The following is a 112751-nucleotide window of genomic DNA, read 5'->3' as shown; positions in this document are numbered from 1 at the left end:
CCTGTGCTTCCCCGGACTATCCCGAGGCGGTGCGCCCAGCATACGTCGGCCCAATTGTTCTGATAAGCTAGATAAATATTGATACGTTGATTCGATAATCGGGATAATGCAGAAATCTGGCCTGGTCGGCCTGGAGGCCGCACTCGCTGTCGCTCGATGCCAGAGCTTTCGCCGCGCAGCGAATGAACTCGGCATCTCGACCACAGCCGTTAGCAACGCTGTTGCGGGACTGGAAACGCGGCTCGGCGTCCGCCTGTTTCATCGGACCACGCGTAGTGTCTCGCTAACCGAGGCTGGCGAGCACTTCGTGGCCCGGATCGGGCCTGCCTTGTCGGAGATTCATGGCGCCATGGACGAAACGAGCCTCCATCGCCTTTCGCCTATTGGCACGCTCCGCATCAATGCCTCGCTGGGCGCAGTCCGCATGGTGTTTGCACCCATCGTGCTGGTGTACCTGAGCCGCTACCCCGATATGAAGGTAGACATCGTGACCGAGGGGCAAATGGTCGACATCGTGGCCGAGGGGTTCGATGCCGGGATTCGCCTGAGCGAGACGGTGCCACAAGACATGGTCCGCATACCGATTGGCGGTGATCTTCAGATGGCGGTGGTGGGTGCGCCTGAGTACTTCGCACGCTTCCCGATCCCGGCGTCACCGGCCGACCTTGCCGGGCACCCCTGTGTACGGGCCAGGTTTCCCAGTGGTGCACCGTCGCGCTGGGAGTTCTCCCGTCATGGCGAACCCATCAATATTGAAGTAAGCGGGCCACTCACGCTCGACGACCCAGGCCTCATGCGTGAAGCCGCCTTGGCCGGTACGGGCCTGGCCTATCTGGCCGATTGGTATGTGCGTGACGACCTGGCAACAGGACGGCTTGTGCGCGTGCTGCAGGACTGGACGCCCAGCTATCGTGGTCTGGCGCTTTACTATCCCCCTGGGCGGCAGCTACCAGCGGGACTTCGCGCTTTCGTTGATCTCATTCATGAACTTGGGCAACGATAGTGCTCCTGGCATTGTTCGCGTTCTCCCGCCATCCGGCATGAGATGAACTACGGCGATGCCCGGTCGATCAGAATCGCTGACGGTATCGAAGACGGTATTCCCGCAGACGCCGTATTCGGATGCCGACTGTTCGTGATGTTTTAACGAAAGCGCACATTGCATTCTCCAGCGCAGTCTGTTCAAAACCGGCAACTGCCGATTGGATTTTTCGGTATCTCGGGCGGTATCGCCGTCCCCTGACCGCGCGGAAAGCCCGTCCGCACAAGGATTCCAGTCACCGATTGACAATCGAGTGGGAGTGAGGGATGAGAAAAGTCTCTTTAAAATCAATTGGTTGCGTCGGCTGGTAAATAATCTGTTCTCGGTGATAAATTGCCGGAGTCGATTTCTAACCTATTGAAATATACGGGGATTTTTCCATGTCAATCAGATCCCGTGCCGAGTGGTAGCGGGCCCAATTTGGCGGTATTTCTAACGGTATACGGGGGGCCTTGCGCAGAGACCTTCCTGATACCGTCATCGGCGTTGACGGTATACGCGACCGATCTGGAATCGTACGGCAGGGGCGTGATTGGCGGGACGCCGACGTGTCAGTAGCTCGATTGACGGGGGCCGGTTTCTGACCACGGCTCCCGATTGTCGTTGGATTAGAAATTGTGATGACATCGTTTATGGAGAGTTGATTTGCTCGCTCCTGGATCTTCGCGAGCCGGACTCCATGTCAGATCGAACCTACGTCAGTAGACATCGGGCAGATAGCGGCCCAGATTGTGTCAAAATGCCCTTTTGGAGCGCTGAAATTTGCCATCCGATAGCGATGGGATGAGCAAGATGAAGCGGTTCGTTCAAGGCGACAATCGTACGCAAAGCTTTCTCCTGCCTGAAGCGCTCGATGACTACGTGACGGACACAAACCCCGTGCGCGTAGTTGATGTCTTTGTCGATGAGCTTGATCTTCATAAGCTTGGGTTTGAAGGCGTCGAACCAGCGTTGACTGGTCGGCTGTCGTATCACCCCGAGGTGATGCTCAAGATCTATATCTACGGTTACCTGAACCGTATTCAGTCGAGCCGCCGCCTTGAACGCGAGGCCCAGCGCAACGTTGAACTGATGTGGCTTACGGGCCGCCTGGCACCAGACTTCAAGACCATTGCGCGCTTCCGTAAAGACAACGGCAAAGCGATCCGTAGCGTCTGCCGTCAGTTCGTCGTGCTGTGCCAGCGTCTGGACCTCTTCGCCGAAGCGATCGTTGCGATTGACGGCAGCAAGTTCAAGGGGGTGAACCACCGCGACCGTAACTTCACGAGCGCGAAGCTTGAACGACGCATGCGCGACATCGAGTCAAGTATCGCTCGCTATCTCGAGGCGATGGACACAGCGGATCGTCAGGAGCCCGCAATTGCGAAGGTCAGGACGGGAGCGATTGCAAGACAAGATTGCGGCCTTGAAGGAGCAGATGCGAGGCCTCAAGGAGATCGAGGTTCAACTCAACGCTGCACCCGACAAACAGGTATCGCTCACGGATCCAGATGCCCGTTCGATGAAGACACGAGGAACCGGGGTTGTCGGGTACAACGTCCAGACTGCGGTTGACACGAAGCACCACCTGATCGTCGCGCACGTCGTTACCAATGATGGCATCGATCGTGATCAGTTGACCTCAATGGCGAAGCTTGCCCGTACAGAGATGGCCGTGGACAAGCTCACTGCAGTTGCGGATCGGGGTTACTACAAGAGCGAAGAGATACTGGCATGCCATGAGGCCGGAATAAGCGTGTTCGTTGCGAAGCCGGTGACATCGAGCGCAACGGCTAATGGCCGCTTCGGCAAGGATGACTTCATTTACAACGCACAGACGAACGAATATCGGTGCCCGGCGGGCCAGCGGCTAATCTGGCGATTCTCAACTGTTGAGCGCGGTCTGAAGATCAGTAAGTACTGGAGTTCGAGTTGCCAGCAATGTTCGCTAAAAGGGGACTGCACTCCAGGCCCTCAACGTCGCGTGGCACGCTGGGAACACGAAGCTATTCTTGACGGGATGCAGGCGCGACTTGATCATGCCCCTGAGATGATGCGCATCCGGCGACAGACTGTCGAGCATCCGTTCGGGACGATCAAGGCATGGATGGGCGCCACTCATTTCCTGACACGGACCATCGGGCGCGTGAGCACGGAAATGAGCTTGCATGTGCTGGCGTACAACATGAAGCGAGTGATCAAGCTACTCGGTTCAGAAGCGTTGATGACAGCGATGCGGGCGTGAAGCCCGTTGCGAGGTTCTGCGCCTTCGCAATACTTCAGCTGTGATTTGAGGCTCGGATTGCCGCAATCGAAAAGTCGCGACCTGCGGCAAGACAGGTTTCGCCAATTCCCGGTGACTCAGCGTTTTGACACGCTCTGGGCCGAGGCCGTGTAAAAACGCAGATAGTCGCCTAGACTAAATCAACCTGTTGCGCACGAGGCGAAGATGGGACGATTTGTCGAAGGTGCAGACCGCAATCAAACCGTACTGCTGCCTGAGTGCCTGGATGACTTCATCGCTGAGGACAACCCGATCAGGATCGTCGATGCCTTCGTAGAAGAACTTGATCTGGCGTCCTTGGGGTTTGAAGGAGCCACGCCAGCGAGCACAGGGCGTCCGTCCTATCACCCAGCAGTCCTGCTGAAGGTCTATATCTACGGCTATCTCAACCGTGTGCAGTCGAGCCGCCGCCTTGAGCGTGAGTGCCAGCGCAACGTCGAACTGATGTGGTTGACTGGCCGTCTGGCTCCAGACTTCAAGACCATAGCTGAATTCAGGCGGGGCAACGGAGAAGGCATCCGCAATGTATGCCGACGCTTCGTGACCATATGCCGCGACCTAAAGCTCTTCGCGCAGGCAGTCGTCGCCATTGACGGTAGCAAGTTCAAGGCGGTGAACAGCCGCGACCAGAACTTCACACCCAACAAGATTGCGCGGCGACAGGAACAGATCGAACAAAGCATCCAGCGCTACCTGCAGGCGTTGGATACGGCGGACCGTACGCAGCCAGTCGAAGTAGAGGCGAAGACCGAGCGTCTGCGGGAGAAGATCGACCGGTTGCGCGAGCAGATGCGCGATCTGGATCACGCGGCAAAGCTTCTGAACGATTTGCCGGAGAAGCAGATATCACTAACTGATCCCGACTCGCGTTCAATGCTCTCGCAGGCCAAGGGCACAGGTGTAGTTGGTTACAACGTTCAGATAGCCGTCGATTCCCGCCATCACCTCATCGTCGCTCACGAGGTGACGAACGCTGGCAACGATCGAAGCCTGTTAAGTCCAATGGCGAAAGCCGCACGTGATGCCATGGGCCGCAAGACGCTGAAAGTACTTGCTGACCGGGGATACTTCAGTGCGCCAGAAATTAAAGCCTGTGACGACGCGGGCATTGCTGCGCTCGTACCCAAATCGCAGACGTCCAGCGCCAAAGCCGATGGGCGGTTCGATCGGGCCGACTTCGTTTATATCGCCGTCGATGATCAGTATCAGTGTCCGGCGGGACAGCGCGCGATATATCGATACAGCTCAGTTGAGCGTGCCAATGCGATGACGTTACGAACCTACTGGAGCAGCGCCTGTCCACGTTGCCCAATCAAGAGCCAATGCACTCCGGCCGACTATCGGCGCATACGTCGTTGGGAGCACGAAGAAGTGCTTGAAGCGATGCAACTGAGGCTCGATCGAAAGGCCGACGCAATGACGATTCGACGTCGCACCGTCGAGCATGTCTTCGGAACACTAAAACACTGGATGGGATCAACCCACTTCCAGACTCGAAGGCTTGGTCGCGTCGCAACCGAGATGAGCCTGCATGTGCTGGCATACAACATCAAACGCTTCATAGCGATTCTGGGGTTCAGCAAAGCATTGCAGGCGATGAAAATCGTGAGTTTGTAATGCTATTTGCCTGCTTCACTTCCTGACTGCGCGAAGCCAGAATCAATCTGGATCTGCGTCCCGCGACTGCAGGTCCGCAAAGACTTGACGCCTTGGTCGAACGTCGCGTTTTTACACGGCCTCGGCCAGGAAGAGTCACTCGTCGCGACCACCGTTTGGACATTCGTGCGACTGCTTCGCTCCGCTAACGGCCCTTCGACCACCGATAATTTACGTCGCGTGATCGGCCTGAGCGGCCGGTCGTCGCGACGCGGCATTGACCACGAACGTCCGTTGCCGGGTAGTTTCCGCGTCAGCCACTAGCCGGCCAAAAACCACCAAGCAAGGCTTGCGGTCTTTAGATTTCGGATGTCTGCACCACACCTTGAAAGCTGACATTGGAGCGAGTCGCATGACGCCGTCGATCTTGAGCGCCCATAGCGAACATTCGCTTTTACTGACCACGATAATTCACGCCTTCCGGGCAGCTCGCTTTTATCGACACGACCGAAGGTTCGTCTAGGACAATGCCCTTGCCGCGCATGTAGATCAGTGTGTTTGAGGTGCCGAGATCAATCGCCAGATCGTTGGACAAGTACCTGCTAAGAAAACCGGACATTCAAAATCCTGTTTCGCAAGACGCCAGACGGTTGGTCCACCACTTGCGACCAAGCTACGGTCGAGAGAGGGCAGAATAACAGTTTTGGGAGCCTTGGGACGCCCCGTCGTATACGCAAGGCTCTGTGGATCAGGGGCCGATGCCGCGAGCGTCCTGGGTGGCGCCTTTTGCTGCCCTGTGCACGTTCACGGAAATCACTCGATGTCGGCGTCCCGATTCGTGAGGGATGTGGGCGAACTGAAGTGCTCCGCCCGCATCGCCTCGGACCGGCGAGGTCACATCAATCCTTCCCCCCGCCGTTGATCCCGCTTCCACTTCGCCATACCTGCTTGCCCCGCTCGGAGAGCTCGCCGCAACTATGCTCCGCGTCTGCCTCCGTGCCTTCTATCGCCATCTCGCCGCCAGCCTGTTCCTGCGCCTTCTGTTTCTGATTGTGTCGCACTGCCACGGCTTCATCGTGCGACCTGCCTGCGTAGTTCAGGGTCATTTTGTCGACTCCTCCAGGAAAAACAGTCTTCGCAGCGTGGCAATCTGCCCAGCGCGTGTCATTTACGGGGCTACGATCCGATTTGCTTGCGTAGCCTGTCCAATACGTGGTGTTCATCGAGCCAATGGATCTCCCGCTTGCGCTGGAGGCTGTGCCTATACCGCTGCAGCGACGCACCAAACATCAGCGTCATCCCGATCAGGATGCCCCACATTGCGTACGTCATATCAGCCTTTTCAATCTGTTCTCCCTTTACATCAGGCGACAGACTGCGAGATAGAGAAATGTCACTCGCGCGCCCCAGCGCTTCCAAAAATCACGTTGAGTCGCTCAGTGCTTATGGCGCAGCCAGTCGCGAACCGGATGCGTGTCTAGCCAACGGGTAACCGGCTCGTCCTTGTGTTCTCGCCTGTACCGTGCCGCTGCGAATATCGCGACGCATAGCAACACCACGACCGCGACTACTAAACTGATCATTGACTGGCTCATGGCAGCCTCCTCTGAGGTCAGAACCATGTCTATATTTTAGGTAACCAGAGAAATAGCAGCGAACATTCTCATTCGCCGAACCTTGTTTCGCACGCTCCTTTTGCCGCAGTTGGAGGCCGTAGGCCAGAAGCGACAAACAATTGAGGATTCCGAATGAAAATTATCAGGTATCCATGAAATAGAAAACTTGCGCTTCGCTGCGTCCCAACTCCGCAATCTCAAGGCAGATCAGCCTTGTGCTTCGCGCTCGGCGGCCGTCCCGATTGTATAGCGGCACCTGCTACTCCTGGCCACTTCCTTGTACTCTTCGCCCATTTCTTCGGCGTTATGTACTGAATCCCCTCAACGTCTCCCGCCTTGTTTTCCGGTCCGACGGGCATACCGTCATCTGTCGCGGTCGCCGCTGATTCTCTCTGTTTCTTGCGTTCTGCTAGATCCTCTGCCTTCACCTGGTCATCAGTCATGCTGTTCTCCGGCTATGAGACAGATCGGTCTACCAATCGGCGATAGCCGCCGCCTCTATAGTTGAGACGAGGCGGCACATCGCAAGTTCGGATTTAAGTTGTAACGCCCGTCGCGACGCGACGGGTTTCATGGTTACAGAACCTGCCAGGAAGCTTGGGAGCAGGAAGGTTCCACCCAGATCGATTCTCCGGTTCATACACGGCAGACAATGTAATGAACGCGAAGTGTGCCGGGCCCTCATTGCGAGATTCACCGTACCGGGAGTCCTGCTCTATTCCTCGGGGCTAAGGATTACATCGATAGCGGCCTGGCCGGCGATCTCCGCAACGAAATAGGCCCAGCGGCGGGAAAACGGGCCGCCCCGGATCTTGATGCGCTCGCCGAGCGCCGCCACGCCGGGAAGGGTGATGGGTCCTCCGATACGAAACCAGACATCGAACATGTCCTTCGATGTAGACAGCAAATCAATGTGTATTTCGAATCCGCGATATTCGACTGTTCGTTGCTTGAAGACCTCCGGTTCCGGCACCGCCGCAAGACGGTCCAATCAATGGTCGGCCTGTTTCTCTTCTGCGGTCGCCTCTAGGCGTGCGTTGCCCGCATCGTTTTGCGGTGGCCGCTGTCGCGAAATTCTCTTCGGAATAGTCAATTTCATGAGTTCGCGAGGGGTAAAGTCCAGGACGGTAACCATCCAAACATCGCTGGCGGCCTGTCCGGCAGTTTGAGCCGCCGCCTGCAGTTTTCCGGTGCGCTCGGGTCCCGTAATGACCTCCCGGCGGAGATGCGTTTGGAGAATCTGGCAGGCAAGAGTATTCGCTCCTTTTCAGCGGCGCCATGATGCCCGCGATTCTCAGGGTCTGCGAGACGACTGCGCTTCCAAAGGGGCGAATCATAAGCAGTGCCTGAGTGCGTGATAGCTGCAACTGAGGTTGGAAAGTTGAGCGCCATGCTCTCATTCAGGGCCGATCCAGTCGCTGCCGGGAACAACCAGCTTACAGCTTTTGTGTGCGTGCTCAATGTCAAGCTGCCCGGGCTGTTTTGACATAGCTCCTGCCATCCTTTATGACCGATCGCAATTTACATTGGTTTCGCGCGCGACCGTGAGGGGTCGAGGCCGCCTGCAGGTGCCACGAAGGATGCACAGCCATGTTCAGAGTACGTCCCTTCTGCGTAACGCGGTTATGCTCAACCATGTCATCGCGTGACGTTGTCGCGCGCGGGTATCGTTTGCCTGACGCCACTAGCCAGGCCGCAATCAGCGGCAATTGTTCAAAGCGCCCCGGGCGTCAATCTGTGCTGACGGTAACGTCCGCTTGCTGGACGAATTGATGCGAATGGACGGATCAGTCGATGCGTAGCCCGATAGTTGAGGCCCTTTGACCACAACAGGGCTACACTCAGATTGAGACAAGTCCAGGAGCAATATCATGGCCGACGCGACTCCCGAAAGCACCTTTCGCGGTCTTCCCTTGACTCCGGATCAAGACGCAGAGGTCAGGCACTACATAAAGAGGAAAAAGCAGCAGGGCGCGCTGTGGGACACCCCGGAATTGGAGGCCATGCTTCGGGACATGCTGGAACCCCCTGGCAACGACGACGGCGGACTCGGCACCACCGTCGACGAAACGATGGCGGCCACAGAACGCGCGACAGCTTCCATCGACGAGACCATGGAACCCATTGAGGCCTGCGAAGAGCGGAATGCTGCGATGGAAACCGAGGGTATGAGGGGACCCAGGCGTTGAATCCCGGATGGCGCATGCGACTGGTGTCGAGAATCACCCAGCGCGTTCGGATCGTGGCACGAGCCTAATAGTGCCGCCACCTCACACCCTGAAGGCGAGTCGGTGGCCTATGAACCTTGATCGCGCGGTCTTTTCGTGAACAGATCGATTGGCGCGAGGGGGGAATCGGCGGCTGCGCGTTGGCGTAGTATTCGGATTGCTAATCGACGATCCTGCCGCGGAAGCGCAAAGAGGTGTGCGCACGCCGCACTCGGGATGCTCGCGCGGACGTTGTAGCCCTGGCGCCATCTCGATGAGCTACGCCATCTACGACAGGAGGAGATCGTGAAACGCGATATGAATCTGGCACTCGCAATATTGAAGACCCTCGAGGAAAACAAGTCCCCGCACCTCAGCGAATTTGACATTGAAGCCGCGCTCAAGAACGCGTTCGACCTTTCAAACCGAGGCGTGGGGTATCAGTTGAACCTGCTGGCGGACGCAAATCTCGTGCGCTCAATGGGTAGCGACTGGCGGCTAACCTGGGATGGCCACGAGTTTTTGAAGTCGGCGGCCCCGAATACCTTCGAAGACACTTAAAGCGCGACTAGAACGCTGGAAACGCCTCTCGGTATTCGTGGAAACAACCGGCTGCCGGGCGCCGCACTGGGGGCGCCGGAGGAAATGACAGTTGGCCGTAGCACGAGTAATACTACACTGCTGGGCGTCGCTGGCAGTATCTGGCCAGCATGACGTGCGGGATTCGCGTTGGAGGAATGCCATGCCGACTTACCAGTACAGGTGCGAGAAGTGCGGCGAAATGTTCGAACATGCCGAACATCTTGCTGAACATGAAACCGCTCATCCGAATTGTCCGAAGTGCGGAAGCGAGAAGGTCCAACACATACCTACGCCATTTGTCGCGAAAACGTCCAGAAAGAGCTGAAATCTGTCTGCCGGAGTAAAGGCAAAATCCGGCCATAGGGCCGATCGGGAAAGACCCATGGCCGTCCGCTCCCACACCAGAAGTGTGAGTTCGTTGATGCAGGAAGCTGCCGTTGGATTGCGCTGTGCCGCCATCGTCAGCAATCCGGTACATTGCTGACGCCCGGTCCGTCCTTATAGGCAGCTCTGGCCGAACTTCGGTCTGCCAGTGCGCTTCGCCGAGTGACCGGCGTACCTTGATAGCTGACTTGGGTTTCGCGCCGCATCGAGTTGACGATGAGTCAGGAGCTGTGCCGGATCGATACCCGTTGGCCGTCGTTGCTCATATCCGATGCTCAACTAAAGTTCATTGCCCGATACCGTACAGACATCTGCCTGTCGCGCGAGGGAGAGTCGTACTCAGAAGGATAGATGCCGGCCAACCCCGAGTGTCGCCACAATGAGTTTCGACTACCAAACGATATCGCGATGAACATCAATCCTCTCGCTGGCAAACCGGCCCCTCGTGAAATACTGGTCAACGTCCCCCGGCTGATCACGTCGTATTACACCGAAAGGCCTGACCCCGCGATCCCGGCGCAGCGGGCAGCGTTCGGCACCTCCGGGCATCGCGGCTCGGCTTTCGCGCGCAGCTTCAATGAGTGGCATGTGCTCGCCATCACGCAGGCGATCTGTCGTTATCGGAGGCAGGCAGGTATCGACGGTCCGCTGTTTATCGGCGTCGACACGCATGCGCTGTCTGAACCTGCTTACGCGAGCGCGCTCGAGGTGCTGGCCGCCAACGGCGTTGAGGTCATGATTGCGCAAAACGGCGAATACACGCCCACGCCGGCGGTGTCGCACGCAATCGTCACGTACAATCGCGGCCGGACTGCGGGACTGGCGGACGGTATCGTGGTGACGCCGTCGCATAATCCACCGGAAAGCGGCGGTTTCAACTACAACCCACCGAGTGGCGGCCCCGCCGACGATATCGTGACAGGCTGGATCGAAGCGGCAGCGAACGGATTGCTCGAAAGCAAGCTTGATGGCGTGCTGCGTATGTGTTTGTCGAAGGCGCTGCGCGTCACGACGACGCACCGGCATGACTTCCTCAATGCCTACGTTGGCGATCTTGTCAGCGTCATCGATATGGATGTGGTGCGAGGCGCACCGATCCGCCTGGGCGTCGACCCGCTTGGTGGCGCCGGTGTGCACTACTGGGGGCCGATTGCGGAGCGTTATGGGTTGAATCTGAGCGTGGTCAACGATGACGTCGATCCTACCTTCCGCTTCATGAACGTCGACTGGGATGGGCGGATTCGCATGGATCCATCATCGCCGTATGCGATGCAAACGCTGATCGACCAGAAAGATCGCTTCGATGTGGCCTTCGCGTGCGACACCGATCACGATCGCCATGGCATCGTCACGCGGCATGCCGGGCTTCTGCCACCGAATCACTATCTCACCGTCCTTTTCGATTATCTGTATTCTCATCGCCCTCAGTGGCGCATTCATGCGGCAGTGGGAAAAACCATTGTCAGCAGCCAGATGATCGATCGCGTGGCTGAGAAGCTTGGTCGTACGCTTTACGAAGTGCCGGTCGGCTTCAAGTGGTTTGTCGCCGGCTTGCTCGACGGTTCGCTGGGCTTTGGGGGGGAGAGAGTGCTGGCGCCAGTTGTCTGCGGCTCGACGGCACGGTGTGGACGACCGACAAGGATGGCATCGTAGCGGCGTTGCTGTCGGCCGAAATGACGACGCGCATCGGCCGCGATCCGGCTGAAATCTACCGGGATCTGACCAGGAGGATGGGCGAGCCGGTTGAACGTCGCATGCAGGTCGTAGCAACGGCGCAGCAGCGCGCGCTGCTGAGTCGGCTCTCGCCAGCGCAGTTTCCCCACACCGAACTGGCTGGAGAGCCGATCGAGCAGGTGTTCGACCGTGCCCCCGGCAACCACGCCGCCATTGGCGGCATCAAGGTGATTACGAGGAACGGTTGGTTTGCGGCACGTCCGTCAGGAACTGAAGATATCTACAACATCTACGCGGAGAGCTTCCTCGGTGAAGATCACCTGACGCGCATCGTTGAAGAAGCCCAGGCGAGGTGGATGGTCCGCTTGACGAATATGCGCTCGCCCATTAGAGCGTTCAGCCGTACACATCGGTCGCCGGTAACCAAGCTGCGCCTGATCTCGCGCCGCGCAAGCCAGATGCCGGGCAACATCGGGAGCCAGAAGCTCAGCCCGCGCAGCAGGAGTGTGCCGGCCGGTGCCGCTTCGACCGATACGCCGAGCAGGCTCAGCATCCCAACCGATGCGGCTTCAAATGTCCCCAGCCCAACGGGGATACCGCCCAAAACATCAGCGAGCGTAGTCGGGACGCTTTGCCGAGTAGGCCAGGCGCGATCCTGATAATCCCTGTCTCCGTAGACGGTACCGGCCTTCCGGCCGACGACGGGACACTGTCCGCAAGATTGAGGAGCGTGCGCGGAGTTTGACTTTGGGAAGGGGCATGTGGTGACTGGCGTCGCAGCCGGTGGTGAGAACGCTCCTTGCTCATCCCATGCGGGTGCCGGATGCGGCAGGTGTCGCCAGGCTTCACGACTATTTGTGACGGACCCGGCGATGCAACGCGGCACGCCTAGTAGTGGTCGTGAGCCTCGTGATAGTCGCCACCTCCGTGGTGGTCGTCGCCGCCGACCGGGACGAGGATGCACGCACTCAGGCCCACAATCAGCGACAGCACGATCAGCATCCATACACGTGTTTGGTTCTTCATCTCCATTCCCCCCTGTTGCAATTTTTTCTTGAACATCCCCAACACCGATAGCTGGCGCCGTTTACTTGGAGTCCTCGGCGGAGTTGTGGATGGCCTGGCCGCCTTTCGATATGTCCGTGCCCGCGCCCGCAACAGTGTTGCAGCCCGCGAGAAGAGCGGTACCGGCGATCATATACAGAACGATGAGTCGCATCATGATGTCCTCCTGCGAAAGGTTCTTGTTGCCGGCAGCGGTTGCGGGCCGGATACTTTTCTGTTGAAACTAGAGCGGCAGGAACAAGCTGATTCCCGGTGCCGCTTGCGGTGCATAGACAAGAGGCGGTGCTTCGTAGCCTTGGTAGCCATAGCCCGAATCGCCATAAGCGTGGCCATCGCGGTGATGATCGTCATGCCGGTATGTCTGGCGTGGAGCGCCGTGGCCCTGGGCATGCTGCTGGCCGCCATGATGATCCTCTTGCGCTTGCAGTGGCGCTGCCGCGACGAGGCAGGCGATCGCTACCGTGAGGCCTAGTGCGCTCAAAAGTCGTGATCTCGTCGCGCTCTTGTCAGACGTGCGCGTGAACGAAGTTTTCATGATGTATTCCTCGGTTCGGACCGACGCCCGCGCGGAAGTGCGCGGCGCAGGTTCGGGTCATCCCTTCTTGACCGCATGGTGGGTGTCGTTGCGGAAAATCAGATCGGCGTTGTGCTTCTGCGTATCCGACATGCTGTTGTAAAGCGCCTCGAATGCCGACGTGAGTTTCTTGATGCCATCCGCGTGAGCATCGACAGCCTGACCATAGGATCGGAGATCGTCAACCGCGCTCATGTTGTTGGCGTTAGCCGTACGGGCCTGCCTGAGTGAATCCATCGTGCTGGCGTTGTCGCGCATGACCTGCGCAACGGGTTGCCAGAGGGATTCCTGGTCAGCAGTGATCTGAAGCCTCGCATGAAGGCTGTTGATGCGCGTATCGACCGGAGTATGGGTCGCCACGGTCATGGCATGCGCGATGGGCTGAGTCTGCGCTGGCGTGGCGGCGCTTGTCGAAGCGGCGAGCGTCGCCATAGCAAGAAGCAGTGCGGCTGCGAGCACAGGCACAGGCCCGCGTTGGAAAGGGGTGATCGTGCGTTTCATGGTTTCTCTCCCAGGCAATTCGGTCATGGATCGAATTGCCTGCAAGGTACCAATGCTGCGAGCGTATTGCGAGCGAATTCGATGGGACAAGTTAGTAATGCCACCATTCCGGCGCGACGTCTGTCCGATGGCGGACGTTTGCCTGCAAGGTAGTGGGGTGCGCCTCTAGCGCCGATATTGCCTGTTGCACCGGTGTATCCCGTATCGCCAGTCGCCCCTGTGTTGCCAGTCGTGCCGAACTGAGCGGGATTGATGCCCTTGAGAAGTTTTCATTGCGGCTTCGCCAGTACGCCTGAGCGACGGCGAGACTACGTCAACTCCTCAATGAAAGCGGTGTTTGCAGCATGGCAACCGGCCGAGCCCGGTCTGCGCAATCCCGCGATATCAAGGCAGATCGGCCTTCCGTTTGACGGTCGCTGGCCTTCCCGAGTGCATAGAAGTGTCTCCGAAACCTAGCCACTTTTTTGAGTGTTTCACCCACTGCTTCAGCGTTCTGTACTGGATCGCCCCAACGCCTCTCGTGTTACTTTCCGGCGCGACCGGCATACCGTCATCGGTCGCGGTCTCTGCTGCTTCTCTCTGTTTCCTGCTTTCTGCTAGTTCTTCCGCACTCACCTGGTCATCAATCATGCTGCTCTCCCGCTGTGGGACAAATCGGTTCGCCAATCGGCGAACGCAATGCCGGTTTTCGTTCAGATGTTAAGTAGTATCCGCGTGGTTGTCTGCACGGTACCGTACCGACCTTCCCCGCGGACCTCGCCATGCTCCCAAGAAGTGAAAGCCGACATCGGTGCAGCACAGCAGAAGACCCCATGACCCCCACCGCAGCGACGGCTCTCACGAACGGCCCGGCTAGTCCGCCGATGGCGCCACCGGCTGGCGGCCTGAGCAGCGCTGAAGCACGTGTGCGGATAGGGGCGGCTGGCCCGAACGCCATGCCGGACTACTCGTCTTTAACGCCGCGCTCGGGCTGCTGCAGGAAAGCCGCGCGCAGGCGACGCTCGCAGCACTGAAATCGCGCCTGCCGCTAAGCGCGTCGGTGGAGCGCGTCCGAGTCTCTGGCTGGTGCTGTCGTCGGTGACCGATGTCCTGATTGCTTCGATACTGGCCATCGGTGGGATAGCGATGACGCCGCTGCCTGCCGTGACGGTTGCGGTTGCGGTTGCGTTCGCGTCTGCGGTGGCGTTTGCGGTCGTGCTGGCCGCGGCGAAGATTCCGATATTCGCTCATCTGCGGATTACATGGAGCCTGACGTTACCGGCGTCTCGCTTTGTCCGCACTTGTACGGCACCGTACCGACCTCCACCGGGGTTAAGCGCACCGTGGATACAGGCGCCTTGCGTCCCTTATCCAAAGGCGCTCGAGACAGCCTCGCGCAGTATGATTTCCTTCGATCGCTCGCCCGGGCCGCCCCTCCAGCAAGGTGTGGCCATCATGCCCACAATCCGAAAACACTATTTCTTTCCGCCGCGTTCGTGGCGCAGACACGCGTTGCCATGCCATGGAGCGGCAAGAGGGATCACTTTGGGTCATTTCGTTCCAAGGGCGCAATCGGCCGTCTCTACGCGTGCAGAGTCGCATCTCGTGCGCGAACTGAATTGCGACGGGATCGTCACGGCCTCATGCCTGAACCCGCACGGGAGCAAAAAATGCTAGTCACAGATGTCAATGATTCGATACTTCGGGAACCGAAGATATTCCTTCCGTCTGCGGCGATGTCGGCGCAGGCGGCGATTTCCGGAATGGATGCGTACCGTGCGCTTGTCGCCGAAGCGGAACGCGATTACGAGGGCTTCTGGCGGCGTCTTGCCAACGAAACGCTGACATGGAAGAAGCCGTTCACCAAGGTGCTGGACGAGTCGAAGGCGCCTTTCTACACCTGGTTCGAGGACGGCGAACTGAACGCGTCGTATAACTGCCTGGACCGTCATATCGAGGCGGGCAATGGCGAGCGCGTCGCGGTGATTTTCGAAGCCGACGACGGTACCGTCACCCATATCACCTACCAGGATCTGCTGCAACGCGTATGCCGCTTCGCCAATGCGCTGAAGACGCGCGGCGTGAAGAAGGGCGACCGCGTGGTGATCTATATGCCGATGTCGGTCGAAGGCGTCGTCGCGATGCAGGCATGTGCGCGGATTGGCGCCACGCATTCGGTCGTGTTCGGCGGCTTCTCGTCGAAGTCGCTCAATGAAAGGCTCGTCAACGTGGGCGCGATAGCGCTCGTCACCTGCGACGAACAGATGCGCGGCGGCAAGGCGTTGCCGCTGAAGAGTATTGCCGACGAAGCGCTCGCGATGGGCGGCTGCGAGGCTGTCACGAGCATGATCGTCTACCAGCGCACCGGCGGCAAGGTGGCGTGGCACGATGGCCGCGACCTCTGGATGCATCAACTCATGCACGCCGAGTCCGATCAATGCGCACCCGAATGGGTCGGCGCCGAGCATCCACTCTTTATCCTCTACACGTCGGGGTCGACCGGTACGCCCAAGGGTGTGCAGCACAGCACTGGCGGCTTCCTGCTGTGGGCCGCGCAGACCTTGAAGTGGACCTTCGACTGGAAGCCCACGGACGTGTTCTGGTGTACCGCCGACATCGGCTGGATCACGGGACACAGCTATATCGCGTATGGCCCGACAGCACTGGGTGCCACCCAGGTCATGTTCGAAGGCGTGCCGACTTATCCGAACGCGGGCCGGTTCTGGGAGATGATCGCGCGCCACAAGGTGACGTTGTTCTACACTGCGCCGACTGCGATCCGCTCGCTGATCAAGCTGGCGGAGACCGACATCAAGCTACATCCGGACAGCTTCGACCTGTCGACGCTGCGCATTCTGGGCACGGTCGGCGAACCGATCAATCCGGTCGCATGGATGTGGTACTACGAGCACGTTGGCGGTGGTCGCTGTCCCGTCGTCGATACCTGGTGGCAGACCGAAACCGGCGGCCACATGATTGCGCCGATGCCGGGCGCGACGCCACTGGTGCCGGGTTCCTGCACCTTGCCGCTGCCCGGGATCATGGCAGCGGTAGTCGACGAGACCGGTCAGGATGAGCCGGACGGCAAAGGCGGGCTCCTCGTGATCAAGCGCCCCTGGCCGTCGATGCTGCGCACGGTGTGGGGCGATCCAGCCCGCTTCGAGAAGGGCTATTTCCCGGAAGAACTGGGGGGCAAGCTGTATCTCGCCGGTGACGGCGCGGTGCGCGACAAGGAAACTGGCTATTTCATCATTACGGGACGCATAGACGACGTGCTCAACGTGTCGGGGCACCGCCTCGGCACGATGGAGATCGAGTCAGCACTGGTGGCTAATCCGCTCGTTGCGGAGGCGGCAGTGGTCGGATGCCCGGACGAAACAACGGGCGAAATCGTCGTTGCCTTTGTGGTCCTGAAGGGCGCACGTCCGGAAGGCAAAGAAGCCGAGAAGGTTGCTAACGAACTGCGGGCATGGGTCGGGAAGGAAATTGGGCCGATCGCGAAGCCGAAAGTGATCCGCTTCGGCGAGAACCTGCCGAAAACGCGTTCGGGAAAGATCATGCGGCGTTTGCTGCGCTCGCTTGCGGCCGGAGAAGAGATTACCCAGGACGTGTCGACGCTCGAAAATCCGGCCATTCTCGACCAGCTTGGTTGATTGACACCGGCCACCGGAACCGGCATTGCGCGTACGGCGCCGGGTGTCCAGAAAGGCGTATAGCAGCAGTCTCCGCCAGCCGCTCGCCTAGACCGCGTTGGCGGGACATCAGGAGCAGGTCATGCGTGATGCAACAGTTTTACCGAAGTTTTCGAATCCTGCCCCGCTGGGTCTCGCGGGTTTTGCGTTGACGACGTGGCTGCTTAGCATGATCAACGCCGGCTGGTTTTCGGGCGAATCGATGGGTCTCGTGCTCGCCTGTGCGCTCGCTTATGGTGGGACTGCGCAGGCCATTGCCGGGATGATGGAATTGCCACGCGGCAACACCTTCGGTGCGACAGCCTTTCTCAGTTATGGCGCGTTCTGGTGGTCGTTTGCACTGTTCGTGCTCTTTTTACACGACAAGGTGCCGCCCGCGTTCGTCGGCTGGTATCTGTTCCTCTGGGGTGTCTTCACGTTCTATATGTGGCTGGCCACCTTTCGCTCGCCTCGTGCGCTGCAGTTCATTTTTCTGGCGCTATGGATCACCTTCGGCTTGCTGGCTGGAGGAGAGTGGACGGGTTCAGGGCTGGTGCGCATGGCGGGCGGCTATATGGGGCTCGTCACTGCGGCGCTCGCGTTCTATCTGTCCGCAGCTGATGTGATCAACGAAGTGCATGGGCGGGTCATTCTGCGGGTCGGCGATCCAAGGATAATCAGCCGGCATGCTGTCGCGCTCTAATCGTCCCAAGGGCCGCCGGCAGCAGATTATTTCGACACAGGACGGCATGAGCGTTGCCACGCCGGACGGGGCTGTCATGCGTGAATTTGTGCACGACCGAACCTTCAGCGCGCCACAGGAGACCGTGCTGGATGGCCCGCGAGCGGGTATGTCGCGGGTCTAGCTGACGAGGTCGAACACGACTAGCAGCGCCCGGCGCTACCTAATGGCGCCGTATTTCCAGACGTGCCAACCAGATGCCGGGCAGCATCGGTAACCAGAACGTCAGGGCTCGCAACAGAAGAGTGGCGGCGAGCGCCGCTTCCACCGACACACCAAGCAAACTTAACATCCCCACGGAGGTGGCCTCGAAGGTCCCCAGGCCAATGGGAATGGGACCAATGGTGGCCACCATCGACGCGACAATAAAGCTCACGAACACGACCCAAAGCGGCGGCACTTCACCGATCGCATTGAATGCGAGCCAGAGCGTCAAGGCATCGAATACGAAGATGGCAAGTTGCAATCCCACTGTTTGCAACAGCAGGCCTGGGCTGCGTAGCAAGCGAGTAGGTGCGTCGGTCAACTCCTGAAGCAGCGTAGTGACGCCGAGGCACTTGCTGAGCCATGCGATCGGCGCACGTTGGCCCCATTGTTTGAGTCCCAGTACGGCAGCCGGCACTGCCACCGTAACGACCACAAAGATCGCCACGCCGACGATCAGCGCCACGCTCAGCCGATGCTGCACCCACAGCACGCCGGCGCTTGCGAGCACCACGAACAGGTAGGCGATGTCGTACGACACCATGCCGACCAGCATCGCGGCCATCGCAATCCCGGCCGGGACGCGCCGACCGGTCAGCCCGCGTACTACGAGCATCGTGCCGCTGATACCGCCGCTCGGCAGCACCTGGTCGGTAAAAACCTTGGCAATGCCGAGGGGAATCAGGGTGCGCAGAGCCAGCGGATGTTCGGCCTGGCGCAAGGCCACGCGCCATACGAACGCCGCGCTGACATACGTGCCGAACTGAACCACGAGCGCGACCAGCATCCAGCCGGGACGGGCCGAGCGTATCAATGCGGCCATCTTTTGCAGTGAGCCGAGATGCAATACCACCAGAATGACGGCGAGAAAAGCCATCAGCCCGACGACCCAGAACATGAGCAGGCGCAGGCGCGATGTTTTGCCGAGCAACCCGGGCGCGATGTGTACGAGGCCGGTCTCGGCAACAGGCATTGGCGTCGACCGCGGTGCGTGGACGGAGCTGATTTGCGAGGGGCTCATGGGACGAGAGGTCATTGAAGGCACTGCAGGAGTTTGAGCGACAGGTGGTGGCTTCGTTTCGCCTGACCGCCCACTCGGCTTTAAACCATGTTGCTCGCGAACTGGCTCGATGTCGGTACGGTGTCAGACGCGGTCCGGCACCGTACCGACTTTTTCCAAAGTACGCGGCAGAGTGGTTTCAGGCGGTGACAGGTGCATTAGTTCAACCGCACGAACAAACGTACGTCGCAGAGTGAAAATCAGTGAACAGCAACCGGAGTGACCGACAATGAAAGCACTCGTTTATCTTGGCCCGGGTAAGAAAGCAGTTGAAGAACGACCCAAACCGGTGATCGACGCCGCCACCGACGCCATCGTCAGGATCAGCAAGACGACGATATGCGGCACGGACCTGCACATTCTCAAGGGCGACGTTGCGACCTGCCAGCCTGGGCGCATTCTCGGCCATGAAGGCACTGGCGTCATAGACGAGGTAGGTTCCGGCGTGACCACGTTTAAACCAGGAGAGCGCGTCCTGATCTCTTGCATCAGCGCATGTGGGAAGTGCGGATACTGCCGCAAGCAGATGTATTCCCATTGTGTGAGCGGCGGATGGATTCTCGGCAACAAGATCGACGGCACGCAGGCCGAATTCGTCAGGATCCCACACGCGGATACCAGTCTTTACCGCATTCCGGACGGTGCCGACGAAGAGGCGCTCGTGATGCTGAGCGATATCCTGCCGACGGGTTTCGAATGCGGCGTGCTCAACGGCAAGGTGGAGCCGGGCAGCACGGTGGCCATCGTCGGTAGTGGACCGGTCGGACTTGCGGCGTTGCTTACGGCCCGCTTCTATTCGCCCGCCGAAATCATCATGGTCGATCTGGACGACAACCGGCTGGAGACTGCAAAGCGCTTCGGCGCGACAGCGGTAATCAACAGTGCGGACGGCAACGCGGTGACGGCGATCATGAAGCTTACCTCGGGACGTGGTGTCGATACGGCCATCGAGGCAGTCGGCATACCCGGCACCTTCGAACTGTGCGAGGCAATCATCGCGCCGGGCGGGACGATTGCGAACGTCGGCGTGCATGGCGTGAAGGTCGATCTTCACCTGGAAAACCTGTGGGACCGTAATATCACGATCACTACACGGCTCGTCGATACCGTGAGCACGCCCATGCTGCTGGAGACGCTACGCTCGCGCAGACTCGACCCCAAGCTTCTGATCACTCATCGCTTCACATTCGAACAGATCCTGGATGCGTACGAAGCCTTTGCTCACGCGGCTGACACACGCGCGCTCAAGGTGATCATCGCAGCCTAGGCCGAGATATGCATGGTCCGCCGTTAGTGTGGCAGTTCGTGTGTCGCCGCGGCGAGTTCGGTGCTTGGTCTGGTCGCGTCCGCGACTGTGGTTTGCGCTTGCCGGCTCGGCACCAGCAATACCGGCAGGCCTGCACTTCGCACGACGCGTTCGGCCACGCTGCCTAGAAACAGACGCTTGAATCCCCGTCGCCCGTGCGTGCCGAGCACTAGCAGGTCCGCATTGAATTCGTTAGCTGAGGTTCGGATCCGCTCCGAAATGTCCTCGCCGACTGGCGCGACGTTGACGATCCGCGGCGCGCCGGCCACGTTCTCATTTTTCATCCGCGCCAGTGCAGCCGCCAGTAGCCGTTGGCCTTCCTCAACGAAGGCATCGCGCAGGATCGTAGGATCGTAGCCGGACGCGTCATACGCCATCAACGGGTTGTCAACGACATAGAGCGGCTGCAACTGCGCGTCGTTATCGCGGGCGAGCTGCAGCGCGGTGTCGAACGCATGTTCAGACGTTTCGCTGCCGTCGATCGCTACCAGAATGCGTTTATACATGGCGGCCTCGAAGAATTCGTTCAGACGGTGGGCACCGTCGCGGGATTGGATTGCAGGCGCTCAGAGCGCCGTAGCCTGAACCTTGCCGTCGACAATGTCCTTGCCAAACTGCATGGCAAGGTCGATCGCATCGTCGAAACTGGCGGGGCTTACAGCGTTGAAGACTGTCGCGTAGCGGCGTGCGTCTGCTTCGTTCGATGGGATGGTGTCGATCCGCACCACGGAAGAAAAGCGCCTTGCACCCTTGGCATACGGATCGCCGAAAGGCGGGAACTGCTGGCTGGCATAGGCACGTAACTCGTGTCCGTTGTATGTCGCGGTGGGGATGATCATGATGACGGGCTCCTTGATGAGCGGTTGGTTGCGCTGAGCTCGGTCCGGATATCGACGGCGTAGCGCCGATCGGAAACAGCACAGTGAATGACACCACCTTGCGCTCAATAGCGGCGTAATGCAATGAACAGATTACTTGAATTGCCGTAATGCGGTACGCCACCGTACCGACTTCCTTCGGCCCTTCGCGCACCGTGTTGATGGAAGCTCCCCCGTCTGCTCAATATCATCATTCCACTCGCTCCGCTGTTAGCTCGCGAAGCCGTCGCACTTGCCGCCGCACTCATTTCACAGCAGGAGTATCGCAACATGACCTTTCTCAAGTCCCCGCCATCGACGCCCGATGCCGTCGCCGACGAATACGCTGCGACGATCTCCGGTTCTTCGCTACCGAAGTACCGGATCCCGGAGGGATCGTCCGACCGCCGCGCAGTATTCGATCTGGTGCGCGACGAATTGTTCATGGACGGAAACTCGCGGCAGAACGTCGCGACGTTTTGTACTACTTACGCTGACGACGAAGTTCGCCGTCTGATGGATCTGTCGATCGACAAGAACATGATCGACAAGGACGAATATCCACAAACCGCAGAAATCGAAATGCGCTGTGTGCACATGCTCGCGGATCTATGGCACGCACCGAAGTCGTGGAAGACCACCGGTTGCTCGACGACAGGATCGAGCGAGGCGTGCATGCTCGGTGGTCTCGCGCTGAAGTGGCAGTGGAAAAAGCGCAGGCAAGCGCAAGGCAAGCCGACGGACAAGCCGAACTTCGTCTGCGGTCCTGTGCAGGTGTGCTGGGCCAAGTTCGCCCGGTACTTCGACGTCGAGATGCGCCAGGTGCCGCTCAGCGGCGACGCGACTGGACTGCGGCCGGAAGATCTGGCCCAGTATTGCGACGAGAACACCATTGGCGTCGTTGCTACACTCGGCATTACCTTCACCTGCGTCTATGAACCAGTGAAGGCGCTGGCAGGCGCGTTGGACGCCTTGCAAGCCAATGTCGGACTCGACATTCCGATTCACGTCGATGCTGCCAGCGGCGGTTTCGTCGCCCCGTTCATCCAGCCCGACCTGGCATGGGACTTCGGCGTGCCGCGCGTCAAATCGATCAACGCGTCGGGCCACAAGTACGGGCTCGCGCCGCTCGGGGTCGGCTGGGTAGTGTGGCGCAGCACGCAGGACTTGCCTGACGAACTGATTTTCCGGGTCGACTATCTGGGCGGCGACATGCCGACATTTGCACTGAATTTCTCCAGGCCGGCCGGCCAGATCATCGCACAGTACTACATGCTGCTGCGGTTGGGGCGTGAAGGCTATCGGCACATCCAGCAGCAGTGTGCCGACACCGCTCAGGCGCTCGCTGACGGTCTGGCGAAGATCGATGCACTGGAGATGATTTACGACGGGCGCGGCGCCTTGCCGGCTGTCTGTTACAAGCTGAAGCATCCACAAACAGCGGGCTTTACGCTCTTCGATCTGTCCGATCAGGTCCGCATGCGCGGCTGGCAGATTGCTTCGTATGAACTGCCGGCGGGGCGCGAGGACACGATTGTGCAACGCGTGTTGATCCGGCGGGGCGTGACCCGTGACATGGCGGCGATGCTGCTCGAGGACATCAGGCACGCCGTCGCTCATCTGACGAAGAACCCGGTGCCGCATTCGACTGCCGGTCCTACCTTCCATCACGATTGATGTCGCCTCTTCACAGGAGCGAGCGAAATGGATAACACCGTTACCACCGCGGCCGCGTTGCCGACCGCCAATACCGCAAAACGCGGTAAGTATCTGAGCGTCACGTCGATCGGCCTGATGACGGCCGCAGCCGTGGTCACCAGCCTGCGAGGGCTTCCTTTACTGGCGAAGGAAGAGATGACAATGTTCGTCTACCTCGCCTTTACCGTGGTTTTCTATCTGATCCCCGCGTCGCTGATTTCGGCCGAACTGGGCGGCGCTTTTGCGGACCGGCGCGGGGGTATCTATACGTGGGTCGCGGAAGCGTTCGGCACACGCTGGGGCTTTCTTGCGATCTGGTTGCAATGGATCCAGAACGTCGTGTGGTTTCCGGTCGCGCTGACGTTCGGTGCGGCGGCGCTCGCCTACACGATCGGTCGTCCCGAACTGGCGAAGAACGGCACCTACGTTGGAATTTTCTGCATCGTCGCGTACTGGCTCGCGACATGGGTCGTGCTGCAAGGCGTCGAAGTGTTCGCGAAGATTGCCAACTGGACCTTCGTGATCGGCACCATCGTACCAGGCATTGTGCTGCTGGCGCTTCTCGGCTACTGGGTCAGCAGTGGCCACCCACTCGGATGGCAACATCTGAACGATGCCGCATTGTCCCAGGACGGCCATGCCCGCTTCTGGCCTTCGATTCACGGCTTCGGTACGATCTCGTTTCTTGCAGGGATCGTGTTGCTGTTTGCGGGTGTCGAGGTGCAAGCAGTTCATGTGATGGACATGCGCAGCCCAAGTCGAGGGTATCCGGCGGCCATTGGACTGGGCGCGCTGATTTCAGTGCTGATCTTCGCACTTGGGGCATTGCCGATTGCGGCAATCTTGCCGTACGAGAAGATTTCGCTGCAATCCGGCGTGTTCGACGCGTTTGGCGCCGTCCTTGCGGACATCTGGCACATGAGCTGGGCTGTGTCGGCGTTGTCGCTGCTGGTCGGTATCGGTGCAATCAGTGGAGTGCTGGCCTGGCTCGGCAGTCCATCGCGCGGCTTGCTCGAGACTGCTCATGAGGGTGAGTTGCCGCCAATCCTTCAGGCGAAGAATCGCAAGGGCATGCCCACTCATATCCTGCTGGTGCAAGGTTTGATTGTGACCGTCATTTCGTGCTTCTACTTCGTGATCCAGGATGTGTCGGTCGCGTTCTTCCTGATCTCCGCGATGACGATCGCGCTTTACCTGATCGCCTACATGTTGATGTATGCAGCGGCGATCAAGCTGCGCTATTCCGCACCTGCTTTGCCACGACCGTTCATGGTGCCCGGTGGTTTAGGCGGTATGTGGTTGACGGCGAGCATTGGCTTTGCCGGGGTGCTGTTCAGTTTCGTCGTGTCGTTCTTCCCGCCAGACCAGTTGCCGGTGGGATCGCCCTGGCTTTACACAGGGCTGGTCGTTCTCGGCATCGTCGTGTTCGGGGGCATTCCCCTAATCATCCACCACGTGCGCCGCAGCGACTGGGCGACCGTTCATGACGCGCCGCTTGTTCGTTCGGTCGTGATACCTCTGAAATAGGTGCGCGCGGCCTCTCTCATAGGCCTTTGATATGAAATACAAAGACTATTACGAAGTACTGGGAGTGCCGCGTAACGCGACACAGGACGATATCAGGCGTACGTATCGCAAGCTCGCTCGCAAATATCACCCGGACCTGAGCAAACTCGACGACGCAGAGCCGCGCTTCAAGGAGGTCGGCGAGGCTTATGGCGTGCTCAAAGACACGGAAAAGCGTGCGGCCTACGACCGGATGGGCGACCAGTGGCGCGATGGTCAGGAGTTCCAACCGCCGGCCCGGTGGGATGAAGGTTTCGAATTCAGAGGCGCGAATGATCGCGGCGCCGAGGATGCACAATTCGGCGAATTTTTCGAGGCGCTCTTTCGCGGTGAACATGCCGATGGGCGCCGCGCTTCGACAAGACACGCGCGGCACGCTGCCGGCGCCGGCCCTGACGGCGCAACCGCGCAAGAAATGGAGGATGCCTATGGTGGTGTGCCGTACTCGGCTCCGGGCCAGGACCACCACGCCAAAGTGGTGATTGATCTGGAGGATACCTATCGTGGGGCACAGCGCACGATTTCCCTGAAGGCGCCGGTACTCGATGCAAGCGGCCGTGCCGTGCTGAAATCGCGGACACTTGACGTCTCCATTCCGAGGGGCGTGTACGACGGGCAGCATTTACGGCTTACCGGTCAAGGGGGCGCGGGTCTTGGAGAGGGACACGCGGGAGACCTATACGTGGAAATCGCATTGCGCCAGCATGGACTTTTCCGCGCCGACGGCCGCGATGTGACGATCGACGTGCCGGTCGCACCTTGGGAAGCGGCACTTGGCGCACGCATTACCGTGCCGACACCTGACGGCGTCGTCGAAATTGCCATACCCAAAAATTCCAGCGGAGGCCGACGCCTGCGCTTGAAAGGCAAGGGAATCCCAGCGAGCGGTCCGGCCGGTACATCGGGCGATCTCTATGCGCAATTGAACATCGTTCTGCCGCTGGCAGATAGCGAGCCGGCACGCGCGGCTTACGAGACACTACGACGGGCATGCGACTTCGACCCGCGTGCGCATTTTTCAGGTGATCCATCATGAACGAATCGCGCACGGCCTGGCTCGAATGCCTGATCGTCGAGGAGCAGGTGGAGTTCACGCTACCCGAATTGTGCCGGGTGTCTGGCGCTTCTGAAGTCCAGCTCATTGAATGGATCGAGCAAGGCGCGATTGAATCGAAATGTATCAGCGAGGACGATGGCCCGCACTTCGACGGCGTCTCATTGCGCCGCGCCCGCAAGGCTCGCCATTTCGCACAGGATCTCGAGATCAATGCTGCGGGCATCGCACTCGCACTCGATCTGCTTGATGAAATCGAAGCCTTGCGAGCGCAGTATTCGAGGCTATAGGGCAACTTCCTCACCGAACCCAGGTTACACCCATTGCCACGACCGTTGAGGCCATCACGCCGGTAGCAACCCAGCCGAGGATACATAGTGCGGGCGGCAGCGTAAAACCGGACATGATGCGGGTACGAATCGAGAGATGCATCATGGCGATGATCACGGACACCGCGAACAGGTAGGCGAGGTCGTACGATACGATGCCGACCAGCATGGCGGCTATTGCTATCCCAACCGGCATCCGTCGACCGGTCAGGCCGCGCCGCTATCGATCGCTACCGGAATGCGTTTATACATGCCGGCCTCGAAGAATTCGTCCCGACGGTGAGTGCCGTCCAACGACGGGATGGTGTCGGGGTGCTACTGGGCCGTCACAACTCCGCGCTCGAACTCATTGACGAGCTTGAGCAACCGGGCCACGCGTCTGGCGCCGTCAGGCAGGAGGGCCTGCTGGGTCTCCAAGGCCGCGACGCGTTGCCGCCAGTACGCTAACGACAGCGGATTACCTCGATCGAGTAACGGCAGAACGTATTCAAGGTGGGCCAGATCTTTGGCGAACTCGTGCAGCGACATTCATTTTCCTTTGGGAGACTGGTCAATGCCTCAACCCTAGGGTATGCCGACTGAGGGTCGGCGTCTGCACGCTACCGTACAAGTTGCGAATTAGCGCCGATGCACTGCAGACAGACGGCAGTTTGTACGCTGACGTACCGCTTCCCGAGCCGACGAAGCGTAGTGTCAGTGTCTCTATCTGCAGACGTGGAGGCCATCATGCTGCGAAGAAAATTTCTGTTGACGACACCTGGCGCGATTCTGTCGATTGGTCTTGCGGTGTCTGGTTGCACGATGACAGGCGCGTCAGACGCCACTAGCGAGAAGATGGACAAGCGTCGCAGCATCGACGCTGGCGTGGATTCGACGTTGGCGCGGCTTTACGACGACGCTAATGGTTCACGTGAACTGGTTGCGAAAGCCCGTGGGGTCCTGGTGTTCCCGTCGGTCATCGACGCCGGCTTTGTCGTAGGAGGGCAATATGGCGAGGGCTCGCTGCGGCTCGGCGGGCACACCGTAGGGTACTACAGCACGGCGACGGGTTCGATCGGCTGGCAAGCCGGCGCGCAGTCGAAGGCGATCATATTTCTGTTCATGACTGACGAATCGCTGGCGAAATTCCGGAATAGCGAGGGCTGGTCGGCGGGGGGCGATGCCTCGGTGGCATTGCTGAAGATTGGAGCGAATGGCAACGTCGACACGGGGACGGCAACGGGTCAGGTGGACGCGTTTGTGTTGACCAACAGTGGTCTGATGGCCGGCGTGACGCTAGACGGTACGAAAGTCAGCCGGCTCAAAACCCTGTAACGCGCGAGCGGGGACTACAAAACGGCACGGTTCGACTTTACGGCCATGGGCGGCGGCTATCGCCATCGCCGCTTCGGCCATGAGCTTCCAAAAGTCTTCGTCAGGAAATCAGCACCGCGCGTGCCTCGCGGTGCTTTTTGTGTTTGCCTTCGACCTCGACCTCGACCTCGGCATCGGTTTCGCGAAGCGACGCATTGGCCGCCACCAGCAAGGTGGCATTCTGTTCGAACAGCGCTGCGTCGAGGGATTCAAAGGTGTCGAGCAGCAACTTTCGATCCGCCCTGCTTCCGCCGTCGCTTTTGGCCACGGCTTCGCCTTCCTTCTTCAGGCGTTTGACGAACTTCGCCGCGCATCGGCTGTCGAGGACCTGGTCAAAAACCAACTTCTGGATGTGACGTGCGAGGCCGGCCAGTGCCACGTCAGTAGATTGAGTCGCGACGCTTGCCGCGCTTGCATTGTGTTTAGCCATGGTAGTTCTCCAAATGAGCACACGCATCGTCGAGCGCAGTGAATGCCTCACCTTGCGCTCAATAGCGGCGCAATGCAATGAACGGATTTTATGAATGGCCGCAGCGCGGTACGGCTCCGTACCGACTTTGCCCGGCCCTTCGTGCATCAGTGGTGACTGAAGCTCTCCCGTCTGCTCCCTATCCGCACTCCACTCTCTCCGGCGTTCGCTCGCGAAACCATCGCACTTGCTGCTGCCCGTGCCGCCCCATGACCTTCACAGATCCCCGCCATCGACGCCCGATGCCGTCGCCGATGAATACGCTGCGACGATCTCCGGTTCTTCGCTGCCGAAGTACCGGATTCCGGAGGGATCGTTTGACCGCCGCGCAGTATTCAATCTGGTGCGCGACGAATTGTTCATGGACGGCAACTCGCGGCAGAACGTCGCGACGTTTTGCACCACTTACGCTGACGACGAAGTTCGCCGCCTGATGGATCTGCCGATCGACAAGAACATGATCGACAAGGACGAATATCCACAAACCGGAGAAATCGAAATGCGCTGTGTGCACATGCTCGCGGATCTATGGCACGCACCGAAGTCGTGGAAGACCATCGGTTGCTCGACGACAGGATCGAGCGAGGCCTGCATGCTCGGCGGTCTCGCGCTGAAGTGGCAGTGGAAGAAGCGCAGGCAAGCGCAAGGCAAGCCCACCGACAAGCCGAACTTCGTCTGCGGACCGTTGCAGGTGTGCTGGGCGAAATTCGCCCGGTACTTCGACGTCGAGATGCGCCACGTGCCGCTCAGCGGCGACGCAACCGGACATACCCCGGAAGATCTGGCCCAGTACTGCGACGAGGCCACTCATGAGGGTGAGTTGCCACCGGTCCTTCAGGAGAAGAATCGCAAGGGCATGCCCACGCATAACCTGCTGTTGCAAGGTCCGATCGTGACCGTCATTTCGTGCTGCTACTTCGTGATCCAGGATGTGTCGGTCGCGTTCTTCCTGATCTCCGCGATGACGATCGCCCCTTACCTGATCACCTACATGCGGATGTATGCGGCGGCGATCAAGCTGCGCTATTCCGCAACTGCTTTGTGATGATGTTTCTGTTGACCTGAACGCTACCGTACAGACTTGCCGCAGCGTTGATGGGATGCTTCAAATTCAATCTGTGCCCACCGGGTGACTGTCAGGTCCAGGCGCGCGATCGGAGGTAGGCATGTCAGCTCGTCCAGGTTCTTTTCGGTGGTTCGTCGGCACACCCAATGTGCCCCGCGTACCTTTAACCGACGCAGTGATGGAACAAGTGCCGCAGCGTTCCACCATGAAGCTTTCCGTTCGTGCCTCACAGTCCGAGATGCAGATCGATGCGCTGCGACTCAAGGACGAAATCCTGGCGATGGTGGCGCATGAGCTCCGTGGCCCTTTGACGCCATTGCAGTTCGCCACGAATCTTATCCGCAGGGCGTCGCCTGACCGAGCCGACGTGTTGCGGTCGGCCGATATGATCGATCGGCAAATCGCTCAGATTTCGCGGCTTGCCGATGATTTGATGGACGCGATACGAGTCGAGCGTGGGGCGCTTCGCGTGACCAAGGTCCCCGTCGACGTCGTCGAGGTGCTAGCTGCGCCGCTAGCCGCAGCTGCGTTGGCAGCAGCGCTGCGCAAGCAGAAATTTACGGTCCAGATTTCCGACAGAACGCTGCGCGTCGACTGCGATCCCGACCGCCTTGCACAGGCCGTGAACAATCTCCTGCACAACGCGCTGAAATACACACCGGAAAGCGGTTGCATCACGGTGAAAGTGCTCGCGGACCGCAACGCTCTTGTCTTGTCCGTCAAGGACGATGGCATGGGTATATCGGATGCGCTCATGCCGCACATTTTTGAACTGTTCGCGCAAGCCAGCAGAACGATCGGGGCAAGTGCCGGTGGGCTGGGAGTGGGTCTCGCGGTCGTGAAGGCCGTTGCTGAGTCGCATGGCGGGACTGTGTCGGCGCTCAGCGCCGGGCCAGGTCTCGGCAGCGAATTCACGCTCCGACTGCCCATCCTGAATTTTCTGTCGAGGGAAGGTCCCACTACGTAGAGACGCGCGAACTGATTTGACCGAGGATTTTCAGCGTGCGCCGCTTCAGGCGTGTGGTGTTTCACCTCGAGGGATTGCGGCGTGAACTGACTAACAGGAACGATATGACAGTAGCAATGTGGGGAATCGTAGGGGCAATGGCGTTAATGTTCGCCACCTCGCTCTATCGCTATAAGCAGCAGCCTGAGCGCTCGCTGTCTCCTGCGCTGCCCGCCAGGCGGCGCGAGGATCTCTGATAGCCCGCAGTTTTTAAGTTGACGTACGGCATTCCGAGCCGATCGGGCGTAGTGTCGGAGTTACTGTCTGCAGACGTGGAGACCATCATGCTGCGCAATATAGAGTTTTTGCAGGGATGCACCGTCAAGGCACGCGACGGAGATGTCGGCACCGTGACGCAAGTCTATTTCGATGACGAAGCATGGGGCGTTCGTTATCTGGTGGTCGAAACAGGCGACTGGCTCAGGGATCGGCAAGTGCTGATTTCGCCGTACGCCGTGTCTCACTCGGATCCTGGATCAAGTGCCGTGCAAGTGAAGCTCACACGGCAGCAGGTGCGCGACAGCCCGAATATTGACGCGCATAAGCCCGTGTCGCGGCAGCATGAGATCCAGTACCTTCGGTACTACGGCTATCCGACGTATTGGGGAGGGGCGAACGTTTGGGGGATGGGGGCCTATCCGGCCTTCGACGAATCTGCGACGGCCGCTTTGCCACTGGGGGCTTTCCCGGTTGTCGACCCGAACCCCGGCGCCGATGAGCCGCCGGCGGATACGCATCTGCGTAGCACGGAAGTGGTGAAGGGTTACCACATCGAGACGGTCGACGGCACCATCGGTCATGTTTCCGGCTTCGTCTTCGACGATGAGGCCTGGGTCATACGCTACCTGACCGTCGATACGCGCAACTGGTGGCCTGGTGGCAAGGTAGTTCTGCTGGCGACAGAATGGATCGAGTCGATCGACTGGTTCGGCTCAACCGTTTCCACGACGCTGACGCACGATGCGATCAAGCACAGCCCGGCGTACGACGATGCGATTCCGGTCGACCGGGACTACGAGACGGCACTGCACGAGTATTACGGCCGCGAGGACTACTGGTCGAATGAGAGGGTCTAGATCGCGCGCAGATCGGGCAGAAGCCGGTCGAACTCGCGTCTTACGACGCCGTAACATTCGCAGACGCGCTTTTCGAGCCCCGGTCTATCCAGCACCTCGATATGGCCATAGCTATAGCGGATCAATCCTGCGTCCTGTAGCTTCGTGGCGGCTTCGGTCACGCCAGGGCGGCGAACACCGAGCATGTTGGCGATCAGTTCCTGAGTCATCTTCAACTGGTTGGACGGCAATCTGTCAATGCTCAGCAGTAGCCAGCGGCACAACTGTTGATCGATAGAATGATGCCGGTTGCACACAGCGGTTTGCGCCATCTGGGTAATCAGTGCCTGGGTGTAGCGAAGCAGCAGTCGCTGTACGGGGCCGGCGCGATGGAACTCTTCCTTCAGGATGCGTGCGTCCAGCCTGTAGGCGTACCCCGCGCTTTGCACAACGGCGCGGCTGGGTGTGGTTTCTCCGCCCATAAAGAGCGCAATACCGACGAGCCCTTCATTTCCGACAATCGCTATCTCCGCGGACGCGCCATCTTCCATGACGTACAGCAGCGAGATGATGGCGGTGATGGGGAAATAGACGTGATCGAGGCGGTCGCCAGATTCGTAGACGACCTCCCCCAGTGGCATCTCGATCGGCATAAGATGCGGCTCGATGCGCTTCCACTCTGCCTCCGGCAGGACCGATAGCAGGTGATTGTCTTTGGGTTGATGCGCTGTAGGCATCGCCACTCCTCGGCATTCTGTTGGAAAGCGGCATCGTTCCTGAACGAATACGCCACGAAATCGCCTATTGAGGCCAGACTTCAACTGAGGTTCGACGTGAAACTGGCTGAACGTGCTGTTGTGCCTCTGCGGCACGACCTTAGATTAGGCGATTGGGGGCAACCCTTATCACATTATAGGGCAGCGCTATCGAAAGCTGCGCCTGGGTAGCCAAATATCTTACGCAAACACCGCGACGGCCATAGCGACGACGGTTATTGCCATCGTCGTGGTTGCAAGCCAACCAAGGACGCGCAGCGGCATGGGTAAGGTGAAACCGCTCATGATGCCGGTACGCATGGACAGATGCATCATCACCATCATCACTGGGACGGCAACCACACCGTTTAGCACGGCACTCCAGTACAGTGCCTTGACGGGATCGATATGGGTGAAGTTCAGCGCGACGCCGATTAGCGTCGCCGCCGCGATCACGCCGTAAAAAGCTTTTGCCCGGAGCGGAAGGCGCGCGAGGCCGACACGCCACGATAGTAGTTCGCCCACCGCGTAAGCGGCCGAGCCCGCAAGTACGGGAACGGTCAGCAGACCGGTGCCGATAATCCCGGCTGCAAAGATCACAAATGTGAAGGGGCCAGCCACCGCCCGAAGCGCTTCGGCCGCCTGGCCGGATGTCTGGATGTCGGTTATCCCGTGGGCGTGCAGTGTTGCCGCCGTTGTCACGACGATAAAGAACGCAATGACGTTCGATAACGCCATGCCCAGGTAAGTGTCGATACGAATCCGCGTGAACTCCGACTTCGCTTCCCATGGCGCGTGGGTCAGCGGATGTGCGCCGGGCCGCTCGCGCTGGTCCTCGACTTCCTGTTCAGCCTGCCAGAAGAAAAGGTAGGGGCTGATGGTCGTGCCCATCACCGCGACGATCGCGACGAGATAGTCGGGGCTCGCCGATAGCGGTGGCCAGATGGTCGCCCAGCCCACTTCACGCCATGGCACCTTCACGACGAACGCGCAGATCACATAGCTGAATAGCGACAGGCAGAGCCATTTCAGAATGGAGACGTAGCGCGCATAGCGTGTGAAAACCTCCAGTGCGATCGAAAGCAAGCCGAAGAGGCAGACATAGAGCAACGCGGGACCCGAAATCAGAAGCTTGAGCGCCGCACCCATTGCGCCGAGATCCGCACCGAGATTGATGGCGTTCGCGATCATCAGCAGAGCGACGACACTGGTGGAAAGCCAGCGCGGATAGTGGCGGCGCAGATTGCCAGCGATGCCATATCCGGTTACACGTCCAATGCGCGCGCTGATTTCCTGAATGGCCGCCATCAGTGGATAGCTGAAGAGCAAAGTCCAGGCGAGTCCATAGCCGAACTGGGCGCCGACCTGCGAATAGGTGGCGATGCCGCTCGGGTCGTCGTCGGAGGCGCCCGTAATGAGGCCGGGACCCATCACCTCGAGCAGTTTCGGCCGTGGCGGTTGTTTCACCGGATCGCGTACTAGCGCATTCATCGAAGAGCGCTCCTGGGTGTCAACGCTTTGGAAAACACATGCATGGCGCGGCGCCAAACTAAACCGAGCTTACGCCGAACACTCCGGCCGCCAGATCGCGCTCGAAATCGGCGTGCCATGCGGTGCCTTGGCCCGCGGCATAGACAACGGACTTATCGGTGCTCCGCCGGGTAACCATGACTTGTCGGCGAATCGGGCTCGTACTATCTCCTGCCGGATACTGATCTTCGTCCCGGATATCGAAATCGATGAGGTCGAAGCCATGGCTGGCGAAAATTGACTCGGCGTCGGCTTGTTCGTCCTCACTGAATTTATGAAACAGATGCGTGACCATGTGCGTCGTCCGGTTGTAAGAAGAGTTGCAGCGTGAGCTCTACGGGATTGACACTCGACATTCCGTACTGCGGTGATTTGAATCCGTCGTCAACGCCAGGCATTGAACATCGCAGCAATGTAGTGGGTGTCCTCAGAATATAGCGGCGTGGTTTTGCGTTTTGCGTTTGGCGGGGCAACGGCATGCGGACCGCAGTCTCCCTAGAACCACCTGTCGCAATGATCACTGATTTCTGGAAGCGATTCGGTACGGTAACGTTCAAGGTTACTTCCGTCACGACTGTTCGCCGGACACGCGATACGTTGGTGAACGGTTCCGGAATTATTCTCGGCTGGATTGAGGGTAGACGCTCAATGCGAAGCTGTAGCTACCGGCACGGCTGTGCTGACAAACGCGCTGGGCGAAATGGGTTCAGACTACGGCAGCTTTCCAGCGGCTTGGGTAAACGCATACTGCCGACCAGAAAGAGGCGTTCGCTTCTGCGCTACGGGGACATTCGAAAGGCAGTTCGGCCGCTGAAAGCAGCCACACGCGGGCTCAGTTTTGATGTCGCCTCTACGATTTGGCGCTCCAGGCTCGAGAATTTTGGTCGATATGCAGAAGTTCAGTTACGGGCTCCCCAGCCGTTGGAGTTCAGCAGCTAAAAACTCAAGGAAAATGGCTTCGATAGCATCGGAACGCGCCGAAAGTACAGATTCGGCATGGACGCAGCCGATCCGCCGATCAGAATAAATGGAATGCCGCACTGCTTCAGGACCGTCGCAATGGACAAACCCTTAACGCTTGTCGCGACGATGCCAACGTCGATCAAAGCCCTCTTTCGCCGTCTCCAGGCTCGCTTCGACGCTTCGTTCGCAAAAAATCATGTTATGCCCATGCCCCGAAAGGAAATCGTGAAGCAACTGTGCAACGGTGGGGTCATCTTCGACAAGGAAAATTTTTTTCATTCGAAAACCTTGATCGCTGAATGGTGTTCCTTTTCGAGCTTGAAGCACGAAGAGGCGAGTCATGAGGTGAGTCGTCGGGTGGGTAGTCTTAACCCCGATTGCGAGCCCAACAAGCCGTCGTACTGATACAGGAAACTGCTGTCGGGTGGTTCGATGCCGCCAACGTCGGCAATCTGCCGCATTGCTGACGTAGAGCCCAGCCCATCCCAATGACGGCTCTGGCCGAACTGCTGTCTCTAAGAGGCTGGCGCGGAAGACTGGAACGCTCCGTTACCTGCCTTTAAATTTTCGACAGGGCGATAGGCGCAGTGTGCCGTGGGTGCGTGCACAACCGCGGCCTGACACGCAGTCAATCGCGCCGGCTGATGGTTGGGACGGCTTCGCGGCGCGGTCGCATAGCGTTTTTCTGTCGAGCGTTCACTACGCTTCGCCCACTGCGGTTGCGGCACGCGTTGTATGCTTTCTGATCGAAGGCGCGAGCGCAGTTAGGGTCGTGGCTTCTTCAAGCTTTGCCAGGATCGTGTTGGAATGTGGCTGACGGTATCGATGACGGTATCTCCGCAGAAGCCGTATTCGGATGTCCAATTTCGTGGTGGTTTAGCGAAAGCGCACATTGAATGCTCCGGTGCAGTCTGTTCAAAACCAGCAACTGCCGATTTAATTTTTCGGTATCTCGGACGGTATCGCTGCCGTCTGACTGAGCGGAAGCCCCGTCTGCACAAGGATTCCCGTCACCGATTGACAATCGAGTGGGTATGGTGCTCAGGGCCGCCTGCTTGATCCTGCGACCGTCGTTGACGTACTTAGCCGATCAATATAGTCGGCCCACTCCTGCATGACCCTGCGACGGTCATCGTCGAACGTTGTTCTATCGTAGGCCTTTTGCACATCGCCACGCTTGGCATGTGCCAGTTGCGCTTCCAGTACATCGATATCCATACCGAGTCGTTCTCGTCCGACCGTGCGAAGCATGCCCCGGAAACCGTGCGTCGCGTGTTTTCCTTGAAATCCCATCTCCCGTAGTGCTTTGCTCAATGCGTCTCGATGCAAATGAGGAGTCTTCTGGCGGGCAGGGGACGGAAAGACGTAGTGCCCCTTGCCGGTAAGTGACTGCAACTCTTTCAGGACCGCGATCGCCTGTTTTGGCAATGGCACGATGTGATCGTGCCGCATTTTCATCCGCTCGGCTGCAACATGCCATTCAGCTGTCTCGAGGTTCACCTCGGTCCACGGCACCGCTGCAACCACGCCGGGGCGAAGGCCGGTCAGCATGGTGAGCTTGAGGGCGGCGCGGGTAATGGGCGACTTGTAGGCATCGATAGCAAGAACGAGCGGCGCTATGTCCGCAGGCTTGGTGATCGCTGGTATATGGCCTTTCCTGTGGCGAGGAACAACGCCGCGCAGTGTCAAGGCCGCGCCATCTTCGCGCAGTCCGTTCTGGACCGCGTACGTCACGATGCCACCGACATACTGCCGTGCCTTGGTCGCGAGGTTAGGCGCATGAGAGGCAATCGCTTCGAGTACGGGCTTGACCTCCGGCGTGGCAAGCGTCGAAATGGGCTTGTTGCGAAGTGCGGGAGTCAGGTATTCGCGCACGACAAACTCTGCCTTCCGGTAGGTTTCGTCCGCCCATTCCTTGCGTTTGAAGTCGAGCCAGCGCTGGGCCACGAGATGGAAGGCGCCTTCGGCCATGCGTTTGCGGGCGATGGACTCGGCCTGGCGATATGCAACCGGATCGATGCCTTCGCGTACGAGATTGCGTGCGGTAGTGGCCGACCGTCGTGCATCAGTGAGCGTGATATCGGGGTAGGGGCCGAGGCTGTGGAAGTTTTCCCTGCCCGTGCTCGGTCGTCGATAGCGGAACAGCCAGGTTTTGGTGCCGTTCGGTTGGACCCTCAGCGCGAGTCCGTTTCCATCCGCGAGAAGGTAGGAACGGGCGCCCGCTTTGGCGGCACGGAACACTAACTCTGACTTCGGTTTGACGCGTCTGGGCATGGGTTTGCCCCTGAATCCGGTATACGCAACAGTATACGCAAAAATCGTCGATGTCAGTGGAACGCAAGGGATCTGTAGAGACAAAAAACCCCGTAAGACGTTGATCTTACGGGGTTTCTCGGACTTCTTCGGCTTACGCCGGAACAACTGATGGTGCCCAGGAGAGGACTCGAACCTCCACGGTGTTGCCACCGCTAGGACCTGAACCTAGTGCGTCTACCAATTCCGCCACCTGGGCACGTTTTCAAACTAGACCGCTATTTTAACGGGATGAAAGGGCTTGTCAATGGGCACTTCAACAATCGCTTCACCTACCGTTCGGATATTCAGACATCGAATCGCATTCGACACTGACTTCCCGTCCTGCCAAATCACCGCTGCGCATTTGAAACGCGTTCAAACGACAGTAATGCTTCACACAAAAAGCAAAGCCGCTCGGAAGCGGCTTTGCTTTTGAATCTGGTGCCCAAGAGAGGACTCGAACCTCCACAGTGTTGCCACCGCTAGGACCTGAACCTAGTGCGTCTACCAATTTCGCCACCTGGGCAGGTGTCTGTAGAACAGAGACCGCCATTATAGCGGCGGATTCGACCCTGTCAAGTATTTCGAGAAAGCGGTGAAGCACGCGCCGATTGTGGCCCTGAGCGCCTATTGACGCGGCGCGTAGCGCGCAATACGGGTGTTAGAATGCCTCGCAGTAGTTCGTTGGCACGGTGCACAAGCCCGTCGGACTTAGCCTTGAACGAGTTAGACCCGAGCAGTCAATCGCAGGTGCAACAGAGCCGCCTCATTACGCCGACCGACGTCCATGCAACGAGAAAAAATCATCGACAAGCCCTTGAGCAAATATCCCTACCCGATTCCGAGCCGCGAAGAAATCCTCGGCGTCCTACGCACGAGTGAGGCGCCGCTTGCTGCGAACGACATCGCCGAAGCCTTGTCGATCAAGCGCCAGGAGCGCGAAGGGTTTTTCAAGCGTCTGGGTGCGATGGAGCGCGACGGTCAGATCCGCCTCGATCAACGCAACCTTTACCAGCTGACACATCCGTCCAATTTCGTCGGCGGCCGCGTGCAGGGCCACCGCGACGGCTTCGGATTTCTCGTGCGCGACGACGGCCAGGACGACCTGTTCCTGCCCACCGGCGAGATGCAGAAGGTCATGCACAACGACCGCGTGCTCGCGCGGATCGTCGGTTATGACCGGCGCGGCCGGCCCGAGGGCCATATTGTCGAGGTGACCGACCGCGCCAACAAACGCGTGATCGGGCGTCTGCTCAACGAGAACGGCGCGCTGATCGTCGCGCCGGAAGACAAGCGCATTGGCCACGACATTCTGATCACGCAGAACACCAAGAAGGCCAAGGTCGGCCAGGTGGTGGTGGTCGAACTGACGGATTTCCCGAGTCGCCACTCGCAGCCGCTTGGGCGTGTGGTCGAAGTGCTGGGCGATATCGACGACCCCGGCATGGAAATCGAAATCGCCGTGCGCAAGTACGGTGTGCCGCACGAGTTCAGCCAGGCTGCGCTCGACGACGCCGCCAAACTGCCGGACGAAGTGCGTCCGGTGGACATCCGTCATCGCATCGATCTGCGCGATGTGCCGCTCGTCACGATCGACGGCGAAGACGCCCGCGACTTCGACGATGCCGTGTACTGCGAACCGGTGACGGTGGGCAAGGGCGAGGGCTTCCGCCTGATCGTGGCGATCGCCGACGTCTCGCACTACGTGCATCCGAAGAGCGGGCTCGACGTCGATGCGATCGAGCGCAGCACCTCGGTGTACTTTCCGCGGCGCGTGATTCCCATGCTGCCGGAAAAGCTGTCGAACGGTCTGTGTTCACTCAATCCGCACGTGGACCGTTGCGTGCTGGTGTGCGACATGGTGATCACCGCACGCGGCGAGATCAAGGCGTACCAGTTCTATCCGGGCGTGATGCACTCGTCGGCGCGACTGACCTATACCGAAGTCGCGGCGGTGCTCAAGAACACCAAGGGTCCGGAAGCCACCCGTCGCGCGGCCTTGCTGCCGCATCTGCAGAATCTGTACGGCGTCTACAAGTCGCTGTTCGCGGCCCGCCAGAAACGCGGCGCGATCGATTTCGACACGACCGAGACCTACATCGTCTGCAATGCGCAGGGCAAGATCGAACAGATTATCCCGCGCACCCGCAACGACGCGCACAAACTGATTGAAGAATGCATGCTGGCCGCTAACGTCTGCGCGGCCGACTTCATGAAGCGCAACAAGCATCCGGGTCTGTACCGCGTGCATGCGGGTCCGACCGCGGAAAAACTCGAGAACCTGCGCACCTTCCTGCGCGGCATGGGTTTGACGCTCGGCGGCGGCGACTCGCCGCACGCGAGCGACTACGCCGCGTTGATGGCGCACATCCGCGACCGGCCCGACGCCCAGATGCTGCAGACCATGTTGCTGCGCTCGATGCAGCAGGCGGTCTACAGCCCGGACAATATCGGTCACTTCGGTCTCGCGTACGAAGCGTATGCGCACTTTACGAGCCCGATTCGCCGCTATCCCGACCTGCTGACCCACCGCGCAATCTACGCGGTCCTGCAGGGTCGCAAGTACACGCCGGAAGCGCCGCATGGCGTCGACCTCAATACCGCGCTGGCGCCGCGTGCGCGCGCCATGCAGCAGGCCGACGACGAAAAGCGCGGCCGCACGCGTTCGAACAACGTGGCGATCTGGGAGGAACTCGGTCTGCACTGTTCGGCTAACGAGCGCCGCGCGGACGAAGCCTCGCGCGATGTCGAAGCGTGGCTCAAGTGCTATTTCATGCGCGACAAGCTCGGTGAAGAGTACGGCGGCATGGTGAGCGGCGTGACCTCGTTCGGGATCTTCGTGCAACTCGACGCGCTCTTTATTGAAGGCCTCGTGCACGTGACCGAACTCGGCTCCGATTACTTCCAGTACGACGAGATCAAGAACGAGTTGCGCGGCGAACGCACGGGTATCCGTTACCGTCTGTCGGACCGCGTGCGCGTGCAGGTGAGCCGCGTCGATCTGGACGCTCGCAAGATCGATTTCCGGCTGGTGCGCGATACGCCCATCAAGTCGCCGGGCTCGCGTGCGCCGCTCGCCGAGAAGGCGGTAGCCGATGGCGGCGGTGCGCGGGTGCGTGCGCTGTCCGCGGCGGAAGGTGGCGCAGCGGGTGCGCGTCGCAAGAAGGCCGCACCGGCACCGACGCTCGCCGTCAAGGAAGCTCGCGCGGCGCGCGGCGCGGCCAAAAAGCACGGTGCGTCGGCCAAATCCACGTCTTCGTCGAAGGCACAGCCACGCAAGAAACGCTGAGTTCGCACGGCAGCCGCAAGTCATCGCGGCTGCCTGCCACGTCATACTGCAGCGGGTTCACCGCGCGCAACGGGGACATGTCCATGTGCCGGTTGCGCGCGGTCTGCATTTGGTTTGTATTTATCCCAGTAGCGTAGCCGCGTCGCGGAGCGCTCAATCAAAGGTTGTTTCAGTCATGTCACGTCTTAAGGTTCTATACGGTTTCCACGCAGTGACCGCACGTCTGCGCCACGATGCTGCAACGGTCGAAGAGGTGTATTACGACGCGACGCGCAAAGACCGCCGCATGACGGAGTTTCTGCATGCGGCGAAGGACGCGGGCGTGCGTCTGATCGCAGCCGACGAAACGCGGCTGTGGGGCCTCGCGCACACCGAGCGGCACCAGGGCGTCGTCGCGCGCGCGGGCGACCTGCCGCTGGCGCAGAACCTCGCGGAGCTGCTGGATGGCATCAACGGCCCGGCCCTGATTCTGGTGCTCGACGGCGTGACCGATCCGCATAACCTCGGTGCCTGTCTGCGGGTCGCGGATGCGGCCGGCGCGCATGCCGTGATCGCGCCGCGCGACCGCGCGGTCGGCCTGAACGCCACGGCCGCGAAAGTGGCAAGCGGCGCGGCCGACACGGTGCCGTACATCACGGTCACGAATCTGGCGCGCGCGCTGCGCGAGCTGAAGGATGCGGGCGTCTGGGTGGTCGGGACCGCCGACGAAGCCACCGCGAGCGTCTACGAGACCAAACTGGACGGTCCGGTCGCGCTCGTGATGGGCGCGGAAGGCGAGGGCATGCGCCGGCTCACGCGCGACACCTGCGATATCGTCATGAAGATTCCGATGGCCGGCAGCGTGGAGAGCCTGAACGTGTCGGTGGCGAGCGGCGTTTGCCTGTACGAAGCGGTGCGGCAGCGGTCGGTGAAGGTCAAAGCCTGACGTTATTAGCCGCACGCGCTGCGGCGCTGGCGGGCCGCAGCGGGCCGTTACGGCGGGGCGCGTCGCAGACGATCCTGGCCCTTTCCAGCACTTTCCGGCCCGCCGGCGCGTGCGCAGCGGGCTTTTGCTGCGCCGCTTGCCGGATACCGCAGGACGGCGCATGCTAGTCCGCTAAACTTCCGTTTTTTCTGCCTCTCAGCAACTTTCCATGACTCAAGACGAACTCAAGCAACTGGTCGGCCAGGCGGCCGCCGACTACGTGAACACGAATGTGCCCGAAGGCGCGGTGATCGGTGTCGGCACCGGCTCCACCGCCAACTGCTTCATCGACGCGTTGGCCGCGACGAAGCATCGTTATCGCGGCGCGGTATCCAGCTCGCTCGCCACCACTTCGCGCCTGCAATCGCACGGCTTCAAGGTGTTCGATCTGAATGAAATCGAATCGTTGACGGTGTATGTCGACGGCGCGGACGAGATCGATCACAGCGGCGCGATGATCAAGGGCGGCGGCGGCGCACTGACGCGCGAGAAGATCGTGGCGTCGGTCGCCGACGTATTCGTTTGCATCGCGGATGCCAGCAAGCGCGTCGACGTGCTTGGCCGGTTTCCGCTGCCGCTCGAAGTGGTGCCGATGGCGCGCACCGCAATCGGCCGGCGCGTGACCGCGCTCGGCGGCGTGCCAGTCGTACGCGTCACGAAGGACGGAGCGCCGTTTATCACGGACAACGGTAACGAGATCATCGACGTCAAAGGTCTGAAGATCGCCGATCCGCGCGCGCTCGAAGCGCAGATCAACGCGTGGCCCGGTGTCGTGACCGTGGGTCTGTTCGCAGGGCGCGGAGCCAATCTGTGTCTGCTCGGCACCGACACTGGCGTCGAGACGATCCGGTACACGCAGGATTAAACGCTGGTATTGAGAGTATCGCGCGGCGTCGACCGTCGTGCGCCAACCTCGTCATCAACGCGTTGCCGGGGCATGGCGTTTCGTCCCGGCACACGCTTTCCGTTTTTTGCGGTGTACGCCACCGCGCCATCGCATCAAGCTCCACCATCTCGCTTGCGCCTGCCGTTTAATGCTGTCGTGACGCCTAACGTCTGACGTCTGCCGCGTTTCACTTCGCGCGCGCAGCGGCGCGCATGCATGCTTTAGCGATTCTCGCGTGCGGAATGTGGGCGTGCGCACGCACGCCAGGAAAGGCTGCCCGTACACTGCTTTTCATGGCCGTGGGCCGTCTTCTACAGGTGTCGACATTATGAAAGTGGCGATCGTGCACGACTGGCTCGTCGCACCGGGCGGCGCCGAGAAAGTGCTGGAGCAGATCATTCAGTGCTTTCCGGATGCCGACCTGTTCAGCCTCGTCGACTTTCTCGAAGACCGTGCCCCGGTGTGCGGTAAGCCCGTGACCACCTCGTTCATCCAGCATCTGCCGTTCGCGCGCAGCCGCTATCGCGCCTATCTGCCGCTGATGCCGCTGGCCATCGAGCAGCTCGACCTGTCCAGCTACGACCTCGTCATCACGAGTTCATACGCGGTCGCCAAAGGCGTGCTGGTCGGTCCGGATCAAACCCACGTGAGCTACGTGCACTCGCCCATGCGCTACGCCTGGGACCTGCAGCATCAATATCTACGTGAAGCCCGGTTGACGCGCGGCCCGCGTTCATGGGCCGCACGTGCGCTGCTGCACTATCTGCGCGGCTGGGATTCGCGCTCCGCGAACGGTGTAGACAGGCTGATTGCCAACTCGCAATTCGTCGCGCGTCGCGTGATGAAGACGTATCGGCGCGACGCCGCGGTGATTCCGCCACCCGTGGACGTGCACAAGTTCGATCTGTGTACGCAGAAGGACGATTTCTACCTGACGGCATCGCGTCTCGTGCCGTACAAGCGTATCGACCTGATCGTCGAAGCGTTTACCGCCACGCCGCATCGCAACCTGGTCGTGATCGGCGATGGTCCGGAAATGGCGGCGATTCGCAGCAAGGCTGGGCCTAATGTGAAAATTTTGGGTTACCAGGCTTTCGCTGTACTAAAGGATTATATGCAGAGGGCGAAGGCCTTTGTCTTTGCGGCCGAGGAGGACTTCGGCATTGTGGCGATCGAAGCCCAGGCGTGCGGTACGCCCGTGATTGCTTACGGGAAGGGCGGTGCGCTTGAAACGGTCGTGCCGCTCGGTGAAGCGCGCCCGACCGGCGTGTATTTTGCGCGTCAATCGGTCCCGGCGATTCTCGATGCCATCGATATCTTCGAACGGCAAAAGCTGGAGATTACGCCGGCAGCGTGCCGCGCGAATGCCGAGCGGTTTTCCGCGGCGACGTTCCGGCACGCCTTCATGATCGAGGTGACCCGGACCATTGCTGCGGCGGCGGGGCCGAGGCAGCGTGTGGAACGCGTGCAGGCGGATCTTGCGTGGCCTGGCGACGCAGTATCCCGCTGACATCGGGTCGCATGAGTGCAGTTTGTCGAACGTGTGCAGGTGGGTTGAGTTTGCGTCGCCGTAGTGAGAGGGGAAGGCGATGCGTGGCAATCGAACACGGTCTGTCGAGGCAATCGACCTTGACGGACTGTGGCGCTTTGTCCTGTATCGCAATACATCAATCAATAAGACTTTCGAACAGGAAAATCGAAGCACATGAACGCCGATCGCCTTTCGGGACAATTCCCCGACATCATCGAAGCCTGGACTGCCTTGCAGCAGAAAGCACTCATCAGGCCCATTCGCAACGAGAGGGACTACCAGACGATGCTGCAGCTCTCAAGGGAGCTTGCCACGCATCTGAACGGTGACACGGAGAGCGCGCTGGATGATTTGCATGGCGTGCTGACCACGTTGATCGAGGCCTGGGAAACCCGCAATGTGGACATTCCCAAGGTGGAGCCGCGCGAGGTACTGCGCCATCTGCTGGAGACGCACGGCCTCAAGCAAAAAGACCTGGCGGGTATCGCATCGCCGACCGTCGTCAGCGATATTCTGGCTGGACGCCGGGCGATCAGCAAGAACGTCGCCAAGGCACTCGCTGCGCGTTTTCACGCGGACGTCAGTGTGTTTCTTTGATGTATCCGAACGCGCAACCGTAGTTCAGGCTTGAATTTGCCGTTGCTTTTTGGATTCGTTATGGATTGAAGGACCGCGCTGTTGGCTGGCGCGGTTTTTCGTTTGCCGTGGCGATCTGGAATAGAGCGAAGCGTTGGGCGGAACGGAGAAATGGACTCGGTTGGCGCAGTGGAAATAGCGAAATCTTGATGTGCGTCTGATCTACCGGACTGCTTACTATCTCAGGCGCGATGATGCAGGATGGTGGGTTGCGTTATGTTGCGTCGTTCTGCCCGCCGGAGTTGGCGGCGGGCACACACAAGGGGCAGCGGATATTGCCAGAGCTCGCTCAGATGGCGAGCAGCATACACACGCCGCACAATCCGATCACAGCGGCACTGACACGATCCTTGAAGGCAAACACGATCGGATCGTCGTGCATCTTGCCGCGAAACGCGAACATCCAGATCCGGCTCACCCAGTAGAGCGTCAGCGCAAACACGGCCCACAGTGCCGGCGGATGGCGGTACAACTGCTTGAGTTCCGGCGAGTTCAGATAGAGCGCCAGCACCAGCACGGCGAGATAGGCCGAAGACGTGCCGAATGAACGAAGAATCGACAGATCCTGCGTGATATAGCCACGACCGGCCGCTTCCATTTTGCCGTCACGCAGGATGGCGTCGAGTTCGACATAGCGCTTGACCATCGCGAGGCTCAGAAAGATCGGCACGCAGAACAGGATCAACCAGTACGACAGCGCAATACCATTGGCCTCGCCACCCGCGATGACTCGCACCGTGTACAGACAGGCCAAGGCGAATACGTCGATCAGCGCCATGCGTTTGAGTGCGAACGAGTAGGCGAGCGTCGCGGCGAAGTAGGCCGCCAGCACCGCGCCGAAACGCCACGGCAGCAAGACCGCGATGCCCACCGCAGCAGCGAGCAGCAACACGGTCAGCACTGCGCCGAACGACAGCGGCAGCTTGCCTGAGGCGAACGGCCGGTTGCGTTTGCGTGCGTGGCGGCGGTCGGCATCCAGATCGAGCATGTCGTTGAGAAGATATACGGATGACGCGCACAGACTGAACGACAGGAATGCCAGGCAAACGGCGCCGATCGAAGCCAGGTTGAAGCGATGCGCGGTCAGTAGCGGCACGAACACGAGCACGTTCTTGACCCACTGATGTACGCGCATTTCCTTGAGTACCAGCGGCAGCAGGCGGCGCTTTTCCTCGAAGAAGATAATCGCTGCGTTGACTTTGCGCGCCGCCGCTGCAATGTGCTTGTCGCCGACCACAATGGCGCGGCGCGACTGGCGCCACACCGGGACGTCGGCTATGGCGTCGCCGCAATAGTCGAAACCGCCGTCGCCAAACTGGTCGACCAGCGCTTGCGCTTTGTTGCGGCCAAGCAGATTGCGGTCTTCGGTGCTCGCCAGTACGCCGGTAAACAGGCCGAAGTGAGCCGCGATCTGGGTAGCGAGGCGCTGATTGGTCGCAGTGCACAGATAGAGGTGCCGGCCGCTTGAATGTTCGTCGCGCAGATAGGCGAGCAGCTCGGTGTTGTACGGCAGCACGCCGACGTCGATCGTCACCCGGCGGGCAATCTGTTCTTTCAGATAGGCGCGTCCGCGCAGCAGCCAACCCACACACAGGAAGATGGCGAACGGATTCTGCTTCAAGAGTACGAAGAAAGCTTCGAAAAGCAGATCGGTGCGTGTGAGCGTCCCATCGAGGTCGACGCACAACGGAACCGAATTGACTGCCGGGGTTGCCATGACCCATCTCCACGCCGAGGTACCGAGAGTCTGAAACGCTGCAGTCGTGCAGCCGTATCAGTGAATGGCGGGACGAACCAGCCTGGTCCGAGCCTGATCAAATGCTATCGGCGGCCTGGAAAAACCTCTGTGCGGCAGCGCACTTCATGTTTAAGCAAACACAAAACGCTTGTCGAGCTGGTACTTGGTGACATAGCCGATTACAAGCCCTAACGCACCGCCGGCAAGTCGTGCGTTCTCCGTATGAAAAAGCGCGCTTGCTGCGAACTCCACGGCCCAGAACACGAGGGTCGTGCCGAGGCCCATCAACACATAGAGCGCGAAGGTGCGGGCGACATGGGCGACGCTGCGATGCTCGTAGCGAAAAATCCATGCCTTGTCGAGCAGGTACTTGACGACGAGACCGGCACCCGTGCCGATACAGACCGAAAGCGGCACGGCAAAGGCGGCCTGGTACACGAAGTAAGCGAGCTTCTGGCTGCCCAGGTTCGCGGCCATCGAGATCGCTGCGAACATGGCGTACCAGAAGACGAGGCGAGAACGGCTGGCGGTAAGACTCGCGGCAGGCGTGGCGGAAGGATGGGAAGCGTGGCTCGCGGCTGGGCTGTTCATAGCGAAATCCTCTTGAAAACAAAGCCTGGCACCGAGCGGATCGCGAACATGATCTGCGCCGGGAGCCGGGGTGTGTAAAGGGAATGCTTGCCATGCGCGACCGCGCGCGCAATGCCGCTTGCGACGCGTTCCCGCGGGATGGATTATGCCTAAGCTTAGGCATCCTCTCACAGCGCCACCGTTGGCTGGTGCACACATATCACCGGGAGCCGCGTCTGCGCAGCGAAACCGGTGCGATCAGACGACGACCTTGCCGATGGTCCGCTTCATCTGCTCGAGGTAAGCCTCGACGGAGAAATATTGACCCACGTCGATCAGCGCCTGATCGGCGATGCGCTGGGCGAGCTCCGGCGCGGCCTGCAATGTTTCGATGGCCTCGGCCAGCGCCTCGACCTTGCCCGGCGCCACCAGCCAGCCATTCTTGCGATGCCGCACGATTTCCGTCACGCCGCCCGCCGAGGCGGCAATCACCGGACGGCCCGCGGCCATTCCCTCGATGATCACGCGGCCAAACGGCTCCGGTTCCGTCGAGGTATGCAGGATCACATCTACCGCCTTCATCCACGCCGGCATGTCGTCGCGAAAGCCCGCGAAGGTCAGACGGTCTTCGACGCCCAGACGCGCCGCCTGCTGGCGCAGCGATTCCACATAGGCCTGTTCGCCGAAGAGCGCCGAGCCCACCAGCACCAGATGCAGATCGGGCAGTCGCGCGAGCGCTTCCAGCGCAATGTGCTGGCCCTTCCACGGGGCGAGCCGCCCGAACAGACCCGCCAGATAGACATGTTCGGGCAAGCCCAGACGCCGGCGCAGCGCGCCGGTATCGAGGTCGCCCATGTGACTGAATTCATCCAGATCCACGCCGTTGTGCACCACCGGCACGGATTCCGGCTTACAGCCTGTGAGCGCCACCAGCGAGGCCGCCGAGGCGTGCGAATTGGCCACCACGTGATCGACCGCAAAACGCGTGAGCCACTTGACGATCCAGCGCTGCAACGGCCCGAAATGCTCGCCCGACATGATGTCGTGCAGATGCCAGACGATCCGCTTGCGGTGCAGCGGCTTGCCGAGGGCGCCGAGTACCAGCGCCTTCTGCGTGTTGAGGAACAGGATGTCGAATGATTCGGCATGCTTCGCAATGCTGCGAATCTGCCGCACGATGCCGGGTAGCGCCATCAGCCAGTTCACCTGCACGGTTTCTTTTCTGATTTCAGAAACGCGTGTTTCGCACGCCAGCCGCACCGGTACACCGAGCGCTTCGAGGCGCGTGCGAAATGGACCGTCCGAGAGCAGCAGCACTTCGCGGCGCGCGGCCCAGGTGACGGCCAGCGGCAACAGTGAGAATTCCGCGCCGCCGAGCTGTCCGCTCTGATCGACGAACAGGATGCTCACAGCGCCACCGGCTTCCGACGTATAGCCAGACGCATAGTGGGGCGCCACGTGAGAAGCGATCGCCGATGCATTCGCTGGAGCGGTTGACTTCATCTGGGTTCGCGAACCTGGGTTGAGTGGAAACGAAGAAGACACGGCATTATTGGTGCACGATTTGTATATCAATGTGTTCCTACGCACTTACGGTAACTGACATTGAGATTACAAATACATAACGATTGCTTGAATTTCGTGGGGCGTTTGTCAAATTTGTATAAATCGCTATATTGGTAGGGAGTCCGGAATAGTCCGGACGCTTGTTCATCCATCGAGATCCATCGCAGATGTTTGTCGCGCTGAGTGCGCAGGGGCACATAGCCAACGTCGCATAGCGCGAATAATGTCTCTTTAGATTTTCTTACCGCCCGGCAGACCGCAATGAACACCTCCGCATCTGCGGCCGCGAAGACAATCGCGTCCGACACTGCAGCGCCAGTATTCATTGGTCGGCACCCCAGTCTGCCGGACGGACTGGCGACGCCGAGCGTCCTGTTTATCGACCAGAGCGGTCAACTCGGCGGCGCGGAAGTTTGCCTGTTGCCACTCGCGGCGACATGGGCGGCGCGGCGCGAAGTGCTGCTGCTCTCGGATGGACCGTTTCGCGCGAAACTGGAATCGTTTGACGTACCCGTGAGGCTCGTCTGCGACGAACGTATCTCCAGCATCAAAAAACGGGCCACGCGCCTAAGCTGGCTGATGGCGCTGCCAGCGATCGTCCGGCAGGTCAGGACCATCGCCAGGCATGCCGAATCATTCGACCTCCTGTTTCTCAATACGCAGAAAGCGCTGGTACTCGGTGCCCTCGGCAAGCCGCTACACCGCAAGCGGATCATCTGGCACCTGCACGACATCATGTCGGGCGAGCACTTCGGGCCGTTGCAGCGCTGGATCGTCAAATGGCTCACGCGCTATGCGGTCGATCATGTGGTGGCCAACTCGCACGCCTCGGCGGCCTCGCTGGTGGCGCTCACCGGCTGCAAGCCGGAATCCGTGCCGGTGGTGCACAACGGCGTGGATCTGGATGCATTCAGCCAGATAGACGGCAGCGATACCGGCGCGCTGCGCCGGCATCTGGGCTTGCCCGAGCATGTCTACCTAGCCGGTCTGTTCGGGCGGCTCGCCCCGTGGAAGGGCCAGCACATTGCGCTGGAGGCGCTCGCGCGGCTGCCTGATCTGCATCTGGTGCTGGTGGGCTCGGCGCTCTTCGGCGAACAGGCCTATGTGGAATCGCTGCGCCAGCAGGCGGTGCGTCTGGGCGTCGAAGAGCGCCTGATCTTCGCAGGCTTTCGCGACGACATCCCGGCGTGGATGAAGGCGGTGGATGTGATCCTGCATACCTCGACCGAGCCGGAACCGTTTGGCCGCGTGATCATCGAGGGAATGGCCGCGGGCCGTCCGGTGATTGCCGCGTCGGCAGGCGGCGTGACGGAAATCGTGCGGCATCGCAAGAATGGCTGGCTGGTGGCGCCGGGCAAGGTCGAGGCGCTGGCCGAGGCCATCGAAACATTGCAGGCCGCGCCGGAGCTCGCCCAGCGCATCGCCGATCAGGCGTTGATCGACGTCGGTCAATATTTTTCCGTCGACGCCTACCTCGAACGGATGGTGCGGACCATTGCGACGCCACCCGTTGATACGCTGCAGGAGCCTGCCGCGCGGATGTGTGTTCGGCATCGAACGATGCGCCGGCCCCCCTTCACCTAGCATGTTTTCAGGCGGATTCCTGCCTGCCGAACGGAGATCGACATGACCTTGCCTGGATTGCCGCGTGCCACGACGCGCGGGATCGTACTCCTGTGCGTTTATCTGCTGGTCGCGAGTGCGTCGTATTGCGGCTTCTTTGCAAAGTACGCGCTGCGCGACGAGTCAGATAGCGATGCGATGACCCAGATGCTGGATGGCACCGCGGATCGTCCCTATGTGTATCGTCAATTGCTGCCGGGCAGCGCCAACCTGCTCGATGCGGCGCTCCCGCGAGCCGTGAAACAGCGGTTTCTCGCTCATTTGCAGGACGAGTATCCGAAACACAACTGGCTGAGCAATACGTTCGTGCGGGCGCCCGACGCGGCGAATCCGCAATACGCCGTGCGCTATTACATGGTGTACGCCATGACCTTCAGCGCCTTGCTGGGGGCAATGCTGGTACTCCGGTTGTTATGCCTGCAACTGCTCGGCAACGAAGTCGCGGCCACCCTGGCGCCGCTTGCATTCGCGCTGGCGGTGCCTGCCGGCAATTTCTGGGACTTCCCCGAACTGTTGTTCATGACACTCGCCGTCTGGGTCGCGCTCCGCGCGCGGCTCTTCTGGTTGCTGCCGCTCACACTGGTTGCCACGCTCAACAAGGAATCCTTCCTGTTCTTCCTGATTGCGTTGTATCCGTTCGTCGCGGCGCGGGTGTCGAGATCGCGAACAATTGCCTATCTCGGGACTTGCATGGTGCTGGCCGCGGCGGTGAACCTCGCGACCAAACTTCACTACGCCGGCAATCCCGGCGACCTCGCGCAGTTCCATCTCTGGGACAACCTGCGCTTCCTCGCCGACCCGCGTAACTACTTTCACAGCGAGCCCACCTACGGCATCCTGCTGCCGAAGGGATTCAATATCTTGCTGCTGTTTCTGGTTTTCGTCATCGTGCGGGCTGGCTGGTCCGCGTTGCCGACGGCCGCGCGACAGCACGCACTGCTCGTCTGTGCGATCAATGTTCCGCTGTACCTGCTGTTTGGTTACGGCGACGAGGTTCGTGCCTTGAGCATGGTCGACATCAGCGCTGCGCTATTGATCTGCGGAGGCCTTGCGGGTTATATATCGCGCGCTTCCGAAACGGCTTCTGTGCCGGTTGCCAGGAATCAGCCCGTCGCGCCGGCGCACAGACAACCCGCGCTGGACTTGACCGCGGACTCCTGAGCAGGACCGCATTCCTAACCGACTGTTCTGCCGGTACCCGCAACCCCGGAAGTGGCGCTCGCGGCACGTTGCCGCTGCGCCTTGACGTAGGCGCGTCTCAGGCGCTCGCTGGGCTCGTCGACATACCGGTAGATGAACCCACAGACCACCGCGACGATCAGCACCGTGAGGATCATCCAGGGGATGCGCGCGAGTCGCGACAGATGCTCGAAGTGCTGCAGAAAGATCGTCAACGCCGCGCCGTGCACCAGGTAGACCTCATAGGAAAGATTGCCCAGTGCGCGGTCGCGGCGCGTGCCTGGCTGCCGGACAGTCGCCATGGCATACGGGATCATCAGTAACGCGACGAGGCCGTTTGCCTGCAATGTGTAACGTGTTAGCGGTCCGGTGAAACTGCCCCACAGAAACAGTTCGCGTGCATGCGGTAGAGCGATGCAGCCAAACAGCAGGAGCGCTGCACAGCCGAGACTCGCGTGGGCCTGCATGCGGGTCGGATGCCACGCATGCCGCGCCGTCAGCATGCCGGCCAGAAAAAAGCCGAAATAAAGCGGCAAGGTGGCTTTGGCGGGCCAGTCTTCCAGACTGCCGAACAGATAGGCGAGTCCGGCGGCCGCGAGCAGATACAGCGCGAAGCGCCCGTTCGAACGATGCGTGGTGCGATCGAGCAGCCAGATCACCAGGGGCGCCACGAGGTAAAACTGCAGCTCAAGATCGAGCGACCAGACAGTCGGAATCAGCACGTTCGGCCCGCCCAGCAACTGCGCATAGCCGAGCAGAACCAGATGCGACACATAGAAATTGATCGAGGCCCACGACCAGTCGGTGGGCAACGGGAACGCGAGAATGCCCAGCGGATAGATGCACAACGCGGCCAGCGCCACGGTCGCGTAGAAGACCGGCAGGAGCCGCCAGATCCGTGAGACGAGAAACGTCACATAGGCGCGTTCAAGCGACGCATATTCCGCATGCCACATCCGGTAGATCCAGTAGCCGCTCAGTGCGAAAAACAGGTCGACGGCAGCCGCTCCTAAGGAAACCGGCAGGAGATGCCCGCCGAAAACCGTACAGGCCAGCGCCAGACGAAAGGCGCCGGGCGGCATGACGAGGTGGCGTGTCTTCATTGCATGTCCTTGGAGGGCGGCACGGAGAGTCGATCCTGATGATGCTCCCGCACCGTCGCAGCGGTGTGTGCGGGCCCGTACACACCCATATTCAGGCGTGAGGCCCGGCGTGCGTGCCTATTCGACCGTGACGGCGGACGGTGTGGTACTGCGCGCTGTGGGCCGGATCGAACCATGGATCAGGAAGCGCTCGAACCCGTACCACGTGAGCGTGGCATACCCGAGGGTGATCGCGAGGGCAAGTGCAGCCGCTACGTATTCGTTGAAGTGCAGCGGCCACAGGACGTAGATGACGGTCTGGTGAATCAGATAGACCGAGTAGCTGATCGTGCCGATATAGACCAGCACGCGGTTGCACAACACGCGCTTGACGATGCCGTTCGATTCGAGCGCGACGATCACGATCGAGGTACACAACAGCGTGGACAAGCTGTAAAGCCCTGCGTTGGACAGCGGCGTATTGGCCGCGCGGAAATTCGGGTAGCTCAGATGCAGCCAGGCCAATGCCGCCAGACAGGCCAGCGCAACGAAGCCGGCCGGTACGCGGCAAGGTTTGAGGGCGTCGGGCTTGCGGCGTACGATGACCGCGAGCAGGGCGCCGGCGGCCAGCAGGTCCATGCGGAAGGGCGTGAGGTAATAGATCGGCCAGAAGGTGTCGAACCATGGCGTCGCGACGGCGCGCAAGAGCGGCGCCGCGATCATCAATGCCACGGCGACGACAGCCAGCCTGCGCTCGGAAACGAGCAGGACGACGAAAGGCCAGAAAATATAGAACTGCTCTTCGACCGCCAGCGACCACAGCACATTCAGGCTGTCATGGCCGCTCTGTCCGAGCGCATCGCCGATATTGGTGGCGAAGAACGCGTACCACTCCCAGTGCCGTGCCCAGCCGAAGCCGAACAGCAGCGACGACACCGTCATCAGCAACAGATACGGCGGCAAGATCCGGCGCGCGCGCCGCCCGTAGAAGTAGCCGAAATACGACTGCCGACGTGTCTTGCGCTCGAGCAGGATGCCGGTGATCAGAAAACCGCTCAGTACAAAGAACAGATCGACGCCCATCCACAGCGGCGAAGCTAACGCATGCTGCGAGAACACCGAAAGCACAGCGATCGCGCGCAGACCGTCCAGTTGCACGATGCGCCTCGAGTGCGAGGCCGGGGCGGAAGTTGCGCTAGCTGTCATAGGGTGTCCATGCCGGAACGCCGGTCTGCCGTCATCCGTGATGATCCGCCGCAGGATCACCTGAAGTGTAGGAGTACGCATAGGCATAGTCGTACGTGCCATAGCGGCCATTGCGTTTCACCTGCACGGCATTCATCACGCCGCCAATCACATGAGCCCGCGCGCGGTGCAGCTTTTTGAGCGAGGCGCTGATGTGGCGCTCGGTATGCGCACCGGCACGCATCACCAGCACGGTTGCACCCGCTATGTTGGCGATGATGGCCGCGTCCGCGACGGCGAGCAGCGGCGGCGTGTCGACGATCACCAGATCGAACTGCTCGGAGAAACGCTGCAGGATTTCGCTGAAGCGGCTCGAGGTGAGGATCTCCGAGGGGTTCGGCGGATAGGCACCGGCCGCGATGAAGTGCAGGCCATTGACTCCGGTCTCGCGCGCCGCCACTTTCAGGTCGACCTGGCCCGTCAGCAGTTCGGTCAGGCCGCCGTTCGGCGAACGGCCGAAATACTGCGCGAGGCGTCCGCGCCGCAAGTCGGCGTCGATCAGCAAGACGCGTTTGCCCGATTCGGCGAACAGCGCTGCGAGATTGGCGCACAGGAAGCTCTTGCCATCCGCCGGAGCGGGACTGGTAAACGCGACGATCCGGTTGTTCGCGTCGATCAAACCAAACTGCAAGGTGGCGCGCAAGCCACGCAAGCCCTCCACCGAACGATCGAACGGATGGGTCTTCGCGAGCAAGGCGCGGCGCGGCGCGAAGGAGCCATGCGGCGCCGGTATCACGGGGCTCGCGGCGGCCTTCACCGCATTGACATCCACCGTGCGGGCCGCGCGCGGCCGGATCAGCCGTGCGAGGCTCGAGGGCAGGGCGGGCATCAGCGACGCGCTTCGCTTCGCATCCGGCAACGCCGGCTGCCGGCTGCTGGCGATCAACTGGTCACCGTGCAATTGCTCCACGCTGATCGGGATCGAGCCAAAGATCGGCAGGCGGAAGCGCCGTTCGACCATGTCGGGATCGGCGACGCCGGCAAAGAAGGTGCGTCGGCAGAAGGCGAAGCCGATACCGGCGATCAAGCCGAGCACGGCGCCCGCCGAGATGATCAGCGGGACCTTCGGGCTCATCGGATCGGACGGCACGAGTGCCTCGTCGACGATGTGCACATTGCCGACCGTCCCTGCGCGGGTGATCGATAGTTCCTGGGTCTTGTTGAGCAGTGCGACATAGATGTCTTCTGCCACCTTGGCGTCGCGTTGCAGCGATACCGCTTCACGTTCCGAGCGCGGCAAGGTCTTGAAGTGGTCGTTGAAACGGTCTTTTTCGGCGGCCAGCGCGGTCAGTTGCGCATCTACCTGCTGCACTTCCGGGCTATCCAGCGTGAAACGCTGCAGCAACTGGGCACGCGCAATGCGCAGTCCGGCGATCTGCTTCTCGTATTCCAGTCCACCCTGCAGGAATACCGAGGATTCCTGAGTTGGCTGGAACGAGCCGACACGTTCCTGATATTCGGAGAGCGCCGTCTCCGCGCGCTTCACTTCCGAGCGCAGATGCGGCAATTCTCCGTTGAGGAAGTTCAGCATCTTGCTGGCTTCTTCCTGCGCGCGTTCGGTGCGTTGACGCAGATACGATTCCGCGACGGCGTTGGTGATCGCGGTAATGAACTTCGGATCGACGCCTGTGTAGGAGAGCTGCACAATGCCCGTGTCGCGGCCTTTTTCGCTGACCTGAAGACCGCCGGCGAGCCCCATGACCGCGTTGAGCTGGTTGGCGCGCGTCACGTAGAACTCGGTGCCGGGCCGCGCGACCAGTTGCGTCACGAGCAACGACACACCGTTGCCTTCTGCGAGCGTGCCGGCCGTGCCGACGAGCAGCCTCTGCTGTTGCGGATCGAACAGCTCGTAGCGGCCGTTACCGAGCGCGCGCAAGGTCAGGGTCACGCCTTCGAGCGATTTCGGCACGGTGACTGAATCGACGCGGAACTGCTCGCCGCCCCACGCGTAGGAGCGCATACCGAACCAGCCCGGCATCGGATGTCCGGGATGCGCGAACAGGGCGGAGAGCGATCCGAGGTAGGGCATCACCTTCGGGCTGGCGCCGAAATTGAGCTTGAACTGCTCGACGACCGGTTCGACTACGACGCGGCTCTTCATGATTTCGATTTCGGCGTCGGTGTGCATCACACCGGCCCCGGCCGAAAGCGGACTCATCGCCGAGAGCGTCGACGCGTTCGGTGAAGTTGCCTCGACCTGCAGCAACGCATCGGCCGAATAGATCCGGGTGGCCATGTGGGCATACAGCACGGCTGCCAGGAACACCGTCCCGGCGATGCCCACCACCCACCAGATCTGCTCGATCACCATGCGCCCCAGGTCGCGCATGACCTCGTCTTCGTCGTTACCCGGCGACGGCGAGAATTCTGGCATGTCATAAGTACTCATTTTTTTGGTCTCCCACTTGCGGGGCGTTAAGGTGCCAGTTCTTTGGTGAAGAACAGCGTTTGCAGCGATGGCGTGATCAGATCGAGCAGGCGGTTAAAGCGCGCGGACTGGGCGATCTGTACATAGACCACGTCGCGTGGCTGCAACTGGAACTGCGTCATCAGCATCAGCGCGTCCACCTGCGTCATATCGAGCCGGTACACGTCGGGCATGCGCATCTTCGTCTTGACCGTGCCATTAGGACCAGGCTGTGGGTCCACGCCGCGAATCACGTAAATGACATGCGGATTCGACGTGTGGCTGTCGATGCTCCCCGAGCTCGTGAGCGCGTCGGCGAGCGTCAGCTTGCCGCGGTTCATCGGCACGATCGACGGCCGGGTGATTTCGCCGAGCACGAACACGCGGCTATTGGTGCGGTCCGGCACGTCGATGATGTCGCCGTCGTCGAGCACGACGTTTTGCTGGACATTGCCATCGTCGAGAATCGAGGCGACGTCCACCTGATAGCGCTTGCCGTCGCGCGTAATGCCGACATTCTGCAGATCCGCATCCGGCGGCGCGCCGCCCGCGCGATTGAGCGCGTCGATGATCGTCAGCGGCACATCGGTAATAGGTTGTGCCTGGGGCGTGCGCACGTCGCCTAGCACTTGCACCTGTTTGCTGTTGAAGCCGGTGATGCGCACGTCGAGCTGCGGATTGCGGATCGTTTTGGCGAGGCCCGCGGTGAGTCGTGCCTGCACCTGCTCGGCCGTCATCCCCAGCACCTTGATGCGCCCGACACGCGGAAAAAAGACCGTGCCGTTGTTGGCGACGCGCAAGGTCAGACCGCCCGGTTCGCCGCCGCCGGTGACCGCCTGGCTGGTCGACGGCGAGGCGGCCGTCGACGTGCCGCCGCCGGCCGTGGCGCCGCCGCTGGGCAGGGTCGGCAACGGCGGTGTGCCGCCCGCGCCGCCAGCACCCGCGCCACCTTGCGAGGTCAGCTCGGGATGATCCCAGACGATGATCTGCAACTGGTCGCCCGGGCCGATCCTGTAGTCATACGCCACACGCGCCTTCGGCGTGAGGCAGGTGAAAGTGAGCGGGCAGCTTTGCGCCGGCGAAGCCTGCAACGACACGTGGCTGAAATAGCCGGCGTCGATGGGCTGCACCTGCACTATTTCAGGAGCCGTCTGTTGGGCCGGTTGCGGTTCCTGCAGATTGCTGCTGTCGAGAAAGCCACCCGGTGTCCACGAGCATGCCGACAACGCAAACAACGATACTGCAACAACCCCCGTCAAAATCGTTCTGGATATCATGGTTATGGTCCCTCGCATTACATGAAACGCTGCACCCGCTCAGCGTTTTGCTTCCTGCCAGGCCCCGCGCATGGCGCGTATGCCGATCCACCATTTACGAAGTGCGAGCGCCGGTCCGGCGCTGCCGATCGACAAGGTCAAAGCGCGGGCGAGCCCTGGATCCGCGCGCGTACCGATCAGCGTTGCGTAGACGACGAACGCACACCGTCCCGGCAGGGACAGGTGATCGCGCATGATGAGTCGCAGGTTGAACGACGCGTTATAGAACGCGGCATGGTTGAAAATGAAGCGTTGGTCCTCATCGCCGCGAGGCGCTGGATAATGTTCGACGAGGATCGACGGGTCATAGATCAGGGCCCACCCGCGCTTCACCACGTCGAGGCTGAACTGCATTTCGCAATGCACCTGCGCGCCGGTACCGCGCAGTCTTTCGTCAAAGCGCAGGCCCTCGACGGCCTCGCGCCTGAAAGCCATGTTGACGCCCTTGAGCACCTGCACCGGGCGCGGTTCGCCGCAGCCGATGTGGTGATTGCCGATCGGGCGTCCATACCATTGCACGAGGCCCACGCGCTCCCGCGCGCCGGCGAGAATCGTGCCTTTCTCATGGACGATATCGCGCCCGCCGATGCCGCCCGCGTCGCGATGCTGGGCGAAGCCGTCGATGAGGCGTTGAGTCCAGTCCGGGTGCGGCGCGGCGTCGTCGTCGGTGAAGCAGACGATGTCGCCCTGCGCGTTGTCGAGCCCGCAGTTGTAGGCGGCGACCACACCCGGCTGGCCGACCGGCGCAACCCGCAGCGCGTCGCTGCCGGCGCCGCGCAGCCGCTCATGCAGCAACGCATGGGTGGCGGCGTCGTCTGGACGCGCGACGACGATCACTTCGTCGGCCGGCCGCAGTTGTGCCTCGAGCGCTGCGAGGCAGCGCGCGAGATCAGCCGGCCGGCGGTAGGTCGGAACGATGACTGAAAGGCGGGGCGCCCCGTTCACCGTAGGCCCCCACAGGTTGTGATGCGTCTAGTAGGCATTGCGGTTGACGAATCCCTTGAACAACGTGATCAGGACAATCTTGATGTCGAACCAGAACGACCAGTTATGAATGTAGAAGAGGTCGAACTTGACACGTGCCTCCATCTTTTCCACCTTGCGGGTGGCGCCGCGATAGCCGTTCACCTGAGCCCAGCCGGTAATGCCCGGCTTGATGCGATAGCGGTGCATGTAGCCGTAGACGAGATCCTTGTAGAGGTCGTCATGTTCGAGCGCGTGCGGGCGCGGTCCCACCACCGACATCTGCCCCATCAGCACGTTGTAGAACTGCGGCAACTCGTCGAGACTCGTGCGGCGCAGGAACGCACCGATTTTCGTTATGCGGACGTCGTGCTTGGCTGCCTGGGTCAGCTGTCCGGCGCTCTCCTGATGCACGGTCATCGAGCGGAACTTGTAGATCCTGAAGGTGTGCCCGTCGATGCCCTTGCGTTCCTGGGCGAAGAACACTGGCCCGCGGGTGGTCCACTTGATGGCGATCGCGATCGCCACGAACAGCGGGGTGAGGGCCACCAGCGCCGCCAGCGCGAACAGGCGATCGAACAGCAGCTTCGGCCACATTTGCGGCGGCGAGATCGGCATGCCGGTCAGGTTGATGGTGGTGAGGCCCATCACGTCGACCAGCGAATGACCGAACAGCGTCATGCTGCGTGTATCGGGAATGAAGCGCAGGTTGACGAAGTCGTGCTGGAAGGTGCGCGTGAAGCGGTAGATGGTGCGCTCTTCCGAGAGCGGTAGCGCGAGCCACACTTCATTGATGTGCTCGGCGCGCACCTTGGCGGCGAAGGCGTTCAGATCGTGCAGCACCGGCAGCCGGTTCATGCGCGCGCTGGACTCGCCGGGTTCACCCGCTTCAGCGGATTCCGCAAAGCTCGTGTCGAACACGCAGACCGGCTTGAAACCGGCCTGGGGCACCTGCTCCAGATGGGCGAGCAGCATGCGCGCGAAGCCGGGCGAGCCGACCACGGCCACGCTGCGGAAGTTCAGGCCGCGCCGCCGCACGCCGCGCAATATCAGATGCGCGGCGAGCTTGGTCGCGACGATCATCGCACCGGAGATGAGTGTCGAGTAGCCGAACCAGAGCCGCGACACGGCGTCCATGCGATGCAGCGTGAAGACCAGCATCAGGCCGGTCACGACCACGAAGAACCAGCCGGCGCAGACGCGCGCCAGCATCTCCGCGAGCGACTTGCCGCGCCAGGTTTCGTAGATGCCGAAGACCGGGAACAGCAGCAGCACCAGCACGCAGTTAAAGGCGATCAACAGCCGTTCGGTATCGGCGAGCGAGAGCGTGGCGTCGAAGCGCATCAGGTGAGCGAGCAGTGCACCCGCGATCACGAATAACGCGTCGAGACAGCGCGCAGTATTGCGCAACATGATAGGTACCTTGCAGGTCCGCTACGGCTTAGTTCACAGCCTCGGCCTGATGCAGACGCGGCAACAGGCGGTCGAATTCACGCTTGACGAGCCCGTAGCATTCGCAGGCGCGCGCTTCGAGACCTTTACGGTCGAGCACCTTGATATGGCCACGGCTGTGATGAATCAGACCTTCATCGTGCAGCTTGCCCGCGGCTTCAGTGATGCCCTCGCGGCGCACGCCGAGCATGTCCGCGATCAGCTGCTGCGTGACGGTCAGTTCGTTGGAAGCGACCCGGTCCACTTCGATGAGGAGCCAGCGGCACAGTTGCTTGTTGAGCGCGTGGTGGCGGTTGCACGCGGCGGTCTGGGCGACCTGCGTGAGCAGCGCGTGCATGTAGAGCATCATCAGCCGGCGCAGCAGGTCCGAGCGCATGAAATGCTGCTTCAGGCTCTGTGCGCTCATGCGATACGCGAAACCGGCGCTTTGCACCTGGACGCGGTTCGGCATGGTTTCGCCGCCGGTCAATACCGGGACGCCGGTCATGCCTTCGCGGCCGACCGCGGCGATCTCGACCGAGCTGCCGTCTTCCATCGTCGAGAGCATCGAGATGATGGCGGTGGTCGGGAAGTACACGTGATGAATTCGTTGTCCTGAATCGCAGAGAAGCTGTTCGGTGCGCAGATGGACAAGTTCGAGGTGAGGGGCGAGTGTTTGCCACTCATGTGATGGCAATGCGCCGAGCAAATGATTGCCGTGCAAATCAGATTGAAGCGTTAACATGATCGGTCCTCGCACGAAGCCGCAGACGCGGCTCGTTGATTTTTTTACCCGTCGCTGTATCCCTGGTGTATTGCCGCCTGGCGAGCGGCTATGGATAAACAGTGCGGGCCCCGTATGGCCTTTCTGCGCCGTCGTGTGGGTTGTTATTGGCGTCGGCGCCGGTGTTGCGCTTCTCATTTAGCGAGGACCGTGCCAAGGGGGGCTAAAACGAGTGCTGGTGCGGCGCAGCGAAAGGCTCGGTGGCGCGTTACGAGGCAAAACATGCGTTTTTGTTTCAATTCTGTACTAGGCCCTGGGGTGCCAAAGTGTTTGTCAAAGCCCGTCAAATTCAGCGCAAGTGTTTGATCGGATTAGTTTAAGGGGCGGCATCGTAGAATCTGGATGAGGTCTTTCGCGCTTGAAACACTCGGTGTAGAGGCGCTTGGCAGGGCCGTCCAAGATGACTCAGATTTGATTCATATGTGTTCGGGCCGATAGGTGGGCTGGCGCACGGAAGAGATTTTTGACAAAGCGCGCGGGTAGCGGCGCGCGTTGTTGACGCGGCCGCGAAAATATCGCAGAACGAGGGTTGATGCGGCTTGGCGGGCAGCGGCGTCTGTGGCGGACTGCTTCAGCCGTAGAAAACAGGGGTATTCGAGTTGATGGCGCGTACTTCGCCCGAGGGTGCGGCGGGTGTTGCGTCGCTGTTATCGGATAGCAGCGGCAGTAGTGCAACGGTGCGCGGCTCGCCGGGCGGCAGATGAAACCAGTTGTCGGCAGCCCGGTAGCCGGCGTCCGCTATGTTGACGAAACGGCTGAAGCGGGTTGCCTGTACAACCAGTTGCCAGCCCTTGCCGGTGGCCTCGAGGGTCGCACTGAGGCCTGTATCGTAGCGCTCGGTGGCGCGCCGCTGCGGCAGGTGAAAGCCCCGCGAGAGGATCCGCCCGCTCTCGACGTCGCGCAGTGTGGCAATCGTCACATCATGGGCGGGCGGGCCGAAACGATACGCATGAGTCAGGTCGAAGAACTGCCCCAGACATTCCGCTGCGGCGAGACGCTGCTTGCTGCGCGGGGCGAGATCGACCGCGCAGGTTGCGGACGCGACCTTCACCGCGCCGTCGCGCAGACAGACCAGTTCCAGTTGCGCCGCGACGCTTTCGCCGGTCTCGTTGATGAGGTGCAGGTCGAGCCCGTTCAGGCCTTCGTCGGTTATCACCAGTTGTATCGGCTGCAGCACGTGCGCCAACGCGTGCCAGGCGCTCTTCGGCCGTCCGGTCGAGTCGACGATGCCCCAGCCCGCGCCTGCGCGCAGATCCTGGAACTGCCAGACAAGGGCGCCGCCGCAGGGCGAACCGGCGCGCCGCCATTCGGCGAACACGTCCATCATCAACTCGGCGACCACCGCGCGCGAAAGCTCCAGATAGCGCTGCGGATCCTCGTAGCGCAGGCGCGCAGGCTCGATACCGTAGAGCGTCGCCAGGTAATGGTCGCGCACGTCGTCGAAGTCCCAGCCGGCCCCCTGGTCGCGCGGCACCGCCGCTTTCCAGCGCGGATCGTGAACCTGGATCGTGCCGAGTGCGTGGTGCAGCGTCGCATCGTCCGGCACATTGGCGAATGCCAGGCATTCGGCGGCAAAGCGCACTTCGGCGCGCCGCACGTCTTCGAGCGGCCGCTGATACGCACCGACGCCGTAGTAATGGGTGATGCCGGTGCGGGTCGAGAACGGCCAGACGCCGCCGGTGGGAGAATTGTTCACATACGTTACATCGGCTCGCTCGCGTGCGACGATGGCCGGCAGGCATTCCGTGAAAAGCGGTTGCGCGCGCATCGAAGGCGGCAGCCCGAACATCGCGGCTTGCTGATCGACTTCGCTGCCGCCGCACAGCACGGCGAGAGCCGCAAAGCGGCGCGTGCGGGCCAGAAACTGTTCGGCCTCGCGGCGCACGGAGGCGGTGAAGGCCTCGTCGGTCGGATAGTCGAAGTTCGCAAAAGCAAAATCCTGCCAGATGAGGATTCCGTAACGATCGGCGAGCGCATAGAAAGCATCCGATTCGTACACCATGGTGCCGCCCACGCGCAGCATGTTCAGGCCGGCCTCGCGCGCGAGCCGGAAGGCATGGTCGAGCTGCTGCGCCGTGCCGGCGAGCGTGACCAGATCGGCGCTGGTCCAGCAGGCGCCACGGCAGAACACCGGCGCGTCGTTCACACGGAGCGCGAAACCTTCGCCGTCCGCGCCGCGCTCCACTTCTATCTTCCGGAAGCCGATCTGGCCCAGTTCGAAGCGCTGCTCCGCCAGTTCGAGCACGACAGCATGGAGTGCGGGCACGCCGTGGGTGTGCGGCCACCAGCGTTCGGCTCGCGGCACGCGAAGCTCGCCCGCGAGCGTGCAGGCATCGCGCCATTCGAGAGACGAATGGGCGCCACCGCAATTCAATACGGCGGGGATGGCGCCGCTCTGCGGACGCACGAAGCGTAGCGTGAGCGACACGATGCCGTCGTCGCCGTCGATGCGGCTCGCGAGGTCGACCGTATCGAACGCCTCGCGGGCGTCACCCAGCAGTTCGATGGGGCGCCACGGACCGACCGCCTGCAACGGCGGGCACCAGCCCGGCATGTGCCCGAGCAGGGTCGTGCGGACGTTGCGCAAGGTCGGCGGGGCGACGAGGCGGGGGCGCCAGCGCGCGCGCGAGCGGCGCGCCGCGAGCAACGGTGCGAGCGAGCGGAAGCACAGGGCGAGCGTCGCCGGTTCTGTCAGGTCGAACTCGAGGTCGTGGGCGACGAACATCGAATCCGAGTCGAGCCGCTTCACGCCGTCGAGCCACACTTCGGCCAGGGTCGCGAGACCGTGCAGACGCAGCCGTTGCGGGCCGCTGCCCGTCAAGGACGGCGTCAGGCTCAGGCGGTACCAGTGATCGTCGAAGGCAAACGGCGGCGGATGGTTGGCGTCGAGCCGTCCAGCGGCCCGCCACGCGGCCGCCACCGTCCCGGGGACCTGAGCTGTCAGCCAGCCATCCGCAGGCCAGTCAGCGGGCGATACGCAGGCGCCCGGGGGGGTGCTCAGGCATTGCCAGCCCGCGTCGAGGGCGCGCGGCCACACGCTGCCAGCCATGCCGCCGGCCGCTGCGAGCGCACGCTGAAGCAGCGCGGGTTCCGTGGCCGGCGGTGCGGCTGCTTCGCGCACCAGATCAGGCGGGGTGGTGGGCAAGGCACGCACAGGGACTCCAGGCAGCGGGTAGCGTCAAAACGCGAGCGCGGCAAGCGGCGGCAAGGTCTTGTCGTAGGCGTCTTCAAGGACATCGAAGCAGTCGGTGCACAGATCGTGGCGGCCACGCGCCATGGCCCGTACGAGGCGGAACTGCATCACCATCGACTCCGAGGCGATCTTCTGCGCCGACCCTACGATCTCGGCCGGAATGCCGAAACCTTGCGCGGACAGCCAGAGCAGGTACTTCGACAGAAACTCGAAATTCGCGCCCAGTTGCCGCATCAGGTTGAACGAATACAGATGGAAAAATTTCTCGCCGCGCGTGAGCACGGTGTCCAGATGCTGCGGAAACTCGGCGCGCCATTGGGTGATGGGATTGCGCATGGGCCGGCGCGCCAGGTGGGCGCACAGCAGTTCCGCGGAGGCCTGCGCGAGCGCGGTGCCTTCGAGCGCGGGCCGCACCTGCTTGGCGAATTCGACATACGGATAGAGCAGGTCGGCCTGCCCGCTGAATTGCGGCAGCTTGCGAAACACGCCTTCGTAGTCCTCGCCGTCGAGCAGGTGATAGCCCGTGTTATGGAAATAACCCAGGCGCTGCCCGGCAGGGTCGATGAAGTCGATGCCGACGGTGGTTTTTGGATGTTCGCGCCGGTACGACGTGGCGCGCGTGTTCGGCAGATAGAAGCCGTCCACTTCCACCAGCACCGTGTGGCCACGCAAGGTCTGCGCCAGCACGCGGTCTTCCAGCGAGTCGTAGATCGCCAGTTCCTGCACCTGCGTGCCGTAAAGCCGCTCGAGATCCTCCAGCGGGAATTTGAAGAAGGTGAACTGGTCGCCTTCGAAATCCTGCGTCACGGTGAACGCGAAAGCCGCCCGCGGATCGAGTCCGAAGCCGTGCAGCAGCTCGATCCACAGGTCGACGTAGCAATTGGTCTCCTGCCAGACGCGGTCGCCCTGATGCAGCGCGTGGGGCTCGTGCGAGCGCGGCGGGTGGGGCATGGCCAGCGCGTGAAAGGTGCCGTTCAGCGCGGTCGTCATGCGTCGCCTCCGGCGAGTCCGTGCAGCACGCGGGCCTTGGTATCGCCCCACAGCAGCGCGCGCACGTCGTCCGGCCACACGTTGACATCGAGGCCGTGATGGCGGAACAGCGCCAGCGTGATGCGCTCCATGCCGAAGCCCACGCAGCCCGTGTGCGCCACCGAGCCGTCCGCACATTCGATCTTCCAGATCGCGCCGAAGTGATCCATGTGATAGTTGAACGACAGGCAGGCCGTCTTGCCGTCCGCATTGGCCACCGGAATCAGCAGTTCGAACTTGAGCGCCTGGGCGCGCTGGCTGTCCGCGACGATCTTGCCGCCGCGGCCGAAGAACGGGTCGTTGGCGAGGTCGACGTCGACCGGCAACTGCAGCATGTTCACGAGCGCCGAGCCGCGTTCGATCCACATCTGACGAAACGCCATGACCTGCTCCGCGTTGCCGAGGCGCACGTATTCGCGCTGGCGGAACATCTGCATGCGGGCCGGATCGAGCGACGGTTCGTGGCGGAAGCAATACGACAGCACGTCGATCGTGCGGCCTTCTTCGGGCAGCGGACCGCGCCGCGCCATCACCGGATAGATCGGATAGCAGGCAGCCGGGGTCAGCACCACGCGGGTGGGTTTCTGCTGCGCCATCCATTCGTCGCTGCGATCGTCGTCACGCTCGGTCATGGCGTCGTCGAGCGCGCGTAAGAGCCGCTGGTGGCCCATGTCGTTGCCGCAGAACGAATGGATCGTGCCGGCCAGATTCGGGAAGCTCTTCAGATATTCGCTATCTTCGAAGTCCGTACGGCGCATGGCCGGCGGGAAGCGCAACACTTCCGGCTGCTGGTCGGCGCCGAGATGGGTAATCGCGACGTTCAGGCGCTCGACCACGTCCTCGAAGACCTGGCTGCGGCCATACAGGCCGTTTTCGCCGGTGTCGATCAGAATGCCCTTGTCGAGCAGTTCGTCGCGAAAGCTGGGGGCGGCGGGCGCGGTGTCAGCTTGCGCGGCGGCGAGGGCAGCAGTGTCGGTCATGGTGTTCATCTCAGGCTCTCCCCGGTGCGGCCGGACGCTGCGCCAGCAGCAGGCTCGCGGTGTTTTGGGCAATGCGGTCGTTGTTGATCATCAGCGGTGCTGAATACAGGTCGCGCAGATGACGGCCCACGCTGTACTCGGTGCCGTTCTTGTAGCCGGCCATGCCGCAGATCATCAGCACTTCGTGGACCACCTGCAGCGCAGTCGTCGAAATGCTCGTTTTCAGCGTGTTCATGTCGGAGGCGAAGCCGAGCAGCGCGGACAGCGGCACATCGGCCTGACAGGTGCCCTGTTTGGCGAGATGCGCGGCGCGCGCCGCGTCGAGTGCGACGGCAAGGCGCGCCTGCATCATCTGCAGAAGGCCTACGGCTTCGGCCAGACGCAGCCCGGCCGGCGGCACCGAGCCGGGCTTGGCGCGTGCCTGGGCGCGGAAAAACGCTTTGGCCCGATTCACCGCGTCGGTGGCGATGCCGGTCCATACCGCGGCCCACAGGGTGTGCGAGATCGGCAGCATGGTCTGGTCGGCGATCTCGGCGAACGGGGTCGGCAGGATCTGCTCGGCGAGACCCGTCGCCACGAGGCGAAAGCCCTCGCTGCAGGTGCCGCGCATGCCCATCGAATCCCAGCCACCGCGTTTTTCCAGCGTCGTTTCCGCGCGCAACGCCACGATCATCACCTGGTCGGCGGCGGCCGATTCGGCGGTCCGCCGGGCCGTCACGAGAATGCCGTCGGCCTGCGCGCCATAGGAGATGGTGGGCGCGAGCTTCTCGATGCGCAGGCGGTCGCCGTCGAGTTCGACCGAGCAGGCGCTGGTGCGCATATTGCCGCCAATGGTCTCCTCGGAGGTCGCGGAGGCGAGCAGCCACTGCTGTTCGACCAGTTGCGTCAGCAGCGCGCGGTGCCACGGGATGTCGGTGCCGTGCGCTTCGATGCAGGCCACCTGGATCTGGTGCATCGCGTACACCATTGCCGTCGAGGCGCAGCCCTGGGCGAGGATTTCACAAATTGCGGCGACATCGGCAAGCGGCAGACCCGCACCGCCGAACGCTTGCGGCACCAGCGCGGAGAGCAGGCGCTCGCGGCGCAGGGCGTCGAATGCTTCGGTGGGAAAACGCGCCTCGCGGTCGACCGCGTCCGCATATTGCGCCGCGACCTGCGCGGCACGCTGGGCGGCGGCGCGCCAACCGGCGTCAGGTTCGACGGCGGCGAGCGACGCGGCGCCAGCGGCCGTGGGCGGCTCGGCGTGCGCGCCGTCGGGCGGCACCGCGTCATGCGGCACCGCGTCTTGCATGAGCGGGGCGTTCATGCGGCCGCCTTTGCCTGTTGCAGCTCGCTGACCGCGGCGGCGAGCGAGTCGATGGTCGAAAAGAGCCGACGGGTCAGCATGCGATCGGGAATCTCGATGTCGAACTCGTCTTCGATCGCGAGCATCAGATGCACGGTCGCGAGCGACGACAGGCCCGCCGCATAGAGGTCGGCGTCGTCCGCCAGGGTCTCAGGCGGCACGTCGAGACGTGCTGACTCGGAAAGAATGCGTCGCAATGCAGTTTTCATGGGAAGGCGCCCCCTCAAGGTGATGTCGCTATACCGCTTCTGGTTGGATTCGCCACGCTCGCCACCACGGCGGCGAATGCGTTGCCGAGGTGCCGAGCGCTACGGGTTCGGACAATGTGTGCCGGCTGACCGTATTTAACTGATCGCGATGCAGCATCGTCGGTGCGCTTCCGCACGGAGATTCAAGGGTCGGTAGCGGTAACGTGCAGTCATGGCAACGGGCACGTCCAAATGGGCAAATCCCGTCACGTGAATCGCTGGGGGGAAACCTGATGAACTGGAAAACACTCGAATTCGAACAGTTCACGGCACGCGAGTTGTATCTGGTGATGCGTGCGCGCAGTGCGGTGTTCGTCGTCGAACAGTCACATGTCTGTCTGGATGCAGATGGGCACGATGAACAGGCACTGCATGTGTTTGCAGTCGAGGACATGTCCCGGCCGATGCCGGTGATGGCGTACGCGCGCATCCAGCCCGGCGACGCCGAAGACCCCGAAGTGTTGATCGACAAGGTACTGACGAGCCCCGCGCGGCGCGGCGACGGGACGGCGGAAATGCTGATCGAGCGGGTCTTGCAGGCGATTGCCGAGCGGTGGACGGCACGCGTGGTGCGGGTCACCGCGCCAGTCAGCCTGCGCGGCTTCTACGAGCAGTTCGGGTTTCGTAAGACCGAAGGGCCGTTTCTCGAACATGGGATGCCGTTTATCGGCCTCACGTGCCAGTTGCGCGGCGCGCGCACCACGGCGGGCAACTGGCGGCGCGAGCGCAGTGCCGCGCCGGTGGCCAGCACGTTCGAACTGCTCTGAGGGCCCGCAATGATCCATGCTTCGGGGATGCCGATCCCGCCGCGCCCGCGCCAGTTGCATCCCTTGCGCCAGGACAAGCGGGCGCGTTCGATGACGGCACGGCTGATGGGGCCTGTCGCGTTACCGGTTGCCATGTATGTGCTGACGCTGCTGCTGATTGTCGCGCACCAGGGCAGAGTTCTGGAGTTGTCGTATACGCTGATGTCGACGCTGGTCGCGTTCCATCTGTACCGGCGCTATCCCGCGCATTATCTCGGCTTCGTGTGCTGGCTGTATTTCCTCACGCCCGAGGTGCGGCGCTTCGCCGATTTCTTCAATGGTTCGTTCAACGCCAAAAGTCCGATCATGCTGGCGCCGCTGGTGGCGGCGGCGATCTCGGGCCTTTCGGTGCTGTCGCATCATCGCATCCTGGGGCAACGTCGCGCGATGCCGCTCGTGCTGATGTTGATTGCGCTGTTCTACGCGTTCGTGATCGGTATCGTGAGCGTCGGCGTGGCGCCGGCCTGCTATACGCTGATCGGCTGGATCTTGCCGGTGTTGATCGGCATTCATCTGGTCGTCACGTGGAAGGAGTATCCGGTCTATCACCGCGTGCTGCTCAAGACCTTCGTGTACGGCAGTTTCCTGCTAGGCACCTACGGCATCTACCAGTTCATATCGCCGCCGCCCTGGACGGTGTTCTGGATGGTGGGATCGGGCATGGGCACCTCGGAAGGTGTGCCTGTGCCGTTTGGCCTGCGCATCTCCAGCACGATGAATTCGTGCGGCCCGTTCGCTATCACGATCATGACCGGCTTGCTGATGTCGCTCGCCGCGCGCGGCAAGATGCGCATCGCGGCGGGTATCGTGGGCGTGCCGGCGCTGCTGTTCACATCGGTACGGACTGCCTGGGGCGGGATCATTATCGGCCTCATCTATCCGCTTGCGATGCTCGACGGCAGGAGCCGCGTGCGGCTGCTGGCCTGCGTAATCTGCCTGTTCGGGCTCTGTTTGCCGCTGACGATGATCGACGCGGTATCGGGCCGGATCGTCTCGCGTGTGCAGACCATCGGCAATCTCAGCGACGATAATAGCTTTCAGGCGCGCTCGAGTTTTTACCAGAACTTTTCCTCGTTTGCCACGGCTTCGATCGCCGGGAAAGGGCTCGGCTCAGTGGGGCTCGGCACCAAGCTGGCCGACGATCCGAGCCAGCTCACCGGCTCGATCGACAGCGGCATCGTCGAGGTGTGTGTCGTGATGGGTTGGCCAGGCACGCTGCTGTATGTCACCGGCGTGTTCATGCTGATCTGGCGTGCCATCAAGGCCAGCCTTTCGCAATCGCGGGACCGCTTCGCCATCTCCGGCGTGGGGGTCGCCATCTCCATCTTTGCCATGATGGTGATGATCAATACGCTGCAAAGCGAGCCAGGCATGCTGTTCGTCATCGGCGTGCTGATGCCGGTCATCGGCTTGCGCTACGCGCGCCACAAACGCGATAGCGATCTGGCTCGCGCAAGCGCGGTCGCCCATGCTGCCGTGCAGGTGCGAGCATGAGGTCCGAAGCGCTGCGGGTTCTGATCGTGACGCATGTGGTCCGCAACAACGACGGGCAAGGGCGGGTGAACTACGAAGTGGCGCGGGCCGCGCTCGCGGCCGGCTATCGTGTGACGATTGTCGCCTCGGAGTGTGCCCGCGAGTTGCGCGAGCATCCGCGTCTGCGCTATGTCGAGATTCCCGTGAGCCGGCTGCCGACCCGGCTCATCAAGTACCAGATGTTCGCGTTGCACAGCAGCGCGTGGATTCGTTCGCATCGCGCGGAGTTCGACATCGTGCACGTGAACGGTTTCATTACGTGGGCGCGTGCCGACGTCAACACGGTGCATTTCGTGCATGACGGCTGGTACCGTTGCGGCTTTTATCCGTTCCGGGTGACGGCGGGCGCGCGTGCGGCTTACCAGGTGGCGTACACGAAGCTCAATGCGTTGTGCGAGCAATGGGCCTTCCGTCACGCCCGCGCAGTGGTGCCGGTGTCGCAAAAGGTCGGCGCAGAGGTGCGCGCGCTCGGCATCGACGCGGGTACGCTGCATGTGATTCACAACGGCGTCGACACGGACGAATTTGCGCCGGGCCCGGCGATGCGCGAGGTCTTCGGTTTGCCTGCAGATCCCTTCATGTTGCTGTTCGCAGGCGATCTGCGCATGTCGCGCAAGAACCTCGATGCGGTGTTGCGCGCGCTGGTATCGACGCCGCCGCATGTCCATCTTGCGGTGGCGGGCATCCTGCGCAACAGTCCTTATCCAGCACTCGCGCAGACGCTTGGCGTGAGCGACCGGGTGCATTTTCTCGATCTTGTCCGCGATATGCCGGGCTTGATGCGTTCCGTCGACGCGTTTGTGTTTCCATCACGTTATGAGGCGATGAGTCTCGTGATGCTCGAAGCCCTTGCGGCAGCGTTGCCGGTTGTGACGGTGGCGACGGCGGGAGGCGCCGAGGTGATCGACAGCCGTTGCGGCGTGGTGCTCGACAGCCCCGAAGATATCGCGGGTCTTGCAGAGGCGATCACGCGTCTGGCGCGGGACCCTGCGCACGCCCGCAGCATGGGCGATGCGGCGCGGGAGCTGGCGAAGTCGCTGACGTGGCAGGCAATGGCGAACCACTATCTTTCGCTCTACGAAGAACTTGCCAGCCAGCGCGCCACCTCCCGCACGCGTATCGCGGGCCCAGCCGTGTCGGCCAAATCATGAGCGGGCGCATCGATTCGTTGCAGATCGGCATGCACTGGTTTCGTGAGCGGCCGGGTGGGCTCGATCGTGTCTTCATGGCGCTGATCGAATCGCTGCCTGCGCAGGGCGTCGACGTGCGCGGACTGGTGGCGGGCAGCGCGAATGTCTTTAACGAATCGAGCGGCACGATCCATACCTTCGCGACCGCCCAGCAATCGCTCGGCTCGCGGCTGTGGCAGGCGCGGGCTCACTCGCGCAAGCTCAAGCGGGCGCGGCGGCCCGACGTCGTGGCGACGCACTTCGCGCTGTATGCCGCGCCGACGCTGGGCGTGTTCCCGGGCATCCCGAAGGTGGTGCATTTTCATGGGCCGTGGGCTTCCGAGACCAGCGTCGAAGGTCGCGGGCCGATGTCGCGCGCGGTGCGCCGTGCGGTCGAATGGAGCGTGTACCGGGGCGCGGCACGGCATATCGTGCTGTCGCGCGCGTTCGGCCGGATCCTGCACGAAGACTATGGCGTGCGTGAGGAATCCATCCGCATCGTGCCGGGTTGCGTCGAGGTCGACCGGTTCGATACCGACGTGACGAAACAGCAGGCGCGTACCGCGTTAGGTCTGCCCAACGACCGGCCGCAACTGTTCTGCATTCGCAGACTGGTGTCGCGTATGGGACTCGAGGATCTGATCGACGCCATGTTCGTCGTCAGGCAGGCGGTTCCCGACGTACTCCTGACGATTGCCGGCAAAGGTCCGCTCGAAGCTGCCTTGCGTGGCCGCATCGCGGCGCGTGGCCTGTCGGACCATGTCAGGCTGGTGGGATTCGTTTCTGACGATGCGTTGCCGCTCTGGTATCGCAGCGCCGACGTGACGATCGTGCCAACGGTCACGCTCGAAGGCTTCGGCCTGACGACCGCGGAGTCGCTCGCGTCGGGTACGCCCGTGCTGGTGACGCCGGTGGGCGGGCTGCCGGAGGCGGTAGCGCCGCTCTCGGAGAATCTGGTGTTGCCCTCGGTGGGGTTTCATGCAATCGGCACCGGCATTGTCGATGCCTTGCTCGGCAGGCGCGTGATGCCGGATGAGCAGGCGTGCCGCGACTATGCGCGGGCACGCTTCGACCATCCAGTGATCGCGGCGCAGGTGGCCGACGTGTATCGCGAGGCAGTGGGGGAGCGCTAAGCGAGCGCTGAATGCGCGCCGCACGAACGCGGACGTGCGGTCAGTAAAAACTGCGGGCGGCCGCACAGACTCGCTGCACCGCAGCGTCGACCATAGACCTGCCTACAACGACCGGCCCGAGCGCCCCATGCGAATCATCCATCTCGCCAACCATATTCAACTGATCGGCAATGGCATCGTCAACATGATGATCGATCTGGCCTGCCTGCAGGCGCAGGCCGGTCACGAGGTCGTGGTGGCGTCTTCCGGCGGCGAGTTCGCCGAACTGCTGGCGAGCCATGGTGTGCGTCATGTGCACCTCGCGCAGTCGCGCGATCCATGGCGCGCCCCGGCGATGTTGCTCGAATTCAACCGGCTGGTGCGGCGCTTCGATCCCGATGTGGTGCATGCGCACATGATGACCGGTACCTTGCTCGCGCGTTTTGGCGTCATGCGACGCCGTTTCGTCGTGGTCGCCACGGTTCACAACGAATTTCAGAGAAGCGCCTCGCTGATGCGTTTCGCGGATCGCGTAGTGGCGGTGACCCAGGCCGTCGCTGCGTCGATGGCCACGCGCGGCGTGCCGCCAGAACGTTTATCAGTCGTGCTGAACGGTACCGTGGGCACGCCGCGGCTCGCGGGCGTGCCGATGCCGCCTTCGCCACAATTACGGCGTCCCTCCATTACCACCGTCGCCGGCATGTATCAGCGCAAAGGCATCCACGACCTGTTGCGTGCCTTTGCGCGTGTGCGCGAGCGCTTTCCGCAGGCCACGCTCTACCTGGTCGGCAACGGTCCGGACCGCGCCATGATGGAGGCGCTCGCCGAGGAACTCGGACTCGGGGACAGTGCGCAGTTCGCCGGTTTCGTCGGCAACCCTGCGGCCTATCTGGCGGAGACGGACGTGTTCGTGCTTGCTTCGCACAAGGAGCCCGGCGGTCTCGTGCTGTGCGAAGCGCGCGAAGCCGGCTGCGCGGTGGTTGCCACGCGCGTGGACGGCAATCCGGAGATGGTCGGCGGCGAAGCGTCCGCGTTGCTCGTGCCGGCCGCCGATCCCGAGGCGCTGGCGGCGGCGATCGGACGCCTGCTGGAGGACCACGCATTCCGAGCGGAACTGGCGGCACGCGGGCAGCGCAATCTCGCGGCGTTTTCGGTGCAGCGCGTATGCGAGGCGTACCTGCAGCTCTATGAACGGACGATCGACGAGTGGCGTCCGTCGCGCGGCGCACGGGTGCGCGGCGCCACTTCCTACCGTGGGATGCCGTGATGCTCGACGCACCCTACGCCACGCGCAAAGCGCCCGCCGAACCTGCCGTTTCTCCGGCACAGTCCGGGCGCGTGCGCGCCGCCCAGACTCAGCCGCAGCCGGCGGTTGCCACACAAGTGCAGCCGCAGTTCGCAGTCTGCGTCACGACCATGAACCGCGCCGATGCGCTCGCGGCCTGTCTCGACAACCTGCTGCGCTGCGAGCCGCCGCCGGCCGTGGTGGTGGTCAGCGACGACTCGCCTGACGAAGCGACCCGTGCCGTCAACGAGGCGATCGTCGCGGCCCGGCCGGGCGCGGTGTATCTCGCGGGGCCGCGACGCGGCGTCTGTGCGAATCGCAACAACGCGGTGTACCACTGCCTCACGCATACACCAGACTGCACCCATGTCTCGTTCGTGGACGACGACATCCAGGTCAGCGCTGATTTTTTCGCGGTGGCGCGTACCCACGTCGAACGCCTGCGCACGGGTTCGGGCGACACGGTGATCCTGACGGGCGGCGCTTCGAGCGGCCCGCATCTGTACGAATGCCGCCCGGTGCGGCTGTCGTTTGCCGGCTACTTTACGGAAGGCGTGGTGCCGCAATGCATCAACCTGCACGCGTCGGTGTTTCCGTTGGCGCTGTTCGACCATGACCGATGGGATGAAAACATTTTCTTCGGCACCGAAGACGCCGAGTTGACCTTGCGGGCACTGCGGCGCGGCTACACGATCGAACTCGTGCCCACGCTGCGCTCGCGCGACACCATGCCGGGCGGCGGCGTGCTGCAGGGCGCCGGCGCCTCGGGCGGGTTGACCCGCTATCAGGTGAACTGCGAGGCCGCGCGGCTTTACATCGGCGTCAAACGCTATTGTGTGATCGAGCCGAGCATCGTCCGGTGCGCGGCGTTCCTGTCGATCTATTTTGGCCACCTGACACTGTATCTCGCGCGTCATCGCGCGTTGTCCCAGCTCGTGCCGATCGTCAGGATATCGAATGTCTGGCGTGCCCGTACGGCCCGCTGACAGGACGGCAGACTACGCAGGAGCCCGGAGGAAATCGCGTAACGCATTTTCGTGGAGCACGAACATGGGATGGAAGGGTTCACTTTTAGAAGCGCCGGTGTGGGTGCTCGGCCGGATACTGCGATCGGGTCTCGATCCGGCCCATGAAGCGCCGAAAGAAATTCTGGTGTTACGCCCGAACGATCTGGGCGATCTGCTGACGACCACGCCGATCTTCGAGGCGCTGCGGCGGCGTTTTCCGTCGAGCCGGATCATTGCCGGTGTCGGCGCATGGGGCCGCGCCATCGTCGAGAACAATCCCTTCGTCGACGAGATCGTCGAACTCGACGCACCCTGGAACAACAAGTTCGTCCCGGACCGGTCGCTCGCGAGCGTGTTCCGCTTTATCTGGAGCGGCAAGCAGGTCAAGGCGCTGCGCAGGCGCGGCGGTTTCGACGTGGGCATCGACGTCCTCGGCAGCCACATGGGCTCGTTACTGATGATGCGTCTGGGCGTGCGCTACAAGATCGGCGTGCGCGGCTATCGCGGTGGATGGAGCGCATGCGACCAGTATTCGCACTTCGTGCTTCGGCACGTCTCGCTCGCCGCGCTTGCCCAGGCCGAGTTGCTGGGGGCCGTGTCGCTGCCCGAGCCGCGGCCACAGCTTTATCTGACCGCTGCCGAGCGCGCCCGGGCTAGCGGGCTCTGGGGTGCCGGCGCAGCATCGTCCGGGACTGCGCCGCTGCGGGTGCTGGTGGGGAGCGCCGCGGGACACAGCGACAAGAGCTGGTCACGCGAAGCGCTCGGCACGGCGCTCGGCGAAGTCGTTCGCGCTTCCGTTGGGCGGCCGGTGGATGTCGTGATTGTCGGCAGTGCCGCCGATCAGGCCGGCGCCGAAGCGGTGATCGCCGCGAGCGGGACGCCTGGCAGCATCCGCTCGCTGGCGGGACAGGTGACGCTACGCGAGACGTTCGCGCTTACCGAGCAGGCCGATGTCGTGCTGACCAACCCGTCGATGCTGTTGCACGTGGCGGCGGCCTTTCGCCGTCCGACGGTGGCGGTTCTGGGCGGTACGTTTGCGGATCGCGACGAGCACGATATTGTGTGGGGTTATCCTGCGCCGTATTCGAGCGTCGCACCGTTGCAGCTCGTGCCAGAAACGCCGGAGCTTAACTGGCCGTCGGTCGAACGGGTCGTCGAGGCTGTCTTGCTGGCGGCGCAGTGCCGCCCGGCGTGCGAGGCGCGGCCTCAGGAAGCGCACCTGCCGGTCTGATCACCCTTCAGGAATGCCGCAATCGTGCGGCGACTTCATCCGTCCGTAGCAGTCTCAATCCGCGCGTAGCAAGCGCAATCCTGCGGCAACCCCAATCCGCCCACAGCAACCTCAGTCGGCCCGAATCAACCTCAATTGGTCTGCAGCGACAGCCGCGTCCAGAGCTTGCGCAACATGTCCCGCAACGCTCTCGAGCGGTATAACGACCAGCCGAGGTTCGCAGCCGTGAGCGCGATGCCCGCTGGCACGATCAATTGCAGTCCGCTCAGATTGGCGGCGATGGTCAGCGCGGCAAGCAGGAACCCGAGGTGGGCCAGCATATTGAGGAGAATGGCACGCACGTGAATGCGCGCGAAGTAGAGATAGGCACCGTAGTCGAACAGGGCCTTCGCCACCACCACGGTGCCGGCGCCGACGATACCGAACACGTGCGTCGCGAACCACAGTCCCGCCACGAAGAAGGGCAGTTGCAGCCAGCTCACGCGCGCGACGTAGGCAGGATTGGCCTGCGCCTGGATCAGGATGCCGAGAATACCGGATTGACCCGCGAGCCAGACGCCCAGCACGAGAATCCGTCCAACCGGTGCGGACGCGGCGGCAATCGGCGCGCCGAGCCACAGGGTCAGAAACGGCGCGAGCGCGAACAGTGCCACGATCATGCAGGGCGTGAAGGCACCGTTGAGAAAGCCGAGCGCGTCGCGGGCGAGATCGTCGGCGTCGGTGCGGGATGCGGCCGACAGGCGAGGAAACAGCGAGCGCAGCATGGCGCTCGGCAGCATGTTCAGACGCTGTACCAGGTTTTGCGGGGTGGCGTAGTACGTCACGAAGCGCGCGCCGAGGATGGCGCCGATCAGCACGCGATCGAGCGACCCGGCAATCGCACCGCCGCCGGAAAAGAGCAGCATCCACTTGCCGTAGCCGAACAGTTCGCCGATCACCTTGCGCTCGGGCTTGCGAATGCGTTGGATGCCGAGCGCGCGAAACGTTGCGACGCCGAGCATGATGCCGGCAATCAGACGCGCGCAGACCGCCGCCGGGATCACCACGGCGAGCGAAGGCGAGAAACAGTAAATCGCGGCGAGCGGCAGAAGTTGGAACAGCATCGTGCCGATGGTCTGGTTGGTGTTGTAACTCGCAAACCGTTCGACTGCCGTGATGGCGCCGGCGAACACCCACGTCACATTGGCGAGCGGCACCGCGATGGCGATCCAGGGGAGCGCCGCCATGACCTCGCGCTGAAAAGCCGGCTCGATATGGACTCCGTAGATAACGTAGAGGTAAGCGCCGAAATAGACGATCACGCCGCCCACGATGCCCGTCGCGAGATTGAGGAAGCACGCGCCCCAGAAAATCCGCTCGACCGAATCGTCTTTCGCGTCGCGCACCTTGGCGATCTGATTTTCGGTGGCGAGGCTCGTGCCCAGATCGAGCAGACTGAAGTAGCCGATCAACGCCCACACCAGGTTGATCACACCGTATCGCTCGACCCCCATCAGGTGGATGTAGGCCGGGACGGTCGCGAGGGAAACGATGGTCGGCGCGATCAGCCCCGCGAAGTTGATGACGATATTCTTGAGAAGGGTTTTTTCCATTTCACAGCAGGCCGGTGATGTCGTGCTCGAAGAGGTCGGCCCCCTGCGCACTCACATGGTTGTCGTCTTCGTAGACAGGCACGCCGTTCAGAACGGCTTTGCAGGTGGGTCCTGCGCAAAGCGCGGGCAGCGGGTCGAAGATCTTCACGCCCGGCAGGGTGGCGAGCTGCGCGACCACCGCGCGATTAAACGCTTCTTGCGCCTGGCTGACAGCCGTGTCCGGCTCGACCCACGCCGGATCGGCATAGGCTCTTGGCAACAGATAGGCCTTCAGAACAGGGGGATTCTGAAAAATCACGACGCGTGGCGCGCTGCCCAGCAGGGCTTTGACCGTCAACGGAAGCTGACTCGCGAGTGCCGCGCGGGAGGTGGCCTGGGTCGCGTCGTTGCGTGCATCGGTAGTCACGTAGTGGGTCGCTTTCTGCAACTCGCCGTCGCTGATCCAGCCGTTGCTATAGAGGCTCCAGCGCGCGACAAGGAATACCACGGCAGGCTTGAGCTGCTGAATCGAGGCGAGAACCGGCTCCGCCAGTCCCAGCCGTGAGCAGTACTGCGCGCTTTCCGCGCCGTCGCTGCGCCGTGTATCGAGCAGCGGCGGACAGCCCAGATGCGAGATCACCATCAGACGCAGGTTGCGCTCGTAGGCGATCTTCGCGAAGACCGGCAGCCATGCTCCGGCATGCGAATCGCCCCAGACCACCATCAACGGGCCGCTTGCCGTGCTGTTATAAGCCTTGCAGAGGGCGTCGGCTTGCGCCAGCGGCAAATGGCAAGGCTCTTCCACGTATTGATGCCTGAGCGAAGCGTCGAGCGCGAGTTGCGTCATACCGGGAGTTTGTGCCACGGCACGGGACGGCAGCCCATCTGCGCGATACAGGTGCGCGCCGAATGCCGCGAGGCCTGCCAGCACCGCGCACAACATGAAGATTTTCATGGTGTCGTTTTTCCACGCGCGCAGCGGACGTTCGATCCATCGATGGGTCGCCGCAGCAAGTAGAAAGCTGGCCGCCAGCAGCGCGAGCTTCGTGCCGTTCGAAACCAGGCCAAGGTCGACGATGTTCGCGAACGACAGCAGCGGCCAGTGCCACAGATAGAGAGGATAGCTGATCAAACCGATATAGACGGCCACCCGATGGCTCAGCAGCTTGCGGTTGAGCCACGCCTGCGGGCCTGCCCCGATGACCAGAAACGCACCCACGGTGGGCAGCAGGGCGCGCCAGCCTGGGAAGACATCGTTCTTGTCGAACAGCAGAATGCCTGCGCCGATCAGAAGCAGACCGGCAATCGACCAGACATTGCTCTTTTGCGGCAGCAGGTGCTGCTTATGCAGAACCAGGTAGGCGAGCGTGCCGCCGATCATCAGTTCCCAGAAGCGCGAGAACGGCGAATAGAAGGCGGCGGTGGGGTCGGCATGAGCGGTCATCAAGTTCACCGCAAACGACGCCGCACCGATGATGCCGGTGAGCGTCAGGAAGCCGAGCCGGCGCTTCCAGGCGAAGCCCACCAGCACCGGCCAGAAGATATAAAACTGCTCCTCGATACCGAGCGACCACAGATGCAGCAGCGGCTTGGTGGCCGCGGTGTTGTCGAAATAGCCGGATTCGCGCCACAGGGCGATGTTCGATACAAACGTGGCGCCGGTGAAAATATGTTTGCCGAGTTGCTGATATTCGGCCGGCATCAGCGCGAACCCGCCGAACCCGAGGCAGGCGCACAGCACGAGGGCGAGCGCCGGGAAGATCCGCTTGATCCGCCGCGCGTAAAACGTGACGTAGCTGAAGTGGCCCGCTTCGAGGCTTTCGAAAATGATCGAACTGATCAGGAAGCCGGAAATCACGAAGAACAGATCGACGCCGACATAGCCGCCGCGCACCAGCGACGGAAAGGCGTGGAATCCCAACACGGAGAGGACCGCGATCGCGCGCAGTCCGTCTATGTCCGGCCGGTAGCCGGGCGCATGCAGCGGCTGCCGCGGCGTGGGCGTGCTGTCGGCCGTGACGTGGCCCGCGGCGGGCGCCGGCCGGTCGGTCGCGGTGTCGCGAAAGAACCCCGTGGCCGGTGCGGCGACGGCCGCGCTGCGGCCGTCGGTATCAGCAGATGAGACGCTGACTTCCATCATCGGCAATGAAGCGTCCTTGCTTTTGAATAGCATGCTGGACTCGAGCTGTGCTGTGGCTTACGGTGCTGTGGACAGCGACTGGCGCGCATCGGGAAAAAACATGCACGCGCAGTCCGCCTGCCCACGGGCTTGACGATGGCCCCGATTGTGCATCGTGGCCGCCGCGCACAGTGTGGTCGGGCGTACAGATAGGCCGACGCGCGTTTGGTTAAATCCCGACAAATACCTGACACACCCGTTTTCCATTGGAAATAGCCAGTGGCGGACAGGACACGCCAGACCGTGCCGACCGATCCGACACCGCAATGGGACCTCCTTCGCGCGCCTCGACCCGGTCACGCTATCGCACAAGGACATACGATGAAACCTGTCGTCTTCGACGGCTGTGTGGGTTGGCTGCATCCGGCGCAGGGCCAGCATGGGATCGTCCTGTGCAATCCGTTCGGCTACGACGCGCTGTGCACCTACCGCGGCTGGCGCCGGCTCGCGGAGCGCCTCGCCGCGGCGGGCATACCGGTGTTGCGCTTCGACTACCCGGGTTGCGGCGATTCGCTCGGCGACGAACAGGACCCGGGCAGGGTGGACGCGTGGCTCGACAGCATCGGCGCCGCGATCCGCTATCTGCGGCAGACGACCGGTGTCGCCCAGGTGTCGCTGTGCGGGTTGCGCCTCGGTGCCACCCTGGCGGCGCTCGCGGCGCAACGCTCGGGAGACGTGGACGGTCTGGTGCTGCTGTCGCCGGCGTTGTCCGGCAAGAACTACGTGCGCGAGTTGCGGGCTCATCGGCAGAGCTGGTTGAGCACGCCCGCAGGGATCAACGCTGAACCGATTGCGGACTCGGCGGCCTATGTCGAGGCGTTCGGTTTCGGTTTGCACGGCGACGATATCGCGCGCCTGACCTCGATCGACCTGCGGGTCGACACGACTGCTCCGGCGCGCCGCGTCCTGATGCTGGATGCGAACGATCGCGGCCGGGCCGCTGCGCTGGTCGAGCATTACCGGACACAGGGCGTGCAGGTCGATCAGCGCCCGTTCGCGGAAGCGGACCGTTTTCTGCTGGAGGCGCTCTACAGCGAGGAACCGGTCGACACTTATGCCGCGCTCACCGAGTGGCTGGTGCAGGCTCCGGCCGGGCACACGGGCGCCGGCAGCATGACCGGCCCTGCAGCGGCGACAACGGGAACGGCGACGGCGGCGACGACGCACCACCCGAACGACATGCTCGAAGCACCCGCCGCACGCTCAGCGCTGCGGCTCGAGCGTGAGCGGGCGGCCGAGCACCCCGTGCTGTTCGGCAATTACTTCGGTATCCATTGCAAACCGGACGTCCCTCGCGAGGGTGCGCCGGCCGTGCTGTTCGTGAACACCGGTGCGAGCCACCATATCGGCGACGGGCGCATCTTCGTGCTGTTTGCGCGCCGGCTCGCCGCGCTGGGCATCGCGTCCTTGCGCATGGATCTGGGCGGACTCGGCGACAGTACGCCGCTCGCCGCGAACGTGACGCTCGACACCATCTATGCGCGCCAGTCGTGCGACGACGCGATGGCCGGTGCCGACTGGCTGGTCGCGAATGGTCACGCACAGGTGGTGGCGTTCGGCGTCTGCGGCGGTGCCTTCAATGGCTTGCATGCATGCGCGAATCATCCGCGCATTGCCGGCTGTTTCGCCGTCAACCTGCAGAAGTTCATCTGGGACGGCGAGGCGCGCACGCCGGGCACCGCGGGGCTCGCGTCGAACCGCGTGCTGCGCCGTTCGGCCTTGAGCGCCGCCAAATGGAAGCGCGTGCTGACCGGTCGCTCGTCGTTGTTACGCGTGGTACGCGGTCTGTCGCAGCGTTTTGCGCGCAGTCTGTTCGTGAGGCTCGCCGATCTGCTCGACGATAAATTAGGTGTCTCGATCGCGCCGAACGAAGCGAAGCAGCTCGTGCAGCGAATCGAAGCGAAGGGCGCGCAGGTTCGTCTGGTCTACGGCGAGTACGACCTGGGACTCGACGAACTCAAGATTCAGTTCGGTGCGCAGATGCAAGGCTTGCGGCGCTTTTCGCGCGTGCATGCTGCGACCTTGAAGCAGCTCGATCATGCCTTGTTCACGATGTCGGCGCGCGAGGCGGCGATGGCCGACGCGCAGCACTGGCTATTCGAACGTTTCGTCACACCGTCGACGGTGACAGCGCCAGCCACGACGCGCAGTGGGCTGCAGCCTATGACGCCGCCGGACGTCGTGAGTCCCATTGGCTTGCCGGATGGGCAGGTGATCTGCGCTAGCGGGCTCGACCGGGTTCGGCAATGAACAGGACAGGTCAACTGGATCGCATCTACCAGCGCGCATGGACGTCGCATATCGCGTCGCGCGAGCTGAGTATTGAAAAGACCTGGGTCGACCTTGGGCTCACTGCGGCATTCGACTGGGTCGCGGGCGAGTGTGCGGGGGAGCCGTTGCTGGAGATCGGCGTGGGCGCGGGTCTGACCATTCCGCTCATGACGCAGATCTCCTGCGATTACACCGGCATCGAATATTCGCCGCGCTTGCTGGAACGGGTACGTCTGCGCTTTCCCGACCTCGATCTGCGTCTGATGGATGCGCGCGACATGGTCGGGCTGGAGTCGGACTACTACGCGCTCGCGGCATTCTGCTGGAACGGGATCGATTGCGTGGACTATCAGGACCGTCAGCGTGTGCTCGAGGAAATGTACCGGGTGACGCGGCCGGGCGGCCTCGTGCTGTTTTCGAGCCATAACCGCGATGGTCCGGGGTTTCGCGAAAGCATCTGGAAACTCAGGCCGCGTCTTTCACGCAATCCCCTGCGGTTTGGCTGGGGTGTCGTGCGCACGCTGCGGCTGTTTCCCATCGCCACGTATCACTATCTGCGGCACATGCGCTGCCGCCGCGATCACGCCGGCTATTCGATCAAGGCCGCGGCGGCGCATTTCTTTCGCATCATGATCGTCTACGTCACGCTGCCGGAACAGCGGCGGCAGCTGGCATCGTTCGGATTCCAGATCGATGCGGTGTTCGGCAGCGGTGACGGCAAGCGCATTTATGCGGAGACGCAGACGAGCGACGCCTGGTGGTTTCACTTTATAGCCCGCAAGCCCGCGCAGGCGCGCGACCTTGCGCCGAATGCACTGGCGGTCAAATGAACGGCAAGCAGGACGACAGCATTCGCAACGTGGAGATGATGCGCGGCATTGCAGCCATGGTGGTCGCGTATTTTCACTGCCGCGTGATTGCGTGGGTGGGTATCCGGCATTACGCGGAGATGTCGCATGTCGTCTTCTCGCTCGATACGCTCCTCGCGTACGTCACGATTCCGTTTGTGTGGGGGTCGATCGGCGTGCCGATCTTCTTCGTCATCAGCGGTTATTGCATCCATCGCGGCCATGCCGCGAAGCTGGCGCGCGACCCGCGTTACCGGCTCGATGCCGCTGACTTCCTGTTGCGCCGCTTCGTGCGGATCTATCCGGTGCTGTTGTTTGCCCTGTTGTTGACGCTCGCGCTCGACAGCATCAGCTTGCAGTTCGTGCCGCATAACGAGCGGCTCGGCGATCTGGGTCTGACCGCGTTCGTCGGCAATCTGTTGGCGCTGCAAGGCATCGCGGTGCCGACCTTCGGTTCGAACGGCGCGTTGTGGACGCTCGCACTGGAGATCCAGTTTTATGCGCTGTATCCGCTGCTGTTCGCCGCGCAGCGCCGGCTAGGCAGCAGCCGGACGCTGGTGGCGCTGGCGTTGCTCAATGCCGCTTCCTATGGGCTGTTCGAACGGCACGGTATCACCGTGTTCACCTCGTACTGGCTGTCTTGGTACCTCGGCGCGTGGGTGGCGCAGTGGCAACTGGCCGGCGGGCGCGCACCGGTGGGTCGCCTCGGCGTGCTTGCCGCGCTGTTGCTGGTCGCGGGCTGTGCGGTGTCGTTCGAGTCCCAGTACAGCGGGTTTCAGTTGTGGGCGCTCGCCTTTGCGCTGTTTCTGCCCATCGTGCTGCAGGCGCGCACCGGCCGTTCGCTGGCCATGCGCTGTCTGGAGAAGGTGGGCGAATTCAGCTATTCGCTGTACGTCGTGCACATTCCCGTGTTCGTGCTGCTGGTGTCGTGGCTGTTTCATTCCGTCAAGCCGGACAGCATTTTTTATTCGATGGGCTTTTTCCTGATCGCGCTGGGTGTCGCCTATGTGTTCCATTTGCTGGTGGAACGTCCGGTTTTGCGGATGCTGCGGAAGATGTCGTCGCGCCGGGCCGGGCGCGTGACGAAGCTCGCCAGCGCCGATCTGCTGCCGCTCGACGGGCGTCGTTAGGCGGCTACCGTGAGGTGGCCCGACAGGGCCGCCAGCAGCCGCGCCAAGGCCAGCAACCGCCAGTGTGTGCGTACGAACAGATTGCACGCCGCCCGCTCTGTTTCAATGGTTCACGGCGTGCAGGTGGACTCGATGGACGCCACACCGGATATCGACCGACCGTGCCAGGCCCGTACTCCTTTGGAGAGCCGTGAATGAACGATTTCGTGTTGCCCATCATTGAGTTTGCGCGTGAGCGCGGGGTCGAAGCGGGCCTGACCGTACAGCCGGTGATTCTCGCAGGCGGCTCGGGCACGCGCCTCTGGCCTCTGTCGCGCGAGCGTTATCCCAAGCAGCTGATCGGCTTGACGGGTGACGAGTCGCTGCTGGAAGCCACCTTGCGCCGGCTCGACGGCGTGTTCGTCCGCGCCGGGCAAAATGCGGCGCCGGCCGCCGAGGTGACGGGGCAGACCCTCAGCCAGGCGGTGCCGCTCGTGGTGTGCAGCGAAGAGTTGCGCACGCAGACGGCCGAGCGTCTCGCGCGCACCGGCAGGCCGGTGCGCATGCTGCTCGAACCGGTCGCACGCAACACAGCGCCTGCATTGAGCGCCGCGGCGTTCGCGGCGCGTGCCGCAGCCGCACCCGGCGACGATCCGATCGTGGTGGCGCTGCCCGCCGATCATCTGATCACCGATCAGGCCGCCTTTGCCGCTGCGCTCAAGCAGGCAGTCGTGCATGCGGCGGGCGGCGCGATCGTCACCTTGGGCGTGCCGCCGCAATCTGCGGAGACCGGCTACGGTTACATCCGCACGGGCGCCGAACTGGGTCAACACGGCGCGCGCGCGATCGAACGTTTCGTTGAAAAGCCCGACCAGGAACTGGCCGATCACTACGTCGCATCCGGCGAATATTGGTGGAACAGCGGCATGTTCGTGGTGCGTGCGTCCGTGTGGCTCGCGGCGATCGCGCATTGCAGCCCGGCCATCGCGACGGCCTGCGAGGCCGCTTTCGAGCGTGCGTGGACCGACGGCGACGGCACCCTGCATCTGGAGCGCGCGGCCTTGTCCGCGTGCCCGTCGGACTCGATCGACTACGCGGTGATGGAACGCATCGCCACGGATGCGCGTCTGCCCGGCGTCGTCGTGCCGCTCGTCGCCGGCTGGTCCGACGTGGGGGCATGGGACGCGGTGTGGCAGGTGTCCGGCAAGGACGCCGACGGCAACGTGGCGCGCGGCCGGGTGATGTTCGAAGGCTCGAACGACAGTTTCGCGCATTCCGATGGCCGGCTGGTGGCCTGCGTGGGCGTGAGCGGCGTGGTGGTGGTCGAAACCGCCGATGCGGTGCTGGTCGCCGCGAAGGATCGCGTGCAGGACGTGCGGGCCATTGTCAGCCGTCTGAAAGCCGAGCGTGGCGCGGAAGTGCATGAGCATCGCAAGGTTCAGCGGCCGTGGGGCTTCTACGATTCGATCGACCGCGGCGAGCGTTTTCAGGTGAAGCGCATCGTCGTGCAACCGGGCGGGCGGCTCTCGCTGCAGATGCATCATCATCGCGCCGAGCATTGGGTGGTAGTGCGCGGCACGGCACGTGTCACGCGCGGCGACGAGTGCTTCCTGTTGTCGGAGAATCAGTCGACGTACATTCCGCTCGGTGTCACGCACCGGCTCGAAAATCCGGGCAAGACACCGCTCGAGATCATCGAGGTGCAATCGGGCGGCTATCTCGGCGAGGACGATATCGTGCGCTTCGACGATCAATATGGCCGTGCTGAGGAGAGTGGCAATGAACGCCAGGATGCTTCCCGTCAGTGAGCCGGTGGTGTCCAGCGCGGGGTCCTGTGCGGCCCCTGATGGATTCGACGAACGTTGCTTCCGGCGCGCGCTAGGGCGCTTCGCCACGGGCGTCGTGGTGATTTCTACCGGCAGCGGCGAGCATCTGCATGCGATGACGGCCAACGCCTTCATGTCGGGGTCGCTAAAGCCGCCCTTGATCGTGGTCTCGGTGGGCCATCGCGCGCGCATGCACGATCGTCTGATGGAGAGCCGCCTGTTCGGCGTGAGTGTGCTTTCCGATGAGCAGGAATCGCACAGCCGGCATTTCGCGGGCGATGCCCAGGCCGCGCTGGCACCACGTTTTGCGCCCGTGGCCGGCCTGCCCGATGTGGTCCTGCTCGAACATGCCGTGGCGCGTTTTGCGGCGCGTGTCGTCGACCGTCATCCGTGCGGCGATCACACGCTTTTCATTGGCGAGGTGCTGGTGTTCTCGCTCGATGAGCAGGCACCGCTGGTTTTTTTTGGCGGGCGCTATGCATCCGTGGCGCTGGACCGTTGTTGAACCGCCTGCACATCACGCTTGCGCGAACGGCAACGACATCGTCTGGTGCGTCGCATGGCGCGCGCCACGACGGGTTCGTGCGTTGCCAGACAAAACCTGTTGCAGATTCGTCAATCCCGCCACGTTGCGTGCGTCGTCGCACGATGCAACTTGCGGGACTCACGCACGCTTATCACGCAAGCTTGTGGCCCCTCGCGGGGTCACGCGTTTCATGAACGAAACAATTCTTCAGAGGGATAACCCTGTCAGGACGTTTCCCAACTGGCGCATCTGTATTGAAGCTAGCAACGTATCGATTAATACATATAAAAAACAACATTCCGACACACGAGGGCCGCTTGTCCAACAGGCTACGCGGGGTAAATCACCCGCTTCGGGGAGAGTGTCATGGAACAGGGAAACAAGGATCGTTCATTGGTCAGCAAGGTCATGGACGGGCTCGTCACGGGCATCGTCGAAGAGAAGTATGGCGCAGTGCTACCACCGCAGGATGTGTTGTCCAAAGAGTTCGATGTGAGTCGAACGGTGATGCGCGAGGCGCTGTCGATGCTGCTCGCGCGCGATATGCTCGATGTGCGGCCGAAGATCGGCACGCGCATCAGGCCGATGCACGACTGGAGGATGATCGATGAGGATGTCGTGAACTGGCGCTTCCGTGCGAAGCCCGATCCGATGTTCCTGCGCGACGTGATCGAATTTCGCGTGCTGATCGAGCCGCGCGCGTGCGGTCTGGCGGCGACGCGGGGCACTGCGGCGGATATCGCGGCCATTCGTGATGCCTACGACGCGTTCCGCATGATCCGCCCGGCCGAGCCCGGCTATCAGGCTGCCGACGAACTGCTGCATACGCGCGTGTTGGTGGCGAGCGGCAATCAGTTCTTTCAGCAGATGGCGGCGATCATTCGCGGCGCGCTGGCGGCAGTCAATCCGATCGTGACGAGCAAGCCGGGCGCCTGGGAAGCGGTGGTGGCGAACCACGGGCGCGTAGTGGATGCGATCGAGCGGCGCGATGCGAAGGCAGCGGAAGCGGCCTCACTCGCATTGATCGACTTCACTGCGGAGGAAATCGGCAATCTGTTTTCGGTCGACCGGCCGGCGCTTGGATGATCGCGTTTGCCCCGCGGGTCGCGCGTGCGGGGCGGGTGTTGCACGGTGAGGCTGACATCAGGAAGGCAAAGGCACGACGCTTGAGTCGACCTGAGCGACAATGATGTCTGGTCTCAACTGCACCGGAACCCGAACGCTCAATGAAGAATGCTCTCGAGGCCGTCTCTCACGGAGACGCGCCGCACGCCGCCCCTGCAACGGGCGCCATGAACGTTGCATCCGCAACGAATCCGTCAGGTCAACACGCAGCCGGTGAGCTCGCCGTCGTTCGCTGGGGCATCGTCGGCACGGGTCGCATTGCGCGCCGCTTTGCGCAAGGTCTCGCGCATGTTCCGGCCGCTCGACTCACGGCGCTCTGGTCGCGCCGTTCCGAATCCGCCGCAGCGTTCGCCGGGGAATACGGCGGCAGCGTTTGCGCGAGCTTCGAGGACTTGCTGGCTAGCGGCATCGATGCGCTCTATATCGCGACCCTGCAGGACAGCCACGTCGACTACGCGATTGCCGCGCTCGAAGCCGGGCTGCATGTGCTGTGCGAAAAGCCGGCCGCCATCAACGCAGCGCAGCTCGAACGTGTGCTCGCGGTGGCGCGTCGGGCGCAACGGCTTTTCATGGAGGCGATGAAGCCGCCGTTCTATCCGCTTTACCGGGCGCTGCGCGCTCATCTGGCCGCCGATCCGATCGGCGAGATCGGCCTCGTGCGGGCCGGCTGTTCGGCCGCGAACGTGCCGCCCGATCATCCTTCGTTCTCCTTCGAACATGCAGGCGGGGCATTGCTCGATATCGGCGTCTACGAGATGTTTCTGGCGGTCGACTGGCTCGGCGCGCCGCTCGAAGTGCAGACGCTGGGCCGGCTCGGGCCGACCGGTGTCGATACCTTCGCGAGCCTCAATAGCCAGCATGAACGCGGCATCGCGCAACTGTTCTGCGGGCTCGATCTGCACGGCAAGGGCGATGCACTGCTGCTCGCGCCTGGTGGCCACGTGACGATTCACGAGAACTGGTGGAACCCGGCGCGCGCCACGATCCGGTATAGCGACGGTCGCGTCGTCGAACTGGATGTGCCGTTCGAAGGCGGTGGCCTGAACTATGAGACCGCGCATTTCTGCGAACTGATTCGCGCGGGTGAGTTGGAGAGTCCGCTGATGCCGCATGCGAAATCGTTGCAGATGATTGCGATGAGCGATGCGGCGCGCGCTGCGCTCGGGCTTCGTTTCGCGGGGGAATGAGCGGGCAGTGCGAGGGCGGTGTGAGGGCGATGCGACGACAGTGCGAACGCGGTGCGGCGACGGCGCACACGCGTCGCGGCAAGGGCAGCAGGGGCTGACGATACGGCGTGAAGCGCCCTCGCGTGTCGCGCTCGCGGCGGTGGTACGATTTGCCCCGGCGCGTTCGCGCCGGCGCGTTTTGCGCGGCGCGATGCCGCGCTACCACCGCGAGCTTTCGATTACCTTCCGCTGGAGCTGTCCTCGATGCGTATGCTTGGAAAATTGTGGCGCGACAACAAGGGTCTCGTCGCCTTTCTCGTGCTAATGGTGCTGTTCCGCAGCGCGATTGCCGACTGGAACGTGGTCCCGAGCGGCTCGATGCTGCCGACCATTCGCGAAGGCGACCGCATCCTGGTCGACAAGATGGCCTACGATCTGCGCGTGCCGCTCACGCATATCGCCATCGCTCATCTGCACGATCCGCAGCGCGGCGATATCGTGACGATCGACTCGTCGGCCGCGCACGAACTGATCGTCAAGCGGCTGATCGGCCTGCCGGGCGACACCGTGGCGATGCGCGACAACGTGCTGTATGTGAACGGCGTGCGGGCCGCCTATCAGCCGCTGAAGTTCGGTCCGCTGCCGGGCGACGCCGCTTCACCGGGCGACTATCTGTCCGAACACTTCGACGGCGTGACCCATACGGTGCGGCTCTCGCCCGAGTCGCCGAGTCCGCGCAATTCGTTTGGGCCGGTGATCGTGCCGCCGGGCCAATATCTGATGCTGGGCGACAATCGCGACAACAGCGCGGATTCGCGCTACTTCGGCTTTTTCCCGCGTGGAGAGTTGATGGGCCGCACGCGCCGCGTGGCGTTCTCGCTCGACCCCGACCACTATTACGAGCCGCGCTTTAACCGCTTCGGTGCGCGGCTCGACGCTTCGGCGCTCGCTTCGCGCTGAGCCGGCGGCTCGGCTTCAGTGCCGCGTGGGCAACGCGAGACGCTGCTCGTACCAGCGCTGCACCCATTCGAGCACCTGGCAGAGGATCCAGTAGATCGCGGCGGCCGCAAGGTACAGCGGCAGTGGCTGATAGGTCGAGGCGATCACTTCCTGGGCGCTTCGCAGCAACTCGGTCACGGTGATGACCGAGACCAGCGAAGTATCCTTGATCAGACTGATGAGACTGTTCGACAGACTCGGCACGGCGATGCGCAAGGCTTGCGGCGCCACCACGTAACGCAACGTCTGGCGCCGCGACAGGCCAAGACTATAAGCGGCCAGCCATTGGCCGCTCGGAATGCCGAGGATCGCGCCGCGCATGCTCTCGGATAGATAAGCGGCCACATTCGCCGACAGCGCAATCACCCCGGCGGGCGTCGGATCAAGCGAGATGCCGAGGCTCGGCAAGCCGTAATAGATCACGAAGATCTGCACCAGCAGCGGCGTGCCGCGCATCAGGCTCACATAGACCCGCGCGATCCAGTTGAGCACACGGTTGTGGCTGATCCCCATGACGGCGAGTACGCTGGCGGCCAGCAGCCCGAAGATCATCGACAGGACCGCGAACTTGACCGTCAGGACAGCGCCCTCAGCGAGCACCGGGAGCGATTGGACGAGCAGGGAAGTGGTGGACATGGGCTCTGAGTTATGTGCGGCAAAGGGCACATCATAAACGGGTCCTGGCGCGAGGACGTATACGCGCGCTCACCAGGGCGCGCACGTTGTCGTTCTGGCAAAGAAAAAGGCGGCATCGTTATGATGCCGCCTTTTCTTTGCCAGACGTCCCGCGTCGAATCTGTCAGCGCGTTTCGCTGCTGCGATCAGTTCGCGATGGGCTTGGTCACGTCGATGCCAAACCACTTGTCCGAGATCTTCGCGAAGGTGCCGTCTGCTTCGAGCTGGGTCATGGCGTCGTCGATCGCCTTGGCGAACTTCGGATTGCCCTTCTTGAAGGGAATGCCCGACGGCGTGGCGCTGCCGACCAGCGAGCCCGTGCGCAGTGGCAGCGGCGAGGTCTTCAGCAGGTAGGCGAGCATCAGACGGTCGTTGAGCGCGGCGTCCAGACGGCCGGCGGCCAGATCGGCCAGATACTCAGGCGCGCCCGGATAGGTCTTCACATCGATGCCCGGCACCGACTTCGCCATGTCCATGTAATTCGTGCCCAGACCGACGCCGAGCTTCTTGCCCTTCAGATCGTCGAGCGACTTGAACTGGCGCGTATCGTCTTTGCGCTGGATCAGTTGCGCTGCCGAAAACGTATAGCCGGGCGAGAAATCGAGCGCCTGCTTACGGGCGTCGGTAATGCCGACCTGGTTGACGATGACGTCGAACTTGCCGGCCTGCAGGCCCGCGATGATGCCGCTCCACTCCGTCGTGACGAACTCGGGCTTCACGCCGAGCTTCGCGGCGACCGCCTTGGCGATATCCACGTCGAAGCCGACCAGTTCACCCGAAGGCGTCTTCGAGTTGAACGGCGGGAACGTGCCTTCGAGGCCGATGCGCAGCGTGCCGCGTTGCTTGACCTGGTCGAGCAGATCGTCCGCATGCGCCGTGGCGGCGGTGAACGAGGCGCCAATCAGGCCAGCCACCAGAATGTTTTTCAGCAAGCCAAACTTCATCATGTTCCCTTATTCGTACGTGTTGCCCGGAGGGGCGGTTAGAGCAGCCGAAAGGATAACAAAGCAGACTATCAGTACTTAAATACTGTTTGTTTATGCCTATATAACCTGATCGGACCCCGGGTTGCCTTTCCGGATCGTCGGGCTGGCTGGCGTCAAGCCAGCGCGTCTGCGCATTCGGCCACCAGCGCGGGGCCGCGATAGATGAAGCCGGTGTACAGCTGCACCAGTGCCGCGCCCGCGGCGAGCTTGGCGCGGGCGTCCTCGCCCGAGAAGATGCCGCCGACGCCGATGATCGGCACCGTATCGCCCACTTCGACGCGCAGTTTGCGGATCACTTCGTTGGACGCATCGAACACCGGCTTGCCCGACAGGCCACCGGTTTCTTCCGCGTGCGGCAGACCCGTCACGGCGCTGCGCGAGAGCGTCGTGTTGGTAGCGATCACGCCTTCGAAGCGGTGGCGTAAGAGCGTATCGGCGATCGACTTGATCTGTTCGTCGTCGAGGTCCGGGGCGATCTTCAGGGCGAGCGGCACCAGCTTGCCGTGCAGGTCGGCGAGGCGCTGCTGCTTGTCCTTTAACGCGGCGAGCAGGGCGTCGAGTTCACCGGCGCCTTGCAACTGCCGCAGATTCTTCGTGTTCGGCGAGGAGATGTTGATGGTGACATAGCTCGCGAACGGATACACGCGTTCGAGGCAGTACAGATAGTCTTCGGCGGCACGCTCGATGGGCGTGTCGGCGTTCTTGCCGATATTCAGACCGAGCGTGCCGCGATAGCGTGCGGCCTGTACGTTCTTCACGAACTGGTCGACCCCGGCATTGTTGAAGCCCATCCGGTTGATGACGGCGTTCGCCTTAGGCAGCCGGAACATGCGCGGCCGCGGATTGCCGGCTTGCGGGCGCGGCGTGACAGTGCCCACTTCGATAAAGCCGAAGCCGAGCGCCGCCAGCCCGTCGATGCACGCGCCGTCCTTGTCCAGCCCGGCGGCAAGCCCCACGGGATTGCGGAAGGAGAGCCCCATCACGGTGCGCGGCGCATCGGGCACATGCGGCGCGAGCGCGCCCGCGAGACCGGTACGGCCGGCCGCGCCGAGCAGGCGCAAGGTCAGGTGATGAGCGTCTTCCGCGTCCATGCGAAAGAGTTGGGCGCGTACGAGCGGGTAGAGGGAACTGAACACGGAGCGGAGCCGGGCGGCTAAAAATGGGAACCCGCCATTTTACCGGCTTTAATGGGACGACAGGTTGCCTACGCTGGCATGTGCCGGCGCCGTCAGTGTTACAAGCGGAATGTCAAAACCCAGTTCAGCGACCTTGCCGTCGCGCCAGACGGTGTCACAAGCGGATAGGACCGCGCCGGCCGTGGATCGCGGCGTCGACCGGCGCCAGTTCGGGACTGTGCGGATCGAGCGTCTTCCAGGCGCCGTCTACGAGGCCTTCGAGCGGACGGAAGTTGGCCTTGTACGCCATCTTCTGGCTCTCGCGGATCCAGTAGCCCAGATACACGTAGGGCAGGCGCAGGCTGCGCGCCTGTTCGATCTGCCAGTAGATGTTGTAGGTGCCGAAGCTGCTGTGCGGCAGATCCGGTTCGAAGAAGGTGTAAACCGACGATAACCCGTCTCCGAGGATGTCGATCATGCTGATCATGCGCAGGATGCCGGGCGCATCCGGATAGCCGGCCAGCGGCTCGCGGAATTCGACCAGCCGCGAGTTGATGCGGCTTTGCAGCAGGAACTGTTCGTACTGGTCGCGGCTGTCGCGATCCATGCCGCCGCCCGCATGCCGGGCCGACTGATAGCGCATGTACAGCGCGTAGTGTTCTTCGTCGTAGTGCAGCGGGGCGACCGTGGCGATCAGGCCGCCGTGCTTTTTCCACACCTTGCGCTGGGTGCGACTCGCTTCGAACCGGTCGACCGGCACGCGCACCGGCACGCAGGCGCGGCAGCCGTCGCAATAAGGGCGGTAGGTGAACACGCCCGAACGCCGGAAGCCGGCCTTGACCAGGTCGGTGTAGACATCGGAGTTGATCAGATGGCTGGGCGTGGCAACCTGCGAGCGCGCGACGCGCCCCTCCAGATAGCTGCAGGGGTACGGCGCCGTTGCATAGAATTGCAGCGCGGAAAGGGGTGAAAGCGGCAGCTCGTTGGGGTGCGTCACGTTGGCAGCTCTCGAAGCGTCTCTGCTATTTCATACCCGCCGTACTAGCGGCGGGCCCGGCTTGACTCGTTACGCCGCAGGCGCGACGACATCGAGCAGGACCGTCTTGTCGAAGCGCCAGGGGATGGGCGCAGCGTCGACAGACGCGCGGACATGCGCGATGAACGCCTTGCGCGCTATCTCGCGACCGCCCAGCGACGCCAGATGCGACGTGTTCTGCTGGCAGTCTATCATTTCTATTTTGTGACGTCGCAAGTGAGCGACAAGCGCGGCCAGCGCCATTTTCGAGGCATCGGTCACATCGGCGAACATCGATTCGCCGAAGAATATCCGGCCGAACGACACACCATACAGACCGCCTACACGCTCGCCTTCGAACCAGGTCTCGATGCTGTGTGCCTCGCCTGCCCGATGCAGCGACGAATAGGCTTCGACGACGTCGGCGGTGATCCAGGTGCCGCGCTGCCCGCGCCGCGGCGCCTGGGCGCAGGCGCGCATCACGGCGGCGAAATCGTGGTCGACGCGGATTTCCCAGGCGTCGTCGCGCAGCACGCGCTTGAGCGTCTTGCGCAGTGACGGCGAGACCTTGAATTCAGCCGGACGCAGGATCATGCGCGGGTCGGGGCTCCACCAGAGCACCGGCTGGCCGTCGGAATACCAGGGGAAGATGCCGCGCCGATAGGCGTCGATGAGGCGCGACGGCAGCAGGTCGGCGCTGGCGGCGAGCAGCCCCGGCGCGCCGCTGGACGCGCCGAGGGCGCGCTCGACAGCGGGAAACGGATCGTCGGGTCCGAGCCAGGGAACCATGCGTGTGCCGTTCAGCCTTCGCGCAGCGAGCGGAAGATGTCGCCGGTATGCAGGCCGTAACTGCCGGACTTGCGGTCAGCGAAGAAGAAACGCAGCGTCTGACCGACGGTCGGGAACGCGATGTCGTCCCACGGAATTTCGTGTTCCTCGAAAAGCCTTACTTCGAGGCTCTCCTCACCGGCGTCCAGATCGAGATCGAGCAGCCGCGCGAGGTAGAACAGATGCACCTGGTGCACATGCGGCACGTTGAGCAGCGAAAACAGGCTTTGCACTTCGACGCGCGCGCCGGCTTCCTCGAGGGTTTCGCGCGAGGCGCCCTCGGCGGTGGTCTCGCCCATTTCCATGAAGCCGGCGGGCAGCGTCCAGTAGCCGTAGCGCGGCTCGATGGCGCGGCGGCATAGCAGCACCTTGTCATCCCAGACGGGGACAGTGCCGACCACATTGCGTGGATTCTGATAGTGCACGGTACCGCAACTGGCGCAGACGAAGCGCTCGCGATTGTCGCCCGGCGGAATGCTCAGGCTGACCGGGTGACCGCAGACAGAACAGAATTTCATAAGAGGGGGACGAAGAATGGTGACAGAAGTTTATCACCAGGGCGAACTTTCAATATGGCGGCGGTCAGGACAGAACGAGGCCGGCGCGGCGCCGCTCGCAGAATGCGCTCTAGACCATACATGTCGCTTCAGATTGGCGCATTTCTCTTCGGACTGCAGAGCGATGCAAGTGAGGTGAGTGGTGCTTCATGCTATGCGCGTGGGCGTTGCATGTGATGCGGGAGAACTTTTAGCGAATCCCCGAAGGGACGCCGTGCGAGGCAGAAGAAATGAAGAAGGAGGAAGCCGGCGCAAGCGGCTAGATCAGGCACAAACAAAAAAGGCCTGCCGGTTAGGCAAGCCCTTGATGTTTTCGACGTCAGCTATTTGATGCTTGGTTGCGGGGGTAGGATTTGAACCTACGACCTTCGGGTTATGAGCCCGACGAGCTGCCAGACTGCTCCACCCCGCGTCCGTCGAAGAAAAGATTATAGAACAATCCACATGCCCGCGCAATACCTTTTTAAGTACAACCTTCAACGTGGGGGTAGGGACGCTGCCGCTACGCGTTTGCCGCAACGTTTGCCGCCCGCGCGGCGAGCGGGCTCGATGTCGTGATTGATCAGGTTGGCAGACCGATATCGCAGGGAGGCTGCAGCGACGCTGCGCTAGAATCCGCTTTCTATCCGCGTCGCGATTTGTATTCCTATCCGGGGGTAGGCCTCTGATACCGGACAGGCAAGTTGCGGCGGTCCATCCCTCTCTCGACCTTCTTCCGCCCATGGACATCGCTCACGATCTGCAGTCGATTCTCGCGCAGGAAAACGCGCTCGTGTTCCCTCACTTCGATGCCGACCGTGCGTGGCAACTCGGCGCCTATCTTCACGAAGTTGCCAAGGCACGCGGACTCGCGCTCGCCATCGACATCCGCACCTTCGGCCAGCCGCTGTTTTTCAGCATGCTCGCGGGCGCGACGCCGGACAACGTCGACTGGGCGCGACGCAAGGGCAACACAGTGGCGCATTTCCGGCGCAGTTCCTATGCGCTCGGCTTGCGCATGCAGCAGGCGGGCAGCACGCTGACTGAAAAGCACGCCTTGTCATTCAGCGATTACGCCTCGCATGGCGGCGCGTTTCCGTTGACGGTCGCGGGTGCCGGCGTGATCGGTTCGGTCACCGTGTCCGGCCTGCCGCAACGAGCCGACCACGAACTGGTCGTAGAGGCGCTGTGCGCGCACCTCGGTCAGGACTACAGCAAGCTCGCGCTTGCGAAGGCATGAGCCCATGCGTGTGCCGCCTTATGCGCTTCTCGCCATCGCCATCGTGGCCGAAGTGATTGCCACATCCGCGCTGCGGGCATCGGAGGGCTTTTCGCGCTGGTTGCCTGCGGTGGTCGTCGTGCTTGGCTACGGCGTGGCCTTCTATTGTCTTTCCCTCACGCTCAGGAGCATTCCGGTCGGCATCGTCTATGCGATCTGGTCGGGTGTCGGCATCGTGTTGATCAGTCTCGTGGCCGTCGTGTTGTACCGGCAGGTGCCCGACTTGCCGGCCATCATCGGACTCGGCCTGATCGTTGCAGGGGTGGTCGTGCTCAACCTGTTCTCGAAGATGCAGGCGCATTGAGCCGCTGCACCTTATTTGCAACGGATGATCATCGAGCGGTTTTTCACGTTCGCCGACACGACGTTGGTGACGCTGCCGCCGGCCGCGCCGCCTTCATCGTTGTCTTTCGAAATGACGTCGTAGCCGGTGGCGCCGCAGGCTTGTCCCGCCTGGACATAGCAGGATGCCCAGCTCGAACCGGCGTCGGCGCCGCTGCAGTTCACGGCAAAGCCGGTTTCGCCATTCGGCAGGTTGATCAGCGAGGTCGTGTTCGACGATGCACACGCGCTCAAGGCCACGGCGACCAGCAGCGCGGCCGGCAGGACGCCGTGGCGCGCCAAACGACTGCGACTCGTGTCATGGGCTGCCATGGCGGCAGGGCGAATTGCGGACGGGCGAAAGCGCCGCGTAAGTGGCTTCATGGTGTGTCCTCTTTAGACGGATGGCGAAAAACGACCGCATCTTCCCAGAGGCTGACGGCCTGCGGAATCCCGATACCCGTGGTGACCGGCGCACGCAAAATTTGCGTTGGCCGCGAAGGGTGCGGCGATTTCGGCTTGCTCCAGAAATATTTTCCCATACTGCAGACATTTCCATCTGGTACGGCCCACGCACGGATCGTGCCGGCCACCAGATTCGACAGCGTCGCGCCGTGCAAGTGCAATGCGATGGCGGTTTTCGCGCCGAAGGCCAATGGCCGCACGTGCTAGCGATCCGTGCGGCGGGTATGACATCCGTGATGGCGTTCGGCTTGTGATTGCCCGCGCGAGGGTGTTCGAGGCTGGACCGCGATGCAGTCGGGCGAGTACCATAAAGCGCTGTCCGATTTCGCCGGACGCTTGACGCCGGCGACTGACTTCCCAACGGATTCTTCTGATGAGGCGACCATGGAAATTCGGTTTCCCGCGGACGCGCCCGCTTACCGCGATTCCAATCTGACTGTCGTTTTCCGCGCGCTGGTGGATGGTGAGACCGTGCCATGCGCGATTTCAGTCGAGGCGCTCGAAGATCATTTCGGCGCGTGCACCGAAGATCGTGAAGGCTGGATGCGTGCCTTCGACGCGGGGCGTGGACGTATCGAGGAGGTGGCGCGCGAGCATCTGCAGATCAGCAACGGCACGCCAGTACTGTTGAAGAGCGGACATTTTCCGCCCGGCAACGTGGCCGGTTTGTAGGGACCGGCTTGTAACGGCGGTGTCTGAGACCCGCTGCGCCACATACCCTCGCCAGACGGTCGACGTTGGCGCATGCCACGCTTCGTCAGCAACGTGCCTGCCTTGCGGCGCCAACTTCAGGCCGCGACGCTCGACGCCTCGTGCTCGGCTGCGAAGGCGAGACGAATGCCCTCATCGTATGGGGTCTTTTTGATCGGCCCGATCAAGGCTTGCAAGGCGCTGTCGTCGAGTACGAACGGCTCGCTCATCAGATAGTTCATCTCCACCATTTCTCGCAGTATCGGATTGAACAGGCCGAGGACGCGCAGCATCGGCTTACCGGCCACCATCAGCCTGGGTTGGCGTCCGGCCAGCGCATAAGCCCTGGCGGCCACCTCGCGTTGGGTAATCGTGCCGGCGCCGGCCAGATGCCACCAGCGGCCGTAGGCCTCGGGAGTGCGTGTAAGCCTCTCGACGACCGGTCCGACATCCGGCACGAACACGAATTCGTGCGGCACGTCGATCGGGCCCACCACCTGCGCGCGCGTGCCACGCGCCGCGCCTTCGAACACGCCATTCAGAAAACTGCGCTCGACACGTGGACCGTAGAAATCAGGCAGGCGCAACACCAGCGTCGACAGTCCATCGCGGCCATGTGCTTCGAGCACCACGTTTTCCTGGGCGAGCCGCATCTGGCCTTTGAACGTATGCGGGATACGTGGATGGTTTTCCGTCACCGGCTGGCTTTGCGCGCGGCCGTACGGATAGACCGTGCCGATCAGGATCAGGCGCTCGACGCCTGCGGCGCGTAGCCCGGCCAGGGTCTTTTCCATCAACGGCGGGTGGGTCTCGAACTGGTTGTACGGGACGCCGACCAGATAAATTGCTGTTTGCAGGCCCTGCGCCGCCGCGGCGACCGACGCCGGATCGTCCGGATTCCACGTCGCGATCTCGGCATGCAGATCCGCCCCGAAAGCCGCTTCGAGCGAGCCGCGCGAGCGCCCGATCACCCGGTAGTTCCGCCCGGCGGCGCTGAGCGTGGTAGCGATGCTTTGCCCGATTGCCCCGGCGGCGCCGAACAGGCCGACTTTTCCCGCGTTTTCCATGACGACTCCTTGAGCAGGTGATGGGACGGTTTGAGCAATCTGACGTGCTGAATCTGATTGTCAAACTTTTTATGAACATTGTTCAGTGAACGGTGTTCAGTTTAATTTGACTTTTCAGTTTGTCAACCGGAAAATGCGTCACATGGGAATCACCGAACGAAAGACTCGCCAGAAGCAGGCGCTGCGCGAACGCATCCTCGATGCGGCGCGGCGTATCGTGGTGCGCGAAGGCTTTGCTGCGCTGTCGATGCGCAAAATTGCCGACGCCATCGAATATTCACCGGCAACCCTGTACCTGCACTTTGCAAGCCGCGACGAGATCGCGCGGGCGCTGTGCACGGATGGTTATGCGCAACTGCTCGCCACCTTCGAGCCGCTGGCGCAGATTGTCGACCCGGCCGAGCGTCTCAGGGCGCTGGCCCGTGCCTACGTGGGGTTTGGCGTCGCGCATCCGCAGACCTACCGGCTGATCTTCATGGAAGATCCGACCTACATGAGTGCGGCGCTCGGCGGCGCGGCCGAAGCGGAGCCGGGCTCTGCTCACCTGCACGGCAGCGCGCCCGGCGAGACGGCTGAACATAAGCCGCTCCAAGGCGCGGAAAGCGAACTTGCCGGCCAGACCATCAACCCGGCGGCGGCCGACGAGTCCGGCGACGCGGCCATGCTTTTGATGGTGAGCGCACTTGAGGAACTGAAAGCGCTGGGGCGCCTGCCCGCGTCGGCGGATGGCGCCGTGCTGGCGCAGGCGTTGTGGGCCACGATGCACGGGATCGTCGCGCTGAATCTCACCTGTCCGGTGTTTCCGGTTGCACCGCTCGAAGCGGTCATCGACGCCACGCTGAATGTCTGGTTCGGCGTGCGCGAGCAACCGTCCGGATCTCGCGCCGAGCCTGCAAGCCCCGCTTCAAAGTCTGCTTCAAAGCCCGCTTCAAAACACACTGCAAAGTCCGCTTCAAACCGCGCCCCGGACGCAACCGCGCCACGCACGCGCCGTCCCGCGGCGAAGCCGAAAGCCGTTGACGCGTGATAACGTTCAGCCTTCCATCCGAACCCGCCTTTTCACCTGCTACGCCATGTCCACTCCTGAAGCACTCGCCACGAGCGACGAAGTCTCGACCTACATTGCCAACCGCATCGGCTTTATCGAACTGGAGCGTCCGAAAGCGCTGAACGCGCTCTCGATCGGGATGATCCGCGCCATGCAGGCCGCGCTCGATGCGTGGCGCGAGGACCCCGCTGTGCTGGCGGTGGTGGTGCGCACCCAGCATCCGCGCGCGTTCTGCGCGGGCGGCGATATCCGCGCGCTGTACGAGACCTGCCAGCGTGGCGACGAAGCTGCGCGTGACACCTTCTTTACCGAGGAATACCGCCTCAACCACGCCATCTTCACGTATCCGAAGCCCTACATTGCCTTGATGAACGGTGTGGTGATGGGCGGCGGTATGGGGATTTCGCAAGGCGCGCATCGTACGGGCGGCTTGCGCGTGGTGACCAGTTCGACGCGCATGGCCATGCCGGAGACGCGTATCGGACTGTTTCCGGATGTCGGCGCCGGCTGGTTCCTGGCACGCACGCCGGGCGCGCTCGGCCGTTATCTGGCGGTGACCGGCGAGACCATCGGCGCGGCCGATGCCCTGTATGCCGGACTGGCCGATGCCTATATCGACGACGCGGCGTTGCCCGCGCTGGTCGACACCTTGCGTAGCGAGGTCTTCGAGCGCGGCGCGGATGTGGTGGCGTGCATCGAGCGTGAAACCGCCGCGCACAAGGTGGTGCCGACGCCGGAGACGTCTTTGCTGGCGGATACGCGGGCTTTTATCGACCGGCATTTTGCGTTGCCGGATATGCCGCAGATTCTGGCTTCGCTCGAAGCGAAGAGCGGCTGCGAGGAGGCCGAATGGGCCGAGCAGATCGTCGGCGTGTTGCGTGAGCGTTCGCCGCTGTCGATGGCGGTGTCGCTCGAGGTGGTGACGCGCGCGGAAGGGGCGATGGCGGACTGTCTGCGGCGCGACCTGGACCTGACGCGCACGAGCTTTACCCACGGCGATGTGGTCGAAGGCATCCGCGCCCGCATTATCGACAAGGACAACACACCGCGCTGGCGCTTTGCCCGTATCGAAGACGTCAGCACCGAAGACGTCGCGCAGATGTTCGAAAGCCCGTGGCCGGCAGCGGAGCACCCGCTAGCCGATCTGCAGGGCTAACAGCCTTAACGAAGCATCACAGGCAGGAACGGGACGCAGCGCTTACAGCCAGCCGTCCCTTACTCGTCATCGTCGAACGCCATGAAGGCGCGCATGAAGACGAGTGCGCCCCAGCCCCACATGGCGTTGGCCGCAAAACCTTGGGCGAGGCGCGGCAGCATGTTGCCGCTCGGCCAGATACCGCGCAGCGGATCGACCACGAACACGCTCGCCGCCGTCAGCGCGATGCCGCCGAACACGAAGGCCTCGATCCAGGGCGCGCGGCGCTCGGGCGCCACGCGCAGCAGCCATGCCATCAACACGGCCCACGCGGCGCTCCAGATTGCATTGGCGATGAATTCCGGCAGCCCCAGCGGCAGGAACGGCGCGGTCGAGAAGCCGGCCGCGTCGATAAACCCCGCGGCGTGCAGCAGCCCGAGTGTCGACTCGTGAAAAAACAGTGAAGCCAGAAAGCCGGACACGAACGGCAGGATGATTTTTTGCATGCGATGCAGCGCCTGGGGCACGGGCGGCGGCGAGTGCGCGGCCCGGGCAGGATTATCGAAAGACGCGTCATTATATAGACGCCGCAGCCGGTTTCAGGGGCCCGTTTGTATGCTTAAGCGTCGGGCTAATCACGAAAGTGGAAAACCTAAGCTAAAAAAAATCGTTCAAAAGCGTGGGTGCGATCCATAGACTGCTTCTCCATGTAGACGGCATGGCGGCCGTCGTCCACTTACCGTGCGCCAGGAAGGCGCGCCGGCCATCTCGCCGTTTATTAATCCAGTCTCGAACAAGCAGGAGCAGCAAATGAATGTGTTCTGGTTCATCCCGACTCACGGCGATAGCCGGTACCTCGGTACGTCCCAAGGCGCACGCGCAGCCGATTACGACTACTTCCAGCAGATCGCCGTCGCCGCCGATACGCTCGGCTACGAAGGCGTGCTACTGCCGACCGGCCGCTCCTGCGAAGACGCCTGGGTGGTCGCCTCGAGCCTGATTGCGGCCACCCGGCGCCTGAAGTTCCTCGTGGCTATCCGTCCGGGCATTACGTCGCCGGGGCTTGCGGCACGCATGGCGTCGACCTTCGATCGCCTGTCGGGCGGGCGTCTGTTGATCAATGTGGTGACGGGCGGCGATGCGGCCGAACTGGAAGGCGACGGCGTGTTCGTCAATCACGACACGCGTTACGAAATCACCGACGAATTCCTGCACATCTGGCGTCAGTTGCTGACCGCCGCGCACAGCAACGATGCGATCGACTTCAACGGCAAGCACCTCACCTCGAAGGGCGGCAAGGTGCTGTATCCGCCGGTGCAGAATCCGCATCCGCCGCTGTGGTTCGGCGGTTCGTCGCCGGCGGCGCACGACATGGCCGGCGAGCACATCGACACGTATCTGACCTGGGGCGAGCCGCCGGAAGCCGTCGCGAAGAAGATCGTGGATATTCGCGCCCGCGCCGAAAAACATGGCCGCAAGATCAAGTTCGGCATCCGCTTTCACGTGATCGTCCGCGAAACGGAAGAGGAAGCTTGGGCCGCCGCCGACAAGCTCATCAGCAAGCTCGACGATGAAACCATCGCGCGCGCGCAGGCATCGTTTGCAAAGATGGATTCGGAAGGGCAGCGCCGCATGGCCGCGTTGCATGGTGGCAAGCGCGGCAGCCGCCAGGAGCTCGAGGTGTATCCGAACGTATGGGCCGGCGTGGGCCTCGTGCGGGGCGGCGCGGGCACCGCACTGGTCGGCAATCCTGAACAGGTCGCGGCACGCATGAAGGAGTACTCGGACATCGGTATCGACACCTTCATCCTCTCGGGCTATCCGCATCTGGAAGAGTCGTACCGCTTTGCCGAACTGGTGTTTCCGCTCTTGCCGAACCGTCAGCGCGCGAGCGCGAGCGGGCCGCTGTCCGGACCGTTCGGCGAGATCGTCGGTAACCACTATTTGCCGAAGGTCAGCCAGAGCTGAGTGTAACGATGCGCGCGGCCGCGATGTGCCGCGCGTGGCTGCGACTGCAGCCTGTGGACGGACAAGGAGTGGAGTAAGCGATCATGGCACGATCCAGTGGAAGTGAAGGGGTAGGACGGCGGCTCGGCGGACATGTTGCGCCGTGGATTGCGCCGCTTGTAATCCTGCTCGTGTGGGAGTTCGCGGCGCGCAGCGGCATCCTTTCGACGCGCGTGTTGCCGGAGCCGGTTGCGGTGGTGAAGGCGGCGTGGTCGCTGATCCAGTCAGGCGAAATGTGGGCCGACGTCAAGGTCAGCACGTGGCGCGCGGTGTCCGGCTTCGCGGTAGGCGGCGGCATTGGTCTGGTCCTCGGGCTCGCGACCGGCCTCTTCAAGCCGATGGAAGTCGCGCTCGATTCGACCGTGCAGATGGTCCGCAATATTCCCGCGCTTGCCATGATCCCGCTCGTGATCCTGTGGTTCGGCATCGAAGAGGAAGCGAAGGTGTTTCTCGTCGCGCTCGGCGTGTTTTTCCCGATTTACGTGAACACGTTCCACGGCATCCGTTCGGTGGATGCGAACCTCATCGAGATGGCGCGCAGTTATGGCGTCAAAGGTTTCCGGCTCTACTGGGATGTGATTCTGCCGGGCGCGCTGCCGTCGATTCTGGTGGGCGTGCGCTTTGCGTTCGGGCTGATGTGGGTCACGCTGATCGTCGCGGAAACGATCTCGGCGCAATCGGGCATTGGCTACATGACGATGAATGCGCGTGAGTTCCTGCAAACCGATGTGGTGGTGGTGGGCATCCTGCTGTACGCCGGGCTCGGCAAGCTTGCGGACCTGCTGGCGAAGACCCTGGAGCGCGTCACGCTGCGCTGGCATCCGGCCTATCAACGAGGAGCGAAAGCATGAGTGCGACGACATTCTCGACGAACTTCGGCGGCATCGCCGGTGTCGATCTCGAGGCGGAACTGGCGCAGCCACGCACGCTAGATCACGACGCCGAGGAGGCGGCAAGTCAGGAGCGCGACGATAGCCTCACGGGCGCGAGCGAGTTTTCCCGCGTTGCCGCGGCGGGTCCGCTGGCGCGCGATAGCGTGGGCAGCGCGGATCATGCCGTCGAATTGCGTGGCGTCGGCAAGCAGTATGGCGAGCGCCGCGTGCTGACGGACTTTGATCTGTCGATCGAGCGCGGCAGTTTCGTAGCAATCGTCGGGCGCAGCGGCTGCGGCAAATCCACCTTGCTGCGGCTGGTCGCCGGGCTCGAAAAACCGAGCGCCGGGGTGCTGGAAAAGCGCGCCGGGAACGGTCAGCCGCTCGATACGCGCATCATGTTCCAGGACGCCCGCCTGTTGCCGTGGAAGAGCGTGTTGCAAAACGTGATGCTGGGTCTCGGGCGCGGCGCGCGCGAAGATGCGCGTGCGGTACTCGCGGAAGTCGGGCTGCTCGAACGCGCTAACGACTGGCCCGCGCAGTTGTCGGGCGGTCAGCGGCAACGGGTGGCGCTCGCGCGTGCGTTAGTGCACCGGCCGCAATTGCTGCTGCTCGACGAGCCGCTCGGTGCGCTCGACGCGCTCACCCGCATCGAAATGCATGCGCTGATCGAACGTCTTTGGCGTGAACATCGCTTTACCGCGCTGCTCGTCACGCATGACGTGCATGAGGCCGTTGCGCTAGGCGACCGCATTCTACTCATCGAAGAAGGACGTATCGCGCTCGATCAACCCGTGCCGCTCGAACGCCCTCGCGCGCGCGCGTCCGCAGGTTTTGCGGCGCTGGAAGAGCATGTGTTGCAGCGCGTACTGAAGACCTCGCCGAACGACGACGTCCTGCCGTATCGCGCGCCTGATACGCATCATGACAACCGCCTCGTGCGGCCTACCGAAGTCCGTTGGGCTGTCTGAGATTCCTTGCCTGACCGTTTTTATCGATTCACTGGAGTCACTCGATATGAGCATTTCCGCAATCAACGTACGTAATCAGTTCAAAGGCAAGGTCAAGGAGATTATCCGCGGACCTGTGGTGTCCGAAGTCGATGTCGATACGCCGTTCGGTATCGTTACTTCGGTGATCACGACGCGCTCCGTCGACGAACTCGATCTCAAGGTCGGCTCGGAAGTGGTGGCGCTGGTGAAGTCGACCGAGGTGTCGATCGCGCGCCTGTGAGCGCGTGATGGCGTTCTGAACGCGTTTGAACCGCCGCCTGGTTGGCGCCGCCGGGCTATTTCGCTTCGGCTGCGCTGGCGGGCGGTGTATGCGTCATCTTGTCGTGCGTCGCCTCGGGCGGGCGCTTGACCGGCATGTGATCCGGATTCGCCGGATTCGTTGTGCCGGACGCCTCGGCCGGTTTCACCATTGAGGTGCCGCTGTCTCCGGGTCGTTTCTGTGCGAGCGCCGCTTCCGCCGTGAGCGAGAGCGCGAATGCCGCGAGCGCCCCGAGCGATGCAAATTTGCTCTGTTTCATCCGATCCTCCCTCTTCCCAAAGCATTGCGCCACGCGCAACGGCTGTTCAACCCACCTGAATCGCTTTCGATCAATCCGTTCGCGCTGGCTTCATTTGCCGTTCTTGCTGGTCGGACACGGAAACGCGGCCTGCATCGAGCGCAGGATCGCGAGGCCGACCGGGAAATCGTCCGATAGGCCGGGATGATTGGCGAAAAACTCGTCGAGCAACGGGTACACCGTCTGCGGGCCGATTGGCAACTGTTCGGGCGGACAGAAAAGCGGCGCGCGTTTCTTGGCGATCAGGTCGCCGTTGGCCCACCCCAGTTCGTTGAGCGTGCCGGTGATGTAGGCCGCGTAGACCGAATTGTTGTCAGCGTGCGCCCATTTCTTGTATTGCTCCGCCGTCATCTCGGCACGCGCGCTGAGCGTGAAGCACGCTGTCAGCAATGTCAGCGCGAGTGTTCGGAGGCTTCGTGTTTTCAACTGCATTCTTGCATCCTCATACCTGATCGTCTAACCGGCTATTGTAGGGCAGACGCCCGACCACGAGCGGATTGGCGTGACGCGGCTCGCGCACTCGTTCGACGTGGAGACAAAAAAAGGCCCACCAGGGGAAGTGGGCCAGGACAGTGAGAGAGACAAACACCTCTCAGGGAAGAGGAGTCTCCAGTGTAGGGCGGTTGGCATCGACGCAGGTTTCAGCGGCTCTTACATGCTTTACGGTATCTAACGCGGTAACGGATTGCGATGCGGTGGCTTTCTTTTTTGCGCGGTGTTTGCGGAGTGGGGCAGCAAGTGTGAAGGATTGCGCCGCGATGTTGTAGGGGTAAAGCGGAGGCCAAAGGAAGCGGGTTGCGGCACGAGTCAGATTAAGAGGAATCCTCATGAAATTGTGGGTGCTCGTAGTGGCTCGAATGTGAGGCGTATTTTGACCGCCTGCGATCTGGATGTTCTGAAGCGCGGCTGACTCGCGACTTGCGAGCGTTCGCCGCGATGGCCCAGGACTGAACCAACTATTTGCGGTGTGTGTGGATCGATGTGCCGACGCAGCCGTGGAATCCGGGAACAGGACTTGCTGCTAGAGGCCTACTAACTGACCACGGGAGCGTTCGGTGCAAGCAGGACGTGAAGATAAATGAATCACACGGGAGGAGCAATGCGAAAACGCATAATCAGTGGCCTGCTTGCCGGCGCCGCCGGCCTGTTGATATTACCAGGCATGGCGTTCGCACAGAGCCAGGCGTACACCAATAGTCCGGTCAATCTATACGCGGGTCCGGCGGATGACTATCCGCCGGTGTCCCAGTTGCCCGCGGGTGCGCCAGTCACGGTGATGGGTTGTGTCAGCGGTTACTCGTGGTGCGATGTCGCGTTGCCCGATTTGCGCGGCTGGGTCTATGCGGGCAGTCTCAGCTACCCGTATCAGGGAAACAACGTGCCGATCCTGAACTACGGAACAGTGATCGGTCTGCCTATCGTGACCTTCTCGATTGGTGCGTATTGGGGCAGCCATTACCGTGGACGACCCTGGTATAACGATCAGCAGCGTTGGGCTCATCATCCACCGCCGCCGCCCGGACATGGTGGACCGCCTCCGGGACATGGCGGACCGCCGCCTGGACGGGGTGGTCCTCCGCCGGGGCATGGTGGCCCTCCGCCCGGACATGGGGAGCCGCCTCAGGAACATGGGGGGCCGCCACCGGGAGGAGGTCATCCGCCGCCAGAGCATGGTGGCCAGCCTCTGGAACACGGTGGTCCGCCACCCGGACATGGACCTGGGCCAGCGCCACAAGAGCATGGTGGGCCTCCGCAACAGCACGGTGGGCCTCCGCAACAGCCGCACGGGGCACCGCCGCAAGAGCATGGAGCACCCCCGCAGCAGCACGGGGCACCCCCGCAGCAGCATGGCGGGGGGCAGCCGGAGCATGGTGGGGGAGGTGGCGGCCACGAGAATCACGAGCAGCACAACTAGGGGGATGGCCGCGAGTGGGGACGGTGGGGATTGCCGTTTCCACTTTTTGCCGTTGTTACAGCGACATAGAGAAGCGCGAACGCAGTTACGCCAGATCACCGCTCCAGCGTGTGACACCGTCAATCTACGGTTTTCTGGACGCTTTGCGGTTGCCAACCATGGCGACAGTCGACATTCGATCAAGAGGGTAATCGCCGCGTGCCTTCCGGCCCGCAAGATTCAACTCTTTATCTAAACCAAGGCAGTAGATCTCTCGGATACCCGATGGAGACTCTACTGCGCTTTGGCTGGATTACATCGCATGTTGAATGCATGCATTCAACGAGATCAAGCCTTCTTGGCCGGTCGAAGAATCCGATCCATAAGAGCCGACGGGGAGAACCCCTTTGTCTCTGATGTACGAATCTGCGGTTGCTTGAAATCGCTCACGGCGAAGGATTCCTGATGCGCGAAATTCACTTCGTTATGCGCTACCCGATACGCTCCGTCGACTTGCTCATACGCCCAATGAGCATCCATATCCGCGGTGTTGTCCGGGCGGAAGAATTTATCCTGGTGGTAGACCGGCACGCCGATCGGGGTCGTGTGCATCACAAGGCTAAAGCGACTCTTGGACATGTCGGCAATTTTCCCTCCACCGTGCGGCAGTTGAGGATGCCAGATCACCGTGTCCCCGGCCTGCACGCTCAACATTTTCTTTGAAAGACCCGCGTCGTCACACTGCTCGACGACAGGGTGCCGGTACGACCTATCGATGCGCATCGCCGCGCTTAATGGCCTTCTCGGTTCAAATCTTTTTTGTAATGTCCGGAATGTCGCTCTCCATTGGCTTCATCACTGGGCATCAGCGCTCGACCTTGCTGAAAATCGCCGCCGGTCGATATTTCAGATTGACCGGCCCTATTCTCATCGCATGCCTAATGATTTGGTGTCTTGCCCACGTCGGTTTCATTTTTGATGAGACCCGGTAGGCAAACGCGCATTCAATTATTGACTGCCGCTCCACGGCCACGCCAGCATGACGTCGACGATCGCGAGCGATCTTCTGATTGTGGCGACGTCTCTCGATGTCGCGAGTTGTTCCGGTTCATCGACGGGTTGAGAATCGCTGAGTCGAAACTAGCTGCGACGCCGTATGTGCTTTGGAGGCGCAGGGAGGGGAACGCAGTTGCCGCTGGATGCGATGCCGCCGATTGAGCGGTCGACCGGCCGGCAAAGCGACATTTGCGCGCCGACTTCGGGAACACCTGCACTCGAAACGGATTTCAGTCGACGTTCGGCACGCTGATGGATGAGGTGGCGGATCTCGAGAAGATTGCCCGGCGGCTCGGGTTCGGTGATCTGCCAGGCTATTCGGTCAGCCAGCTTAAGCAGGAAGAAGGAACACTATCGGAATTGCACGGCAACCCGGCGACGATCCCGCGAGTCTATGACCGCAACAAGTTCATCAAGCGGCGCGGATTATAAATTCCATTTTGTGGAACTTCGATACTGGGGACTTAAAGAGGGGGGAGGGCAAAGGCTTGAATCTACTGGGGTGGCTGATGGGACTCGAACCCACGACGACAGGAATCACAATCCTGGACTCTACCAACTGAGCTACAGCCACCACTGGAACATCTGTTTGGCTTGCCATGAACTGGCTTGCCGATCAAGAAGCGAGATTATACAAACAGGATTTGCGTTTGCCTAGCCCTTTATTCAAACATTTCGGCCGGCTCACGCAGATGCTGTCTTGCTTCGTCGAAGATGGCGAGATCGCGCGCCGCCAGTTTCTTGTGGTCGGAAAGCACACGACGCCAACCACGCGCGCCGGCCACGCCGCGATAAAGTCCGAGCGCGTGGCGCGTAATAGAACCCAGAAAGGTGCCGCGCGCGAGTTCGGCCGCACAGTATTCAATCAGCTTCGCTTCGGCCTGCTCGCGCGTCAGCGGCGCGTGTGTCGCGCCATAGAAGCGTGCGTCGACATCGGCCAGCACGTAAGGGTTGTGATAAGCCTCGCGGCCCAGCATGACGCCATCGACATGCTGCAAATGCAGTTCGACCTCGTCGAGCGTCTTGATGCCGCCGTTGATGATGATTTCGAGCTGAGGGAAGTCGCGCTTCAACTGATAAGCGAAGTCGTATTTGAGCGGCGGAATTTCGCGGTTTTCTTTCGGGCTGAGCCCTTTCAGAATCGCATTACGCGCGTGCACGATGAACACTTCGCAGCCCGCGTCGGCAATCGTGCCGACGAAGTCGCGCACGAAGCCATATTCTTCTACCGCGTCGACACCAATCCGATGCTTCACAGTGACCGGCACCGACACCGCGTCGCGCATCGCCTTCACGCAATCGGCGACGAGCTGCGGCTCGTTCATCAGGCACGCGCCGAATGCGCCGCGCTGCACCCGTTCCGACGGGCAGCCACAATTCAGATTGATTTCGTCGTAGCCCCACTGCTCGCCGAGTTTGGCCGAGCGAGCGAGGTCGTCGGGTTCGCTACCGCCAAGCTGCAGCGCGACCGGCGCTTCTTCCGGCGTGAACGCGAGATGCCGCGGCACATCGCCGTGCAGCAACGCACCGGTCGTCACCATCTCCGTGTAAAGCCACGTGTGACGGGACAGCACGCGATGCAGCGAACGACAGTGGCGATCAGTCCAGTCCATCATCGGGGCAACCGAGACGCGACGGGGATTGGCGGGGAGAGCGAGAGACATGTGGGGACGGCCGGCGGCGTAAATCAAACCGCGATTTTACCGCAAGCCGGCGCTTCGCCCGCTAACCGCTGCCAGTGGCCCGCCAGCGATCGCTTCGCTGTTATGTGACATATCCAAGTGGGGCCAGAAGAAAAGCGACTTCCGAGTGGCGTGAGCCCGTCATGACCCCATTGTTTCCCATGCCCGGCAACGCGTTCGGGCATTGTTTCAGCCTGAAGAAAAGTAATTTCGGATTATCGATACAAATTTTTGATAGTAAGGGAATACACTTACGTCATCAGCGTTGCGAACACACCGGGTTGGTCCCTGTTGCGACGTCTTCCGAACCGAAGTCCGAAACGCTTATTGGAGTCATCATGACGAACAAGATTATTGCCGCCCTGCTGGTTGCCGCCTCTGCCACGCTCGCCGCCCCCGCTTTTGCTAGCGGCTACGGCCCGGCACCGTTCTACCGTCCGGCTGTCGGCGCACCGGCATCGCAACAAGGCCAAAGCGTGCAGACCGTGGCTGTCGAACGCGCCGCTGCTGATGCGAACGCCTACGGTGGTGTGAACGGAGCGTCGACCCAATCGGGTAACCGCCAGGCTACCGCACCGCAAGCTTCGGCTCAGTAATTACGAGCGGAGCGGGCGTTCGTCACGAACGTCCAGCGAAAACGCCAGACCGTCCGGGGAGTCGCCCGTACGGTCTGGCGTTTTTGTTTGTATTGAAGAATGGGCGCTAGCGGGCCGCGCTCATTGTCTCATCAGTTCGCCGTCGATGTATTCGCGCGCGGCCTGAAAGCCGGCTTCGGCTGCCGTATGCTCGGAGCACCAGAGTTTGTCGATATGGACGAGCCGCCAGTCGACAATCGGCGCATCAGCCTTCGAGATGCGGAAATGCGCCTTGACGCCGGTCAGCACCTGTTCAACCGCGACTTCGATGACGTAGTCGCGATAGCGCTCCTGATAGTCGCCCATGTCGATGCCCGTGGGCTCCATGGTCACCTCCTTGCTTGCCGCTAACCAAAGAACGCCATCGCTCGCCGCGACTCAAGGCACGCAATAGACACGCAACAGGCAGGCAACGCCTCTCTGCACGCATGACGCGTGGCGCACGCTTCCTCGAACCTCTCGCACCGCCGCGTCAGTCGCAATCGCCAGACAAATATTGCCTGCCGTTGCAGGTGATCTCGACTTCGCCGCCGGCTGCTTCCGCGGCGAGCCCCTGTTCGAGCAGTTCCGCGGTGACCGTGGACGAGAGGGGCGGTGCAAGCTGGCCAACGCCGACTTCGTTCAGACGGCGCAAGCCCTCGATGGCTTCCGGACTCAATGACTTCGACATAGCGGTCTCCGTCGTATCACTCAATTTATCGTAGCACTTTCCAACACCATCACCATCGCCATTGCACGGTTCGCGAAACCGCGCGTTCTGAATTCGTTACGCCGTGGCTCGGCCTGTAACAGTTCGTGAAATTTGGAAATCATACGGCGGCGCATTCCTGCTAAGTTCAGCGTCGATGATTACAGTGGGCGGTATATGAGCACCGCCCACGGCCTCCTTAAGCTTTTCGTAATAATTTTTGACGGTTCATGACGCACGACACACAGCCGGTAACGGCGGACGACTGGTTTGCCCGCGGCAACGCCCACACCGCGCGCGGCGAGTTCGAGATGGCACTCGATTGTTTTGAGCAATATCGCCTTGAGCGGCCCGCCGATCCTGGCGCGTACAACAACCTCGGCGCGACGCTCCTCAGATTGGAGCGTTTGCCGCAGGCACTGGAGCGCTACCGGCAAGCTGAGGCGCTCGATCCCGACAACGCGGATAGCCATCACAATCTTGGCTGGGTGCTGGAGCAGATGCATCGGCTTGACGAGGCGGTGGTGTGCTACCGGCGCGCGGTGCAATTGCGTCCGGAGGTGGACGGGTCGTACAACAACATGGCGAACTGCCTGCAGTCGCTGGGACGGTTCGACGAGGCGCATGAGGCCTACCGCCGTGCAATCGAAATTGCGCCGCACAGCATGGTGTACTACCGGAATTTCGTGCAGTCGAAGCGCATGACGCTCGACGACCCGTGTTTCGTCGCGATGCAGGAACTGGCGCAGCAGGTCGATACGCTGACACCGGACAATCAGGCCCAGTTGCACTTCGCCATGGGTCATGCGTTGACCGATCTGGGCCAGAACGATCTTTCGTTCGAGCATCTGCTCAAAGGCAATGCAATCCATCGCAAGAGGATCGTATACGACGAGGCGATGACGCTGGATCTGTTCGGCCACATGCCGCAGTTGCTGAGTGCGGACGTGCTGAAGGCGAAACGCGGCTTGGGCGATCCTTCCGCGTCGCCGGTGTTTATCGTGGGCATGCCGCGTTCCGGGTCGACGCTGATCGAGCAGATTCTGGCGAGCCATCCGCAGGTATTCGGCGCGGGCGAGCGTCCGGATTTCGGCAAGGCGCTGGTGAGTGCCCTGGCACCGCGCGAGGCCACCCAGAGCAAGCTCAGCTTCGACGCCATGCAGCACGCCACGGCGGCGCAACTGGCACCGCTCGGCGCGGACTACCTGCGCCGGATTAGCATGGAGGTGCCGGATGCATCACGCTATCGGCGGATCACCGACAAATATCCGTTCAATTTCATCAACGTCGGGCTGATTCATCTCGCGTTGCCGAATGCGCGCTTTATCCATAGCCGCCGCTCGCCGGTGGAAATCTGTCTGTCGATTTTCTCGCGGATTTTTCAGGACGTTCCGTTCGGCTACGATCTGGGCGAACTCGGCCGCTACTACCGTGCCTACGACAAGTTGATGGCGCACTGGCGCGAGGCGCTGCCCGAAGGGGTGATGATCGAGGTGCAGTATGAGGCCCTCGTCGACGATCTCGAGGGCAACGTGCGCCGCATGCTGGCGCACTGCGGGCTCGATTGGGACGAGCGCTGCCTCGCGTTTCATCGGACGAAGCGTCAGGTCAATACCGCGAGCGCATCGCAGGTGCGCAAGCCGCTGTTTCGCACCTCGCTGGAGCGCTGGCATCCGGCAGCGGAACTGCTTCAGCCTCTGTACGACGGGCTCGGTCCGGAATTGCTGGACGCTGAACGCAAGCGTAGCGCCGTCTAGCGCGCAAAAAATTTCCCCTTCGTCCCGTTTCCGCTATACCTTTCGACAACTTGAACGAGGGGTGAGGTAACGGGTCGATGCCGACACTATCCATCAGCAAATCCAGGCCGAGCGTCGAAGCTGTCATCTGGCCGGCGGTCTGACTTTCCTGGTTCATTCGTTTACGCAGCCGGTTCCGGACATGCTGGTCACCGTGGTCGATGCCGCGGGCCTGGCACTGTTCGCCGTGGCCGTTGTCGAGAAGGCGCTGCTGTTCGAGATCCGCCCGTTCGTCGCGATGCTGATGGGCACGATCACCGGTGTGGGCGGCGGGGTAATGCGCGACATCCTGCTGGCGCGCATACCGCTCGTATTGCGGACCGATATCTATGCGACGGCGGCTTTTTTCGGCGCACTGGTCGTGATCGTGGCGCGCCGCGCGGGCTTGTCGTCGGGCTGGGCCGCGTTCGTGGGTGGCGTAGCGTGCTTCGCGCTACGGATGACAGCGGTGATGCTTGACTGGCATCTTCCGAAGGCAGTCGGCGGATAGGCGGATTGAAGCGGTGGCGGCGAGGGCACGCAAGCGCGCGGTTCGCAGCACCCGCGCGCCTCAGTGCTGCACGCCTGCGCGCCGTTCCACGAAACGCCGCACATAATCGTCCGCCGGACGCGTGAGGATTTCATTGGGCGTGCCTTCCTGCACGAGCGTACCGTCGCGCAGGATGGCGATGCGGTTGCCGATGCGCAGCGCCTCGTCCAGATCGTGCGTGATGAACACGATGGTCTTGTTCAGCGTCGCCTGCAGCGTCAGCAACTGGTCCTGCATTTCGGTGCGGATCAGCGGATCGAGCGCGGAAAACGCCTCGTCCATCAGCAGCACGTCGGTGTCGGCGGCCAGCGCGCGGGCGAGGCCCACGCGCTGGCGCATGCCGCCCGACAGCTCATCCGGATAGTGCTCGCCGTAGCCGTTCAGGCCCACTTTATCGAGCCACTTGCGCGCTTTCTCGTTCGCTTCGGCCTTGCCTTCGCCGCGTGTGCGCAGCGCATACGCGGTGTTGTCGAGCACGGTCTGGTGCGGCAGCAGCCCGAAGTTCTGGAACACCATGCTGACCTTATAGCGGCGCAACTCGCGCAGGCCTTGCGGGTTCAGCTTGATGACGTCCGAACCGTCGATCACGATCTCGCCCGCGGTCGGCTCGATCAGCCGGTTGAAGTGGCGCA

107 protein-coding genes, 4 tRNA genes and 3 pseudogenes are annotated in these 112751 nt (G+C 62.1%); 55 read left to right on the top strand and 59 right to left on the bottom strand.

Features of this window, described 5'->3' with window-relative positions:
• The first annotated feature begins 106 nt into the window (after window positions 1-106).
• The 3 genes and pseudogenes from P3T43_RS11350 to P3T43_RS11340 all read left to right on the top strand — a co-directional run bounded on the left by P3T43_RS11350 (window position 107) and on the right by P3T43_RS11340 (window position 4922).
• On the top strand, window positions 107-1003 hold the full coding sequence (locus P3T43_RS11350) for a LysR family transcriptional regulator (protein WP_429281133.1): 897 nt from the start codon (window positions 107-109) through the stop codon (window positions 1001-1003).
• Window positions 1004-1834: 831 nt separating this feature from the next.
• A pseudogene (locus P3T43_RS11345) lies at window positions 1835-3266 on the top strand (IS1182 family transposase).
• Between the two features lie 204 nt (window positions 3267-3470).
• Window positions 3471-4922 (top strand): IS1182 family transposase, encoded by a 1452-nt coding sequence (locus P3T43_RS11340; protein WP_429281132.1) that lies wholly within the window; start codon window positions 3471-3473, stop codon window positions 4920-4922.
• A gap of 472 nt (window positions 4923-5394) precedes the next feature.
• Here the strand turns inward: P3T43_RS11340 and P3T43_RS11335 are convergent.
• From P3T43_RS11335 to P3T43_RS11315, 5 genes and pseudogenes are all read right to left on the bottom strand, one after another.
• Window positions 5395-5520: pseudogene (locus tag P3T43_RS11335) on the bottom strand (rod shape-determining protein); the annotation flags it as partial.
• A gap of 280 nt (window positions 5521-5800) precedes the next feature.
• On the bottom strand, window positions 5801-6007 hold the full coding sequence (locus tag P3T43_RS11330) for a hypothetical protein (RefSeq protein ID WP_429281131.1): 207 nt from the start codon (window positions 6005-6007) through the stop codon (window positions 5801-5803).
• 330 nt (window positions 6008-6337) lie between these two features.
• A complete protein-coding gene (locus tag P3T43_RS11325) occupies window positions 6338-6496 on the bottom strand; it encodes a hypothetical protein (protein WP_429281130.1) in 159 nt (52 codons plus the stop codon).
• A gap of 218 nt (window positions 6497-6714) precedes the next feature.
• Window positions 6715-6960: a hypothetical protein gene (locus P3T43_RS11320; protein WP_429281129.1), complete on the bottom strand. Its 246-nt coding sequence runs from the start codon at window positions 6958-6960 to the stop codon at window positions 6715-6717.
• Between the two features lie 272 nt (window positions 6961-7232).
• Window positions 7233-7508: a hypothetical protein gene (locus P3T43_RS11315; protein ID WP_429281128.1), complete on the bottom strand. Its 276-nt coding sequence runs from the start codon at window positions 7506-7508 to the stop codon at window positions 7233-7235.
• A gap of 880 nt (window positions 7509-8388) precedes the next feature.
• Here P3T43_RS11315 and P3T43_RS11310 point away from each other — a divergent pair.
• The 4 genes and pseudogenes from P3T43_RS11310 to pgm form a co-directional block, all read left to right on the top strand.
• Window positions 8389-8706, top strand: a complete 318-nt coding sequence (locus P3T43_RS11310) for a hypothetical protein (protein WP_429281127.1) — start codon at window positions 8389-8391, stop codon at window positions 8704-8706.
• Between the two features lie 324 nt (window positions 8707-9030).
• Window positions 9031-9285: a DUF2513 domain-containing protein gene (locus P3T43_RS11305; RefSeq protein ID WP_429281126.1), complete on the top strand. Its 255-nt coding sequence runs from the start codon at window positions 9031-9033 to the stop codon at window positions 9283-9285.
• Window positions 9286-9466: 181 nt separating this feature from the next.
• On the top strand, window positions 9467-9631 hold the full coding sequence (locus tag P3T43_RS11300; protein ID WP_085482598.1) for an FmdB family zinc ribbon protein: 165 nt from the start codon (window positions 9467-9469) through the stop codon (window positions 9629-9631).
• Window positions 9632-10098: 467 nt separating this feature from the next.
• Window positions 10099-11711 (top strand): annotated as a pseudogene (gene pgm, locus P3T43_RS11295) (phosphoglucomutase (alpha-D-glucose-1,6-bisphosphate-dependent)); the annotation flags it as partial.
• 541 nt (window positions 11712-12252) lie between these two features.
• Here pgm and P3T43_RS11290 read toward each other — a convergent pair.
• The 5 genes from P3T43_RS11290 to P3T43_RS11270 all read right to left on the bottom strand — a co-directional run bounded on the left by P3T43_RS11290 (window position 12253) and on the right by P3T43_RS11270 (window position 14134).
• The gene (locus tag P3T43_RS11290; protein ID WP_429281125.1) at window positions 12253-12390 is read right to left on the bottom strand and encodes a hypothetical protein; all 138 of its coding nucleotides are present in this window, start codon (window positions 12388-12390) and stop codon (window positions 12253-12255) included.
• Window positions 12391-12451: 61 nt separating this feature from the next.
• The gene (locus tag P3T43_RS11285; protein ID WP_429281124.1) at window positions 12452-12586 is read right to left on the bottom strand and encodes an entericidin A/B family lipoprotein; all 135 of its coding nucleotides are present in this window, start codon (window positions 12584-12586) and stop codon (window positions 12452-12454) included.
• A 66-nt stretch (window positions 12587-12652) separates the two neighbouring features.
• Window positions 12653-12964 carry a hypothetical protein gene (locus P3T43_RS11280; RefSeq protein ID WP_429281123.1) on the bottom strand — a complete coding sequence of 104 codons (312 nt, stop codon included), beginning with the start codon at window positions 12962-12964 and terminating at the stop codon, window positions 12653-12655.
• Window positions 12965-13021: 57 nt separating this feature from the next.
• Complete coding sequence (locus P3T43_RS11275) at window positions 13022-13504, bottom strand: Spy/CpxP family protein refolding chaperone (RefSeq protein WP_429281122.1); 483 nt, start codon at window positions 13502-13504, stop codon at window positions 13022-13024.
• 384 nt (window positions 13505-13888) lie between these two features.
• Window positions 13889-14134, bottom strand: a complete 246-nt coding sequence (locus P3T43_RS11270) for a hypothetical protein (RefSeq protein ID WP_429281121.1) — start codon at window positions 14132-14134, stop codon at window positions 13889-13891.
• Window positions 14135-15153: 1019 nt separating this feature from the next.
• Here P3T43_RS11270 and acs point away from each other — a divergent pair.
• A complete protein-coding gene (acs, locus tag P3T43_RS11265; protein WP_429281120.1) occupies window positions 15154-17136 on the top strand; it encodes an acetate--CoA ligase in 1983 nt (660 codons plus the stop codon).
• A 121-nt stretch (window positions 17137-17257) separates the two neighbouring features.
• Window positions 17258-17857, top strand: coding sequence for an acetate uptake transporter (locus P3T43_RS11260; protein ID WP_429281119.1), 600 nt, complete (start codon window positions 17258-17260; stop codon window positions 17855-17857).
• 202 nt (window positions 17858-18059) lie between these two features.
• On the opposite strand, the gene P3T43_RS11255 is transcribed toward P3T43_RS11260, so the two are convergent.
• Window positions 18060-19121 (bottom strand): lysylphosphatidylglycerol synthase transmembrane domain-containing protein, encoded by a 1062-nt coding sequence (locus P3T43_RS11255; RefSeq protein WP_429281118.1) that lies wholly within the window; start codon window positions 19119-19121, stop codon window positions 18060-18062.
• Window positions 19122-19389: 268 nt separating this feature from the next.
• Here P3T43_RS11255 and P3T43_RS11250 point away from each other — a divergent pair, with 268 nt between their 5' ends.
• Window positions 19390-20427, top strand: coding sequence for a zinc-dependent alcohol dehydrogenase family protein (locus P3T43_RS11250; RefSeq protein WP_429281117.1), 1038 nt, complete (start codon window positions 19390-19392; stop codon window positions 20425-20427).
• Window positions 20428-20450: 23 nt separating this feature from the next.
• Here the strand turns inward: P3T43_RS11250 and P3T43_RS11245 are convergent, their stop codons facing one another.
• Both P3T43_RS11245 and P3T43_RS11240 read right to left on the bottom strand, forming a co-directional pair.
• Complete coding sequence (locus P3T43_RS11245; protein WP_429281116.1) at window positions 20451-20972, bottom strand: universal stress protein; 522 nt, start codon at window positions 20970-20972, stop codon at window positions 20451-20453.
• A 60-nt stretch (window positions 20973-21032) separates the two neighbouring features.
• Window positions 21033-21305, bottom strand: a complete 273-nt coding sequence (locus tag P3T43_RS11240) for a hypothetical protein (protein WP_429281115.1) — start codon at window positions 21303-21305, stop codon at window positions 21033-21035.
• Between the two features lie 309 nt (window positions 21306-21614).
• Here P3T43_RS11240 and P3T43_RS11235 point away from each other — a divergent pair, with 309 nt between their 5' ends.
• The 4 genes from P3T43_RS11235 to P3T43_RS11220 are packed head-to-tail and all read left to right on the top strand — an operon-like array spanning window position 21615 to window position 25931.
• The gene (locus P3T43_RS11235; protein WP_429281114.1) at window positions 21615-23000 is read left to right on the top strand and encodes a glutamate decarboxylase; all 1386 of its coding nucleotides are present in this window, start codon (window positions 21615-21617) and stop codon (window positions 22998-23000) included.
• 27 nt (window positions 23001-23027) lie between these two features.
• The gene (locus P3T43_RS11230; protein WP_429281113.1) at window positions 23028-24548 is read left to right on the top strand and encodes an amino acid permease; all 1521 of its coding nucleotides are present in this window, start codon (window positions 23028-23030) and stop codon (window positions 24546-24548) included.
• A gap of 31 nt (window positions 24549-24579) precedes the next feature.
• Window positions 24580-25623 carry a DnaJ C-terminal domain-containing protein gene (locus tag P3T43_RS11225; RefSeq protein WP_429281112.1) on the top strand — a complete coding sequence of 348 codons (1044 nt, stop codon included), beginning with the start codon at window positions 24580-24582 and terminating at the stop codon, window positions 25621-25623.
• A complete protein-coding gene (locus P3T43_RS11220; protein ID WP_429281111.1) occupies window positions 25620-25931 on the top strand; it encodes a chaperone modulator CbpM in 312 nt (103 codons plus the stop codon). Before P3T43_RS11225 ends, P3T43_RS11220 begins: the two co-directional genes overlap by 4 nt.
• 10 nt (window positions 25932-25941) lie before the next feature.
• Here the strand turns inward: P3T43_RS11220 and P3T43_RS11215 are convergent, their stop codons facing one another.
• Window positions 25942-26139: a hypothetical protein gene (locus tag P3T43_RS11215; RefSeq protein WP_429281110.1), complete on the bottom strand. Its 198-nt coding sequence runs from the start codon at window positions 26137-26139 to the stop codon at window positions 25942-25944.
• A gap of 146 nt (window positions 26140-26285) precedes the next feature.
• Window positions 26286-26498, bottom strand: a complete 213-nt coding sequence (locus tag P3T43_RS11210; RefSeq protein ID WP_429281109.1) for a hypothetical protein — start codon at window positions 26496-26498, stop codon at window positions 26286-26288.
• A 198-nt stretch (window positions 26499-26696) separates the two neighbouring features.
• On the opposite strand from P3T43_RS11210, the gene P3T43_RS11205 reads away from it, so the two are divergent.
• On the top strand, window positions 26697-27284 hold the full coding sequence (locus P3T43_RS11205; protein ID WP_429281108.1) for a BPSL1445 family SYLF domain-containing lipoprotein: 588 nt from the start codon (window positions 26697-26699) through the stop codon (window positions 27282-27284).
• Window positions 27285-27384: 100 nt separating this feature from the next.
• On the opposite strand, the gene P3T43_RS11200 is transcribed toward P3T43_RS11205, so the two are convergent.
• Window positions 27385-27900 carry a hypothetical protein gene (locus P3T43_RS11200; RefSeq protein WP_429281107.1) on the bottom strand — a complete coding sequence of 172 codons (516 nt, stop codon included), beginning with the start codon at window positions 27898-27900 and terminating at the stop codon, window positions 27385-27387.
• A gap of 79 nt (window positions 27901-27979) precedes the next feature.
• On the opposite strand from P3T43_RS11200, the gene P3T43_RS11195 reads away from it, so the two are divergent.
• From P3T43_RS11195 to P3T43_RS11180, 4 genes are all read left to right on the top strand, one after another.
• Window positions 27980-28837: a pyridoxal-dependent decarboxylase gene (locus P3T43_RS11195; protein ID WP_429281106.1), complete on the top strand. Its 858-nt coding sequence runs from the start codon at window positions 27980-27982 to the stop codon at window positions 28835-28837.
• A 121-nt stretch (window positions 28838-28958) separates the two neighbouring features.
• Entirely contained in the window at window positions 28959-29825 is an 867-nt protein-coding gene (locus P3T43_RS11190; protein WP_429281105.1) for a sensor histidine kinase, read from the top strand.
• Window positions 29826-29929: 104 nt separating this feature from the next.
• Window positions 29930-30061 carry a hypothetical protein gene (locus tag P3T43_RS11185; RefSeq protein ID WP_429281104.1) on the top strand — a complete coding sequence of 44 codons (132 nt, stop codon included), beginning with the start codon at window positions 29930-29932 and terminating at the stop codon, window positions 30059-30061.
• A gap of 87 nt (window positions 30062-30148) precedes the next feature.
• On the top strand, window positions 30149-30940 hold the full coding sequence (locus tag P3T43_RS11180; protein WP_429281103.1) for a PRC-barrel domain-containing protein: 792 nt from the start codon (window positions 30149-30151) through the stop codon (window positions 30938-30940).
• Here the strand turns inward: P3T43_RS11180 and P3T43_RS11175 are convergent.
• The 7 genes from P3T43_RS11175 to P3T43_RS11145 form a co-directional block, all read right to left on the bottom strand.
• Window positions 30937-31656, bottom strand: a complete 720-nt coding sequence (locus P3T43_RS11175; protein ID WP_429281293.1) for a Crp/Fnr family transcriptional regulator — start codon at window positions 31654-31656, stop codon at window positions 30937-30939. The two genes, P3T43_RS11180 and P3T43_RS11175, sit on opposite strands and share 4 nt — an antisense overlap.
• Before the next feature lie 219 nt (window positions 31657-31875).
• A complete protein-coding gene (locus tag P3T43_RS11170) occupies window positions 31876-33165 on the bottom strand; it encodes an NRAMP family divalent metal transporter (RefSeq protein ID WP_429281102.1) in 1290 nt (429 codons plus the stop codon).
• 58 nt (window positions 33166-33223) lie between these two features.
• Window positions 33224-33499: a hypothetical protein gene (locus P3T43_RS11165; RefSeq protein ID WP_429281101.1), complete on the bottom strand. Its 276-nt coding sequence runs from the start codon at window positions 33497-33499 to the stop codon at window positions 33224-33226.
• Between the two features lie 776 nt (window positions 33500-34275).
• The gene (locus P3T43_RS11160) at window positions 34276-34509 is read right to left on the bottom strand and encodes a hypothetical protein (protein WP_429281100.1); all 234 of its coding nucleotides are present in this window, start codon (window positions 34507-34509) and stop codon (window positions 34276-34278) included.
• A gap of 699 nt (window positions 34510-35208) precedes the next feature.
• Entirely contained in the window at window positions 35209-36441 is a 1233-nt protein-coding gene (locus P3T43_RS11155; protein WP_429281099.1) for a tyrosine-type recombinase/integrase, read from the bottom strand.
• Between the two features lie 151 nt (window positions 36442-36592).
• Window positions 36593-36679, bottom strand: a tRNA-Leu gene (locus P3T43_RS11150).
• 222 nt (window positions 36680-36901) lie between these two features.
• A tRNA-Leu gene (locus P3T43_RS11145) sits at window positions 36902-36988 on the bottom strand.
• A gap of 261 nt (window positions 36989-37249) precedes the next feature.
• Here P3T43_RS11145 and rnr point away from each other — a divergent pair.
• The 5 genes from rnr to P3T43_RS11120 all read left to right on the top strand — a co-directional run bounded on the left by rnr (window position 37250) and on the right by P3T43_RS11120 (window position 43729).
• Window positions 37250-39751 (top strand): ribonuclease R, encoded by a 2502-nt coding sequence (gene rnr / locus P3T43_RS11140; RefSeq protein WP_429281098.1) that lies wholly within the window; start codon window positions 37250-37252, stop codon window positions 39749-39751.
• A 175-nt stretch (window positions 39752-39926) separates the two neighbouring features.
• A complete protein-coding gene (gene rlmB / locus P3T43_RS11135; protein WP_429281097.1) occupies window positions 39927-40676 on the top strand; it encodes a 23S rRNA (guanosine(2251)-2'-O)-methyltransferase RlmB in 750 nt (249 codons plus the stop codon).
• Between the two features lie 208 nt (window positions 40677-40884).
• A complete protein-coding gene (gene rpiA, locus P3T43_RS11130) occupies window positions 40885-41580 on the top strand; it encodes a ribose-5-phosphate isomerase RpiA (RefSeq protein WP_429281096.1) in 696 nt (231 codons plus the stop codon).
• A 349-nt stretch (window positions 41581-41929) separates the two neighbouring features.
• Window positions 41930-43111, top strand: a complete 1182-nt coding sequence (locus tag P3T43_RS11125) for a glycosyltransferase family 4 protein (RefSeq protein WP_429281095.1) — start codon at window positions 41930-41932, stop codon at window positions 43109-43111.
• A gap of 195 nt (window positions 43112-43306) precedes the next feature.
• Window positions 43307-43729, top strand: coding sequence for a helix-turn-helix domain-containing protein (locus tag P3T43_RS11120; RefSeq protein ID WP_429281094.1), 423 nt, complete (start codon window positions 43307-43309; stop codon window positions 43727-43729).
• A 328-nt stretch (window positions 43730-44057) separates the two neighbouring features.
• Here the strand turns inward: P3T43_RS11120 and P3T43_RS11115 are convergent, their stop codons facing one another.
• From P3T43_RS11115 to P3T43_RS11105, 3 genes are all read right to left on the bottom strand, one after another.
• Window positions 44058-45485, bottom strand: a complete 1428-nt coding sequence (locus P3T43_RS11115; protein ID WP_429281093.1) for a UbiA family prenyltransferase — start codon at window positions 45483-45485, stop codon at window positions 44058-44060.
• A 150-nt stretch (window positions 45486-45635) separates the two neighbouring features.
• The gene (locus tag P3T43_RS11110; protein ID WP_429281092.1) at window positions 45636-46097 is read right to left on the bottom strand and encodes a GtrA family protein; all 462 of its coding nucleotides are present in this window, start codon (window positions 46095-46097) and stop codon (window positions 45636-45638) included.
• A 237-nt stretch (window positions 46098-46334) separates the two neighbouring features.
• Window positions 46335-47579 (bottom strand): glycosyltransferase family 4 protein, encoded by a 1245-nt coding sequence (locus P3T43_RS11105; protein WP_429281091.1) that lies wholly within the window; start codon window positions 47577-47579, stop codon window positions 46335-46337.
• A 324-nt stretch (window positions 47580-47903) separates the two neighbouring features.
• Here P3T43_RS11105 and P3T43_RS11100 point away from each other — a divergent pair, with 324 nt between their 5' ends.
• Both P3T43_RS11100 and P3T43_RS11095 read left to right on the top strand, forming a co-directional pair.
• The gene (locus P3T43_RS11100) at window positions 47904-49226 is read left to right on the top strand and encodes a glycosyltransferase family 4 protein (protein ID WP_429281090.1); all 1323 of its coding nucleotides are present in this window, start codon (window positions 47904-47906) and stop codon (window positions 49224-49226) included.
• A 42-nt stretch (window positions 49227-49268) separates the two neighbouring features.
• Window positions 49269-50426 carry a hypothetical protein gene (locus tag P3T43_RS11095; protein ID WP_429281089.1) on the top strand — a complete coding sequence of 386 codons (1158 nt, stop codon included), beginning with the start codon at window positions 49269-49271 and terminating at the stop codon, window positions 50424-50426.
• A 14-nt stretch (window positions 50427-50440) separates the two neighbouring features.
• Here the strand turns inward: P3T43_RS11095 and P3T43_RS11090 are convergent, their stop codons facing one another.
• The 12 genes from P3T43_RS11090 to P3T43_RS11035 form a co-directional block, all read right to left on the bottom strand.
• Entirely contained in the window at window positions 50441-51547 is a 1107-nt protein-coding gene (locus tag P3T43_RS11090) for an acyltransferase family protein (RefSeq protein ID WP_429281088.1), read from the bottom strand.
• Window positions 51548-51664: 117 nt separating this feature from the next.
• Entirely contained in the window at window positions 51665-52732 is a 1068-nt protein-coding gene (locus tag P3T43_RS11085) for an acyltransferase family protein (protein WP_429281087.1), read from the bottom strand.
• A gap of 31 nt (window positions 52733-52763) precedes the next feature.
• A complete protein-coding gene (locus P3T43_RS11080; RefSeq protein WP_429281086.1) occupies window positions 52764-55160 on the bottom strand; it encodes a polysaccharide biosynthesis tyrosine autokinase in 2397 nt (798 codons plus the stop codon).
• A 26-nt stretch (window positions 55161-55186) separates the two neighbouring features.
• Window positions 55187-56455 (bottom strand): polysaccharide biosynthesis/export family protein, encoded by a 1269-nt coding sequence (locus P3T43_RS11075; protein WP_429281085.1) that lies wholly within the window; start codon window positions 56453-56455, stop codon window positions 55187-55189.
• A gap of 39 nt (window positions 56456-56494) precedes the next feature.
• A complete protein-coding gene (locus P3T43_RS11070) occupies window positions 56495-57439 on the bottom strand; it encodes a glycosyltransferase family 2 protein (protein WP_429281084.1) in 945 nt (314 codons plus the stop codon).
• A gap of 27 nt (window positions 57440-57466) precedes the next feature.
• The gene (locus tag P3T43_RS11065; RefSeq protein ID WP_429281083.1) at window positions 57467-58870 is read right to left on the bottom strand and encodes an undecaprenyl-phosphate glucose phosphotransferase; all 1404 of its coding nucleotides are present in this window, start codon (window positions 58868-58870) and stop codon (window positions 57467-57469) included.
• Between the two features lie 28 nt (window positions 58871-58898).
• Complete coding sequence (locus P3T43_RS11060) at window positions 58899-59633, bottom strand: Crp/Fnr family transcriptional regulator (protein ID WP_429281082.1); 735 nt, start codon at window positions 59631-59633, stop codon at window positions 58899-58901.
• Between the two features lie 610 nt (window positions 59634-60243).
• Window positions 60244-62826, bottom strand: coding sequence for a glycosyl hydrolase 2 galactose-binding domain-containing protein (locus tag P3T43_RS11055; protein ID WP_429281081.1), 2583 nt, complete (start codon window positions 62824-62826; stop codon window positions 60244-60246).
• A gap of 24 nt (window positions 62827-62850) precedes the next feature.
• Window positions 62851-63855, bottom strand: coding sequence for a DUF1839 family protein (locus P3T43_RS11050; RefSeq protein ID WP_429281080.1), 1005 nt, complete (start codon window positions 63853-63855; stop codon window positions 62851-62853).
• Window positions 63852-64883 (bottom strand): amino acid--[acyl-carrier-protein] ligase, encoded by a 1032-nt coding sequence (locus P3T43_RS11045; protein WP_429281079.1) that lies wholly within the window; start codon window positions 64881-64883, stop codon window positions 63852-63854. The genes P3T43_RS11050 and P3T43_RS11045 overlap by 4 nt, the downstream gene beginning before the upstream one ends.
• Before the next feature lies 1 nt (window position 64884).
• Window positions 64885-66180: an acyl-CoA dehydrogenase family protein gene (locus tag P3T43_RS11040; protein ID WP_429281078.1), complete on the bottom strand. Its 1296-nt coding sequence runs from the start codon at window positions 66178-66180 to the stop codon at window positions 64885-64887.
• Window positions 66177-66428 carry an acyl carrier protein gene (locus tag P3T43_RS11035; RefSeq protein WP_429281077.1) on the bottom strand — a complete coding sequence of 84 codons (252 nt, stop codon included), beginning with the start codon at window positions 66426-66428 and terminating at the stop codon, window positions 66177-66179. The genes P3T43_RS11040 and P3T43_RS11035 overlap by 4 nt, the downstream gene beginning before the upstream one ends.
• Window positions 66429-66700: 272 nt before the next feature.
• Here P3T43_RS11035 and P3T43_RS11030 point away from each other — a divergent pair, with 272 nt between their 5' ends.
• From P3T43_RS11030 to P3T43_RS11000, 7 genes are all read left to right on the top strand, one after another.
• Complete coding sequence (locus P3T43_RS11030) at window positions 66701-67234, top strand: GNAT family N-acetyltransferase (protein ID WP_429281076.1); 534 nt, start codon at window positions 66701-66703, stop codon at window positions 67232-67234.
• Window positions 67235-67243: 9 nt separating this feature from the next.
• Window positions 67244-68767, top strand: coding sequence for a hypothetical protein (locus P3T43_RS11025; protein ID WP_429281075.1), 1524 nt, complete (start codon window positions 67244-67246; stop codon window positions 68765-68767).
• Window positions 68768-68778: 11 nt separating this feature from the next.
• Window positions 68779-69957 (top strand): glycosyltransferase family 4 protein, encoded by a 1179-nt coding sequence (locus P3T43_RS11020; RefSeq protein ID WP_429281292.1) that lies wholly within the window; start codon window positions 68779-68781, stop codon window positions 69955-69957.
• Window positions 69954-71108, top strand: coding sequence for a glycosyltransferase family 4 protein (locus P3T43_RS11015; protein WP_429281074.1), 1155 nt, complete (start codon window positions 69954-69956; stop codon window positions 71106-71108). Before P3T43_RS11020 ends, P3T43_RS11015 begins: the two co-directional genes overlap by 4 nt.
• Before the next feature lie 127 nt (window positions 71109-71235).
• A complete protein-coding gene (locus tag P3T43_RS11010) occupies window positions 71236-72354 on the top strand; it encodes a glycosyltransferase family 4 protein (RefSeq protein ID WP_429281073.1) in 1119 nt (372 codons plus the stop codon).
• Entirely contained in the window at window positions 72354-73358 is a 1005-nt protein-coding gene (locus P3T43_RS11005) for a glycosyltransferase family 2 protein (RefSeq protein WP_429281072.1), read from the top strand. Before P3T43_RS11010 ends, P3T43_RS11005 begins: the two co-directional genes overlap by 1 nt.
• A 64-nt stretch (window positions 73359-73422) precedes the next feature.
• The gene (locus P3T43_RS11000; protein WP_429281071.1) at window positions 73423-74610 is read left to right on the top strand and encodes a glycosyltransferase family 9 protein; all 1188 of its coding nucleotides are present in this window, start codon (window positions 73423-73425) and stop codon (window positions 74608-74610) included.
• 131 nt (window positions 74611-74741) lie between these two features.
• Here the strand turns inward: P3T43_RS11000 and P3T43_RS10995 are convergent, their stop codons facing one another.
• Both P3T43_RS10995 and P3T43_RS10990 read right to left on the bottom strand, forming a co-directional pair.
• Window positions 74742-76202, bottom strand: coding sequence for an oligosaccharide flippase family protein (locus P3T43_RS10995; protein ID WP_429281070.1), 1461 nt, complete (start codon window positions 76200-76202; stop codon window positions 74742-74744).
• Window position 76203: 1 nt separating this feature from the next.
• Window positions 76204-78354, bottom strand: coding sequence for an acyltransferase family protein (locus P3T43_RS10990; RefSeq protein WP_429281069.1), 2151 nt, complete (start codon window positions 78352-78354; stop codon window positions 76204-76206).
• A 327-nt stretch (window positions 78355-78681) separates the two neighbouring features.
• Here P3T43_RS10990 and P3T43_RS10985 point away from each other — a divergent pair, with 327 nt between their 5' ends.
• The 8 genes from P3T43_RS10985 (at window position 78682) to lepB (ending at window position 88191) form a co-directional block, all read left to right on the top strand.
• Window positions 78682-80610 (top strand): alpha/beta fold hydrolase, encoded by a 1929-nt coding sequence (locus P3T43_RS10985; RefSeq protein WP_429281068.1) that lies wholly within the window; start codon window positions 78682-78684, stop codon window positions 80608-80610.
• Window positions 80607-81461, top strand: a complete 855-nt coding sequence (locus tag P3T43_RS10980) for a class I SAM-dependent methyltransferase (RefSeq protein WP_429281067.1) — start codon at window positions 80607-80609, stop codon at window positions 81459-81461. Before P3T43_RS10985 ends, P3T43_RS10980 begins: the two co-directional genes overlap by 4 nt.
• The gene (locus P3T43_RS10975; protein ID WP_429281066.1) at window positions 81458-82609 is read left to right on the top strand and encodes an acyltransferase family protein; all 1152 of its coding nucleotides are present in this window, start codon (window positions 81458-81460) and stop codon (window positions 82607-82609) included. Before P3T43_RS10980 ends, P3T43_RS10975 begins: the two co-directional genes overlap by 4 nt.
• Before the next feature lie 194 nt (window positions 82610-82803).
• Window positions 82804-84396, top strand: coding sequence for a mannose-1-phosphate guanylyltransferase/mannose-6-phosphate isomerase (locus tag P3T43_RS10970; RefSeq protein WP_429281065.1), 1593 nt, complete (start codon window positions 82804-82806; stop codon window positions 84394-84396).
• On the top strand, window positions 84380-84919 hold the full coding sequence (locus P3T43_RS10965) for a flavin reductase family protein (RefSeq protein WP_429281291.1): 540 nt from the start codon (window positions 84380-84382) through the stop codon (window positions 84917-84919). Before P3T43_RS10970 ends, P3T43_RS10965 begins: the two co-directional genes overlap by 17 nt.
• Window positions 84920-85306: 387 nt before the next feature.
• Window positions 85307-86026, top strand: coding sequence for a FadR/GntR family transcriptional regulator (locus P3T43_RS10960; protein ID WP_429281064.1), 720 nt, complete (start codon window positions 85307-85309; stop codon window positions 86024-86026).
• A 206-nt stretch (window positions 86027-86232) separates the two neighbouring features.
• The gene (locus P3T43_RS10955; protein ID WP_429281290.1) at window positions 86233-87252 is read left to right on the top strand and encodes a Gfo/Idh/MocA family protein; all 1020 of its coding nucleotides are present in this window, start codon (window positions 86233-86235) and stop codon (window positions 87250-87252) included.
• A 243-nt stretch (window positions 87253-87495) separates the two neighbouring features.
• Window positions 87496-88191, top strand: coding sequence for a signal peptidase I (lepB, locus tag P3T43_RS10950; protein ID WP_429281063.1), 696 nt, complete (start codon window positions 87496-87498; stop codon window positions 88189-88191).
• A gap of 15 nt (window positions 88192-88206) precedes the next feature.
• On the opposite strand, the gene P3T43_RS10945 is transcribed toward lepB, so the two are convergent.
• The 7 genes from P3T43_RS10945 to P3T43_RS10915 all read right to left on the bottom strand — a co-directional run bounded on the left by P3T43_RS10945 (window position 88207) and on the right by P3T43_RS10915 (window position 93818).
• Window positions 88207-88866 carry an amino acid ABC transporter permease gene (locus P3T43_RS10945; protein WP_429281062.1) on the bottom strand — a complete coding sequence of 220 codons (660 nt, stop codon included), beginning with the start codon at window positions 88864-88866 and terminating at the stop codon, window positions 88207-88209.
• A gap of 185 nt (window positions 88867-89051) precedes the next feature.
• The gene (locus P3T43_RS10940; protein WP_429281289.1) at window positions 89052-89849 is read right to left on the bottom strand and encodes a cystine ABC transporter substrate-binding protein; all 798 of its coding nucleotides are present in this window, start codon (window positions 89847-89849) and stop codon (window positions 89052-89054) included.
• 155 nt (window positions 89850-90004) lie between these two features.
• Window positions 90005-91027 carry a quinone-dependent dihydroorotate dehydrogenase gene (locus P3T43_RS10935; protein ID WP_429281061.1) on the bottom strand — a complete coding sequence of 341 codons (1023 nt, stop codon included), beginning with the start codon at window positions 91025-91027 and terminating at the stop codon, window positions 90005-90007.
• Window positions 91028-91181: 154 nt separating this feature from the next.
• A complete protein-coding gene (locus tag P3T43_RS10930) occupies window positions 91182-92003 on the bottom strand; it encodes an arginyltransferase (protein ID WP_429281060.1) in 822 nt (273 codons plus the stop codon).
• Window positions 92004-92072: 69 nt separating this feature from the next.
• Window positions 92073-92810, bottom strand: coding sequence for a leucyl/phenylalanyl-tRNA--protein transferase (gene aat / locus P3T43_RS10925; protein ID WP_429281059.1), 738 nt, complete (start codon window positions 92808-92810; stop codon window positions 92073-92075).
• Between the two features lie 11 nt (window positions 92811-92821).
• Complete coding sequence (locus tag P3T43_RS10920; protein WP_429281058.1) at window positions 92822-93367, bottom strand: NUDIX hydrolase; 546 nt, start codon at window positions 93365-93367, stop codon at window positions 92822-92824.
• 374 nt (window positions 93368-93741) lie between these two features.
• Window positions 93742-93818 (bottom strand) — tRNA-Met (locus P3T43_RS10915).
• Between the two features lie 309 nt (window positions 93819-94127).
• Between P3T43_RS10915 and P3T43_RS10910 the strand changes: the two genes are divergently transcribed.
• Both P3T43_RS10910 and P3T43_RS10905 read left to right on the top strand, forming a co-directional pair.
• Window positions 94128-94625, top strand: a complete 498-nt coding sequence (locus P3T43_RS10910; protein WP_429281057.1) for a heme-degrading domain-containing protein — start codon at window positions 94128-94130, stop codon at window positions 94623-94625.
• A 10-nt stretch (window positions 94626-94635) separates the two neighbouring features.
• Window positions 94636-94968, top strand: coding sequence for a DMT family transporter (locus P3T43_RS10905; protein WP_429281288.1), 333 nt, complete (start codon window positions 94636-94638; stop codon window positions 94966-94968).
• An 11-nt stretch (window positions 94969-94979) separates the two neighbouring features.
• Here the strand turns inward: P3T43_RS10905 and P3T43_RS10900 are convergent, their stop codons facing one another.
• Window positions 94980-95318, bottom strand: a complete 339-nt coding sequence (locus P3T43_RS10900; RefSeq protein WP_429281287.1) for a hypothetical protein — start codon at window positions 95316-95318, stop codon at window positions 94980-94982.
• 47 nt (window positions 95319-95365) lie between these two features.
• Window positions 95366-95641, bottom strand: a complete 276-nt coding sequence (locus tag P3T43_RS10895) for a hypothetical protein (RefSeq protein WP_429281056.1) — start codon at window positions 95639-95641, stop codon at window positions 95366-95368.
• A 193-nt stretch (window positions 95642-95834) separates the two neighbouring features.
• On the opposite strand from P3T43_RS10895, the gene P3T43_RS10890 reads away from it, so the two are divergent.
• Entirely contained in the window at window positions 95835-96122 is a 288-nt protein-coding gene (locus P3T43_RS10890) for a DUF1488 domain-containing protein (RefSeq protein WP_429281055.1), read from the top strand.
• Window positions 96123-96238: 116 nt separating this feature from the next.
• On the opposite strand, the gene P3T43_RS10885 is transcribed toward P3T43_RS10890, so the two are convergent.
• Entirely contained in the window at window positions 96239-97207 is a 969-nt protein-coding gene (locus tag P3T43_RS10885) for an NAD-dependent epimerase/dehydratase family protein (RefSeq protein ID WP_429281054.1), read from the bottom strand.
• 142 nt (window positions 97208-97349) lie between these two features.
• On the opposite strand from P3T43_RS10885, the gene P3T43_RS10880 reads away from it, so the two are divergent.
• Window positions 97350-98234: a TetR/AcrR family transcriptional regulator gene (locus P3T43_RS10880; protein WP_429281053.1), complete on the top strand. Its 885-nt coding sequence runs from the start codon at window positions 97350-97352 to the stop codon at window positions 98232-98234.
• A gap of 46 nt (window positions 98235-98280) precedes the next feature.
• Window positions 98281-99411 (top strand): enoyl-CoA hydratase/isomerase family protein, encoded by a 1131-nt coding sequence (locus tag P3T43_RS10875; protein ID WP_429281052.1) that lies wholly within the window; start codon window positions 98281-98283, stop codon window positions 99409-99411.
• A 59-nt stretch (window positions 99412-99470) separates the two neighbouring features.
• On the opposite strand, the gene P3T43_RS10870 is transcribed toward P3T43_RS10875, so the two are convergent.
• Window positions 99471-99896, bottom strand: coding sequence for a hypothetical protein (locus P3T43_RS10870; RefSeq protein WP_429281051.1), 426 nt, complete (start codon window positions 99894-99896; stop codon window positions 99471-99473).
• Window positions 99897-100200: 304 nt separating this feature from the next.
• On the opposite strand from P3T43_RS10870, the gene ssuD reads away from it, so the two are divergent.
• From ssuD to P3T43_RS10850, 4 genes are all read left to right on the top strand, one after another.
• Window positions 100201-101358, top strand: coding sequence for an FMNH2-dependent alkanesulfonate monooxygenase (gene ssuD / locus P3T43_RS10865; protein WP_429281050.1), 1158 nt, complete (start codon window positions 100201-100203; stop codon window positions 101356-101358).
• A gap of 83 nt (window positions 101359-101441) precedes the next feature.
• On the top strand, window positions 101442-102248 hold the full coding sequence (gene ssuC, locus P3T43_RS10860) for an aliphatic sulfonate ABC transporter permease SsuC (RefSeq protein WP_429281049.1): 807 nt from the start codon (window positions 101442-101444) through the stop codon (window positions 102246-102248).
• Window positions 102245-103240 carry an ATP-binding cassette domain-containing protein gene (locus P3T43_RS10855; RefSeq protein WP_429281048.1) on the top strand — a complete coding sequence of 332 codons (996 nt, stop codon included), beginning with the start codon at window positions 102245-102247 and terminating at the stop codon, window positions 103238-103240. Before ssuC ends, P3T43_RS10855 begins: the two co-directional genes overlap by 4 nt.
• Window positions 103241-103286: 46 nt before the next feature.
• Window positions 103287-103502: a TOBE domain-containing protein gene (locus tag P3T43_RS10850; RefSeq protein WP_011488137.1), complete on the top strand. Its 216-nt coding sequence runs from the start codon at window positions 103287-103289 to the stop codon at window positions 103500-103502.
• A 55-nt stretch (window positions 103503-103557) separates the two neighbouring features.
• On the opposite strand, the gene P3T43_RS10845 is transcribed toward P3T43_RS10850, so the two are convergent.
• Window positions 103558-103800 (bottom strand): hypothetical protein, encoded by a 243-nt coding sequence (locus P3T43_RS10845; protein WP_429281047.1) that lies wholly within the window; start codon window positions 103798-103800, stop codon window positions 103558-103560.
• Between the two features lie 90 nt (window positions 103801-103890).
• The gene (locus P3T43_RS10840) at window positions 103891-104271 is read right to left on the bottom strand and encodes a hypothetical protein (RefSeq protein ID WP_429281046.1); all 381 of its coding nucleotides are present in this window, start codon (window positions 104269-104271) and stop codon (window positions 103891-103893) included.
• Between the two features lie 646 nt (window positions 104272-104917).
• Here P3T43_RS10840 and P3T43_RS10835 point away from each other — a divergent pair.
• Window positions 104918-105754: an SH3 domain-containing protein gene (locus P3T43_RS10835; RefSeq protein ID WP_429281045.1), complete on the top strand. Its 837-nt coding sequence runs from the start codon at window positions 104918-104920 to the stop codon at window positions 105752-105754.
• A 327-nt stretch (window positions 105755-106081) separates the two neighbouring features.
• Here P3T43_RS10835 and P3T43_RS10830 read toward each other — a convergent pair whose 3' ends face one another.
• Window positions 106082-106516, bottom strand: a complete 435-nt coding sequence (locus tag P3T43_RS10830; RefSeq protein ID WP_429281044.1) for a hypothetical protein — start codon at window positions 106514-106516, stop codon at window positions 106082-106084.
• A 462-nt stretch (window positions 106517-106978) separates the two neighbouring features.
• On the opposite strand from P3T43_RS10830, the gene P3T43_RS10825 reads away from it, so the two are divergent.
• Window positions 106979-107221 (top strand): integrase, encoded by a 243-nt coding sequence (locus P3T43_RS10825; RefSeq protein WP_429281043.1) that lies wholly within the window; start codon window positions 106979-106981, stop codon window positions 107219-107221.
• A gap of 66 nt (window positions 107222-107287) precedes the next feature.
• Here the strand turns inward: P3T43_RS10825 and P3T43_RS10820 are convergent.
• Window positions 107288-107363 (bottom strand) — tRNA-His (locus P3T43_RS10820).
• Window positions 107364-107451: 88 nt separating this feature from the next.
• Entirely contained in the window at window positions 107452-108453 is a 1002-nt protein-coding gene (dusA, locus tag P3T43_RS10815; RefSeq protein WP_429281042.1) for a tRNA dihydrouridine(20/20a) synthase DusA, read from the bottom strand.
• A gap of 356 nt (window positions 108454-108809) precedes the next feature.
• On the opposite strand from dusA, the gene P3T43_RS10810 reads away from it, so the two are divergent.
• A complete protein-coding gene (locus P3T43_RS10810) occupies window positions 108810-109067 on the top strand; it encodes a hypothetical protein (RefSeq protein ID WP_429281041.1) in 258 nt (85 codons plus the stop codon).
• A 120-nt stretch (window positions 109068-109187) separates the two neighbouring features.
• Here P3T43_RS10810 and P3T43_RS10805 read toward each other — a convergent pair whose 3' ends face one another.
• Both P3T43_RS10805 and P3T43_RS10800 read right to left on the bottom strand, forming a co-directional pair.
• Window positions 109188-109433 carry a DUF6566 family protein gene (locus P3T43_RS10805; protein ID WP_429281040.1) on the bottom strand — a complete coding sequence of 82 codons (246 nt, stop codon included), beginning with the start codon at window positions 109431-109433 and terminating at the stop codon, window positions 109188-109190.
• 145 nt (window positions 109434-109578) lie between these two features.
• On the bottom strand, window positions 109579-109776 hold the full coding sequence (locus P3T43_RS10800; protein WP_429281039.1) for a hypothetical protein: 198 nt from the start codon (window positions 109774-109776) through the stop codon (window positions 109579-109581).
• A 248-nt stretch (window positions 109777-110024) separates the two neighbouring features.
• On the opposite strand from P3T43_RS10800, the gene P3T43_RS10795 reads away from it, so the two are divergent.
• Both P3T43_RS10795 and P3T43_RS10790 read left to right on the top strand, forming a co-directional pair.
• Window positions 110025-111551, top strand: a complete 1527-nt coding sequence (locus P3T43_RS10795) for a sulfotransferase (RefSeq protein WP_429281038.1) — start codon at window positions 110025-110027, stop codon at window positions 111549-111551.
• A 181-nt stretch (window positions 111552-111732) separates the two neighbouring features.
• Entirely contained in the window at window positions 111733-112080 is a 348-nt protein-coding gene (locus P3T43_RS10790) for a trimeric intracellular cation channel family protein (protein ID WP_429281037.1), read from the top strand.
• 60 nt (window positions 112081-112140) lie between these two features.
• Here the strand turns inward: P3T43_RS10790 and P3T43_RS10785 are convergent.
• The coding region (locus P3T43_RS10785; protein ID WP_429281036.1) for an ATP-binding cassette domain-containing protein at window positions 112141-112751 on the bottom strand (611 nt) is incomplete at its 5' end.

This window comes from Paraburkholderia sp. GAS41 (assembly GCF_050436545.1).
Taxonomy (GTDB): Bacteria; Pseudomonadota; Gammaproteobacteria; order Burkholderiales; family Burkholderiaceae; genus Paraburkholderia.
This window is presented reverse-complemented; position numbering and strand designations above follow the sequence as displayed.

What these genes read in the sequence shown, in the direction of transcription:
- P3T43_RS10840 (WP_429281046.1), bottom strand. Translation starts at nt 104,271, where the DNA reads ATGCAGTTGAAAACACGAAGCCTCCGAACACTCGCGCTGACATTGCTG.
- P3T43_RS11110 (WP_429281092.1), bottom strand. Translation starts at nt 46,097, where the DNA reads ATGAACAGCCCAGCCGCGAGCCACGCTTCCCATCCTTCCGCCACGCCT.
- P3T43_RS11285 (WP_429281124.1), bottom strand. Translation starts at nt 12,586, where the DNA reads ATGATGCGACTCATCGTTCTGTATATGATCGCCGGTACCGCTCTTCTC.
- P3T43_RS11060 (WP_429281082.1), bottom strand. Translation starts at nt 59,633, where the DNA reads ATGTTAACGCTTCAATCTGATTTGCACGGCAATCATTTGCTCGGCGCA.
- P3T43_RS10960 (WP_429281064.1), top strand. Translation starts at nt 85,307, where the DNA reads ATGGAACAGGGAAACAAGGATCGTTCATTGGTCAGCAAGGTCATGGAC.
- P3T43_RS11255 (WP_429281118.1), bottom strand. Translation starts at nt 19,121, where the DNA reads ATGAGCCCCTCGCAAATCAGCTCCGTCCACGCACCGCGGTCGACGCCA.
- P3T43_RS11350 (WP_429281133.1), top strand. Translation starts at nt 107, where the DNA reads ATGCAGAAATCTGGCCTGGTCGGCCTGGAGGCCGCACTCGCTGTCGCT.
- P3T43_RS10945 (WP_429281062.1), bottom strand. Translation starts at nt 88,866, where the DNA reads ATGTCCACCACTTCCCTGCTCGTCCAATCGCTCCCGGTGCTCGCTGAG.
- acs (WP_429281120.1), top strand. Translation starts at nt 15,154, where the DNA reads ATGCTAGTCACAGATGTCAATGATTCGATACTTCGGGAACCGAAGATA.
- P3T43_RS11225 (WP_429281112.1), top strand. Translation starts at nt 24,580, where the DNA reads ATGAAATACAAAGACTATTACGAAGTACTGGGAGTGCCGCGTAACGCG.
- P3T43_RS10880 (WP_429281053.1), top strand. Translation starts at nt 97,350, where the DNA reads ATGGGAATCACCGAACGAAAGACTCGCCAGAAGCAGGCGCTGCGCGAA.
- P3T43_RS11125 (WP_429281095.1), top strand. Translation starts at nt 41,930, where the DNA reads ATGAAAGTGGCGATCGTGCACGACTGGCTCGTCGCACCGGGCGGCGCC.
- P3T43_RS11240 (WP_429281115.1), bottom strand. Translation starts at nt 21,305, where the DNA reads ATGATCATCCCCACCGCGACATACAACGGACACGAGTTACGTGCCTAT.
- rlmB (WP_429281097.1), top strand. Translation starts at nt 39,927, where the DNA reads ATGTCACGTCTTAAGGTTCTATACGGTTTCCACGCAGTGACCGCACGT.
- P3T43_RS11050 (WP_429281080.1), bottom strand. Translation starts at nt 63,855, where the DNA reads ATGACGACCGCGCTGAACGGCACCTTTCACGCGCTGGCCATGCCCCAC.
- P3T43_RS10900 (WP_429281287.1), bottom strand. Translation starts at nt 95,318, where the DNA reads ATGGCAGCCCATGACACGAGTCGCAGTCGTTTGGCGCGCCACGGCGTC.
- P3T43_RS11200 (WP_429281107.1), bottom strand. Translation starts at nt 27,900, where the DNA reads ATGCACGAAGGGCCGGGCAAAGTCGGTACGGAGCCGTACCGCGCTGCG.
- P3T43_RS11000 (WP_429281071.1), top strand. Translation starts at nt 73,423, where the DNA reads ATGGGATGGAAGGGTTCACTTTTAGAAGCGCCGGTGTGGGTGCTCGGC.
- P3T43_RS11075 (WP_429281085.1), bottom strand. Translation starts at nt 56,455, where the DNA reads ATGATATCCAGAACGATTTTGACGGGGGTTGTTGCAGTATCGTTGTTT.
- P3T43_RS10910 (WP_429281057.1), top strand. Translation starts at nt 94,128, where the DNA reads ATGGACATCGCTCACGATCTGCAGTCGATTCTCGCGCAGGAAAACGCG.
- P3T43_RS11005 (WP_429281072.1), top strand. Translation starts at nt 72,354, where the DNA reads ATGCTCGACGCACCCTACGCCACGCGCAAAGCGCCCGCCGAACCTGCC.
- P3T43_RS11170 (WP_429281102.1), bottom strand. Translation starts at nt 33,165, where the DNA reads ATGAATGCGCTAGTACGCGATCCGGTGAAACAACCGCCACGGCCGAAA.
- P3T43_RS10955 (WP_429281290.1), top strand. Translation starts at nt 86,233, where the DNA reads ATGAACGTTGCATCCGCAACGAATCCGTCAGGTCAACACGCAGCCGGT.
- P3T43_RS10810 (WP_429281041.1), top strand. Translation starts at nt 108,810, where the DNA reads ATGACGAACAAGATTATTGCCGCCCTGCTGGTTGCCGCCTCTGCCACG.
- P3T43_RS11080 (WP_429281086.1), bottom strand. Translation starts at nt 55,160, where the DNA reads ATGAGTACTTATGACATGCCAGAATTCTCGCCGTCGCCGGGTAACGAC.
- P3T43_RS10995 (WP_429281070.1), bottom strand. Translation starts at nt 76,202, where the DNA reads ATGGAAAAAACCCTTCTCAAGAATATCGTCATCAACTTCGCGGGGCTG.
- P3T43_RS11120 (WP_429281094.1), top strand. Translation starts at nt 43,307, where the DNA reads ATGAACGCCGATCGCCTTTCGGGACAATTCCCCGACATCATCGAAGCC.
- P3T43_RS11105 (WP_429281091.1), bottom strand. Translation starts at nt 47,579, where the DNA reads ATGAAGTCAACCGCTCCAGCGAATGCATCGGCGATCGCTTCTCACGTG.
- ssuD (WP_429281050.1), top strand. Translation starts at nt 100,201, where the DNA reads ATGAATGTGTTCTGGTTCATCCCGACTCACGGCGATAGCCGGTACCTC.
- P3T43_RS10980 (WP_429281067.1), top strand. Translation starts at nt 80,607, where the DNA reads ATGAACAGGACAGGTCAACTGGATCGCATCTACCAGCGCGCATGGACG.
- P3T43_RS10790 (WP_429281037.1), top strand. Translation starts at nt 111,733, where the DNA reads ATGCTGGTCACCGTGGTCGATGCCGCGGGCCTGGCACTGTTCGCCGTG.
- aat (WP_429281059.1), bottom strand. Translation starts at nt 92,810, where the DNA reads ATGGTTCCCTGGCTCGGACCCGACGATCCGTTTCCCGCTGTCGAGCGC.
- lepB (WP_429281063.1), top strand. Translation starts at nt 87,496, where the DNA reads ATGCGTATGCTTGGAAAATTGTGGCGCGACAACAAGGGTCTCGTCGCC.
- P3T43_RS11325 (WP_429281130.1), bottom strand. Translation starts at nt 6,496, where the DNA reads ATGAGCCAGTCAATGATCAGTTTAGTAGTCGCGGTCGTGGTGTTGCTA.
- P3T43_RS10990 (WP_429281069.1), bottom strand. Translation starts at nt 78,354, where the DNA reads ATGCTATTCAAAAGCAAGGACGCTTCATTGCCGATGATGGAAGTCAGC.
- P3T43_RS11220 (WP_429281111.1), top strand. Translation starts at nt 25,620, where the DNA reads ATGAACGAATCGCGCACGGCCTGGCTCGAATGCCTGATCGTCGAGGAG.
- P3T43_RS11300 (WP_085482598.1), top strand. Translation starts at nt 9,467, where the DNA reads ATGCCGACTTACCAGTACAGGTGCGAGAAGTGCGGCGAAATGTTCGAA.
- P3T43_RS11275 (WP_429281122.1), bottom strand. Translation starts at nt 13,504, where the DNA reads ATGAAACGCACGATCACCCCTTTCCAACGCGGGCCTGTGCCTGTGCTC.
- P3T43_RS11310 (WP_429281127.1), top strand. Translation starts at nt 8,389, where the DNA reads ATGGCCGACGCGACTCCCGAAAGCACCTTTCGCGGTCTTCCCTTGACT.
- P3T43_RS11290 (WP_429281125.1), bottom strand. Translation starts at nt 12,390, where the DNA reads ATGAAGAACCAAACACGTGTATGGATGCTGATCGTGCTGTCGCTGATT.
- P3T43_RS11215 (WP_429281110.1), bottom strand. Translation starts at nt 26,139, where the DNA reads ATGCTGGTCGGCATCGTATCGTACGACCTCGCCTACCTGTTCGCGGTG.
- P3T43_RS10920 (WP_429281058.1), bottom strand. Translation starts at nt 93,367, where the DNA reads ATGAAATTCTGTTCTGTCTGCGGTCACCCGGTCAGCCTGAGCATTCCG.
- P3T43_RS10970 (WP_429281065.1), top strand. Translation starts at nt 82,804, where the DNA reads ATGAACGATTTCGTGTTGCCCATCATTGAGTTTGCGCGTGAGCGCGGG.
- P3T43_RS11115 (WP_429281093.1), bottom strand. Translation starts at nt 45,485, where the DNA reads ATGGCAACCCCGGCAGTCAATTCGGTTCCGTTGTGCGTCGACCTCGAT.
- rpiA (WP_429281096.1), top strand. Translation starts at nt 40,885, where the DNA reads ATGACTCAAGACGAACTCAAGCAACTGGTCGGCCAGGCGGCCGCCGAC.
- P3T43_RS11180 (WP_429281103.1), top strand. Translation starts at nt 30,149, where the DNA reads ATGCTGCGCAATATAGAGTTTTTGCAGGGATGCACCGTCAAGGCACGC.
- P3T43_RS11090 (WP_429281088.1), bottom strand. Translation starts at nt 51,547, where the DNA reads ATGAAGACACGCCACCTCGTCATGCCGCCCGGCGCCTTTCGTCTGGCG.
- P3T43_RS11155 (WP_429281099.1), bottom strand. Translation starts at nt 36,441, where the DNA reads ATGCCCAGACGCGTCAAACCGAAGTCAGAGTTAGTGTTCCGTGCCGCC.
- P3T43_RS11040 (WP_429281078.1), bottom strand. Translation starts at nt 66,180, where the DNA reads ATGAACGCCCCGCTCATGCAAGACGCGGTGCCGCATGACGCGGTGCCG.
- P3T43_RS11230 (WP_429281113.1), top strand. Translation starts at nt 23,028, where the DNA reads ATGGATAACACCGTTACCACCGCGGCCGCGTTGCCGACCGCCAATACC.
- P3T43_RS10940 (WP_429281289.1), bottom strand. Translation starts at nt 89,849, where the DNA reads ATGAAGTTTGGCTTGCTGAAAAACATTCTGGTGGCTGGCCTGATTGGC.
- P3T43_RS11340 (WP_429281132.1), top strand. Translation starts at nt 3,471, where the DNA reads ATGGGACGATTTGTCGAAGGTGCAGACCGCAATCAAACCGTACTGCTG.
- ssuC (WP_429281049.1), top strand. Translation starts at nt 101,442, where the DNA reads ATGGCACGATCCAGTGGAAGTGAAGGGGTAGGACGGCGGCTCGGCGGA.
- P3T43_RS10805 (WP_429281040.1), bottom strand. Translation starts at nt 109,433, where the DNA reads ATGGAGCCCACGGGCATCGACATGGGCGACTATCAGGAGCGCTATCGC.
- dusA (WP_429281042.1), bottom strand. Translation starts at nt 108,453, where the DNA reads ATGTCTCTCGCTCTCCCCGCCAATCCCCGTCGCGTCTCGGTTGCCCCG.
- P3T43_RS10870 (WP_429281051.1), bottom strand. Translation starts at nt 99,896, where the DNA reads ATGCAAAAAATCATCCTGCCGTTCGTGTCCGGCTTTCTGGCTTCACTG.
- P3T43_RS11045 (WP_429281079.1), bottom strand. Translation starts at nt 64,883, where the DNA reads ATGAACACCATGACCGACACTGCTGCCCTCGCCGCCGCGCAAGCTGAC.
- P3T43_RS11015 (WP_429281074.1), top strand. Translation starts at nt 69,954, where the DNA reads ATGAGCGGGCGCATCGATTCGTTGCAGATCGGCATGCACTGGTTTCGT.
- P3T43_RS11185 (WP_429281104.1), top strand. Translation starts at nt 29,930, where the DNA reads ATGACAGTAGCAATGTGGGGAATCGTAGGGGCAATGGCGTTAATGTTC.
- P3T43_RS11025 (WP_429281075.1), top strand. Translation starts at nt 67,244, where the DNA reads ATGATCCATGCTTCGGGGATGCCGATCCCGCCGCGCCCGCGCCAGTTG.
- P3T43_RS11270 (WP_429281121.1), bottom strand. Translation starts at nt 14,134, where the DNA reads ATGATTGATGACCAGGTGAGTGCGGAAGAACTAGCAGAAAGCAGGAAA.
- P3T43_RS11175 (WP_429281293.1), bottom strand. Translation starts at nt 31,656, where the DNA reads ATGCCTACAGCGCATCAACCCAAAGACAATCACCTGCTATCGGTCCTG.
- P3T43_RS10800 (WP_429281039.1), bottom strand. Translation starts at nt 109,776, where the DNA reads ATGTCGAAGTCATTGAGTCCGGAAGCCATCGAGGGCTTGCGCCGTCTG.
- P3T43_RS11095 (WP_429281089.1), top strand. Translation starts at nt 49,269, where the DNA reads ATGACCTTGCCTGGATTGCCGCGTGCCACGACGCGCGGGATCGTACTC.
- P3T43_RS11085 (WP_429281087.1), bottom strand. Translation starts at nt 52,732, where the DNA reads ATGACAGCTAGCGCAACTTCCGCCCCGGCCTCGCACTCGAGGCGCATC.
- P3T43_RS11065 (WP_429281083.1), bottom strand. Translation starts at nt 58,870, where the DNA reads ATGTTGCGCAATACTGCGCGCTGTCTCGACGCGTTATTCGTGATCGCG.
- P3T43_RS10885 (WP_429281054.1), bottom strand. Translation starts at nt 97,207, where the DNA reads ATGGAAAACGCGGGAAAAGTCGGCCTGTTCGGCGCCGCCGGGGCAATC.
- P3T43_RS11100 (WP_429281090.1), top strand. Translation starts at nt 47,904, where the DNA reads ATGAACACCTCCGCATCTGCGGCCGCGAAGACAATCGCGTCCGACACT.
- P3T43_RS11260 (WP_429281119.1), top strand. Translation starts at nt 17,258, where the DNA reads ATGCGTGATGCAACAGTTTTACCGAAGTTTTCGAATCCTGCCCCGCTG.
- P3T43_RS10875 (WP_429281052.1), top strand. Translation starts at nt 98,281, where the DNA reads ATGTCCACTCCTGAAGCACTCGCCACGAGCGACGAAGTCTCGACCTAC.
- P3T43_RS11330 (WP_429281131.1), bottom strand. Translation starts at nt 6,007, where the DNA reads ATGACCCTGAACTACGCAGGCAGGTCGCACGATGAAGCCGTGGCAGTG.
- P3T43_RS10835 (WP_429281045.1), top strand. Translation starts at nt 104,918, where the DNA reads ATGAATCACACGGGAGGAGCAATGCGAAAACGCATAATCAGTGGCCTG.
- P3T43_RS11030 (WP_429281076.1), top strand. Translation starts at nt 66,701, where the DNA reads ATGAACTGGAAAACACTCGAATTCGAACAGTTCACGGCACGCGAGTTG.
- P3T43_RS11160 (WP_429281100.1), bottom strand. Translation starts at nt 34,509, where the DNA reads ATGACTCGCCTCTTCGTGCTTCAAGCTCGAAAAGGAACACCATTCAGC.
- P3T43_RS10975 (WP_429281066.1), top strand. Translation starts at nt 81,458, where the DNA reads ATGAACGGCAAGCAGGACGACAGCATTCGCAACGTGGAGATGATGCGC.
- P3T43_RS11210 (WP_429281109.1), bottom strand. Translation starts at nt 26,498, where the DNA reads ATGTCGCTGCACGAGTTCGCCAAAGATCTGGCCCACCTTGAATACGTT.
- P3T43_RS11280 (WP_429281123.1), bottom strand. Translation starts at nt 12,964, where the DNA reads ATGAAAACTTCGTTCACGCGCACGTCTGACAAGAGCGCGACGAGATCA.
- P3T43_RS10795 (WP_429281038.1), top strand. Translation starts at nt 110,025, where the DNA reads ATGACGCACGACACACAGCCGGTAACGGCGGACGACTGGTTTGCCCGC.
- P3T43_RS10855 (WP_429281048.1), top strand. Translation starts at nt 102,245, where the DNA reads ATGAGTGCGACGACATTCTCGACGAACTTCGGCGGCATCGCCGGTGTC.
- P3T43_RS10845 (WP_429281047.1), bottom strand. Translation starts at nt 103,800, where the DNA reads ATGAAACAGAGCAAATTTGCATCGCTCGGGGCGCTCGCGGCATTCGCG.
- P3T43_RS11010 (WP_429281073.1), top strand. Translation starts at nt 71,236, where the DNA reads ATGCGAATCATCCATCTCGCCAACCATATTCAACTGATCGGCAATGGC.
- P3T43_RS10890 (WP_429281055.1), top strand. Translation starts at nt 95,835, where the DNA reads ATGGAAATTCGGTTTCCCGCGGACGCGCCCGCTTACCGCGATTCCAAT.
- P3T43_RS10965 (WP_429281291.1), top strand. Translation starts at nt 84,380, where the DNA reads ATGCTTCCCGTCAGTGAGCCGGTGGTGTCCAGCGCGGGGTCCTGTGCG.
- P3T43_RS11320 (WP_429281129.1), bottom strand. Translation starts at nt 6,960, where the DNA reads ATGACTGATGACCAGGTGAAGGCAGAGGATCTAGCAGAACGCAAGAAA.
- P3T43_RS11190 (WP_429281105.1), top strand. Translation starts at nt 28,959, where the DNA reads ATGTCAGCTCGTCCAGGTTCTTTTCGGTGGTTCGTCGGCACACCCAAT.
- P3T43_RS10850 (WP_011488137.1), top strand. Translation starts at nt 103,287, where the DNA reads ATGAGCATTTCCGCAATCAACGTACGTAATCAGTTCAAAGGCAAGGTC.
- P3T43_RS11245 (WP_429281116.1), bottom strand. Translation starts at nt 20,972, where the DNA reads ATGTATAAACGCATTCTGGTAGCGATCGACGGCAGCGAAACGTCTGAA.
- P3T43_RS11205 (WP_429281108.1), top strand. Translation starts at nt 26,697, where the DNA reads ATGCTGCGAAGAAAATTTCTGTTGACGACACCTGGCGCGATTCTGTCG.
- P3T43_RS11250 (WP_429281117.1), top strand. Translation starts at nt 19,390, where the DNA reads ATGAAAGCACTCGTTTATCTTGGCCCGGGTAAGAAAGCAGTTGAAGAA.
- P3T43_RS11165 (WP_429281101.1), bottom strand. Translation starts at nt 33,499, where the DNA reads ATGGTCACGCATCTGTTTCATAAATTCAGTGAGGACGAACAAGCCGAC.
- P3T43_RS10830 (WP_429281044.1), bottom strand. Translation starts at nt 106,516, where the DNA reads ATGCGCATCGATAGGTCGTACCGGCACCCTGTCGTCGAGCAGTGTGAC.
- P3T43_RS10985 (WP_429281068.1), top strand. Translation starts at nt 78,682, where the DNA reads ATGAAACCTGTCGTCTTCGACGGCTGTGTGGGTTGGCTGCATCCGGCG.
- P3T43_RS11035 (WP_429281077.1), bottom strand. Translation starts at nt 66,428, where the DNA reads ATGAAAACTGCATTGCGACGCATTCTTTCCGAGTCAGCACGTCTCGAC.
- rnr (WP_429281098.1), top strand. Translation starts at nt 37,250, where the DNA reads ATGCAACGAGAAAAAATCATCGACAAGCCCTTGAGCAAATATCCCTAC.
- P3T43_RS11235 (WP_429281114.1), top strand. Translation starts at nt 21,615, where the DNA reads ATGACCTTTCTCAAGTCCCCGCCATCGACGCCCGATGCCGTCGCCGAC.